This window comes from Kocuria sp. WN036 (assembly GCF_002287015.1).
Classification (GTDB): Bacteria; Actinomycetota; Actinomycetes; order Actinomycetales; family Micrococcaceae; genus Kocuria; species Kocuria rosea.
Genome location: NZ_NSKF01000016.1, coordinates 1 through 97,505 on the forward strand (window position 1 = coordinate 1; position 97,505 = coordinate 97,505).

97 protein-coding genes and 2 pseudogenes are annotated in these 97,505 nt (G+C 72.8%); 48 read left to right on the plus strand and 51 right to left on the minus strand.

Translation table 11 applies throughout. The features are described 5' to 3' along the window. The coding region (locus CK505_RS10930; RefSeq protein ID WP_141246810.1) for a ComEC/Rec2 family competence protein at positions 1-971 on the plus strand (971 nt) is incomplete at its 5' end. On the opposite strand, the gene CK505_RS10935 is transcribed toward CK505_RS10930, so the two are convergent. Then, complete coding sequence (locus CK505_RS10935; protein ID WP_095651073.1) at positions 968-1,753, minus strand: potassium channel family protein; 786 nt, start codon at positions 1,751-1,753, stop codon at positions 968-970. The two genes, CK505_RS10930 and CK505_RS10935, sit on opposite strands and share 4 nt — an antisense overlap. 122 nt (positions 1,754-1,875) lie before the next feature. On the opposite strand from CK505_RS10935, the gene holA reads away from it, so the two are divergent. Beyond that, positions 1,876-2,877: a DNA polymerase III subunit delta gene (gene holA / locus CK505_RS10940; RefSeq protein ID WP_017833967.1), complete on the plus strand. Its 1,002-nt coding sequence runs from the start codon at positions 1,876-1,878 to the stop codon at positions 2,875-2,877. A gap of 115 nt (positions 2,878-2,992) precedes the next feature. On the opposite strand, the gene rpsT is transcribed toward holA, so the two are convergent. Further along, entirely contained in the window at positions 2,993-3,253 is a 261-nt protein-coding gene (gene rpsT / locus CK505_RS10945; RefSeq protein WP_017833968.1) for a 30S ribosomal protein S20, read from the minus strand. A gap of 200 nt (positions 3,254-3,453) precedes the next feature. Beyond that, positions 3,454-4,029 carry a type II toxin-antitoxin system PemK/MazF family toxin gene (locus CK505_RS10950; protein ID WP_095651074.1) on the minus strand — a complete coding sequence of 192 codons (576 nt, stop codon included), beginning with the start codon at positions 4,027-4,029 and terminating at the stop codon, positions 3,454-3,456. A 169-nt stretch (positions 4,030-4,198) separates the two neighbouring features. Here CK505_RS10950 and lepA point away from each other — a divergent pair, with 169 nt between their 5' ends. Both lepA and hemW read left to right on the plus strand, forming a co-directional pair. Next, positions 4,199-6,055 (plus strand): translation elongation factor 4, encoded by a 1,857-nt coding sequence (gene lepA, locus CK505_RS10955; protein WP_095651075.1) that lies wholly within the window; start codon positions 4,199-4,201, stop codon positions 6,053-6,055. Then, positions 6,055-7,299 (plus strand): radical SAM family heme chaperone HemW, encoded by a 1,245-nt coding sequence (gene hemW / locus CK505_RS10960; protein WP_095651076.1) that lies wholly within the window; start codon positions 6,055-6,057, stop codon positions 7,297-7,299. The genes lepA and hemW overlap by 1 nt, the downstream gene beginning before the upstream one ends. A 94-nt stretch (positions 7,300-7,393) precedes the next feature. Here the strand turns inward: hemW and CK505_RS10965 are convergent, their stop codons facing one another. After that, on the minus strand, positions 7,394-7,858 hold the full coding sequence (locus tag CK505_RS10965) for a DUF4870 domain-containing protein (RefSeq protein ID WP_095651077.1): 465 nt from the start codon (positions 7,856-7,858) through the stop codon (positions 7,394-7,396). Between the two features lie 155 nt (positions 7,859-8,013). After that, entirely contained in the window at positions 8,014-8,877 is an 864-nt protein-coding gene (locus tag CK505_RS10970) for a DUF3097 domain-containing protein (RefSeq protein ID WP_017833973.1), read from the minus strand. Positions 8,878-9,051: 174 nt separating this feature from the next. Between CK505_RS10970 and hrcA the strand changes: the two genes are divergently transcribed. The 3 genes from hrcA to CK505_RS10985 all read left to right on the plus strand — a co-directional run bounded on the left by hrcA (position 9,052) and on the right by CK505_RS10985 (position 12,056). Next, positions 9,052-10,059 (plus strand): heat-inducible transcriptional repressor HrcA, encoded by a 1,008-nt coding sequence (hrcA, locus tag CK505_RS10975; RefSeq protein WP_095651078.1) that lies wholly within the window; start codon positions 9,052-9,054, stop codon positions 10,057-10,059. A 72-nt stretch (positions 10,060-10,131) separates the two neighbouring features. Then, positions 10,132-11,283, plus strand: coding sequence for a molecular chaperone DnaJ (dnaJ, locus tag CK505_RS10980; protein ID WP_017833975.1), 1,152 nt, complete (start codon positions 10,132-10,134; stop codon positions 11,281-11,283). Beyond that, positions 11,280-12,056 (plus strand): 16S rRNA (uracil(1498)-N(3))-methyltransferase, encoded by a 777-nt coding sequence (locus tag CK505_RS10985; protein ID WP_017833976.1) that lies wholly within the window; start codon positions 11,280-11,282, stop codon positions 12,054-12,056. Before dnaJ ends, CK505_RS10985 begins: the two co-directional genes overlap by 4 nt. A gap of 19 nt (positions 12,057-12,075) precedes the next feature. On the opposite strand, the gene CK505_RS10990 is transcribed toward CK505_RS10985, so the two are convergent. Continuing rightward, positions 12,076-13,002 carry a GerMN domain-containing protein gene (locus CK505_RS10990; protein WP_095651079.1) on the minus strand — a complete coding sequence of 309 codons (927 nt, stop codon included), beginning with the start codon at positions 13,000-13,002 and terminating at the stop codon, positions 12,076-12,078. A 288-nt stretch (positions 13,003-13,290) separates the two neighbouring features. Here CK505_RS10990 and CK505_RS10995 point away from each other — a divergent pair, with 288 nt between their 5' ends. The 8 genes from CK505_RS10995 (at position 13,291) to CK505_RS11030 (ending at position 22,512) form a co-directional block, all read left to right on the plus strand. Continuing rightward, on the plus strand, positions 13,291-14,376 hold the full coding sequence (locus tag CK505_RS10995; protein ID WP_017833978.1) for a PhoH family protein: 1,086 nt from the start codon (positions 13,291-13,293) through the stop codon (positions 14,374-14,376). Further along, on the plus strand, positions 14,376-14,882 hold the full coding sequence (gene ybeY, locus CK505_RS11000; protein WP_095651080.1) for an rRNA maturation RNase YbeY: 507 nt from the start codon (positions 14,376-14,378) through the stop codon (positions 14,880-14,882). The genes CK505_RS10995 and ybeY overlap by 1 nt, the downstream gene beginning before the upstream one ends. 6 nt (positions 14,883-14,888) lie before the next feature. Continuing rightward, positions 14,889-16,220 (plus strand): hemolysin family protein, encoded by a 1,332-nt coding sequence (locus CK505_RS11005; protein ID WP_017833980.1) that lies wholly within the window; start codon positions 14,889-14,891, stop codon positions 16,218-16,220. Further along, positions 16,213-17,289 (plus strand): GTPase Era, encoded by a 1,077-nt coding sequence (locus CK505_RS11010; protein ID WP_035928448.1) that lies wholly within the window; start codon positions 16,213-16,215, stop codon positions 17,287-17,289. The genes CK505_RS11005 and CK505_RS11010 overlap by 8 nt, the downstream gene beginning before the upstream one ends. 153 nt (positions 17,290-17,442) lie before the next feature. Then, positions 17,443-18,912, plus strand: a complete 1,470-nt coding sequence (locus CK505_RS11015; RefSeq protein ID WP_095651081.1) for an LCP family protein — start codon at positions 17,443-17,445, stop codon at positions 18,910-18,912. Positions 18,913-19,090: 178 nt separating this feature from the next. Then, positions 19,091-20,836: a 2-isopropylmalate synthase gene (gene leuA / locus CK505_RS11020; RefSeq protein ID WP_095651082.1), complete on the plus strand. Its 1,746-nt coding sequence runs from the start codon at positions 19,091-19,093 to the stop codon at positions 20,834-20,836. 126 nt (positions 20,837-20,962) lie between these two features. Then, entirely contained in the window at positions 20,963-21,715 is a 753-nt protein-coding gene (gene recO / locus CK505_RS11025; protein WP_095651083.1) for a DNA repair protein RecO, read from the plus strand. Between the two features lie 2 nt (positions 21,716-21,717). Then, positions 21,718-22,512: an isoprenyl transferase gene (locus CK505_RS11030; RefSeq protein ID WP_095651084.1), complete on the plus strand. Its 795-nt coding sequence runs from the start codon at positions 21,718-21,720 to the stop codon at positions 22,510-22,512. Here the strand turns inward: CK505_RS11030 and CK505_RS11035 are convergent. Further along, positions 22,464-23,522 (minus strand): alpha/beta hydrolase, encoded by a 1,059-nt coding sequence (locus CK505_RS11035; RefSeq protein ID WP_095651085.1) that lies wholly within the window; start codon positions 23,520-23,522, stop codon positions 22,464-22,466. The two genes, CK505_RS11030 and CK505_RS11035, sit on opposite strands and share 49 nt — an antisense overlap. Before the next feature lie 96 nt (positions 23,523-23,618). On the opposite strand from CK505_RS11035, the gene CK505_RS11040 reads away from it, so the two are divergent. After that, positions 23,619-24,707 (plus strand): quinone-dependent dihydroorotate dehydrogenase, encoded by a 1,089-nt coding sequence (locus CK505_RS11040; protein WP_095651086.1) that lies wholly within the window; start codon positions 23,619-23,621, stop codon positions 24,705-24,707. A 147-nt stretch (positions 24,708-24,854) separates the two neighbouring features. Here CK505_RS11040 and CK505_RS11045 read toward each other — a convergent pair whose 3' ends face one another. Beyond that, positions 24,855-25,460, minus strand: coding sequence for a DUF3043 domain-containing protein (locus CK505_RS11045; RefSeq protein ID WP_031283270.1), 606 nt, complete (start codon positions 25,458-25,460; stop codon positions 24,855-24,857). 62 nt (positions 25,461-25,522) lie between these two features. Here CK505_RS11045 and CK505_RS11050 point away from each other — a divergent pair, with 62 nt between their 5' ends. From CK505_RS11050 to CK505_RS11070, 5 genes are all read left to right on the plus strand, one after another. Further along, positions 25,523-26,944: a dipeptidase gene (locus tag CK505_RS11050; RefSeq protein WP_017833989.1), complete on the plus strand. Its 1,422-nt coding sequence runs from the start codon at positions 25,523-25,525 to the stop codon at positions 26,942-26,944. Positions 26,945-27,028: 84 nt separating this feature from the next. After that, complete coding sequence (locus CK505_RS11055; RefSeq protein WP_017833990.1) at positions 27,029-27,400, plus strand: iron-sulfur cluster assembly accessory protein; 372 nt, start codon at positions 27,029-27,031, stop codon at positions 27,398-27,400. Positions 27,401-27,650: 250 nt separating this feature from the next. After that, complete coding sequence (gene coxB / locus CK505_RS11060; RefSeq protein ID WP_031283271.1) at positions 27,651-28,532, plus strand: cytochrome c oxidase subunit II; 882 nt, start codon at positions 27,651-27,653, stop codon at positions 28,530-28,532. Positions 28,533-28,541: 9 nt separating this feature from the next. After that, on the plus strand, positions 28,542-30,254 hold the full coding sequence (gene ctaD / locus CK505_RS11065) for a cytochrome c oxidase subunit I (protein ID WP_095651087.1): 1,713 nt from the start codon (positions 28,542-28,544) through the stop codon (positions 30,252-30,254). Positions 30,255-30,256: 2 nt separating this feature from the next. Continuing rightward, a complete protein-coding gene (locus tag CK505_RS11070; RefSeq protein ID WP_017834559.1) occupies positions 30,257-30,661 on the plus strand; it encodes a cytochrome c oxidase subunit 4 in 405 nt (134 codons plus the stop codon). 1,084 nt (positions 30,662-31,745) lie between these two features. On the opposite strand, the gene CK505_RS11075 is transcribed toward CK505_RS11070, so the two are convergent. From CK505_RS11075 to CK505_RS11090, 4 genes are all read right to left on the minus strand, one after another. Then, positions 31,746-33,407, minus strand: a complete 1,662-nt coding sequence (locus tag CK505_RS11075) for a ubiquinol-cytochrome c reductase cytochrome b subunit (protein WP_095651088.1) — start codon at positions 33,405-33,407, stop codon at positions 31,746-31,748. Further along, positions 33,407-34,501, minus strand: a complete 1,095-nt coding sequence (locus CK505_RS11080) for a ubiquinol-cytochrome c reductase iron-sulfur subunit (RefSeq protein WP_176475324.1) — start codon at positions 34,499-34,501, stop codon at positions 33,407-33,409. Before CK505_RS11080 ends, CK505_RS11075 begins: the two co-directional genes overlap by 1 nt. 73 nt (positions 34,502-34,574) lie before the next feature. Next, the gene (locus CK505_RS11085) at positions 34,575-35,366 is read right to left on the minus strand and encodes a c-type cytochrome (RefSeq protein ID WP_095651090.1); all 792 of its coding nucleotides are present in this window, start codon (positions 35,364-35,366) and stop codon (positions 34,575-34,577) included. Between the two features lie 59 nt (positions 35,367-35,425). Then, a complete protein-coding gene (locus CK505_RS11090) occupies positions 35,426-36,064 on the minus strand; it encodes a heme-copper oxidase subunit III (protein ID WP_081994597.1) in 639 nt (212 codons plus the stop codon). Between the two features lie 249 nt (positions 36,065-36,313). Here CK505_RS11090 and trpD point away from each other — a divergent pair, with 249 nt between their 5' ends. After that, positions 36,314-37,372 carry an anthranilate phosphoribosyltransferase gene (gene trpD, locus CK505_RS11095; protein WP_095651091.1) on the plus strand — a complete coding sequence of 353 codons (1,059 nt, stop codon included), beginning with the start codon at positions 36,314-36,316 and terminating at the stop codon, positions 37,370-37,372. Between the two features lie 133 nt (positions 37,373-37,505). On the opposite strand, the gene CK505_RS11100 is transcribed toward trpD, so the two are convergent. Both CK505_RS11100 and CK505_RS11105 read right to left on the minus strand, forming a co-directional pair. Next, positions 37,506-37,784 carry an Lrp/AsnC family transcriptional regulator gene (locus CK505_RS11100; RefSeq protein WP_017833527.1) on the minus strand — a complete coding sequence of 93 codons (279 nt, stop codon included), beginning with the start codon at positions 37,782-37,784 and terminating at the stop codon, positions 37,506-37,508. A 50-nt stretch (positions 37,785-37,834) separates the two neighbouring features. Continuing rightward, positions 37,835-38,251 carry a DUF3054 domain-containing protein gene (locus CK505_RS11105; RefSeq protein ID WP_095651092.1) on the minus strand — a complete coding sequence of 139 codons (417 nt, stop codon included), beginning with the start codon at positions 38,249-38,251 and terminating at the stop codon, positions 37,835-37,837. Positions 38,252-39,195: 944 nt separating this feature from the next. On the opposite strand from CK505_RS11105, the gene CK505_RS11110 reads away from it, so the two are divergent. Continuing rightward, positions 39,196-40,617: an alanine racemase gene (locus CK505_RS11110; RefSeq protein ID WP_197722630.1), complete on the plus strand. Its 1,422-nt coding sequence runs from the start codon at positions 39,196-39,198 to the stop codon at positions 40,615-40,617. A 10-nt stretch (positions 40,618-40,627) separates the two neighbouring features. On the opposite strand, the gene CK505_RS11115 is transcribed toward CK505_RS11110, so the two are convergent. Continuing rightward, the gene (locus tag CK505_RS11115; protein ID WP_017833524.1) at positions 40,628-41,002 is read right to left on the minus strand and encodes a hypothetical protein; all 375 of its coding nucleotides are present in this window, start codon (positions 41,000-41,002) and stop codon (positions 40,628-40,630) included. A 264-nt stretch (positions 41,003-41,266) separates the two neighbouring features. Here CK505_RS11115 and CK505_RS11120 point away from each other — a divergent pair, with 264 nt between their 5' ends. The 3 genes from CK505_RS11120 to CK505_RS11130 all read left to right on the plus strand — a co-directional run bounded on the left by CK505_RS11120 (position 41,267) and on the right by CK505_RS11130 (position 43,413). Next, complete coding sequence (locus CK505_RS11120; RefSeq protein WP_017833523.1) at positions 41,267-41,758, plus strand: NfeD family protein; 492 nt, start codon at positions 41,267-41,269, stop codon at positions 41,756-41,758. Positions 41,759-41,822: 64 nt separating this feature from the next. After that, entirely contained in the window at positions 41,823-42,938 is a 1,116-nt protein-coding gene (locus CK505_RS11125; RefSeq protein ID WP_017833522.1) for an SPFH domain-containing protein, read from the plus strand. Positions 42,939-43,077: 139 nt separating this feature from the next. After that, positions 43,078-43,413, plus strand: coding sequence for an RNA polymerase-binding protein RbpA (locus CK505_RS11130; protein ID WP_031283042.1), 336 nt, complete (start codon positions 43,078-43,080; stop codon positions 43,411-43,413). Between the two features lie 84 nt (positions 43,414-43,497). On the opposite strand, the gene CK505_RS11135 is transcribed toward CK505_RS11130, so the two are convergent. The 16 genes from CK505_RS11135 to CK505_RS11210 form a co-directional block, all read right to left on the minus strand. Beyond that, on the minus strand, positions 43,498-44,235 hold the full coding sequence (locus tag CK505_RS11135; protein ID WP_095651093.1) for a polyprenol monophosphomannose synthase: 738 nt from the start codon (positions 44,233-44,235) through the stop codon (positions 43,498-43,500). Positions 44,236-44,431: 196 nt separating this feature from the next. Beyond that, positions 44,432-46,120 carry an amidohydrolase gene (locus CK505_RS11140; RefSeq protein WP_095651094.1) on the minus strand — a complete coding sequence of 563 codons (1,689 nt, stop codon included), beginning with the start codon at positions 46,118-46,120 and terminating at the stop codon, positions 44,432-44,434. Positions 46,121-46,209: 89 nt separating this feature from the next. Further along, entirely contained in the window at positions 46,210-49,047 is a 2,838-nt protein-coding gene (locus tag CK505_RS11145; protein ID WP_017833518.1) for an RNA helicase, read from the minus strand. 71 nt (positions 49,048-49,118) lie between these two features. Continuing rightward, complete coding sequence (gene tatC, locus CK505_RS11150; protein WP_043738970.1) at positions 49,119-49,943, minus strand: twin-arginine translocase subunit TatC; 825 nt, start codon at positions 49,941-49,943, stop codon at positions 49,119-49,121. Positions 49,944-50,144: 201 nt separating this feature from the next. Next, positions 50,145-50,453: a Sec-independent protein translocase subunit TatA gene (gene tatA / locus CK505_RS11155; RefSeq protein ID WP_017833516.1), complete on the minus strand. Its 309-nt coding sequence runs from the start codon at positions 50,451-50,453 to the stop codon at positions 50,145-50,147. Then, on the minus strand, positions 50,446-50,814 hold the full coding sequence (locus CK505_RS11160; RefSeq protein WP_017833515.1) for a hypothetical protein: 369 nt from the start codon (positions 50,812-50,814) through the stop codon (positions 50,446-50,448). The genes tatA and CK505_RS11160 overlap by 8 nt, the downstream gene beginning before the upstream one ends. A gap of 23 nt (positions 50,815-50,837) precedes the next feature. Continuing rightward, positions 50,838-52,913, minus strand: coding sequence for a YafY family protein (locus tag CK505_RS11165; protein ID WP_017833514.1), 2,076 nt, complete (start codon positions 52,911-52,913; stop codon positions 50,838-50,840). A gap of 11 nt (positions 52,914-52,924) precedes the next feature. Further along, complete coding sequence (locus tag CK505_RS11170; RefSeq protein ID WP_017833513.1) at positions 52,925-53,320, minus strand: FKBP-type peptidyl-prolyl cis-trans isomerase; 396 nt, start codon at positions 53,318-53,320, stop codon at positions 52,925-52,927. 90 nt (positions 53,321-53,410) lie between these two features. Continuing rightward, positions 53,411-54,370, minus strand: coding sequence for an FKBP-type peptidyl-prolyl cis-trans isomerase (locus CK505_RS11175; RefSeq protein WP_095651095.1), 960 nt, complete (start codon positions 54,368-54,370; stop codon positions 53,411-53,413). Between the two features lie 124 nt (positions 54,371-54,494). Beyond that, the gene (gene pafA, locus CK505_RS11180) at positions 54,495-55,940 is read right to left on the minus strand and encodes a Pup--protein ligase (RefSeq protein WP_095651096.1); all 1,446 of its coding nucleotides are present in this window, start codon (positions 55,938-55,940) and stop codon (positions 54,495-54,497) included. Between the two features lie 5 nt (positions 55,941-55,945). Continuing rightward, entirely contained in the window at positions 55,946-56,155 is a 210-nt protein-coding gene (locus CK505_RS11185; protein ID WP_017833510.1) for a ubiquitin-like protein Pup, read from the minus strand. Between the two features lie 35 nt (positions 56,156-56,190). Then, positions 56,191-57,828, minus strand: a complete 1,638-nt coding sequence (gene dop, locus CK505_RS11190) for a depupylase/deamidase Dop (protein WP_095651097.1) — start codon at positions 57,826-57,828, stop codon at positions 56,191-56,193. After that, the gene (gene arc / locus CK505_RS11195; protein WP_255250940.1) at positions 57,825-59,549 is read right to left on the minus strand and encodes a proteasome ATPase; all 1,725 of its coding nucleotides are present in this window, start codon (positions 59,547-59,549) and stop codon (positions 57,825-57,827) included. Before arc ends, dop begins: the two co-directional genes overlap by 4 nt. Positions 59,550-59,623: 74 nt before the next feature. Next, positions 59,624-60,751, minus strand: a complete 1,128-nt coding sequence (locus CK505_RS11200) for a tRNA (adenine-N1)-methyltransferase (protein WP_017833507.1) — start codon at positions 60,749-60,751, stop codon at positions 59,624-59,626. A gap of 124 nt (positions 60,752-60,875) precedes the next feature. After that, positions 60,876-62,009 carry a site-2 protease family protein gene (locus CK505_RS11205; RefSeq protein WP_095651099.1) on the minus strand — a complete coding sequence of 378 codons (1,134 nt, stop codon included), beginning with the start codon at positions 62,007-62,009 and terminating at the stop codon, positions 60,876-60,878. Next, positions 62,006-62,716 carry an HAD family phosphatase gene (locus CK505_RS11210; protein ID WP_035923916.1) on the minus strand — a complete coding sequence of 237 codons (711 nt, stop codon included), beginning with the start codon at positions 62,714-62,716 and terminating at the stop codon, positions 62,006-62,008. The genes CK505_RS11205 and CK505_RS11210 overlap by 4 nt, the downstream gene beginning before the upstream one ends. Before the next feature lie 75 nt (positions 62,717-62,791). Between CK505_RS11210 and CK505_RS11215 the strand changes: the two genes are divergently transcribed. Further along, positions 62,792-63,700, plus strand: a complete 909-nt coding sequence (locus CK505_RS11215; RefSeq protein WP_095651100.1) for a PAC2 family protein — start codon at positions 62,792-62,794, stop codon at positions 63,698-63,700. A gap of 130 nt (positions 63,701-63,830) precedes the next feature. Here CK505_RS11215 and mshC read toward each other — a convergent pair whose 3' ends face one another. From mshC to CK505_RS18455, 3 genes are all read right to left on the minus strand, one after another. Beyond that, positions 63,831-65,114 carry a cysteine--1-D-myo-inosityl 2-amino-2-deoxy-alpha-D-glucopyranoside ligase gene (mshC, locus tag CK505_RS11220; RefSeq protein WP_095651101.1) on the minus strand — a complete coding sequence of 428 codons (1,284 nt, stop codon included), beginning with the start codon at positions 65,112-65,114 and terminating at the stop codon, positions 63,831-63,833. 97 nt (positions 65,115-65,211) lie between these two features. Beyond that, positions 65,212-66,042: an undecaprenyl-diphosphate phosphatase gene (locus CK505_RS11225; RefSeq protein ID WP_017833502.1), complete on the minus strand. Its 831-nt coding sequence runs from the start codon at positions 66,040-66,042 to the stop codon at positions 65,212-65,214. A gap of 111 nt (positions 66,043-66,153) precedes the next feature. Further along, the gene (locus tag CK505_RS18455) at positions 66,154-66,519 is read right to left on the minus strand and encodes a primosomal protein (RefSeq protein ID WP_176475325.1); all 366 of its coding nucleotides are present in this window, start codon (positions 66,517-66,519) and stop codon (positions 66,154-66,156) included. Between the two features lie 40 nt (positions 66,520-66,559). On the opposite strand from CK505_RS18455, the gene CK505_RS11235 reads away from it, so the two are divergent. Next, on the plus strand, positions 66,560-66,793 hold the full coding sequence (locus CK505_RS11235) for a DUF5703 family protein (protein ID WP_035923920.1): 234 nt from the start codon (positions 66,560-66,562) through the stop codon (positions 66,791-66,793). Positions 66,794-66,821: 28 nt separating this feature from the next. Here CK505_RS11235 and CK505_RS11240 read toward each other — a convergent pair whose 3' ends face one another. From CK505_RS11240 to CK505_RS11250, 3 genes are all read right to left on the minus strand, one after another. Next, a complete protein-coding gene (locus CK505_RS11240; RefSeq protein WP_255250936.1) occupies positions 66,822-68,078 on the minus strand; it encodes an acyl-CoA dehydrogenase family protein in 1,257 nt (418 codons plus the stop codon). Between the two features lie 79 nt (positions 68,079-68,157). Further along, complete coding sequence (locus CK505_RS11245; protein WP_017833811.1) at positions 68,158-69,495, minus strand: M20/M25/M40 family metallo-hydrolase; 1,338 nt, start codon at positions 69,493-69,495, stop codon at positions 68,158-68,160. 38 nt (positions 69,496-69,533) lie between these two features. Then, complete coding sequence (locus tag CK505_RS11250; RefSeq protein ID WP_017833810.1) at positions 69,534-69,968, minus strand: hypothetical protein; 435 nt, start codon at positions 69,966-69,968, stop codon at positions 69,534-69,536. A 323-nt stretch (positions 69,969-70,291) separates the two neighbouring features. Between CK505_RS11250 and CK505_RS11255 the strand changes: the two genes are divergently transcribed. Further along, positions 70,292-71,470, plus strand: a complete 1,179-nt coding sequence (locus tag CK505_RS11255) for a CAP domain-containing protein (protein WP_031283166.1) — start codon at positions 70,292-70,294, stop codon at positions 71,468-71,470. A 42-nt stretch (positions 71,471-71,512) separates the two neighbouring features. On the opposite strand, the gene CK505_RS11260 is transcribed toward CK505_RS11255, so the two are convergent. Further along, entirely contained in the window at positions 71,513-72,520 is a 1,008-nt protein-coding gene (locus tag CK505_RS11260; protein WP_017833808.1) for an NAD(P)-dependent alcohol dehydrogenase, read from the minus strand. A gap of 154 nt (positions 72,521-72,674) precedes the next feature. Then, entirely contained in the window at positions 72,675-73,418 is a 744-nt protein-coding gene (locus CK505_RS11265; protein ID WP_035923923.1) for an MBL fold metallo-hydrolase, read from the minus strand. Positions 73,419-73,604: 186 nt separating this feature from the next. Here CK505_RS11265 and CK505_RS11270 point away from each other — a divergent pair, with 186 nt between their 5' ends. Continuing rightward, positions 73,605-73,808, plus strand: a complete 204-nt coding sequence (locus CK505_RS11270; protein ID WP_095651103.1) for a hypothetical protein — start codon at positions 73,605-73,607, stop codon at positions 73,806-73,808. Between the two features lie 43 nt (positions 73,809-73,851). On the opposite strand, the gene CK505_RS11275 is transcribed toward CK505_RS11270, so the two are convergent. Then, a complete protein-coding gene (locus tag CK505_RS11275) occupies positions 73,852-74,550 on the minus strand; it encodes a type 1 glutamine amidotransferase domain-containing protein (protein WP_095651104.1) in 699 nt (232 codons plus the stop codon). A gap of 146 nt (positions 74,551-74,696) precedes the next feature. Here CK505_RS11275 and CK505_RS11280 point away from each other — a divergent pair, with 146 nt between their 5' ends. Beyond that, a complete protein-coding gene (locus CK505_RS11280; RefSeq protein WP_255250937.1) occupies positions 74,697-75,605 on the plus strand; it encodes an SDR family NAD(P)-dependent oxidoreductase in 909 nt (302 codons plus the stop codon). Here CK505_RS11280 and CK505_RS11285 read toward each other — a convergent pair. Beyond that, a complete protein-coding gene (locus tag CK505_RS11285; RefSeq protein WP_095651105.1) occupies positions 75,580-76,191 on the minus strand; it encodes a hypothetical protein in 612 nt (203 codons plus the stop codon). The two genes, CK505_RS11280 and CK505_RS11285, sit on opposite strands and share 26 nt — an antisense overlap. A 163-nt stretch (positions 76,192-76,354) precedes the next feature. Between CK505_RS11285 and CK505_RS18460 the strand changes: the two genes are divergently transcribed. The 3 genes from CK505_RS18460 (at position 76,355) to CK505_RS11300 (ending at position 79,650) form a co-directional block, all read left to right on the plus strand. Continuing rightward, the gene (locus CK505_RS18460; RefSeq protein WP_095651106.1) at positions 76,355-77,026 is read left to right on the plus strand and encodes a TetR/AcrR family transcriptional regulator; all 672 of its coding nucleotides are present in this window, start codon (positions 76,355-76,357) and stop codon (positions 77,024-77,026) included. A 27-nt stretch (positions 77,027-77,053) separates the two neighbouring features. Beyond that, on the plus strand, positions 77,054-78,748 hold the full coding sequence (locus tag CK505_RS11295; RefSeq protein ID WP_095651107.1) for an MDR family MFS transporter: 1,695 nt from the start codon (positions 77,054-77,056) through the stop codon (positions 78,746-78,748). 404 nt (positions 78,749-79,152) lie between these two features. Continuing rightward, complete coding sequence (locus CK505_RS11300) at positions 79,153-79,650, plus strand: hypothetical protein (protein WP_017833799.1); 498 nt, start codon at positions 79,153-79,155, stop codon at positions 79,648-79,650. A gap of 34 nt (positions 79,651-79,684) precedes the next feature. On the opposite strand, the gene CK505_RS11305 is transcribed toward CK505_RS11300, so the two are convergent. Continuing rightward, positions 79,685-80,275, minus strand: coding sequence for a thymidine kinase (locus CK505_RS11305; protein ID WP_095651108.1), 591 nt, complete (start codon positions 80,273-80,275; stop codon positions 79,685-79,687). 176 nt (positions 80,276-80,451) lie between these two features. On the opposite strand from CK505_RS11305, the gene CK505_RS11310 reads away from it, so the two are divergent. Continuing rightward, positions 80,452-81,183 carry a DUF72 domain-containing protein gene (locus CK505_RS11310; RefSeq protein WP_095651109.1) on the plus strand — a complete coding sequence of 244 codons (732 nt, stop codon included), beginning with the start codon at positions 80,452-80,454 and terminating at the stop codon, positions 81,181-81,183. Between the two features lie 94 nt (positions 81,184-81,277). After that, positions 81,278-81,487, plus strand: a complete 210-nt coding sequence (locus CK505_RS11315; RefSeq protein WP_095651110.1) for a hypothetical protein — start codon at positions 81,278-81,280, stop codon at positions 81,485-81,487. A gap of 14 nt (positions 81,488-81,501) precedes the next feature. Here CK505_RS11315 and CK505_RS11320 read toward each other — a convergent pair whose 3' ends face one another. After that, positions 81,502-82,074, minus strand: coding sequence for a DUF664 domain-containing protein (locus CK505_RS11320; protein ID WP_095651111.1), 573 nt, complete (start codon positions 82,072-82,074; stop codon positions 81,502-81,504). A gap of 58 nt (positions 82,075-82,132) precedes the next feature. Beyond that, positions 82,133-82,696 carry a DinB family protein gene (locus tag CK505_RS11325; RefSeq protein WP_095651112.1) on the minus strand — a complete coding sequence of 188 codons (564 nt, stop codon included), beginning with the start codon at positions 82,694-82,696 and terminating at the stop codon, positions 82,133-82,135. A gap of 449 nt (positions 82,697-83,145) precedes the next feature. Between CK505_RS11325 and CK505_RS18890 the strand changes: the two are divergent. Both CK505_RS18890 and CK505_RS18895 read left to right on the plus strand, forming a co-directional pair. Next, a pseudogene (locus CK505_RS18890) lies at positions 83,146-83,280 on the plus strand (sodium:calcium antiporter); the annotation flags it as partial. Between the two features lie 76 nt (positions 83,281-83,356). Next, positions 83,357-83,806 carry a hypothetical protein gene (locus CK505_RS18895; protein WP_255250938.1) on the plus strand — a complete coding sequence of 150 codons (450 nt, stop codon included), beginning with the start codon at positions 83,357-83,359 and terminating at the stop codon, positions 83,804-83,806. Here CK505_RS18895 and CK505_RS19070 read toward each other — a convergent pair. Both CK505_RS19070 and CK505_RS11345 read right to left on the minus strand, forming a co-directional pair. Next, positions 83,754-84,341 (minus strand): annotated as a pseudogene (locus CK505_RS19070) (GAP family protein). The gene CK505_RS18895 and the pseudogene CK505_RS19070 overlap by 53 nt on opposite strands. A gap of 277 nt (positions 84,342-84,618) precedes the next feature. Then, positions 84,619-85,143, minus strand: coding sequence for a flavodoxin domain-containing protein (locus CK505_RS11345; protein ID WP_095651115.1), 525 nt, complete (start codon positions 85,141-85,143; stop codon positions 84,619-84,621). Positions 85,144-85,233: 90 nt separating this feature from the next. Between CK505_RS11345 and CK505_RS11350 the strand changes: the two genes are divergently transcribed. From CK505_RS11350 to CK505_RS11360, 4 genes are all read left to right on the plus strand, one after another. After that, positions 85,234-85,701, plus strand: coding sequence for a hypothetical protein (locus CK505_RS11350; protein WP_095651116.1), 468 nt, complete (start codon positions 85,234-85,236; stop codon positions 85,699-85,701). A gap of 113 nt (positions 85,702-85,814) precedes the next feature. Then, on the plus strand, positions 85,815-85,967 hold the full coding sequence (locus CK505_RS18465; RefSeq protein ID WP_176475326.1) for a hypothetical protein: 153 nt from the start codon (positions 85,815-85,817) through the stop codon (positions 85,965-85,967). A gap of 53 nt (positions 85,968-86,020) precedes the next feature. Next, entirely contained in the window at positions 86,021-86,758 is a 738-nt protein-coding gene (locus CK505_RS11355) for a hypothetical protein (RefSeq protein WP_141246811.1), read from the plus strand. A gap of 97 nt (positions 86,759-86,855) precedes the next feature. Continuing rightward, complete coding sequence (locus CK505_RS11360) at positions 86,856-87,260, plus strand: hypothetical protein (protein ID WP_095651118.1); 405 nt, start codon at positions 86,856-86,858, stop codon at positions 87,258-87,260. Between the two features lie 103 nt (positions 87,261-87,363). Here CK505_RS11360 and CK505_RS11365 read toward each other — a convergent pair whose 3' ends face one another. Then, complete coding sequence (locus CK505_RS11365; RefSeq protein ID WP_095651119.1) at positions 87,364-88,410, minus strand: serine hydrolase; 1,047 nt, start codon at positions 88,408-88,410, stop codon at positions 87,364-87,366. Positions 88,411-89,067: 657 nt separating this feature from the next. Here CK505_RS11365 and CK505_RS11370 point away from each other — a divergent pair. The 3 genes from CK505_RS11370 to CK505_RS11380 all read left to right on the plus strand — a co-directional run bounded on the left by CK505_RS11370 (position 89,068) and on the right by CK505_RS11380 (position 90,436). After that, positions 89,068-89,565: a hypothetical protein gene (locus CK505_RS11370; protein WP_126346321.1), complete on the plus strand. Its 498-nt coding sequence runs from the start codon at positions 89,068-89,070 to the stop codon at positions 89,563-89,565. Between the two features lie 91 nt (positions 89,566-89,656). Beyond that, positions 89,657-90,178, plus strand: coding sequence for a hypothetical protein (locus tag CK505_RS11375; protein WP_126350141.1), 522 nt, complete (start codon positions 89,657-89,659; stop codon positions 90,176-90,178). A gap of 30 nt (positions 90,179-90,208) precedes the next feature. After that, positions 90,209-90,436: a hypothetical protein gene (locus tag CK505_RS11380; protein WP_095651122.1), complete on the plus strand. Its 228-nt coding sequence runs from the start codon at positions 90,209-90,211 to the stop codon at positions 90,434-90,436. Between the two features lie 105 nt (positions 90,437-90,541). Here the strand turns inward: CK505_RS11380 and CK505_RS11385 are convergent, their stop codons facing one another. The 3 genes from CK505_RS11385 to CK505_RS11395 all read right to left on the minus strand — a co-directional run bounded on the left by CK505_RS11385 (position 90,542) and on the right by CK505_RS11395 (position 93,549). Beyond that, a complete protein-coding gene (locus tag CK505_RS11385) occupies positions 90,542-91,108 on the minus strand; it encodes a hypothetical protein (protein WP_141246812.1) in 567 nt (188 codons plus the stop codon). 451 nt (positions 91,109-91,559) lie between these two features. Beyond that, positions 91,560-92,768 carry a heparan-alpha-glucosaminide N-acetyltransferase domain-containing protein gene (locus CK505_RS11390; RefSeq protein WP_229586405.1) on the minus strand — a complete coding sequence of 403 codons (1,209 nt, stop codon included), beginning with the start codon at positions 92,766-92,768 and terminating at the stop codon, positions 91,560-91,562. Between the two features lie 187 nt (positions 92,769-92,955). Beyond that, positions 92,956-93,549 (minus strand): recombinase family protein, encoded by a 594-nt coding sequence (locus tag CK505_RS11395; protein WP_095651130.1) that lies wholly within the window; start codon positions 93,547-93,549, stop codon positions 92,956-92,958. 958 nt (positions 93,550-94,507) lie between these two features. On the opposite strand from CK505_RS11395, the gene CK505_RS18205 reads away from it, so the two are divergent. Beyond that, positions 94,508-94,921 (plus strand): hypothetical protein, encoded by a 414-nt coding sequence (locus CK505_RS18205; RefSeq protein WP_126346323.1) that lies wholly within the window; start codon positions 94,508-94,510, stop codon positions 94,919-94,921. Positions 94,922-95,151: 230 nt separating this feature from the next. After that, positions 95,152-95,574 (plus strand): hypothetical protein, encoded by a 423-nt coding sequence (locus CK505_RS11405; RefSeq protein WP_095651125.1) that lies wholly within the window; start codon positions 95,152-95,154, stop codon positions 95,572-95,574. 490 nt (positions 95,575-96,064) lie between these two features. On the opposite strand, the gene CK505_RS11410 is transcribed toward CK505_RS11405, so the two are convergent. After that, complete coding sequence (locus CK505_RS11410; protein WP_176475327.1) at positions 96,065-96,991, minus strand: alpha/beta hydrolase; 927 nt, start codon at positions 96,989-96,991, stop codon at positions 96,065-96,067. Positions 96,992-97,335: 344 nt separating this feature from the next. Here CK505_RS11410 and CK505_RS11415 point away from each other — a divergent pair. Continuing rightward, a partial coding sequence (locus CK505_RS11415) for a sigma factor-like helix-turn-helix DNA-binding protein (protein WP_141246801.1) occupies positions 97,336-97,505 on the plus strand: 170 nt, incomplete at its 3' end.

Sequence of the window (97,505 nt, forward strand, 5' to 3'; positions counted from 1 at the left end):
GCCGCCGGCGCCCCCGGCCGACGTCCGGGACCGTGCACGAGGGCGACGCGCCGGTCCCCGTCCCGGAGGAGCACTGGCGGGAGCGGTCCCGCCGGCGCCGGCGGCGGCGGATCGCGGCCGCCGCGGCCGTGCTGCTCGTCCTCGCGGCGCTGGCCCTGCGCGCCGCCGTGGACGCCCGACGTCCGCCGCCGGCCTGGGAGGCCGTGCTGTGCGACGTGGGCCAGGGGGACGCCGTCCTCCTGCGCACCGCACCGGGCCGTGCCGTCCTCGTGGACACCGGTCCCGACCCGCAGGCCCTGGCACGGTGCCTGCGGCGCAGCGGGGTGGAGCACCTGGACCTCGTGGTCCTCAGCCACGCCCACGCCGACCACACCGGAGGCCTGCCCGCCCTCGCCCGGCACGGGCGGATCGGCGAGGTCTGGTACGCCACGGCGGCCGCGGCACCGCCGGACGGGCTGACCGACGCGCTGCCCGGCACCCCGGCCCGCCGGCCGGCCCCGGGGGAGACCCGGACGCTGGGCGGACTGCGCCTGACCGTCCTCGCCCCGGCACCGACCGCGCCGGGGCGCTGGAGCGACCCGTCCTCCGCCGACGAGAACAACGCCTCCCTCGTGCTGCGTGCCGAGCTCACCGGCGAGGACGGCGGGTCCACCTCCTGGCTGCTCACCGGGGACCTCGAGGAGGAGGGCGCACGCGCCCTCCTGCGCACCGCCGGGCCGCTCGTCGACGTCGACGTGCTCAAGGTCTCCCACCACGGCGCCCGCAACGGCGGCACCGCCGTCATCGACGCGGCCGGACCCCGGCTGGCCGTCGTCTCCGCCGGCCGGGACAACGACTACGGCCACCCCCACCCCCGGATCCTCGACCACCTGCGCACCCGGGGGATCCCCCTCGTGCGCACGGACGAGCACGGCAGCGCCTACATCCTGCGCGAGGGGGGCCGAATCCGTGCCGTCCCCGCCGAGCCTTAGCCCGCCGGCCCCCGGACCACCGTCCCGGGCCCCGGCGGGTCCTCGCCCCCCGCCCCCCGGTCCGGGGGACCCGGCCCGCGCTCCTCCCGCCGGCGCACCTGCTCGGTCAGCTCCGCCACCTGCGCCCGCAGCGCCGCGACCTCCGCGGCCGGGTCACGGCCCCCGCGGGCGGCCACCGCCTCCACCAGCCAGGAGGCCAGCAGAGCCGTGACCAGACCCAGCACCCCCACACCGCCCAGCATCAGGACCACCGCCACACCCCGGCCCAGCACGGTGACCGGGTACAGGTCCCCGTAGCCCACCGTGCTCATGGTCGTGACCGTCCACCAGGCGGCGTCCCCGAAGCTCGTGATGCCCGCCCCGGGAGCGCCCCGCTCGGCGTCCAGCACGGCCAGCGAGCCGACCACGCCCAGCAGCAGCGCCCCGCCGGCCAGGTGCACGGCCACCCGCCCCCGCAGGTCCGCCGAGGCCCGCCGGTTGACGACGAGCACCAGGGCGACCAGCCGCACCAGCTCCAGCTGCCGGAGCACCGGGAAGACCAGCACCAGCAGGTCCAGCAGATGGCAGGAGACGAACTCCCGCCGGTCCCCGGCCCGCACCAGGCGCACCACGTAGTCCCCGACGAACAGCGCCCACACCCCGCCCAGCACCACCCGGCACGCCAGCACGAGCCGCGGCTCCAGCCCCGGATCCAGGATGGGCCACGCCCACGCCACCAGGAACACGACGGCGGCCCCCGTCAGCACCCGCCCGGCCACCCGTTCCCCGCGACCCCTCCGCATGCCACGATCATGACCCCACCACCCGGGACCACGCCACCACATGTCGCCCGGACGTGGGAAGCTGGAGACCACCCCACCCAGCAGGCGGCCCCGTCCGGCCGCCACCACAGGAGGACGCGGCCATGACCCCACCGAGGCGCCCCGCACCCACCGCCGGACCCACCTGGCGCGACGTCGAGCCCACCCCGCTCATCCTGCTCACCGGCCCCGAGGACTACCTCGCCGCCCGCGCCCGCGACCGCGTCCGCACCGCCCTCAAGGACCGGCGCGGCCCCGTCGAGCTCTCCACCGTCGACGCCGCCGCCTACGCCCCCGGACAGCTCGCCGCGCTCGCCAGCCCCTCCCTGTTCGACGACGCGAAGCTCATCCACGTCAGCAACCTCGCCGCCATGAACGACGACTGCCTCGCCGACGGCCTCGCCTACGTCCAGGCCCCCGACCCGGACGTCGTCGTGCTCTGGGAGCACAGCGGCGGCAACCGCGGCAAGAAGCTCCTCGACGCCCTCAAGGCCGCCGGCGCCGCCGTCGTGGAGTGCAAGCCCCTCAAGAACGACCGCGACAAGACCGACTTCATCGTCACCGAGTTCCGCACCCACCGGCGCCGCATCGACCCCGACGCCGCCCGCGCGCTCGCCGCCGCCGTGGGCAGCAGCACGGCCGAGCTGGCCGCCGCGTGCGCCCAGCTGCTGTCCGACGGGCCCGAGAGCATCAGCTTCGACGACGTGGAGAAGTACTACGGCGGGCGCGTGGAGGCCACCGCGTTCAAGGTCGCGGACGCCGCGCTGGCCGGACGCGCCGAGAGCGCCCTCAAGCTGTGGCGCCAGGCCCTCGACACCGGGGTGGACCCCGTCCCGATGGTCGGGGCGCTGGCCGCGAAGCTGCGCACGATCGCCCAGGTGCACGGGACCCGCGGCGGCGCGGGTCAGCTCGCCCAGCGGATCGGGGCGGCCCCGTGGATGGTGGAGCGGGCGCAGGAGGAGTCCCGGCGCTTCTCCGAGGAGGACCTCGTGCGGGCGCTGCGGGCGCTGGCCGAGGCCGACGCCCAGGTCAAGGGCGAGGGGCGGGACCCCGCCTACGCGGTGGAGCGGGCGATCACGACCATCGCCCTGTCCGGCCGCCGCTGAGCGGAGGTCCCCGGGCCGGACGGGCTCGGGGGACGACGGAGGCCCCGTCCCTGAGCGGGACGGGGCCTCCGTGCGGCCCGCCGGAGCGGCGGGCGCGGTTCGCGGGGAACCGGGATCAGATCTTGGCGACCAGCTTGGCCAGGCCGGACTTCTTGTTGGCCGCGTTGTTCTTGTGCAGGACGCCCTTGCTGACGGCCTTGTCGAGCTTGCGGGAGACGACGCGCAGGGCGTCCTGGGCGGTCTCCTTGTCGGAGGCGCCGACGGCCTCGTCGACGCGGCGGACCAGCGTCTTCAGCTCGGACTTGTACGCGTTGTTGCGCAGGCGCGACTTCTCGTTGGTGAGGTTGCGCTTCTTCTGGGACTTGATGTTGGCCACGTATAACTCCTTGGCGATGGGTGCGGAATTCGGTCAGTGAGGGCAAACAGGACAGCCATGTGACTGAGTGGGAGTGGGGACGCCCGTGTGGCGACCGTCCTGCAGTGCCCGACGACCAGCGCGGACACACAGCAGAAAAGTCTAGCAGACCGCGCCCCGCCGCCGGGCGGCGCCGACACGGGCGGTCCTGAGCCGCCGGCTCAGCCGCGCAGGCGGTGGAGCCGCCCGGCCACCCGGTCGAAGAGGGGCTCGGGCAGGACCGCGCCCTCGCGCCGGACGTCGGCGGGCAGCACCTGGACCACGCGGTCGAGCTTGACCTCGGACGGCCGGCCCCGCGGGTCCCACGGCCCCGTCCCGACGTCCACGTAGTCCGGGTCCTGCTCCAGCCCATTGCTGCGGTCCCGGGAGGTGAGCATCAGGCACAGCAGGTGGTCCCCGGCCCGGTCCACGACCAGCACGGGCCGGTCCTTGCCGCGGCGGTGGTCCTCCTCGAAGGGCACCCAGGTCCACACGATCTCGCCGGGATCGGCCTCGCCGTCGGACAACGGCCGGTAGACGGGCCGCACCGGACCCGTCCAGTCCCCGCGGTAGGGGCGCGAGAGCCCCGCGGGGCGGCCGTCGCCGGCCCGGGACGGCACGGTGGGCCGGGGCCGCGCGGACGGCGAGGCGGTGCGCCGGCCCGGCCGGGAGGGCTCCGGGCGGCGCCGCCCGGAGCGCTGGTAGGCGTCTACGGCGCGGGCGGCGAGCCGGGTCAGGGTGCCGAGGTTGAGCTTCATGCGACCACTCTAGCCAGGGGCCCTCCGGCGCGGCCGGGGCCCCCGCGGGCCGAAATGGCTCTCCATGACCGAACGTGGGAAACTGGACAGTTGAATCCCCGGCGCGGTCCACCCGCCGGTAGCCCCAGGACCTGCCGGAAGCGACGTTCTCCCGGAGAAAGGACCGCCCGTGTCACCGCTGGCCGTCAATGCCCCGGTTCCCGCCTCGACCGACCCGTCGATCCTCCGAAACTTCTGCATCATCGCCCACATCGACCACGGGAAGTCCACGCTCGCGGACCGGATGCTGCAGGCCACCGGCGTGGTCACCACGCGGGAGATGAAGGCCCAGTACCTGGACCGGATGGACATCGAGCGCGAGCGCGGGATCACCATCAAGTCCCAGGCGGTGCGGATGCCCTGGAACGTGGGGGGCACGGACTACGCGCTGAACATGATCGACACCCCGGGCCACGTGGACTTCACCTACGAGGTCTCCCGTTCCCTGGCCGCCTGCGAGGGCGCGCTGCTGCTGGTGGACGCCGCGCAGGGCATCGAGGCGCAGACCCTGGCGAACCTGTACCTGGCCATGGAGAACGACCTCACGATCATCCCGGTGCTGAACAAGATCGACCTGCCCGCGGCCCAGCCGGAGAAGTACGCCCAGGAGCTCGGCAACCTCATCGGCGTGGACCCCGAGGACGTGCTGCGGGTCTCCGGGAAGACCGGTGTGGGCGTCGAGGCGCTGCTCGACCGGATCGTGGAGCTGGTCCCCGCCCCGCAGGGGGACGCGGACGCGCCCTCGCGGGCCATGATCTTCGACTCCGTCTACGACACCTACCGCGGCGTGGTCACCTACATCCGCGTGGTCGACGGCAAGCTGACCCCGCGGGAGCGGATCCGGATGATGTCCACCGGCGCGCAGCACGAGCTGCTGGAGATCGGGGTCATCTCGCCCGAGCCGAAGCCCACGGAGGGGCTCGGCGTGGGCGAGGTGGGCTACCTCATCACCGGGGTCAAGGACGTGCGCCAGTCCCGGGTGGGGGACACCGTGACCAACCACCAGCGGCCGGCGGCCGAGAACCTGGGCGGCTACGAGGACCCCAAGCCGATGGTCTTCTCGGGGCTGTTCCCCATCGACGGCTCCGACTACCCGGTCCTGCGCGACGCCCTGGACAAGCTCCAGCTCAACGACGCCGCCCTGGTCTACGAGCCCGAGAACTCCGCGGCCCTGGGCTTCGGCTTCCGGTGCGGGTTCCTGGGCCTGCTCCACCTCGAGATCGTCCGGGAGCGCCTCGAGCGCGAGTTCAACCTGGACCTGATCTCCACGGCGCCCTCCGTGAGCTACAACGTCACCCTCGAGGACCGCACCGAGCGCGCGGTCACGAACCCCTCCGAGTTCCCCGAGGGCAAGATCGCCGAGATCCGCGAGCCCATGGTGGCCGCGACGGTGCTGGCCCCGTCCGAGTTCATCGGCGCGATCATGGAGCTGTGCCAGTCCAAGCGCGGTCAGCTCAAGGGCATGGACTACCTCTCCGAGGACCGGGTGGAGCTGCGCTACCGGCTGCCCCTGGCCGAGATCGTCTTCGACTTCTTCGACCAGCTCAAGTCCCGCACCAAGGGCTACGCGTCCCTGGACTGGAAGGCCGAGGGCGAGGAGGCCGCGGACCTCGTGAAGGTCGACATCCTCCTGCAGGGCGAGCCGGTGGACGCCTTCAGCGCGATCACCCACCGGGACAAGGCGTACGCCTACGGGGTGATGATGACCGGCAAGCTGCGCGAGCTCATCCCGCGGCAGCAGTTCGAGGTGCCCATCCAGGCGGCCATCGGCTCCCGGGTGATCGCCCGCGAGAACATCCGGGCGATCCGCAAGGACGTGCTCTCCAAGTGCTACGGCGGCGACATCTCGCGCAAGCGCAAGCTGCTCGAGAAGCAGAAGGAGGGCAAGAAGCGGATGAAGATGGTCGGCCGGGTGGAGGTCCCCCAGGAGGCGTTCGTCGCGGCGCTGTCCTCCGACGAGTCCGGGGCGAAGGACAAGAAGAAGTAGTGGCCCCCGCCCAGCCGGAGGGCCTGCCGGGCCCGCTCGACGGACTGCTGCCGCCCTCCGCCGCGGTGGGCTCCGCCGACCGCACGCTCAGCCTCTACGTGCACGTGCCGTTCTGCGCGGTCCGGTGCGGCTACTGCGACTTCAACACCTACACGGCCGTGGAGCTCGGGGCGGGGGTGTCCCAGGACGCCTACGCCGGGGACGCCGCGGCGGAGGTCCGCTGGGCGCGCCGGGTGCTGGAGGACTCCGGGGTGGCCCCCCGCCCGCTGCACAGCGTGTTCTTCGGCGGCGGCACCCCCACGCTGCTGCCCGCCGAGGACCTCGCCGCGGTCCTGGCGCAGGCCGCGGAGAGCTTCGGGCTCGCGGCGGGCGCGGAGGTGACCACCGAGGCCAACCCGGACTCCGTGACGCCGGAGTCCCTCGCGGTGCTCGCGGCGGCGGGGGTGACCCGGGTGTCCTTCGGGATGCAGTCGGCCGTCCCGCACGTGCTCGCCGTCCTGGACCGCACGCACGACCCGGACAACGTGCCGCGGGCCGTGCGGTGGGCGCGCGAGGCCGGCCTGGGCGTCAGCGTGGACCTCATCTACGGCACCCCGGGGGAGTCCCTGGCCGACTGGGAGCACTCGGTGCGCACGGCGGTGGGCTACGAGCCCGACCACGTCTCCGCGTACTCGCTGATCATCGAGCACGGCACGAAGCTCGCGGCGCGGATGCGGCGCGGGGAGGTCCCGCCGATCGACGAGGACGACCAGGCCGACAAGTACGAACTCGCGGACCGGATCCTCGCCGAGGCCGGCTTCGAGTGGTACGAGGTGAGCAACTGGGCCCGGCCCGCCGAGGGCGCGGACGCCGGCGCCCACCGCAGCCGGCACAACCTCGCCTACTGGCGCAACCAGGACTGGTGGGGGATCGGGCCCGGGGCGCACTCGCACGTGGGCGGGACGCGCTGGTGGAACCTCAAGCACCCCGTGCCCTACACGAACCGGGTGCGCGCCGGGCAGTCGCCGGCGGCCGGGCGCGAGATCCTCGACGCCGACACCCGCCACCTCGAGCGGGTGATGCTGGAGGCCAGGATCCGCGACGGCCTGCCCACGACCGCCCTGGCCGGCGGCGGGCGGACCGCGGTGGCCGGGCTGATCGCGGACGGGCTGGTGGAGCCCGCGGCGGCGCTGCGCGGCTCGCTGGTGCTGACCCTGCGGGGCCGGCTTCTCGGCGACGCCGTGGTGCGGCGGCTGCTCGCCTGACGGGGGCACCCCGGCCGGGGCGCCCGCACGCGGAACGGACGCACCCGTCGGGAACGGATGCGTCCGTCAGGGACGTCCCCGGCGCGGACCGGGATCAGCCGCGCGCGGCGCGCCCCCGGGACCGCTCGCGGAAGCGCTCGACGAGCCGGTCGTAGAGCCGGGTGTTGAAGCGGTAGAGGTGCGGTTCGCCGCGGTTGACCCGGACCCCGCCGATCAGGGAGCCGACGGCGAGCAGCAGCCACGCGGCGGCGGCGGCGAGCGCGAAGAACCAGCCGATGAACGGCACCGGGGCGAGCAGGATCCCGGTGACCACCACCAGGGTCGGCAGCAGCGTGAAGTTCATGGCCTCCATCGACTCCTGCTCCGTGAACGGGCCGCGCCCGCGGAAGACGCGGTGGACGAGGAACGAGGGGAGGAAGCCGATGACGCCGCCGAAGTGCGCCAGGGTCGCCCACTGGTGGTCCTCGGTGACGGTCAGCGGCTGGGCCACGGGGGAGAGGCCCTCGAACGGGGCCCCGGCGTTGTCGCGGCTCGGTCGGGGGTCGGTCTGCACGGGCACGGATGTCCTTCGGCGGTGGGACCGCGGCGGGGCCGCGGACGGTGGGTGGGACACGACCATCCTACCGAGCGGCCCGGAGGGCGGAGGATCCGCCCCGCGCACGTGTGCCTTTGTGACGATCTGCTGGGCGTTGCCCGTGCACGCGGGGCGCCGGGTCAGGCCCCGGGGGCGGTGAGGAAGTCGATGAGCTCCTCGACCCGGCCCAGCAGGGACGGCTCGAGGTCGGCGTAGCTGTCCACGCGGGACAGGATGTGCTGCCAGGCCCGGCCGAGGTCGCCGGGGGTGCGGTGCGGCCACCCGAGGGCGGCGGCGGTGCCGGTCTTCCAGTCCGTGCCCCGCGGGACCACGGGCCAGGCGTCGATGCCGAGGGTGCGCGGCCTGACCGCCTGCCAGATGTCGACGTACGGGTGGCCCAGCACCAGGACGTTGCCCGCGGCGCCGGGCAGGCGCATGGTCTCCGCGGCGATCCTCGACTCCTTGGAGCCGGCCACGAGGTGGTCGACGAGGATGCCGAGCCGCCGCCCGGGGCCCGGCCCGAACTCCCGCACGGCGGCGGGCAGGTCGTCGATGCCGTGCAGCGGCTCCACGACGATGCCCTCGACCGCCAGGTCGTGGCCCCACACCTTGGCCACCAGCTCGGCGTCGTGGTAGCCCTCGACCCACACCCGGGAGGCCTTCGCGGTGCTCGCGCGCAGCCCCTCGACGGCCACGGAGCCCGAGCGCGTGCGGGAGGGCTTGCGCGCCGCGGGGGCTCGGCGGGGCTCGACGACGACCACGGGCTCGCCCTCGAGCAGGAACCCCGGTCCCAGGGGGAACGCCTTGACCCGCCCCCTCCGGTCCTCGAGCCCCAGCACGCGCATCCCGCCGATGGTCTCCAGGGACACGACCGCGCCGACCCAGCCGGTCGTGACGTCCTCCAGGAGCATCCCCGGGGCGACCGGGACCTCCGCGGAGACCGGCCGGCGGCGGGCGAGGGCGTCGTCGTCGAGGCTGCGCGGCCCCCAGCCGTGGTGGCTCATGGTCGTCCTCCCGGGTCGCGGTGCCGCGCGTCCGGCGCGGATCAGCCGGAAGCGTACCAAACCGCGGGGGCGACCGGCCGTCGGACACGGGGGCTACACTGGACGCCGTTGGCACTGTGGCCACCCGAGTGCCAGGGCATCTTCGGGGGCGTGGACGAACCGGGGAGGAGCGACGTGAACCATCCGAGACGACTGCAGATCCTGCAGGCCATCGTGGAGGACTACGTGCACTTCCGCGAGCCGGTCGGCTCCAAGGCCCTCGTGGACCGGCACCGGCTCGGCGTCTCCTCGGCCACCGTGCGCAACGACATGGCCGCGCTCGAGGAGGAGGGCCTGATCACGGCCCCCCACACGAGCTCGGGCCGGATCCCCACGGACAAGGGCTACCGCACGTTCGTCGACCAGATCGCGGCCGTCAAGCCGCTCTCGGGCCCGGAACGGCGGGCCATCCAGCGGCTGCTGGACGACGCCGCGGACATCGACGACGTCATGGAGCGCACCGTGCGGCTGCTCGCGCAGCTCACCCAGCAGGTCGCGGTCGTGCAGTACCCGCACGCCTCCGGGGTCACCGTGCGCCACGTCGAGGTCGTGGACCTCGGCGCCGGCCGGGTGCTCGTGGTGCTCATCCCCACCAACGGCCGGGTGGCGCAGCGCGTCGCCGTGCTGCGGGCCCCGCTCGAGGAGTCCCAGCTGCTCGAGCTGCGCGCCCGGGTGCTGGCCGCCGTGGTCGGGCGCTCCCTGACCGCGGTGCCGGACGCCCTCGCCGTGATGACCGCGGCCACCGCCCCGCCGCTGCAGCCGGCCGCCGCCGCCGTGGCGGAGGCCGTCGGCGCCCTCGCGGCGGGCGGGGCCGAGCACCGCATGGTCATGGCCGGCACCGCCAACCTCGCCCGCTCCACCGGGGACTTCCACCTGAGCATCGGCCCGGTCCTCGAGGCCCTCGAGGAGCAGGTGGTGATGCTCCGGCTGCTCTCCGAGATGGAGCAGGACGCCCGCGGGGTGGCCGTGCGGATCGGCACGGAGAACGCCGAGGGCCCCCTGTCCGAGGCCGCCGTCGTCGCCACCGGCTACGGGCCGCAGTCCAAGGTGGGGGTCGTGGGCCCCATGCGCATGGACTACCCGTCCACGATGGCCGCCGTGCGCGCCGTCGCCCGCTACCTCTCCCGTATCCTCGGGGGCTGAGCCCCCACGGGCCCCGTCCCCCGGGGCCCACCAGCGAAACCCACCACAGACCTCTCGACAGAACGGACCACGGTGAGCGATCACTACGAGACCCTGGGCGTGTCCCGGGACGCCAGCCAGGAAGAGATCAAGAAGGCCTACCGCAAGAAGGCCCGCCGGCTGCACCCCGACGTCAACCCCGGCCCGGAGGCCGCCGAGGACTTCAAGCGCCTCTCCCACGCCAACGACGTCCTCTCCGACCCCGAGAAGCGGCGCGTCTACGACGCGACCGGCAACGAGAACGGCACCGACACCGGCTTCGGCGGGGGCTTCCCCGGCACGGGGTTCGGCTTCGCCGACATCTTCGACACCTTCTTCCAGGGCGCCGGCGGCGCCGGCTCCGGCCGGCGCGGACCCGCCTCCCGCACCCGCCAGGGCCAGGACGCCCTGATCAACGTCCGGGTCACCCTCCGGGACGCGGTCTTCGGCACGGAGAAGAAGATCACCGTGGACACCGCCGTGGTCTGCCCCACCTGCGACGGCACCTGCTGCCAGGCGGGCACCCAGCCCGAGACCTGCGACGTCTGCCACGGATCCGGCCAGGTGCAGCGCCAGGTCCAGTCGATCCTCGGCACCGTGGTCACGGCGGCGCCGTGCGCCACCTGCCAGGGCTTCGGCACCGTCATCAAGCACCCGTGCCACGAGTGCTACGGCGAGGGCCGCGTGCGCGACCGCCGCCCGCTGACCGTCAAGATCCCCGCCGGCGTCTCGACCGGCAACCGGATCCGCCTCTCGGGGCAGGGCGAGGCCGGCACAGCCGGCGGGCCGAACGGCGACCTCTACGTCGAGCTCAAGGTCGATCCCGACCCCACGTTCGAGCGCCAGGGCGACGACCTGCACGCCCGCGTCCGGGTGCCCATGACCTCCGCGGCCCTCGGCACCACCGTGACCCTCGAGACCTTCGACGGCGAGCGCGAGGTGCCCGTCGCCCCCGGCACGCAGACCGGCCACACCGTCACCCTGCACGAGCTCGGGGCCACCCGGCTGCGCGGCGGCGGCCGGGGCGAGCTGTTCGTCCACCTCGAGGTCGAGACCCCCACGGCGCTCGACGACGAGCAGCGCGAGCTGCTCGAGCAGCTGTCCCGGCTGCGCGGCGAGGACCAGTCCACCGGCACCACCCTGAACTCCCCGGCCGGCTCCGGCGGCTTCTTCTCCCGGCTCAAGGACCGGTTCTCCGACCTGTGAGCCTGCCGGTCTTCAAGGTCGAGCCGGGCCGGCTCGCCGGTCTCGGCCCCGGGGCGGCGCTCACCGTCACCGGCCCGGAGGCCCGGCACGCCGTCACCGTGCGCCGGCTCGCGCCCGGTGAGCGGCTCGAGCTCGTCGACGGCGCGGGGACCCGGGCCACCGGGGAGCTGCGCGCGGGGGACCGGGACAGCATGGAGGTCGGCGTGGTCTCGGTGACCACCGAGCCCGCCCGCACGCCCCGGCTGGTCCTCGCCCAGGCCCTCGCGAAGGGCGACCGGGACCTGCTGGCCGTGGAGACGGCCACCGAGCTGGGCGTCGACGCCGTGGTGCCCTGGCAGGCCGACCGCTCGATCGTGCGGTGGAAGAAGGAGCGCGCCGCCAAGAGCCACGAGAAGTGGGTGCACACCGTCGCGGCGGCCGCCAAGCAGTCGCGGCGGGCCGCCTGGCCCGAGGTGCTGCCCCTGTCCACCACCCGCGAGCTCGCCCGCCTGCTCGGGGAGCCGGGGACCCGCGGCCTCGTCCTGCACGAGGAGGCGCACGACTCCCTCGCCGACCTGGCCGGCGCCGCCGGCGCCCCGTGGGCGGGGGCCGAGCGGATCGTCCTGGTGGTGGGGCCCGAGGGGGGCGTCGCGCCGGCGGAGCGCGAGGTCCTGGCCGGGGTGGGGGCCCTCGCGGTCCGGCTCGGCCCGGAGGTGCTGCGCAGCTCCACGGCGGGACCGGCCGCGCTGGCGGTGCTCAGCGCCGCGCTCGGCCGCTGGGCGTCCGGGACCTGATGAGTCCCGGGCGGCCGGTTCAGCCGGGGACGACCTCCACGTCCTTGTCGTCGCGCACGGTCCCGCCCTCGGCGTCCCGGCCGACGACCGTCACCACGTAGGGGCCCGGCGCCAGCTCGAGCTCGGCCCGGAACCCGGCGGTCCCGTCGCCCCGCGGGACCTCGTCCGCCGCGCCGCTCGAGACGCGCTCCCCACCGGGTCCGGCCACGGTCCACCGGCAGTCCCGCACCTCGTCCAGCGCCCGTCCCGAGAGGGTGAGGGTCCCCTCGGACCGTTCGTCCTGCCGGGGCTCGTCGAGCCACAGCGGGGCCTCCAGCGCCTCGTCGGGGCGGAGAGGGCCGTCGAGGCGTACGGAGCCGAAGACCTCCTCGTCGGGCCGGCCGTCCACGAGCACCACGACCTCGGCCGCGGAGCCCTCCGGCAGCAGGCCCGCCGTGGCCGCCGTGGCGGTCACGGTGTGCGCGAGCTGCTGGAGGGCCAGCCGGACCTCGCGGTCGTCCAGGTCCGGGCGGAAGGCCTCGGACGGCAGGTCCACGGTGATGGTCCCGCCCGGGGACGTCGAGGCGCCCACCCGGTCCACCGGGGACCACAGCGTCCGGTAGTCCGGGTCCTCCGGGGTCGCCCCGGTCATCAGCGCCGCCGCCGCCGCGATGGGGTCCACGGCCGCGGCCGCCTCGGAGGCGTCCCGGAACTCGCGGAACAGCCGCTCCTCGCCGTCCGCGCGGCCCACCCAGTAGACGGGCAGCTTCGTGGTGGCCACCCGGCCGTCCGCGGTGCTCGCCGTGGTGGACGCGGCCGGCGCGGCGCCCGACGCGCTGACCGTGCCCTCGAGGGCGGGCTCCGGACCGGTGCCGCACGCGCCGAGGACCAGGGCGCCCACGGCGGACAGGGCGAGCACGGGGAGCCGGCCGCGGGCGGACCGGGGCCGGGAACGGGCAGTGGCCATGGGGGGACGCGCACCTCGGCTTTCCGGGATCGGGTGGGGGCGGTGCCGGCACCGGGGGAGGCCGCACCCGTCCCCCTGCCGGAGGACCGGACCATTCCAGCACAGGGCCTGTGGACGCCCCCAGCCGAGGAGCCCCGGCGGGCGTGACCGATACCAAATCGCAATGTGCGGCGGGCGACCTCCGGTGCCGGAGCCGCGCGGTACCCTGGGGTGAGGACGAGTCCCGTCCGCCGTCCCTACCACGGCGACCCACGAGAGAGCGAGAGCACGGCCCGCGCGGCCGGACCCATGACTGAGACGCTGCCCGGCACCACGCACCCCCTGACGGCCCGCACCGTCATCACCTTCCCCGACCGCGAGACGATGGTCCGGTGCCTCGGCTCCGGGGACGACACCCTGCGCCAGGTGGAGACGGCGTTCCCCGGCCTCACGACCAGCCCGCGCGGTCTCGAGCTCGGCATCGAGGGCCCCAGCGGGCCCGTGCAGATCGTCGCCACCCTCTTCGACGAGCTGAAGGTCCTGGCCGGCCGCGAGACCGCGGTCACGCCCCAGGTCATCACCCAGCTGCTCGAGCTGATCGGCAGGGACCTCACCGCCCGCCCCAGCGGCGCCCTGACCCAGAACATCCTCTCCGGCCGCGGCCGCAAGATCCGCCCCAAGACGCTGCACCAGAAGACCTACGTGGACGCCATCGACGAGCACACCGTGGTCTTCGGCATCGGTCCCGCCGGCACCGGCAAGACCTACCTGGCCATGGCCAAGGCCGTCCAGGCGCTGCAGGCCAAGGAGGTCTCCCGGATCATCCTCACGCGCCCCGCCGTGGAGGCGGGGGAGCGGCTGGGCTTCCTGCCCGGGACGCTCAGCGAGAAGATCGACCCGTACCTGCGCCCGCTCTACGACGCGCTGCACGACATGATGGACCCGGACTCGATCCCCCGCCTCCTGGAGGCGGGCACCATCGAGGTCGCCCCCCTCGCCTACATGCGCGGCCGCACCCTCAACGACGCGTTCATCATCCTCGACGAGGCGCAGAACACCACGCCCGAGCAGATGAAGATGTTCCTCACCCGGCTCGGCTTCGGCTCCAAGATGGTCGTCACCGGGGACGTCACCCAGGTGGACCTGCCGGGCAGCGCGTCCTCGGGGCTGCGCCAGGTCCAGCACGTGCTCAGCGGCGTCCCGGACGTCGCGTTCACGGAGATGACCGCGGAGGACGTGGTGCGCCACGAGCTGGTGGGCCGGATCGTCAGCGCCTACGACGCGTTCGACACGACCAACCGGCACCGCAACGAACGGCGCCGGCGCAAGGACGACGCCCGCGCCGCCCGCGACGCCGCGCCGGCGGCCCCGGACGCGGACGGGGCGGAGGCCTGATGGCCGTCGAGTTCGACCTGCAGGTCGACCCGCAGGACGTCCCCGCCGGGGAGTGCGCGGCCTGGGAGGCGGTCGACGTCGAGCTGCTGGGCCGGCTCGCGGACCACGTCCTGGAGCGCCTGCACGTCCACCCCGACGCGGAGCTGTCCATCGCGGTGGTCGACGAGGACGAGATGGCCCGCCTGCACGTCGAGTGGATGGACCTGCCCGGCCCCACGGACGTGCTCTCCTTCCCCATGGACGAGATGCGCCCGGGGACCCCGGAGGAGCCCGCGGAGGGCACCCTGGGCGACATCGTGCTGTGCCCCCCGGTCGCCCGCCGGCAGGCCGAGGCCGGCGGTCACTCCGTCGCGGACGAGCTGTGCCTGCTCACCACCCACGGGATCCTGCACCTGCTGGGGCACGACCACGCCGAGCCCGAGGAGCGGCAGATCATGTTCGCCCTCCAGCGGGACCTGCTCACCGACTTCCTCGGCCGGCCCGCGCCGGTCGAGACCATGGAGTAGCGCCCCATGATGACCACTGCCGTCCTGGTCGTCGCGGCGATCGTGTTCCTGGGCACGGCGTTCGTCCTCACGGCCGCCGAGACGGGCCTCACCTACCTGCCCCGCGCGGACGCCGAGGCCATCGCCCGGGACGCCCCCGACTCCTCCGCCGCCAGGATCCTGGCCACGCCCACCGCGCACCTGCAGGCCCTGCGCTTCTGGAGCGTGTGGTTCGAGACGGCCTCCGCCGTAGCGGTGGCCCTCGCGATGTTCGACGGCCTCGACGACGTCTGGCTCGCCGGCCTCCTGGCCACCGTGGTGATGGCCGCCGTGGGCTTCGTCCTCACCGGGGTCTCCCCGCGCCAGGTCGGGCGAAGCCACGCCGCCGGCACCGTCCGGGCCACCGCCGGCCTGGTGCGCCTGCTGCGCATCGTGCTCGGGCCGGTCCCCGGGATGCTCGTGCGGCTGGGCTCCTCGGGCACCCGGGACGCCGGGAACATCGCCCCCGGCTACCTCACCGAGGAGGAGCTGCTCGAGTTCGTGGACCGGTCCACGGGCCAGGCCCTCATCGAGGACAACGAGGCGGAGCTGCTGCACTCGGTCTTCGACCTCGACGACACCAACGTCCGGGCCGTCATGGTGCCCCGCACCGACATGGTCTCCGTCGACGACGACGACACCGTGGACAACGCCCTGAACCTCTTCTTCCGCTCCGGCTACTCCCGCATTCCGGTGATCGGCGAGAGCGCCGACGACGTCCTCGGCATCCTGTACCAGAAGGACCTCGCCGAGCGGGTGCACCGGCTGGGCACCGGGCTGCGGCTCACCGGGCTCTCCGAGCTCGCCCGCGAGGTCCGCTACGTGCCCGAGTCGAAGAAGGTCAACGAGCTGCTGCGCGAGATGCAGCTCGAGTCGATCCACGTGGCGATCGTCGTCGACGAGTACGGCGGCACCGCCGGGCTGGTGACCCTCGAGGACCTCATCGAGGAGCTGCTCGGCGAGATCGTCGACGAGTACGACCGGGAGAAGCCCGAGGTGGCCGAGCTCGGCGACGGCCGCTACCGGATCTCCGCCCGGCTCAGCGTCGAGGACCTGGGCGACCTGTTCGGCCTCGACCTCGAGGACGACGAGGTGGACACGGCCGGCGGCCTGCTCGCCAAGTCCACCGGCCGGGTGCCCATCGTGGGCTCCCGCGCCACCGTCGAGGGCATCGTCCTCGAGGCCATCACCCTGGAGGGCCGGCGCAACCGGGTGGGCCAGCTCGAGGTCCGCCGGGACCCCGACTGGGTCCCCCCGGGCTCCACAGCCGTGGAGCCCGCCGCCCAGGAGTCCGAGGAGGAGACCCACCACCATGTCTGAGCCCACACCCGCCGTGCCCCCCGGGGTCGGCGATTCCACCACCGGGGAGCCGGTCCCGTTCCGCGCCGGCTTCGCCGTGCTGGTCGGCCGCCCCAACGCCGGGAAGTCCACGCTCACCAACGCCCTGGTCGGACAGAAGGTCGCGATCACCTCGAGCCGGCCGCAGACCACGCGGCACACCATCCGCGGCATCGTGCACCGGCCGGAGGGCCAGCTCGTGCTCGTGGACACGCCGGGCCTGCACCGGCCGCGGACGCTGCTCGGCGAGCGGCTCAACGACCTCGTGGCGGACACCCTCGCGGAGGTCGACGTCATCGGCTTCTGCGTGCCCGCCGACGAGAAGATCGGCCCCGGGGACCGGTTCATCGCCCAGCAGCTCGCGGCCTCCGGCAACAAGCCGGTCGTGGCGATCGTCACGAAGACGGACACCGTCTCCCGCGCCGAGCTCGCCGAGCAGCTGCTGGCGGTCACCGAGCTGGGCCGCTCCGTCATGGAGGCCGAGCACCGGGTCCGCGCCGAGCGCGCCGAACGGGCCGCCCGCAAGCCCCGCCACCGCTCCGCGGCCGCGCACGCGCCCCGGCCCGACGCCGACGACCCGGGCTGGGCCGACGTCATCCCCGTCTCCGCCGTGGACGGCTTCCAGGTCGACGCCCTCGCCGGGCTGCTCATCGGCAGGATGCCGGAGTCCCCGGCCCTGTACCCCGACGGCGAGCTGACCGACGAGCCCGAGATGACGATGGTCGCCGAGCTCGTCCGGGAGGCCGCCCTCGAGGGGGTGCGGGACGAGCTGCCGCACTCCCTCGCGGTCGTGGTCGAGGAGATGGTGCCCCGCGAGGGCCGCCCCGCGGACCGGCCGCTGCTCGACGTGCGGGTCAACGTCTACGTCGAGCGGTCGTCGCAGAAGGCCATCATCATCGGCAAGGGCGGCGCGCGGCTGCGCGAGATCGGCACCCGGTCCCGGACCGCCATCGAGGCGCTGCTGGGCACGAAGGTCTACCTCGACCTGCACGTGAAGATCGCCAAGGAGTGGCAGCGCGACCCCAAGCAGCTGTCCCGCCTGGGCTTCTGAGCCACCCGGGGCCCCCGGATCGCGCCCCCACCCCGCCGCGTCGCCCGCCCCGAGTCCCGGGGCGGGCGACTAGCATGACACCCGGCGCCCCGGCCGGGCGCCGTCCCCCCGACCCCGGGCCCCGCGCCCGGGGCCTGCCAGGAGAGAGTCACCGTGTCCTCTACGCCCCCCGCCGCCCACGGACGCCACCGCGCCCGCCGATGGTCCCGGAAGCGCTGGGCCGCCGTCGGGCTGGTCGTCGTCCTGCTCGCGGTCCTCGGGGCCGGCGTGGCCGCGACCTGGCGGCTGCAGTCCAACCTGGACACCTCCCCGCTCGACCTCGGCGACGGGACCGGCCCCGAGGCCGGCCCGCTGGACATCCTCGTGATGGGCACCGACACCCGTGACGGCGAGGGCAACGACCGGTACGGCGACGACGAGGACAGCGCCGGCGCCGGCCTGACCGACGTCATGATGCTGGTGCACGTGAGCGAGGACCGCAGCGGCGTGACCGTGGTGTCCCTGCCGCGCGACCTGGTCGCGGACATCCCGCGCTGCACGGACCCCGAGTCCGGCGAGGTCCACCCGGCGGAGGAGGACGCGATGCTGAACTCGGCGATCGCCAACGGCGGCCCCGGGTGCACGGTCGCCACCGTCAACCAGATGACCGGCCTCAAGATCGACCACTTCATGCTCGCCGACTTCAACGCCGTCAAGGAGCTGTCCTCGACCGTGGGCGGCGTCGAGGTGTGCGTCAACGAGGCCGTCGACGACCCGAAGTCGGGGCTGGAGCTGCCCGCCGGCGTCTCCTCCGTGGAGGGCGAGCAGGCCCTGGCGTTCCTGCGCAGCCGCGCCGCCTTCGGCGACGGCGGGGACACGAGCCGGATCCGCTCCCAGCAGTCGTTCCTCGCGTCCATGGCCCGCAAGATCAAGGACGAGGGGACGCTGTCGGACCTGCCGAAGCTCTACGAGATCGCCGACGTCGCCACCCGCAACCTGCACGTCGACGAGGGGCTCGGCTCCGTCCCGACGGTGGTCGGCCTCGGCACGGCGGTCCGGGGGATCGACCTGGGCAGCATGGTCTTCGTGACGGCGCCCACCGAGCCCTACGCGCTGGACCCCAACCGGCTCCAGCTCGACGCGGACCCGGCCGAGCACCTCTTCGAGGCGCTGCGCGAGGACCGGCCGCTCACGTCGCCCTCCGCGGAGCCGGCCGACGAGCCGACCTCCTCCGCGACCCCGTCGCCCGACGCCGCCGTCCCGGCCCCCACGGTCGACCCGGCCACGGTCCCGCTCACGGTCGCCAACGTCTCCGGCGTCGACGGCCGGGACGCGGACATCGCGGACGTGCTCGAGGACGAGGGCTACACGGCCGTCGAGTCCGGCCCGCAGGCCACCGAGCTGCCGGGCACGCAGATCTTCTTCGGCGCGGGGTGGTACGAGGCGGCCGTCGAGGTCGCCGAGCTGCTCGGCGTCCCCTCCTCGCAGATCGTGCCGACCACCGACGTGGTGGGGGTGTTCGTGTCGGTGGGCCAGGACTTCCGCGAGGGGGAGCGGCTCGAGCTCGGGGCGGGGCTGCCCGGGGAGCTCAACGGCCAGACCGCGGAGCAGTACACCTGCCAGCAGGCGGCCGGCGACTGGTGAGAACGCGACCCGGCGCGCCGGACGCCCCGTGATAGGTTGAACATATGCGGACCGGGACGCTCCTCCTCCTTACGTGCCGCAACGGGGCCTGACCCGAGGACTGGATGGCCGGCCTCCCGTTGCGGAGTTCCTGATGCCCGGCCACCCGCAGACGTCTCGAGCAGAACAGGCCCCTTCCATGCGCAACTACCAGCAGCCCTCCGGCATGCCGATCCACAAGTACGTGCCGTACCAGCAGCAGTTCCCGTTCGACCTCTCCGACCGCACCTGGCCGGACCGGGTGATCACCGAGGCGCCCCGGTGGTGCGCCGTGGACCTGCGGGACGGCAACCAGGCGCTGATCGACCCCATGAACTCCGACCGCAAGCTCAAGATGTTCGAGCTGCTCGTGCGGATGGGCTACAAGGAGATCGAGGTCGGGTTCCCCTCCGCCTCCCAGACCGACTTCGACTTCGTGCGCCGGCTCATCGAGGAGGACCGGATCCCCGACGACGTCACGATCCAGGTCCTGACCCAGTCCCGTGAGCACCTCATCGAGCGCACCTACGAGGCCATCGACGGCGCCGACAAGGCGATCGTGCACCTCTACAACGCGACCTCCACCCTGCAGCGGCGCGTGGTCTTCGACCAGGACATGGACGGGATCGTGGACATCGCCCTCACGGGGGCGCGGCTGTGCCTGAAGTACGAGGAGCAGCTGAAGAACACGTCCGTGACCTACGAGTACTCCCCGGAGTCCTACACCGGCACCGAGCTCGAGTTCGCGGCGCGCATCGCCAACGCCGTGGCCGAGACCTTCGAGATCGGCGGGGACCGGGAGATGATCCTCAACCTGCCCGCCACCGTGGAGATGGCCACCCCCAACGTCTACGCCGACTCCATCGAGTGGATGTGCCGCAACCTCTACAACCGGGACGCCACCGTGGTCTCCCTGCACCCCCACAACGACCGCGGCACCGGCGTGGCGGCGGCCGAGCTGGGCTACCTGGCCGGCGCCGACCGCATCGAGGGCTGCCTGTTCGGCAACGGTGAGCGGACCGGCAACGTGGACCTGGTGACCCTGGGCCTGAACCTGCTGACCCAGGGCGTGGACCCGCAGATCGACTTCTCCGACATCGACGACATCCGCCGGACCGTCGAGTACTGCAACCAGCTGCCCGTCCCCGAGCGGGCCCCCTACGGCGGGGACCTCGTGTTCACGGCGTTCTCCGGCTCCCACCAGGACGCCATCAAGAAGGGCTTCGACCGGATGGCCCGGGACGCGCAGGAGCAGGGCCGGGGCGTCGACGAGCTGGTGTGGGCCGTGCCCTACCTGCCCATCGACCCCAAGGACCTGGGCCGCACCTACGAGGCCGTCATCCGGGTGAACTCGCAGTCCGGCAAGGGCGGGGTCGCCTACCTGCTCGCCAACGAGCACGGGCTGGACCTGCCGCGGCGGGCGCAGATCGAGTTCTCCCGCGTGGTGCAGGAGCACACCGACACCTCCGGCGGGGAGGTCTCCGGCGCGGAGCTGTGGAAGGTGTTCGCGGACGAGTACCTGCCCACCGTCCAGGACGGGGACGCCGGGCGCTGGGGCCGGTACCGGATCACCAACATCACCACGACCTCCGAGGAGGACGGGGAGAGCACCCTCAAGATCGGCCTGGACGTCGACGGCGTCCAGCACCACCGCACGGCGCAGGGCAACGGCCCCATCGAGGCGCTGCAGACGATCCTCGCGTCCGAGGGCGTGGACGTGCGCGTGCTCGACTACAGCGAGCACGCCCTCTCGGCCGGCGGCGACGCCCAGGCGGCCAGCTACGTCGAGGCCGCCGTGGGGGACCGCGTCCTGTGGGGCGTCGGCATCGACGCGAACACCACCCGCGCGTCCCTGAAGGCCCTCGTCTCGGCGGTCAACCGGGCCGTGCGGGACGCCCAGGGCTGAGCGCCCGGCGTACCGTGCGACGGCGGGCCGCCCCGGACGTGGGGCGGCCCGCCGTCGTCGTCCCGCCCGGCCCGTCCCGCTGCGCCGTCGGCCTGCGCCGTCCGCCCCGCGTGGGACAATGATTCGGTGGCCAGGACGACGTTCGCATCACGCAGCTACCGGGACGACGCCGTCGTGCTGCGCACCTACAAGCTCGGCGAGGCCGACCGGATCGTCGTGCTCCTGACCCGGGACCACGGGCAGGTCCGGGCCGTGGCCAAGGGCGTGCGGCGCACGACCTCCCGCTTCGGCTCCCGGCTCGAGCCGTTCAACGTCGCCGAGCTGCAGCTGGTCACCGGTCGCAACCTCGACATCGTCTCCCAGGCGCTGGGCAAGCGCGGCTACGGGTCGGTCATCGCCGCCGACTACGCCAAGTACACCGCCGCCGCGGCCATGACCGAGGCCGCGGAGAAGTTCACGGAGAACGACGACGAGTCCGCGGCCCAGCAGTACCGGCTGCTCGTCGGCGCCCTGTCCGCCCTGGCCCGCGGGCTGCACGAACCCGGGGCCGTCCTGGACTCCTACCTGCTGCGTGCCGTGTCCACGGCCGGGTGGGCCCCGAGCTTCACCGACTGCGCCCGGTGCGGCGCCCCCGGACCGCACGAGGCGTTCTCGGCCCCGCTCGGCGGCGCCGTCTGCCAGGCCTGCCGCCCGCCGGGGGCCGCCGCCCCCGACCCCGCGACCGTCGAGCACCTCTCCGCCCTGCTCACCGGGGCGTGGGAGCGGATCGACGCCGTGGAGCCCCGCACGGCCCGGGCCGCCGCCGGGATCGTGGCCACCTACGTACAGTGGCACCTGGAGAGGGCCGTCCGGTCCCTGAACCTCGTGGAACGGAGCTGACCATGCCCGGCTTTGCCGCCCCGCCCGCCCATCCCAGCGGCGCCAGCGCCCCGCCGATCCCGCGGCAGTTCGTGCCGCAGCACGTGGCCGTGGTCATGGACGGCAACGGGCGCTGGGCGAACCAGCGCGGGCTGCCGCGCAACGAGGGCCACAAGGCGGGGGAGGCGGCCCTGATCGAGGTGATGGCCGGGGCCATCGAGATGGGCATCCCGTACGTCAGCGCCTACGCGTTCTCCACCGAGAACTGGAAGCGCTCCCTGGACGAGGTGACGTTCCTGATGAACTACACCGCCGACGTCATGGAGCGCCAGCTGCCCACCTTCCAGGAGTGGGGCATCCGGATCCGGTGGGCCGGGCGCAAGCCCCGCCTGTGGCGCTCGGTCATCAACCGCCTGGAGGAGGCCGAGCGGGCCACCCGCGACAACGACGTCGTCACCCTCACCATGTGCGTGAACTACGGGGGGCGGGCCGAGATCGCCGACGCCGCGGCCGCCATCGCCGCCGACGCCCGGGCGGGCGTCCTGAACCCGCGGAGCATCGACGAGAAGACCGTCCAGCGCTACCTCGACGAGCCCGACCTGCCGGACGTCGACCTCTTCCTGCGCTCCTCCGGGGAGCAGCGGATCTCCAACTTCCTCCTGTGGCAGTCCGCCTACGCCGAGCTCATCTTCCAGGACGTGCTCTGGCCGGACGTCGACCGCCGCACCCTGTGGGAGGCCGTGGAGGTCTACGCCCGGCGGGACCGGCGCTACGGCGGAGCCGTCGACCGCGTCGCCGGCCCCGGCGCCTCCGCCTGAGGCCGGCGCCGTCGCAGACCGCGCAGCCAGGCGGCGAGATCCCTCTGCGCGGCCCGGCGCACGGCCTGCCGGGAGAGGTGCACGTCGTGGACGGCGCCCTCGTAGGAGCGCAGCGTCAAGTCGGTGCCCAGATCGGGCGCGTGCCGGCGGATCTGCCGGACGTCCAGCACGGTGTCGGCCGAGCGCATCCGCTCGCTCCACCAGGGGCGGATGCACGAGCGGGCCGAGGTCTGCACCAGCACTGGAAGGTGAAGGTTCAAACCCTTCGCCACTTCACCCTGAGCCTGAAGGACAGCGTTGAGCCACCCCGGGGTGATGTCGAAGCTGGTCTCGGGCCGCCACCGGGCGTCGATCGGCCACTCGCCCTCCGCGTGCTCGCTGATCACCCGGTAGTAGTGGCTGCGCAGCCGGGCCCGCACCGGGACGTCCGGGCGCTGCTCGGCGAGCCGGGCCACCAGGGGGCGCAGGACGGCGCCCACGGCGTCGGAGCCGTGGCTGCCGATCCAGGGGGCGTTGAGGGCCAGTCCGTCGAGCCGGTCGGGGTGCCGTGAGGCCCACATCGCCGCGGTGAGACCCCCGGTCGAGTGGCCCATCAGCACGAGCCGCCCCCGCGGACCGGGCAGACCGTCCTCGGCCATCACGCCGAGCGCCGCGGCGATGTCGTCGTCGTAGTCCGCGAGGTCCGTGGTGTGGCCCGGGCGGCCCTCCTCCACGGCGAGCACCTCGTCGGTGAGGTTCCGGCCGTAGCCGTGCAGGTCCAGGGCGTAGAACGCGTAGCCCGCGGCCGCGCACGTCCGGGCCAGCTCGGCGTTGAAGAAGTAGTCGGACCAGCCGTGCAGGTACAGCACGGCCCCGCGCAGTCGGCCCGGCACGAGCGGGACGTCCCCCGGCCGGTAGCGGACCACCGTGGCGGTGGAGTGGGGGGCGGAGCCGGGGTCCAGGTCCACGGTCCGCGCGCGGAAGCCGGGTCCCAGCACGTCGGGGACCCACGGGTCCGGGGGAGCACCCATGCCCTCACCTCGTGCGGGCGGCCCGTCGGGGCGCCGGTCCGTCAAGCCCCTCCGCGGCCGCCCGGCCGGAGGAGTGCCCTGTGGAAGACTGGGACCATGCGCTTCTACCCTACGTTCTTCACGGCTGTCTTCTCCCGGATGGACCCCGAACGGGCCCACCGGGTCGGGTTCCTCGGGATCCGGGCGGCGCGCGCCGCCCGGATCAGCACCGCGCTGCGGGTCTACACCCGGCCCGATCCCGCGCTCGAGGTGGAGGCGCTGGGCCTGCGGTTCCCGTCCCCGTTCGGGCTGGCGGCCGGTTTCGACAAGGGCGGCGAGGGGATCGGCGCCCTCACCGACCTCGGCTTCGGGCACGTCGAGATCGGCACCGTGACCGCCCAGGCGCAGCCGGGCAACCCCCGGCCCCGTCTGTTCCGGCTCGTCCGGGACCGGGCCGTGATCAACCGGATGGGCTTCAACAACGAGGGTGCGGCGGCCGTGGCCCCGCGCCTCGCGCAGGCGCGCCGCGAGCTCGAGGCGGACCACCGCGACCGCGCCCGTCCGGTGCTCGGCGTCAACATCGGCAAGACCAAGGCGGTGCCGCTGGAGGACGCGGTGGACGACTACCTGCAGAGCGCCCGGGTCCTCGCCCCCCTCGCGGACTACCTCGTGGTCAACGTGTCCTCGCCCAACACCCCGGGCCTGCGCCAGCTGCAGGAGATCGAGAGCCTGCGGCCGCTGCTCGGCGCGGTGGGCCGCGCGGCCGACGAGGCCGCGGACCGGCACGTCCCGCTGCTCGTGAAGATCGCCCCGGACCTGTCGGACGAGGACGTGCTGGCCGTCGCGGACCTGGCCCTCGACCTGGGCCTGGACGGCATCGTGGCCACCAACACGACCATCGCCCGGACCGGGCTGGGGCTGGTCTCCGACCCCGCCGAGATCGAGGCCCATGGGGCCGGCGGGCTCTCCGGGGCCCCGCTGCGGCGGCGCTCCCTCGAGGTGCTGCGGCTGCTGCGCGAGCGCGTGGGGGACCGGCTGGTGCTGGTCTCCGTGGGCGGGGTGACCACGGCGGAGGACGTCCAGGAGCGCCTCGACGCCGGCGCGACTCTCGTGCAGGGCTACACCGCCTTCCTCTACGAGGGACCCTTCTGGGCGCGCCGCATCAACCAGGGCCTGGCGCGCCGGGCGGGCCGCGCCTGGAGCTGACGGCTCACCGGGGCTGACGGCTCCCGTTACGACGGGGCGCCGCCGACGGCCGTCCCGTCGTCGGGATCGGGACTGCCCCCGGACCGTGCGGTCCGGGGGCAGTCCTGTCGCGGCCGGGCCCTGCGCCGGGCGCGGGCCGACCGGGGCTCAGGAGGGGCGCTCCCCGCGGGCGACCTGGGGCTTGGGCAGGCGGAGGCGGCGCATCGTGAAGGAGCGCATCGCGGCGTACCAGCGCACGCCGCGCTCCACGGTCCCGAACTTCGCCTGCATGGCCTTCTTCATCCGGGCCGTCGACAGCACGGCGTCCACGATGCCCAGGATCATCAGCGCCCAGATGAGGTAGACGCCGTAGGTGGCCACGTCCTGGACGGGGAAGAACAGGATGACGAGCGCGAGCAGCGCCACGACCATGAGGTACTCGCCCACGTTGATCCGGGAGTCCACCCAGTCCCGCGCGAACCGGCGCTGCGGGCCGCGGTCCCGCGGCCCGAGGAACCGCTCGTCCCCGGCCGCCATGCCGGCCTGCGCCCGCATCCGCTGCTCGCGCGCGGCGTCGCGGGACTGCGCCTTCGCGGCCTTGCGGTCCTCCGGGACCAGGGGCCGGCGCCGGGCCGCCTCCTGCTGCCGGCGGCTGGGCGTGGGCCGGCCCTTGCCCGGGGTCTGCCGCGGGGCGGCCACCGGTTCCGTCGGGGCGGCCGCAGCGGTCACCGACGTGGACCCTGCGCGGTCTGCTTCCTTCTTGCGTCCAAACACCCGTCAAGGATAGCCGACGGACCTGCCGGTCCCCGCCGGGCCCCGGACATAGGGTGGGTGCCATGAGCGAGCCCTGTGCCCCGACCGTCCCCGTCCCCGTCGACACCGTGCGCGCGGCCGTGCGCGCGGACATGCCGCGGACCCTCGAGCAGCTCGTCGAGCTGGTCGCGATCCCCGGCATCGCCTGGGAGTCCTTCGACGCCGCGCAGCTCGAGCGCAGTGCGGTGGCCGTGGCCGGCGTGCTCGCGGACGCCGGCCTGGAGGAGGTGGAGATCCTGCGCGTGCCCCTGGGCGACGGGCCGGGACACCCCGCCGTCGTCGCCCACCGCCGGCCCGCGCCCGGCCGGCCGACCGTGCTGCTCTACGCCCACCACGACGTCCAGCCCCCGGGCCGGCGCGAGCTGTGGGACTCCGAACCGTTCGTCGCCGAGGAGCGCGACGGCCGCCTGTACGGGCGGGGCGCGGCCGACGACAAGGCCGGGGTGATGGCCCACGCCGCCGCCCTGCGCGCCGCGACCGCCCACCGCGGCGACGACTTCGGCCTCGGCGTGACCGTCTTCGTGGAGGGGGAGGAGGAGGCCGGCTCCCCGTCCTTCCGGGACTTCCTGGAGGCCCACCGGGAACGGCTGGCCGCGGACGTCATCGTCATCGCGGACTCCGCCAACTGGGAGGTCGGCGTGCCCGCCCTGACCACGAGCCTGCGCGGGATGGTCGGCGCCGTCGTGGAGCTGTCCGTGCTCGAGCACGCCGTGCACTCGGGCATGTACGGCGGCCCGGTCCTGGACGCGCCCACGCTGCTGGCCCGGCTCATCGCGACCCTGCACGACGACGACGGCGCGGTCGCCGTCGAGGGGCTGCTCGCCGAGGACCGCACCGACCTGGTCTACGACGAGGAGCGGTTCCGGGCCGACGCGGCGGTCCTGGAGGGCGTCCGGCTGGCCGGGCGCGGTTCGATCGCCTCCCGGCTCTGGACGCAGCCCGCGCTGTCGGTCACGGGCATGGACGTCACGCCCGTGGACACCGCCGCCAACACCATCGCCGCATCCGCCCGCGCGAAGCTGAGCCTGCGCACGGCGCCGGGCCAGGACCCCGCCGAGGCCGCGGAGGCCCTCCGGCGCCACGTGGAGGAGCACGCCCCGTTCGGGGCGCACGTGCGCTTCGAGCTCGAGGAGACGGGACAGTCCTTCCGCACCGACATGAGCTCGGAGTCCGCGCGGATCGCCCGGTGGGCGCTGGGGGAGGCGTGGGGCCGGCCCGCCGTGGAGACGGGCATCGGCGGCTCCATCCCCTTCACCGCGGACCTCCTGGAGGTCTATCCTGAGGCCGGCATCCTCATCACGGGCGTCGAGGACCCGGACTCCCGGGCGCACAGCGCCAACGAGTCGCTGCACCTGGCGGAGTTCGAGCGCGCGGTGGTCGCGGAGACGCTGATGCTGCTCGCCCTCGACGACGCCGCCCGCCCCGGGCGGCGGATCCGGGAATGAACCCGATCGCCTATCCGTTGTGCCCGTGACAGACCCGCCGCCGGTCCGACCCCGTGCGGCACCCCTCCACAGAAAGTGAGCATCATGAGCGTCACGACCGAGAACGGCGCCGCAGTGGACGGCCTGCCCACCCACGGCGTCCAGCTGACCGACGTCGCGTCCCAGAAGGTCCGCGCCCTGCTCGAGCAGGAGGGCCGCACCGACCTCCGGCTGCGCGTGGCGGTCCAGCCCGGCGGCTGCTCGGGCCTCATCTACCAGCTGTACTTCGACGAGCGCATCCTGGACGGGGACTCCGTGCGGGACTTCGGCGGCGTCGAGGTCATCGTGGACAAGATGAGCGTGCCCTACCTCGAGGGCTCCACGGTCGACTTCGAGGACACGATCTCCAAGCAGGGGTTCTCGATCGACAACCCCAACGCGGGGGGTTCCTGCGCCTGCGGCGACTCCTTCCACTGAGTCCGTCCGCTCCTCCCGATAGGCCCGTCGTCCGTCCGGACGGCGGGCCTCTCGGCGTTTCCGGGGGGTCCCGCGGACCGCTCCAAGAGGGGCCTCCGAGCGCCGCGCGGAAGCTGACACTGTGTCACCAGATGTCAGCGACACGGGGTAAGCTCGGAGGGAAACATTCCACCTGACTGTGTCCGGGCTCTTCGAATCGGGGCCTTCGGCGCGCAGACGACGAGCACGAGAAGAAGAGGAAGGGCCGTCTGTGAGTTCGCACACACGAACCGACAGCCTCCGGCGCCGCACGGCGAAGGTGTCTGCGGTAGCAGTCCTGGCAGCAACCGCGCTGACGGGTTGCTCGGAAGAGGCGAAGCTCGGCTGGATGCCCACCGAGCGTGGCACCACCGACAACGCCGACATGATCCTCGACCTGTGGGTCGGGTCCTGGATCGCGGCCCTCGTCGTGGGACTGGTGACCTGGGGCCTCATGCTCTGGTGCATGATCGCCTACCGCCGGCGCAAGAACGAGACCGGCTACCCGCGCCAGGTGGCGTACCACGCCCCGCTCGAGGTCTTCTACACGATCGTCCCGATCGCCCTGATCATGTCCCTGTTCTTCTTCACCGAGCGGACCCAGGCCGAGATCACGGCCCAGCACGACAACCCGGACGTGACCGTCCAGGTCTACGGCAAGCAGTGGGCCTGGGACTTCAACTACCTGACCGACGACGTCTGGGACACCGGCATCCAGGGCCACCTCGACGGCGAGGAGGGCGTCCCCGAGCGGGTGCCCACCCTGTACCTGCCCGTCGACAGCGACGTCGAGCTGCAGGTCACCTCCCGCGACGTCATCCACTCCTTCTGGGTCCCCGCGTTCCTCGAGAAGGCGGACATGTTCCCGGGACGCACCAACAACATCAGCATCACCACGGGCCGTGAGGGCGAGTACTTCGGCAAGTGCGCCGAGTTCTGCGGCGAGTACCACTCGGAGATGCTGTTCAACGTCAACGTGGTCAGCCAGGCCGAGTACGACGCCCACATCCAGTCCTTGCGCGACGCCGGCCAGACCGGGGCCCTGGGCGAGGAGTACAGCCGCGACTCCTACCCGGGCGCGGACGACCAGCAGCAAGAATCTTTTAACAACTAAGGAGTACCGGTGTCCACACTCGAGTATTCACGGGACGAGGCAGCCACTGTCGCTCCGCGCGTGGTGCCCCGGTCCAAGGGACGGATGGTCGTCAACTGGATCACGTCCACCGACCACAAGACGATCGGGTACATGTACCTGATCTCCTCGTTCGCCTTCTTCTGCATCGCCGGCGTCATGGCGCTGCTGATCCGCGCCGAGCTCTTCGAGCCGGGCATGCAGATCCTGGAGACCAAGGAGCAGTACAACCAGCTGTTCACCATGCACGGCACGCTGATGCTGCTGATGTTCGGCACCCCGCTGTTCGTCGGCTTCGCCAACGTCATCGTCCCGCTGCAGATCGGCGCCCCCGACGTCGCGTTCCCGCGGCTCAACGCCCTGGCGTTCTGGTTCTTCCTGTTCGGCTCGCTGATCGCCACCGCCGGGTTCCTCACCCCCCAGGGCGCGGCCTCCTTCGGCTGGTTCGCGTACACGCCGCTGAGCAACTCCTCGTTCTCGCCCGGCGCCGGTGGTGACCTCTGGGTCTTCGGCCTCGCCCTGTCCGGCTTCGGCACGATCATGGGCGGCGTCAACTTCATCACCACGATCATCGCGATGCGCGCCCCCGGCATGACCGTGTGGCGGATGGGCCTGTTCACCTGGAACACGCTCATCACCTCGCTGCTCGTGATCATGGTGTTCCCGCCGCTGGCCGCCGCGCTGTTCGCACTGGGCATGGACCGGACCCTGGGCGGGCACATCTTCGACCCGGCCAACGGGGGAGCGGTGCTGTGGCAGCACCTCTTCTGGTTCTTCGGCCACCCCGAGGTGTACGTGCTCGCGCTGCCGTTCTTCGGCATCGTCTCCGAGATCATCCCGGTGTTCTCCCGCAAGCCGCTGTTCGGCTACAAGGGCCTGGTGTTCGCGACCATCGCGATCGCCGCCCTGTCGGTGACCGTGTGGGCTCACCACATGTACGTCACCGGGGCCGTGATGCTGTCCTTCTTCGCGTTCATGACCATGATGATCGCGGTGCCCACCGGCGTGAAGTTCTTCAACTGGATCGGCACGATGTGGCAGGGCTCGATCACCTTCGAGACCCCCATGCTGTGGGTCCTGGGCTTCATGTTCACGTTCCTCTTCGGCGGCCTGACCGGCGTCATCCTGGCCACCCCGCCGCTGGACTTCCACGTCTCCGACTCGTACTTCGTGGTCGCCCACTTCCACTACGTCATCTTCGGCACCGTGGTGTTCGGCATGTTCGCCGGGTTCTACTTCTGGTGGCCCAAGTTCACCGGCAAGATGCTCAACGAGCGGATCGGCAAGATCCACTTCTGGCTGCTGTTCCTCGGCTTCCACATGACCTTCCTGATCCAGCACTGGCTGGGCGTGGACGGCATGCCGCGCCGCTACGCGGACTACCTGCCGGAGGACAACTTCACCTGGATGAACCAGATCTCCACGGTCGGGGCGATGCTCCTCGGCGTCTCGATGATCCCGTGGTTCTGGAACGTCTACACGACCTGGCGCAACGGCACCAAGGTCGAGGTCGACGACCCCTGGGGCTTCGGCGGATCGCTGGAGTGGGCGACGTCCTGTCCGCCGCCGCGGCACAACTTCACCTCGCTGCCGCGCATCCGGTCCGAGCGGCCGGCGCTGGACCTGCACCACCCGGAGCTGGCCGCGGAGTCCCCGCAGCAGTCCCCGGTCGACGACGGCGCCATCGCCACGCGGAAGGGCTGAGCATGAAACTCTCCATCAAACTGTTCATCCTCATCGGGGGCTTCAGCCTCCTGGTGGCCGTGGTCTACGGCTTCCTCACGCGGTTCGACGAGCTCGTCGGGTTCCCGGCGCTGCTGGCCGTCGGCGCCATGTCCTTCATGCTGGCCGTCTACCTGTGGCTCGTGAACCGCAACACCGGTGGCGTCCTCCCCGAGGACAAGCTCGACGGCGAGATCGTCGAGTCCGCCGGCGAGTACGGACACTTCTCCCCGTGGAGCTGGTGGCCCCTGCTGCTCGGGACCGGCTGCGCCCTCGCGTTCACGGCGCTGGCCATGGGCTGGTGGATCCTCGGCCTCGCCGCCCCCCTGGCGGTGCTCGGCCTGGTCGGTCTGATCTTCGAGTACTCCCGCGGCGACCACGCCCACTGACACGGGCGGCTGAACGCCGACCGTCGACAAGGCCCCGGACACCCCATGTGTCCGGGGCCTTTCGCGTCCCCGCGCTGCGGGCGGCCGTGGCCCGTCCCGGGGGAGACCTGAGCGGGCCACAGCGTGCTTCGGGCACGAAGCTGACGGCGGGGGAGCCGCTGCCGCGGCAGGCCCTTGAGCAGGCCGGCGACGACGCTCCGTGCGACGGGTGCCTGGTGCCCCAGGGCCCGAGGCAGAACCTCGGGTGGAGCCAGGGCCGGGTTCCCGGGAACCGGGGCCCGCTGCCGCCCGCGACCTCGACGACACGGTCCGGAGCAGCGGCCCGGTCACTCCGCCACGAGCGGCCCGGTGCGTCGTCCAGAGGCTCCGGTGCGTCGTTCAGGGGTTCCGGCGCGATCGGACGGACGATGCCGGATGGCACGTGGTGCACCGGTCGAAGGTCGAGGCGCACGACCATCCCCGGGCGGTGCACCCTGGCGACCGTCCGTACTGCGTCCTCTGCCTGGTCATGGTGCGCCTCGAGCGGCTCGGTGTTCCGCGCGGGACCGTTCTCGACGCTGACCGGGTCGTCACCGCCGCGCCGCAGGCTCCGCGATGCCAGAGGACACGGAGCGTCCTCCCGCGTCCGTCCGGTGCCGGACCAGCCCGCCGGGCCTGGGGGCCGCCGGAGACGCCTCGGAGACGCCGGCGAGCACGGCGGCGACAACCGCCCCCGGTCGTCCGGGCCGCCCCGGCACGGGCTCTCAACGACCGCGCGGTGGCCATGGCGCATCTCCACGCCCGGCCCGGTGCATCGACCGGTGCCGATCCGGGCGCGGGCTCCAACGGTCCCGGGCTGGTACCGGTCGCTGCGGCCGCAGCGTCCCGCCAGAAGGGCGTGGACGCGGTCCTGCGGGCCTCCGGGGCAGCAGACCCGGGAGACTGCGGTTCGCAGATTCTGTCCCGCCGGAACGGCGCTGAGGGCCGTCGGAGGAGTACTGCGGTCATGTCTCCGATGTGTCCGACCGCCGACGACGGATCCACAGATGCGACAGGGCCCCGAGAGGAGTGATCCTCTCGGGGCCCTGTCAGGCGTGCTGCCGGCTCAGCGCACGAGCTCCCGGTCCTGGGAACCCGTGGTGAGGGCGTCGGCCTCGTGGTGGTGGTGCGCCGCCTCGAGCTCGGCGGGGGTGACGGGGGCGACACGGTCCTCGAAGAAGAAGCGGCTGATCCGCTCGCGCGTCTTCTCCGTGGCCGTGATCTTGCCCTTGGCGTTCGGCTGGGCCGGCTCGACCTGGTAGTCGGGCATGTTGACCAGACGGTACCGCTTGTACTCGTCGAGGGGCTCGTGCACCTCGATGAACTCACCGTGGGGGAGCTGCTGCACCCGTCCGGTCTCCCGGCCGTGGAGGACAATCTCCCGGTCCTTGCGCTGCAACGCCAGGCAGATCCGGCGGGTGATCATGAAGGCCAGGATCGGGCCCAGGAAGTACAGGGCGCGCAGCCAGTACAGGACGTCGTTGACGGCCAGGTTGAAGTGCGTGGCGATGAGGTCGCCGCTGGCCGCGATGAGCATGATCGTGTAGAACGTCACGCCGGCGGCGCCCATGGCGGTCCGGAACGGAGCGTTCCGGGGACGGTCGAGGATGTGGTGCTCCCGGTCGTCCTTCGTGACCCAGCGCTCGATCCAGGGCCACGCGGCCATGAGCCCGAAGAGCACCGCGAGCGGCGCCATCGGCAGCAGCACGTTCATCGGGATCGACATGCCCCAGAACGTCCACTCCCAGTTGAACGGCCAGGTGCCGGGCATGAGGCGCACGGCGCCGTCGGTGAAGCCCATGTACCAGTCGGGCTGGGAACCGGCCTGCACCGGGGAGGGATCGTACGGACCGTAGTTCCAGATCGCGTTGATGGTGGTGGTGCCCGCCATCAGGGCCATGATGCCGAACACGATGAAGAAGAACCCACCGGCCTTCGCCGCGTAGATCGGTCCCACGGGGAAGCCGACGACGTTGTTCTCGGTGCGGCCCGGGCCGGGGAACTGGGTGTGCTTGTGCACCACGACCATGAACAGGTGGACGACGATCAGCATCAGGATGATCGCCGGGATCACGAGCACGTGGAGGATGTAGAGGCGCGCGATGATGTCGTGGCCCGGGAACTCGCCGCCGAACAGGAACATCGACAGGTAGGCGCCCACGATGGGGAGTGCCTTCAGGATCGCGTCGGCGATGCGCAGCCCGTTGCCGGAGAGCACGTCGTCGGGGAGCGAGTAGCCGGTGAAGCCGGCGACGATCGCGAGCAGGAACAGGGCGACGCCGACGAGCCAGTTGAGCTCGCGCGGCCGGCGGAAGGCGCCCGTAAAGAACACGCGCAGCATGTGCACGGACACGGCGGCGGCGAAGACCAGCGCGGACCAGTGGTGGATCTGGCGCAGGAAGAGACCGCCGCGGATGTCGAACGAGATGTCGAGCGAGGACGCGTAGGCCGCGGACATCTCGACGCCCTGCATCGGGACGTAGGAGCCCTCGTACTCCAGGGCCGCCATCGACGGCTCGAACCACAGGGCGAGGAACGTGCCGGAGAGCAGCAGGATGACGAAGGTGTACAGCGCCACCTCTCCGAACATGAAGGACCAGTGGTCCGGGAAGATCTTCCGGCCGAACTCCTTGACGATCGGCGACATGCCGACACGGGTGTCGACGAAGTTGGCGATCCGGCCGGTGCTCGTCTGGGGCTTGTACTCGTAATCAGTGGACGTGGACATCAGTTCGCCTCACCCTGCATCTCCTCGACATGGGTACCGCGCTGCGAGTAGGTCGGACCGACCGGCTCCTGGAAGTCGCTGCGGGCCACGAGGTAGCCCTCGTCGTCCACAGTGATCGGCAGCTGGGGAAGGGGCCGGGCAGCCGGCCCGAAGATGACCTCGCACTCGTTCGCGAGGTCGAACGTGGACTGGTGGCACGGGCACAGCAGGTGGTGGGTCTGCTGCTCGTAGAGCGCGACCGGGCAGCCGACGTGGGTGCAGACCTTCGAGTAGGCGAAGATGCCGTCGACGTTCCAGTCGGCCCGCTCGGGCGAGACGTTGACGGTGTCCGGGTCGAGGCGCATGAGCAGCACCACGGCCTTGGCCTTCTCGTCGAGGTAGCCCTCGTTGTGCCCGATGGCGCTCAGGTTCTCGGGGACCACGTGGAACGTGGATCCGAGGGTGACGTCCGAGGCCTTGATGGGGGTGCCGGAGGGATCGCGCACCAGACGGATCCCCTCGTCCCAGAGGGTCTCCTTGAGGACGTCCAGATCGGTCGGGCCGAGGTCCCGCAGCAGGCCGACGAACGGCAGGGGAGCGAGCACGGCCGCGCCGATGAGGGTGTTGCGCAGCAGCGGCCGGCGCTTGATCCCGGACTCGTCGTAGATCGTGGTCAGGATGCTCTGCGCCTCGGCGCGCTGCTCCTCCGTGCGCACCGCGTGCCGGTTCTCGACCAGCTCGTGGTCCGGCATGAGCGTGCGGGCCCAGTGGACGACGCCGAGACCGATGCCGAACATGCCCAGGGCCACACCGAGGCCCAGCAGCAGGTTCTGGAGCTGCAGGGCGCGTGTGGGCTCGGTGTTCGTGACGTCGTAGATGGGACCGTCGACACGGATGCCGAAGTACCCGACGAAGAACAGGATCGAGCCGAGGATCGAGATCAGGAACAGCAGGACGACCTGCCGTTCGGCGCGCTTGGCGGCCGTGGAGTCGACGTCCGTCAGGCGCGGGCGGTGCGGGGGCAGTCCGGGGTCGGGGAAACGCTCCATTGCCGTGGTGCCCGTGGTGGCAACGGTTCCCGACTGGTGGGGAGTGCCGTCACTGTGGCTTCCCATGTGGTCCCTCATTCTTCTCTTGGTGCAGTTGATCGTAGCTTCGGGGTCCGACATCCGCTGCCGGCACGGCCCGTCAGGCGGAGCGCGAGGTGAGCCAGACGGTGAACCCGATGATGACGGCGAGGCCGATGGTCCAGACGAACAGGCCCTCCGACACCGGGCCGAGGGCGCCGAGCCCGAAGCCACCGGGGTTGGGGCTGTCCTCGAGGGTCTTCAGGTACGTGATGACGTCCCGCTTCTCCTCGGGGGTGATGTTCGCGTCGTTGAACACCGGCATGTTCTGCGGGCCGGTCTGCATGGCCGTGTAGATGTGCCTCTCCTCGACGCCCATCAGGGAGGGGGCGTACTTGCCGCGGGTCAGCGCGCCGCCGGCACCGGCGGCGTTGTGGCACATGGCGCAGTTCGCGAGGAAGACCTTGGCACCATTGGCGGCGTTGCCCTGGGAGACGTCCAGGTACTCCTCCTCCGGCAGGCCGGGGCCGGCCCCGAAGGTGGCCACGTACGCGGACATCTGGCGGACCTGCTCGTCGTTGAACTGGACCGCCTTCTGCTCGGCCTGCGGGCCGTTGGCCTGCATGGGCATGCGGCCGGTGCCGACCTGGAAGTCGACGGCGGCGGCACCGACGCCCACGAGCGAGGGACCGGAGGGGGTTCCGGCGCCGTCGAGGCCGTGGCAGGTGGAGCAGTTCGCGACGAACAGCTTCTCGCCCTCCTCGATGTCCTGCGCGGTGTAGGACTCGGTCTGGGCCTTGGCCTCGTTGGTGGTGGTGGCGACTGCATAGAGCCCACCGCTGAGGAGCAGGGCCAGGACCATCAGGACCAGGACGGCCAGAGGGTGGCGTCGCTGCTGCGAAAGTGCCTTCACGTCAAACGTTCCTTTAACTCGGTGTTGGTTTGCTTGGTGCGTCCTCCGGGCGGCGCGGCCTACCGGAGGAAGTAGACCACGAGGAACAGCACGATCCAGACGACGTCCACGAAGTGCCAGTAGTAGGACACGACGATCGCCGAGGTGGCCTCGAAGTGCCCGAAGCGCTTGGCGATGAAGGCACGCCCCATGATGAACAGGAACGCGATGAGACCGCCCGTCACGTGCAGGGCGTGGAAGCCCGTGGTGATGTAGAAGGCGGAGCCGTAGGAGTTGGCCGGGATGCTGATGCCGTGGGCGACCAGCTCCGCGTACTCGAAGGACTGCACCGCCACGAAGATCGCGCCCATGATGAAGGTCAGGGCGAACCACTCGATCATTCCCCACCGGCGGACGTCGAACAGCCCGCCGGCCCGGCGGGGCTGGAGGCGCTCGGCCGCGAAGACGCCGAACTGGCAGGTCACCGAGCTCAGCACCAGGACGATGGTGTTGGCGAGGGCCAGCGGGATGTTGAGCTTGGCGGACTCCTCGGCCCAGAGCTCCGGTGCGGTGGAGCGCAGGGTGAAGTACATGGCAAAGAGGCCGGCGAAGAACATCAGCTCGGAAGCGAGCCACACGATGGTGCCCACTGAGGTGAGGTTGGGTCGGTTGATCGACCCGCCTACCGGCTTGGCTGGGGTATGGGTTGCAGTCGTCACAGAGACATTATGTCGCCAAAACTCCCGGTGGACCAACCAGGGGCGGGGTCGGGCGGTTCGCGTGTCCGGGTGGCGGGGGCCCCCGCTGACGAGCCGCGCCGTCTCCTCGCGCGTCCGGGCGCGGGAGGCCGGGGATCAAGGGGCCTCCGAGCCCGGGATGTGATCCGTGTCACAAGTCCTCGGCGAGGGGCATCCTCCGCCCGGCCGCCCGTTCGGGCCGGTCCGGCGGCGGGCGATACGATCGGGGGCGTGAACACGACGACACCGACGACCGCCCCGCACTTCGAGTGGCCGGACCTGATCACCGCCCTGATCTCCGGCACCGATCTGACCCGCGACCAGGCCTACTGGGCCATGGACACGATCATGTCGGGCGAGGTGTCCGACGTCGTCATCGCCGGCTTCCTCGTGGCACTGCGGGCGAAGGGGGAGACGGTCGAGGAGCTGACCGGGCTGGCCGACGCCATGGTGGGCAACGCCCGGCCGGTCGACATCCCCGGCCCGGCCCTGGACATCGTGGGGACCGGCGGCGACCGGCTCTCCAGCGTCAACATCTCCACGATGTCCGCCCTCGTGTGCGCGGGCGCCGGGGCCAAGGTCGTCAAGCACGGCAACCGTGCGTCGTCCTCGAAGTCCGGCTCCGCCGACGTCCTGGAGGCGCTCGGCGTGCGGCTGGACCTGCCGGTCGAGATGGTGGAGTCCGCGGCCCGGCACGTGGGCATCACGTTCCTCTTCGCCCAGACCTTCCACCCGTCGATGCGCTTCGCCGCGGCGGCCCGGGCGCAGCTGCGCGTGGCCACCGCCTTCAACTTCCTGGGGCCGATCACGAACCCGGCGCGGGTCGAGGCCTCGGCCGTCGGTGTGGCCGACCGCTCGCTGGCGCCGCTGATCGCGGGCGTCTTCGCGGCCCGCGGCGACCGGGCCCTCGTCTTCCGGGGCGGCGACGGCCTCGACGAGCTCACCGTGACGGCGCCCTCCGAGGTCTGGGAGGTCCGGGACGGGCGGGTCGACCACCACGACCTCGAGCCGCTCGACCTCGGCATGCCCCGGGCCACGATCGAGGACCTCCGGGGCCAGGACGCCCGGTACAACGCGGGCGTGGTCGAGCGGGTCCTGGCGGGGGAGAAGGGGCACGTGCGCAACGCCGTGCTGCTCAACTCCGCCGCCGGCCTCGTGGCCTTCGACACCGGCGCCGAGGGGTCCTTCCGGGACCGGATGGCCGCGGCGGTGCGGCGCGCGGAGGAGTCGGTGGACAGCGGCGCGGCCCGCGCCGTCCTGGACCGCTGGATCGCCCACACCGCGCGCTGAGGCGCCGCGCCGGCGGAGGGCTGACGACGACGGAGGCCGGCGGGGCGTTCCCCCGCCGGCCTCCTGCTGTCCGTGCGCTCGACCGCCGCGCGGGCTCCGGCCCGGCGGCACGAGGCCGGGCGACCGGTGCCCGTCAGTCGATGCCGAGCGAGAAGGCCGCCTCCAGGTCGTGCTTGCTGTAGGTCCGGAACGCGATGTTGGTGTTCGTGCCCACGACGCCCTCGACCTTGGAGAGCCGGTCGGCGATGACGTCCGCGAGGTCCTCGTGCCGGTGCACGCGCACCATCGCGATGAGGTCCCAGTCGCCGGTCACGGAGTACACCTCGCTGATGCCGGGGATGTCGGAGATCTGCTCGGCGACCTCGGGGATCCGGTCGGCGGAGGTCTTGATGAGGACGATGGCGGTGAGCATGGAGCACCTTTCGCGGGAGCGGGGCCGGCAGGACCGGCGGGACGGAGGGGTCAGCGCGGACGGCGGGAGCGGGCCGCGCGCAGCCCCGAGACCAGGGCGCGGGGGCCCAGCAGGAAGACGCCGAGCACCGCGAGCGTGACGAGGACGAAGCTCGGTGCCGTGCCCTCGCCGACGAGCAGGCGCAGACTCATGCCCACGGCCACGGTCGTCGACCACAGCGCGACGCCCCTCGGCCAGACGGCGAACGGGGCGCGGTGCACCCGCCACCCGATCCAGCCCAGCAGGAGCCCGGCCAGGAACGGCCACGCCGTGATGAGGAGGCCGGCGGCGTCCAGGGCGTGGGTGCTGCGGCCCAGGCCGGCGAACAGCAGGACGAGCAGCACGTCCACGGTCAGCGCCGCGGCCCAGGGACCGGAGTGCGTGGTGCGTTCCTCGGGGCGGGCGGTGAGGAGGGCGGACGTGTGCATGCTGGCAGTCTAGTGCGACGTCCACGGGTCGCGATCCGGGACTCCCGAAGCCTCAGGTGCACCTTGAGGGTTGAGGGCTGCGGGCGACAAAAGTCTCAACCTTCCACCAGGGGTCGATGGTCCGGGCCCGGAAGACAGGGAGGGATGCCGGGCCGCCTCGGGTGCCGGACTCGTGTCGGAATGCGGGACGGCGGGGTGGTTGAGGAGTACCACATCCTCGTGCGGCGCGGCGTCCCGGTGGAGCGGCCGGTGCGACGAGCGGCGGAGGTGTGTGCGACAGGGGATGCTCGGGAGTGGTACATAGCGGGTGGAACGGGCCGGAGGGGAGCCTTCGCTCCACGCTACTTTACATAATGTGGATTATCGGCGCTTTGCGGAGCAGGCTGTCCGGGGGGCAGCGCTCAGCATCCGTGTCCGCGCACGCCGTCGTTCCGGCTGTTCCGGTGAGCTCCGGACGCTCGGCTCTGCCGTGACGACACGACCCCGTCCTGCAGCGCGGATTCATCGCGCGGCTCCGGGGCCGGCAGGAGCGACCCGCCGTGAGATCCCGGACGACGACGGGCCGGTGGGCCGTGGGCCTCTCCGCCGCCGGGCTCGTGCTGGGCTCGGTCGCGCCCGTCCTGACAGTCGTCCGACAGGACACTGGCACCGAGCCCGCGCTCGTCGTCGTCGCGCCGATGCTCGCAGCACCGTTACGACACGGCGGACCGGCCGTCCCGCTCCGAACAGACCGGCGCCTCTCCCCTGTCGACGCCGTCAGCAAGCCGATGTCCTCGTGTTGCGCCGCCCGGCCCTCCTTTTGTGGCCACTTGTGGGGGGATTCCCCCGTCGACCCGGCCTCGGGGGCCGGCCGCCGATACGCTCGCCGTGGCCGACCTGAATTCGCGTCGGCAAATTCTTGGTTCAAGGGGAGGACATCCGTGGGACGACGGAACACTGTGATCGTGACGGACGGCCGGGGGCGCCGGCTGGTGACCTCCGTGCTGGCCCTGTCGGTGCTGGCCCTGGCCGGCTGCGGACAGGACGACGCCTCGGACGCGCCCCCCGCGACCGCCTCCGGATCGGTCGCCCTCTCCCCCTCGCACGGCGGCCTGCAGGGCGGGAACCTGGTCCTGGCGGACACCGGCGGGGGCACCGACGGCCCGGTCACCGTCCGCTTCGGCGAGACGGAGGTGGAGTGCGAGTTCGACGACCGCTCCGCGCGCCACGCCTGCGTGGCCCCGGCCCGCGGGACCCCGGGCACGGTGGAGGTCTCCTTCGCCTCCGGCGGGAGCGACGTCGGGGAGAAGACCGCCTACACCTACACGACGCAGGGCACGCAGGACATCCCCCTCCTCACGGTCAACACGGAGACCGTGCGCAGCAACGCCGAGGCGATCCGGGCCGACTTCCCGTCGAACGTCCAGCTCGGCGCCGTGCTCAAGAACGGCGAGCCCGTGGACGTGTTCGGCAAGGTCATCGAGGACGCCGCCGAGGTCGACTACATCTTCGTGCCGAAGCTCGACGACGCCATCGCCCTGCGCGAGGCCGGCGTCGAGGCCAAGATCGCGGTGCTCTACGTCGCCCAGATCGAGGACATCCCGCTGCTGATGCACTACGACGTGGAGGTCGCCGCCACGGACCCCGCCTGGGTCGAGGCGGCGGAACAGGTGCTGTCCACCACGGGAGGGACGCTGAAGGTCCACCTGTGGGTCGACACGGGAATGGGGCGCGAGGGCGTCGTGCCCGAGGAGGCGCTCCCCCTGGCCCGAGCCGTCGAGGACGCCCCGCACCTGGAGCTCGCCGGCATCGCCACGCACTTCTCCACCGTCACGGCGGAGGACAAGGACGCCATCGAGCGCAACGACACGGCCAACACCACGGTGGCCCAGAAGAACCGCTTCGACGGTGCGGTGGCCGCGATCCGGGACGCCGGCCTCGGGCAGGACGCCCTGATCCACGCGGGGGCCAGCGACGTGCTGGACCAGGAGATCGACTCCCTCTACTACGACCTGCTGCGGGTCGGCGGCATGTTCTTCGCCAGCAGCCCGCCGGAGACGACCCTCTACTCCTGGACCACGGAGCTGAGCCAGGTCAAGACGCTCCCCGCGGGCTGGTGCATCGACTACGGGTGCACCGAGCCGACCACCGAGCCCAAGAAGGTGGGTCTCGTCAACCACATCCCGTCCCGGGAGAACGAGCTGACCTACACGGTCGGCGGCAAGCAGGTCCCGGTGCTGCTCGACCACGGCACGGTCCTGACCCTCGACCTGTCCGAGGTGCCGGAGGCGGCCGCCGGGGACGAGGTGGCCATCGACTTCAGCGCGGAGGCCTTCCACCTGCTCGACGCCACAGCACCGCTGCCGGTGACGACCACCGGCGGGTGACCGGCGCCGTTCAGGACCGACCGGCCGGGTCCTCGACGTCGTGGTCCAGCACGAGGTCGGCGTGGAAGTCCCGCGCCAGCTCCCGGGCGCGGGCGGCCCGGCGCGCGGAGGCCTCCGGCCCGACGGTGAGGTCCACGTAGACGACGGGCCGGCCGCAGGACTCCTCGAGCCGGGCCCGCAGCACCTCCGCCCGGTCGTCGCCGGGCGCGCAGCGGCCCGTGCCGAGCAGGACGAACGCGCGCTCGAAGTCGGGCTCGGCGGGAACGCCCCGCGCGATCAGGGCGGGCAGCCGGGACTGCAGCGCGGAGAGGCCGACCACGGCGGTCGCCGTCCCGGCGAGCCAGGCGCCGGCGGCGGAGACCGCCACCGAGGTGATGAGTTTCATGGATCTCCTCCTCCCGCGTGCCGGGGGTCTGTGGGGCGGACCGGCACCGGGCCGGACCGACGGACGGCGGCGTCCCGCGGTCCCGGGAGAGTCCGGCGCGACCACCGTAGAGATCCCAACGCCCCCGGAACAGCGCCTATTCCGGGGACCCCGGCCGCGGCCCTGCCGCCACGCCGCTCCAGCGTCCTGTCAGGCCCGTGGGGCAGAATGGGTCCAAGGCGAGGGTGCCCTCGCGGACGCGGATTCGGAAGGCCGGGGACGGACATGTGGGAGTGGCTGGTCGAGAACTCGTGGGTCCTGTGGCTGATCGTCGTGATCGCTCTGGCCGCCGTCGAGATGCTCACCCTGGACTTCCTCTTCCTGATGATGTCCGCCGCCGCGCTGCTGGCGTTCGGGGTGAGCTGGGTGACGGACAACTTCGTGCTCCAGGTGGTGACGTTCGCCCTCGCCTCGGTGCTGCTCATCTTCGCGGTGCGGCCGGTGGCCCTGCGCCGCCTCAACCGGTCCACGCCCGGGACCGCGTCCAACGCCGCCCGGCTCATCGGCCTCCCGTGCCAGGTCCTGGACCCCGTGACCGGCCGCAGCGGGCTGGTGCGCCTGGAGGGCGACACCTGGAGCGCCCGCTCCGTCACCGGCGAGCAGCTGCCCCCCGGCACCGACGTCTTCGTCCACGACATCGAGGGCGCCACCGTCCTCGTGGCCCCGTACCCCGCGCCGGCCGCCGACGGCGGGCCGGCGCCGCGCCCGTCCTTCTGACCCCCAAGACCGCACCGGCCCGGCGGGAACGCCGCCCGGAGCGGCACCACCGAGAGAGGCACCCGTGGACCTAGCCGTCATCGTCCTGCTCGCCATCCTGGTCGTCCTGGTCTTCATCATCCTGCTGAGGTCGGTGCGGATCATCCCGCAGGCCCGGGCCGGGATCGTCGAGCGACTCGGCAAGTACCAGAGCACCCTCACCCCCGGTCTGCACTTCCTCATCCCGTTCGTGGACCGTCTCCTGCCCCTCATCGACCTGCGCGAGCAGGTCCAGTCCTTCCCGGCGCAGTCCGTGATCACGGAGGACAACCTGGTGGTCGGCATCGACACGGTCGTCTACTTCCAGGTCATGGATCCCCGGGCCGCCACCTACGAGATCGTCGACTACATCCAGGCCGCCGACCAGCTGACGTCGGCGACCCTGCGCAACGTGGTGGGCGGTCTGAACCTCGAGGAGGCGCTGACCTCCCGCGACAAGATCAACGCCGAGCTGCGCGGGGTCCTGGACTCCACCACGGGGCGCTGGGGCATCCGGGTGTCGCGGGTGGACATCAAGGAGATCACTCCCCCGCCGTCCATCCAGGACTCGATGGAGAAGCAGATGCGCGCCGAGCGGGAGCGCCGCGCGGTGATCCTCACGGCCGAGGGCGACAAGCAGTCGCGGATCCTCATGGCCGAGGGCCAGCGGCAGGCGGCCATCCTGTCCGCGGAGGGCGAGGCGAAGGCCGCGATCCTGCGCGCGGACGGCGAGGCCCAGGCCATCCGGAAGGTCTTCGACTCGATCCACCGGGCCCGGCCGACCCAGAAGCTGCTGGCCTACCAGTACATCCAGACCCTGCCCAAGGTCGCCGAGGGCAGCGCCAACAAGGTGTGGATGATCCCCGCCGAGCTCGGCGACGCCCTGCGGGGCGTGGGCGACTTCCTCTCCAGGCCGGACGAGGACGGCCCGGACCGGACCTGGTCGGACGCGGACGAGATGCCGGAGCCCGAGTCCGCGGACGAGCCCCTCGTGAAGCCGGACGCCGTCCGGGTGACGGAGGAGGACCTGCAGCCCAACCTGGAGCGCACCACCGTCGACCCGGACGAGTTCACCATCCCCCGGCCCTCGACCATCGACCCGGAGGCCCCCGTGCGCCTCGACGACCCGATGCCGCCGCAGGACGGCCCGGCCGCCCGCTGACGCGGCGGACCCGGGCCCCGGGGAACAACCCCGGGAGCCCGTGCGTTGCACCCAGCGGATCCCGGGTCCGTGCGACCCGCCGTCAGCCCGAGCGTGCGCCACTGCCGTGGCCACCGTCAGTTATGGAGGAACCACCACAATGAGCGACCGCAGCCTCAGGGGAATGCGTCTGGGCTCCCAGTCCATGGAGACCGAGGCCGGTGTCGAGCCGGCCCCGCGCCAGCGCGTCGAGTACCGCACCGCGGACGGCGAGAAGGTCACCGTCACCTTCGCGGCGGAGGCCGAGATCCCGCCGGTGTGGGTGTCGAAGACCGGCAAGGAAGCGATCATCGTCAACGGCGAGAAGCCGGTGAACCCCAACGAGAAGCACCAGCGCACGCACTGGGACATGCTCCTGGAGCGGCGCAGCACGGACGAGCTCGAGGAGATCCTGGCCCAGCGCGTCGAGTTCTACCGGGAGAAGCACGCGATCTGATCCTGTCGCCCGGCACATGCGGAGGGCCCCACCCGGTTCGGGTGGGGCCCTCCGCATGTGCCGGGCAGCGCGCCGGTCAGAGGCTCAGCGGCGGGTGAGCTTGCCCGCCAGGGTCCTGGCGCGGGCTGTGAGCCCCCACTGGGCCACGCGCACGACGGCCTCCCGGGTCACGTCCGGGCTCATCTTGGACTCGCCCTCGGCGCGCTCCACGAAGGTGATGGGCACTTCGACGACGCTCAGGCCGGCCCGCTCGGTGCGCCAGCCGAGATCGATCTGGAAGCAGTAGCCCTTGGAGTCGACGGTCTCGAGACCGATCCGTTCGAGGGTCTCGCGGCGGAAGGCGCGGTAGCCGGCGGTGATGTCGTGGATCCGGGAGCCCAGGAGCGTCCGGGCGTAGAGGTTGCCGCCGCGCGAGAGCAGCTGGCGCTGCAGGGGCCAGTTCACGGTGCGCCCGCCGGGGACGTAGCGGGAGCCGATGGCCAGGTCGGCGCCGCGCTCCACGGCGTCCAGCAGCAGCGGGAGCTGCTCGGGCTGGTGGGAGCAGTCGGCGTCCATCTCGACCAGGACGTCGTAGTCCCGGGCCAGGCCCCAGCGGAAGCCGGCGATGTACGCGGCGCCGAGGCCCTCCTTGCTGGTGCGGTGCAGGACGTGGATGTTCCCGTCCGCGGCGGACATCTCGTCGGCGAGACGGCCGGTCCCGTCCGGGCTGTTGTCGTCCACCACCAGCACGTGCCCGTCCGGGACGGCCTGGCGGAGCCGGTCCATCACGGTCGGGAGGGACTCGTGTTCGTTGTAGGTGGGGATGACGGTCAGTACGCGCACCGGGTGGTTCCTTTCGAGGTCTGCCTGCCGCACCACAGGGCAGGCTCCCTCGTCTTCGGACCAGTCCGGCCCTGAGGGGATGCCGGCCTGTTTTCTAAGGACGAGCGAGCCCACCCGGCAGCAGTTGCCCAGCCTAACCTGCCCCGCGCCTGCGACCAAGATCCGAACGCCGCGGGGTGGCCGGGCGCCCCGCGGCTCAGAACCCGGCGGAGCGGTACAGCTCGACGCCGTCGAGCACGGTCTGGCGGCACACGGGCAGGGACGCGCCGTCGAGCGCGGGGAGCAGGGGGGTGCGGGCGCGCGGGTCGGTGCTCCAGGCGGAGCCGGTCCCCTCGGCCTGCTGCACCATGAGGGCCTCGACGTCCCACACGGCGAACGTGGCCGGGGTGCCGGGCGCGAGCTGGCCCTGCATGGGGTCGGGGTGCCGGGCGGCCCGCCACGCGCCCCGGGTGGAGGCGAGGAACGCGGCCCGCGCGGAGATCCGCTGGTCCGGGTCGTGGTGCTGGAGGCAGGCGCGGACGGTCTCCCACGGGGACAGCGGCACCACGGGGGCGTCGCTGCCGAGGGCCACCGGGACCCCGGCGCGGTAGAAGGAGGCCATCGGGTTCATCGCGGCCGCCCGGTCGGCCCCGAGGCGCTGCTCGTAGAGCCCGCTCGGTCCGCCCCAGGCGGCGTCGAAGCCCGGTTGCACGGACACGGTCACGGCGTGGTGGGCGAGCCGCTCGATGCCCTCCGGGTCGATCATCTCGGCGTGCTCCAGGCGGTGGCCGGCGCTGTGCAGGGCCCGCTCCCCCACGAGCGCCTCGGCGCGGTCGAGGCCGTCGAGGACGATGTCCATCCCGGCGTCCCCGATGACGTGGAAGCCGCCCTGCAGACCGGCCTCCGTGGTCGCGGCGAGGTGGGCGGCCACGGCCGCGGCGTCGAGGTAGCGGTCCCCCAGGTCGCCGGGGGCGTCGGCGTAGGGGGCTCGCAGCGCGGCGGTGCGGGAGCCCAGGGCGCCGTCGACGCACAGGTCCCCGGCGAGCCCCACGAGCGACTCCCGCCGCTCCACGGGGCGTCCGAGCAGGTCCGCCAGGGCGGTGTCGAACCGCTCCGCCACCGCCAGCGCCTCCTGGGCCGTGGCCACGAGCTCCCCCCGGTAGGGCAGCACGCGAGGAGTGGCGCCCTCGGCGCCGACCCCGTGGTTGGCGAGGGCCGTCAGCCGCACGAGGTCCTCGAAGGGGGCGACCTGCTCGGCGTTGGCCTCGACGAGGGCCACGTAGCCCTGGGCCGCGGCGTGCCGCAGGGCGAGCCGGTGCAGCTCGGCGCGGCGCCCGGCGTCGAAGTCGAGGGCCGCGGCGCGCACCCGGTCGTGGGCCAGGTTCTCCACGCGGCCGTCGCCGAGCCACCCGTCGGTCCCGGCGAGGCCCAGCCGCCGGGCCAGGGACGAGGACACCACCCCGGAGTGGACGTCGATGCGGGTCAGGTAGACCTCGCGCCCGCCGGCGGCCCGGTCGAGCTCCTCCGCCGTCGGCGCCCGGCGCTCCGGCCACACGGACTCGTCCCAGCCGGAGCCGAGGACCGGGCCCGTGCTCGTGCGCGCGGCACCGGCCACGGCGTCGAGCACCTCGTGCAGGGATCCGGCCGCCGTGAGGTCCAGGGTGGACAGCGCCAGGGCGGTCTCGGTCACGTGCACGTGGGAGTCCACGAACCCCGGGGCCAACAGCCGCCCGTCGAGGTCGACCACGTCCATGGAGGAGTCCTGCAGGGACTGCGCCGCCTCCTCGGAGCCGACCCAGGCCACGCGGGTGCCGTCGACCAGCAGGGCCGTGGCGAACGGGTCCGCGGGGCTGTAGACGGAGCCGTTGCGGTAGAGGACGGGACGGGCGGGGACGGTGGTGCTCACGGGTCTCCTGTTCGGGGGCGGTGGTGCGCGGGGGTCGTGCGGGGCGGTCGTGCCGGTGGACGGGGCGGCGCGGGGCGGGAGGGCGCGGCTCAGTCCTCGAACGCGGAGTGGGCCACCACGCCGCGGCGCACCAGCGCGATCGCGCGCTGGCACTGGGCGCGAGTGCCGGCGTCGAGGAGATCGATCTTGGCGAGCTGGTCGAGCATGTCGATCACCTGCTTGGCCCAGCGCACGAAGTCGCCGGCGGCGAGCTCCGTGCCGGACAGGGCCGCGCTCAGGGTCGCCCCGCGCGCCCATAGGTGCATGGCCTCCACGAGCCCGAACTCCGGCTCCGCGGTGGCCGGGAGGTGGTGCTCCTGCTCGCGGTCGGTGAGCAGGGACCAGTTGCGCACCACGGTCTGTGCGGCCCGGTCCATGGCGGCGGTCGGCAGGACCGGCTGGATCCCCTGCTCCTCGCGCTTGGCCTGGTAGACGAGCAGGGTCACGAGCCCCGCGGTGGCGGCGGGGTCGAGGTCGTCGAGGAAGCCGTCGCGCAGGCTCAGGGCGAGGAGCAGGTCCCGGTCCCCGTAGATCCGCCGCAGCTGCTCGCCGGCGCGGGTCGGCCGGACCTCCCCGTCCGGGAGGGTCTCCAGGTAGCCGAAGGAGCCCAGCACCTCGGAGACGCGGTCGAAGGTCTTGGCGATCGTGTTGGTGCGGCTCTCGATCTGGCGCAGCAGCCCGTCGGTGTCCCGGCGCAGCGTCCACCAGCGCTCGGCCCAGCGGGCGTGGCTCTCGCGGTCCGAGCAGCCGTGGCAGGGGTGGCCGCGCAGGGCCTTGCGGACCTCCGTGATGCGCCGCTCGGCGGCGCTGGTGCCGCGGTCGAACTGGATGGTGTGCCCGCGGCCGCCGCCGCGCGGGGGCCGGTGCTCGTGCAGGGCGTTGCGCACGGACGAGGCGAGGTCGCGCCGCTCCTTGGGCGTCCGGCCCGTGAACTGCTTGGGGATCCGGATCCGCGAGACCGGCTCGAGCGGCCCGTCCAGGTCCTGGGCCCCCACCCGGCGCAGCTGGTGGTCGAGGGTGAGGATCGAGGGGCGTGGGTCGTCCCGGTTGGGGTCGGTGGACAGGATCACGGCGTAGCCGGCGTTGCGCCCCCGCGGGATCTCGACGACGTCCCCCGGCAGCAGGTCGTGCAGGGACGCGACGGCGTCCGAGCGCCGCTGCCGGGAGCCGGCCTTCTCCTCGGCGCGCTCCAGGTCCTTGAGCTCGCGGCGCAGGGCGGCGTACTCGGAGAAGTCCCCCAGGTGGCAGGTCATGGCCTCCTCGTAGCCCTTGAGGGACTCCTCCTGGGAGCGGACCCGGCGCGCCAGGCCCACCACGGAGCGGTCCGCCTGGAACTGGGCGAAGGACGACTCGAGGATCTTGCGGGAGCGGTGCGCGCCGAACTGGGCCACCAGGTTCACGGACATGTTGTAGGTGGGCCGGAAGCTCGAGTTCAGCGGGTAGGTGCGCTTGGAGGCGAGACCGGCGACGGCGTGCGGGTCCATCCCGGGCTGCCACAGCACCACGGCGTGGCCCTCGACGTCGATCCCCCGGCGCCCCGCGCGCCCGGTGAGCTGGGTGTACTCCCCCGGCGTGATGTCCACCCGGGACTCGCCGTTGAACTTGTCGAGCTTCTCGAGCACCACGGAGCGGGCCGGCATGTTGATGCCCAGGGCCAGGGTCTCCGTGGCGAAGACGGCCTTGACGAGCCCCTCGGCGAACAGCTCCTCCACGAGCTCCTTGAACGCCGGCAGCATCCCCGCGTGGTGGGCGGCCACGCCGCGCAGCAGGCCGTCGCGCCACTCGTAGAAGCCGAGGACGTTGAGGTCCGCGGCCTCGAGCGAGGCGGCGGTCTCGGCCACCCGGGCGCGGATGGTCTGCTGCTCCTTCTCGCCGGTCAGCCGGATGTCCGCGGCGACGCACTGCTGCACGGCGGCGTCGCACCCGACCCGGGAGAAGATGAAGGTGATGACGGGCAGCAGGCCCTCGGCGTCGAGGCGGCGGATCAGCTGCGGGCGGGACACCCGGCGCGTCTCGGGGCTGGGCCGGAAGCCCTCGCCGCCGTTGCGGCGGGAGAACCGGTCCCGGGAGCGTCCCCCGGGCCCGCGGCCGCCCCGGCGGCCCCCGCGGGGGTGCTCGGCTCGGGCGAGCTGGAGCAGCTCGGGGTTGACGTCGGGCTCGTCGCTGCCGGGCCCCTCGAGCCGCTCGGCGGCCTCCTCCACCGTGGTGTCGTCCAGGAACAGGTCGAGCAGCCGCCCGCCCACCTGGACGTGCTGCCACAGCGGCACGGGCCGGTGCTCGGAGACCACCACGTCCGTGTCGCCGCGCACCGTGTCCAGCCAGGCCCCGAACTCCTCGGCGTTGGAGACGGTCGCGGACAGGGACACCAGCTGGACGCTGTCCGGCAGGTGGATGATGACCTCCTCCCACACGGCGCCCCGGAAGCGGTCGGCGAGGTAGTGCACCTCGTCCATGATCACGAAGCCCAGGTTCAGCAGGGTGGGCGAGTCCGCGTACAGCATGTTGCGCAGGACCTCGGTGGTCATCACCACCACGTCCGCCTCGGAGTTCACCGAGGTGTCGCCGGTGAGCAGGCCGACCCGCTCGGCGCCGAAGGCCCGGGAGAACTCGTGGAACTTCTGGTTGCTGAGCGCCTTGATGGGCGTGGTGTAGAAGGCCTTCTGCCCGCGGGACAGGGCCAGGTGGACGGCGAACTCCCCCACCACGGTCTTGCCGGCGCCGGTCGGCGCGGCGACGAGCACCCCGCGGCCCTCCTCGAGGGCCCCGCAGGCGGTCGTCTGGAAGTCGTCCATCTCGAACTCGAGCCGGTGCTGGAACACGGCGAGCTCGGTCCTCGCGTGGGCGGCCCGCTGCTTGGCGGCCAGGTATCGGTCGGCGTAGGAGGACATGCGTCCAGCCTACTGCTCGACCCGGACGTGGCCGGGTCCACCGGGGGCCCGTTCGCGACGGGCCGAGCGGGTCAGGTGCGGAACCCGCCCTCGGGGTCGTGGCCGAGGCGGCCGAGCTCGTCGGCGGGGGTCGCGACGTCGGCCGACGCCCCCGTGCCCGCCGCGAGGCGGGCCTCCTTCCGGGCCCGCCGGCGGTCGAGGAGCAGGCACAGCCCGACGGCCACGAAGAAGAGCGTGAGCAGCGGCACGGCGAGGTAGAACATGGTCATCGGGTCGGGGCCCGGGGCGGCCATCGCGGAGACCACCATCACGAGGACCACGACGATCCGCCAGCTCTTGAGCACCGTGCGCCCGGAGAGCACGCCCAGCATGTTCAGGCCCACCAGGAACACGGGCAGCACGAAGGCGACGCCGAAGGTCAGGATCAGCTGGAGGAAGAACCGCAGGTACACGTCCGCGGAGATGAAGTTGGTCCCGCCCGCCGGGGTGAACGCGGTGAGGGCGTAGACGGCGGTGGGCAGGGTGAGCACGGCGACCGCGATGCCGCCCAGGAAGAGCGGGACGGCCGCGGCCAGGAAGCCGACCGCGTAGCGCCGTTCGGTCCGGTGCAGGGCCGGCGTCACGAACGCCCAGAGCTGGTAGAGCCACACGGGGCTGGCCAGGACCAGGCCGAGCACCAGGGAGACCTCCACCATGATGTTGAAGGACGAGCCCACCGCGGAGTAGTTGATGGAGGCCTCGCTGCCCTCCGCGGAGGCCAGCCGCTGCAGGGGCTCCGTGATGTAGGCCATGAACGGGATGTACAGGAAGAACCCGCCGACCATGCCCACCACGGTGGCGACCGCGGACTTGATCAGCCGGTTGCGCAGCTCCCGCAGGTGCTCGGCCAGGGCCATCTGCGCCTGCGGATTGGCCTTGCGCGCGGTCCGGCGCTTCTTCGGACCGCGGGGGGACTGCGAGGACATGGGGACCTTCGGGACTCGGGGCCCGCCCGGGGCGGCGGGGCCGGTCGGGCGGCCCGCTCCCCGGGCGGGGGCGCGGACCGGCCGGTGCGGCGGATCGGGGCGGCGGCGGACGCCGGGAGAGGGGGCGAGGGGTCAGGCCGGAGGGCGGCCGGGGTGCTGCTCGGGGTCGCGCGGGGTGTCCGTGCCGGAGGCGGTGCCGGTGGCGCCGGGGTCACGGTCGGTGCTGCCGTCCCGGCCGGGCGCCACGGCCTTGCCGTCGATGACCACGTCCGAGCCGTCCGGCTGGTCGTCCTTCTTCATCTCCTTGACCTCGGACTTGAAGATGCGCAGCGACTGGCCGAGGCTGCGGGCCATGCCCGGGAGCTTGGGCGCGCCGAACAGCAGCAGGATCACCAGCAGGATGATCAGGATCATGAAGGGGCTGTCGAAGAGCCTACCCATGGAACATTCCTTTCCGTTCAGCCCGGCGGAGGTCGCTGATCCGCTGCGGCTGGCCCATCCGGTCCTTGCGCTCGATGCGGCGTCTCAGACGGGCGGTTTCTCGTTGGTCACGGCCGACCCGGTAGTCGGCCACGGCTTGCCCCACCGGTGTGAACAGGGCCGGGTCCGGGGCGGCCCGGACAGGGCGCTGCACCCCGGCGGCCGCGTCGTCCCACCGCTGGGCGAACTCCCCGGCCACCGTCTCGGTGTCCCGGAGCAGGACGAAGAAGGTCTTCACCAGCCGCCACAGCATCAGTCCGAGGAACGCCGCGCCGAGCAGGACGAGGACCGTCCACAGCAGGACCCAGGACCACCAGAGCATGCCCTCCAGTATAGGCGGGCGGATCAGGCCGGCTCGGACGCCCCGTAGGCGCCGAGCGCAGAGTTCACCCAGAGTTCCACCTGCGCCACGACGTCGTCGGGCCCGATGACCGCGAGCTGGCCGCCGTAGCGGGTGACGAGCGCGCACACGGCCTCGGCCGTCTGGAATCCGATGAGCGCGGCCTCGTGGTCCGCCGCCGGCCCGGTGCGGGCCCCGCCGGGGACCCGGACCACGGCCGTGCGGGTGGCGTGGTACTGGTCGGCGATCCACCGGCTGCGCCGGTCGGTGACGAGCACGACCTCCACGGTGTCCGGGGTGCCGGGGGCGGGCGGGGACGCGGCGGCGGCCTCCTGGGCGGCGGGGCGCTCCCCCGCCGGCCCGGCGTCCTCGACGGCGGAGATCCGGTCCAGCCGGAAGTTGCGCATCCCCTCGGAGCCGAGGCACCAGGCGCGCACGTACCAGTGGGTGTTGGAGGAGAACACCTGGACCGGGTCCACGACCCGCTCGGTGAGCTCGTCGCGGGACGGGACCACGTAGCCGATCCGGATCCGGCGGCGCTGCTCCACGGCGCGGCGCACCGCGGACATGACGTCGGCGAGGGCGGGCGCGGGCGTGTCCGTGATGGGGCGGGCGCCCACCGCGTTGGCGAGCACCCCGGCGTCCCCCGCGGCGCCGGCGACCTTCGCGATCGTGGACGCTACCGCCTCGGAGTCCCCGCCGGGCACGGTGCGCAGCGTCTGCAGCCCCACGAGCAGCGCGGAGGCCTCCGGCTGCGTGAGGCGCACGGGGTCGGAGAGCTCGTCCGCGTTGGACAGGTAGACGTGGCCGTCGTCCCAGGACGCGTCGATCAGCTGGTCCGGCATGTGCCCGGGCTTGCCGCACACGAACAGGGTGTTGAGGTCCGCGATCAGCTCCTGGTCGGTGATCCCGAACCGGCGGGCGGTCTCCTCGAGCTCCGCGCCCTGGTGGGCGTAGACCCAGCGGACGATCTCGAGCAGCCGCGAGAGGTGGTCCGCGGTGGAGAGCTTGTTGCGCGTGCCCTTGCGGGACTTGTTGTTCCAGTCGACCTGCACGCCGCGGAACCGTGCCACGGCGGACTCGGCGCTCCGCAGCCGGCGCACCACCGCGGCGCGCACCTCGGCCTGCATGGTGGGGGCGGTGCCGTCCCCGTCCCGGGGCACGACGACGCCGGGGCCCGCCGCGGCGATCTCCTCGGCGAGGATCTCGGTCTCCGCGAAGGGGATGTGCAGCCGGTCCCACCGGTCCACGCCGTCCCCGGCGCCGACGCCGGGCTCCTGTCGGGCGGCCATTCGGCGCAGCATGTGCGCGTGGCCGGGCCGGGCCAGCACCTCCACGGTGCGCGCGGGGGCGTGGGAGACCATCTGGGACAGGGACTCGTTCATGGAGAAGCCCTCGGGCGGGTCGAACTCCTTGCGGGTGACCGTGACGTCGGACATGATCCGCGACAGCCGGAACGTGCGGGAGTCCTTGCGGTCCAGGTCCCAGCCGACCACGTACCAGTTGCCGTAGCGGGAGCCGATGCCCCACGGCCGCAGCCGCCGGGTGGTGAGCTGGTCGGTGCTGCGGGCGAGGTAGTCGAAGCGGACCTCGCGGTGGCGCACCACGGCCGAGAGCAGCGGCTCGAAGGACGGCTCATGGGCGGTGAGGGTGGGCTGCAGCAGCGGCGGGGCGTCGTCCTCCGGCAGGCCGCCGATGGCGGGCTCGAGCTTGCGCAGGGCCCGGCGGGCGAGCTCCCCGAGGGAGGCGTCCGTCCAGGCGTTGGCCGCCAGGGCGAGCACCGCGGACTCCTCCGCCGTGAACTGCAGCGGCGGCAGCGTGAAGGACCCGCGCGGGATCCGGTAGCGGTGGCCGTGCGTGTCGTCCGGGAACAGGGGGTCCTCGGAGACCTCCTCGATGGGGTAGCCGAGGTCGCGCAGCTCCGCCTTGTCGCGCTCGAACATGCGCTCGAACGCCTCGTCGGACGCGGACTCCGCGTACGACGGAACGGCCTCCCGGAGCTCGGCGCGGGTGTACCCGCGTTCGCGGGAGACCAGGGCGATGAGCAGGTTGAGGAGCCGCTCCGTCGATCGGGCTGCCATCCGGTGGGTCCTCAGCGCACGTCCAGGAGGTCCACCACGAAGATCAGGGCCTCGTCCGGGCCGATGACCCCGCCGGCGCCCCTGGAGCCGTAGGCCTGGTCCGCGGGGATCTCCAGCCGGCGGCGGCCGCCGACCTTCATGCCCAGCAGGCCCTTGTCCCAGCCCTCGATGACCTGGCCGATGCCCACGGTGAAGTCGAGGGGCTGGCCGCGGTTCCAGGAGGCGTCGAACTCCTCGCCGGCGGAGAACGTCACGCCCACGTAGTGGCAGGAGATCTGCTTGCCGGGGGTCGCCTCGGCGCCGGTGCCCTCCACGAGGTCGGTGCTGACGAGCTCGGTCGGGGCCTCCCCCTCGGGGAAGTCGATCTCGGGCTTGCTGCGGTCGAGCTTGCGCTCTCCGAAGGACATGGGTGCTCCTGTTCGTCGGGTCGTCGACGGGTGGTCGTCGGGATCGGAGGGGCCTCGGGGGCCCACCGGGCCACCTTAGCCGACCGGGGGCTACTCCCCGGTCGCGGAGGGGGACGGCGAGGCGGAGGCCTCGTCCTCGGCCGGCGCCTCGGGGGTGTCCACGGCCGCCAGGATGTCGACGACGAAGAGCAGGCTGCCGGCCGGGTAGTCGGAGTCCTCGCCCAGGTCCTTCTCCGTGCCGTAGGCCTGGCCGACGGGCACGGAGAGGATCACGCGGGAGCCCTCCTTCTTGCCCTCGAGGCCCTCCTGCCAGCCCTCGATGACGGTGTCGAGCGGGAAGGACGCGGGGGCGCCGTTCTCGTAGGAGGAGTCGAAGGTCTCGCCGTCGGACCACTTGACGCCCACGTAGTTCGCGATGACGGTGTCGCCCTCGGCGACCTCCTCGCCGTCGCCCTCGATGAGGTACTCGGAGACGAGCTTCTTCGGGGCCCTGCCCTCCGGCTTCGCCACGGCCGGCACGCCCTCGTCGTTCTCGGTGATCTCCGGCAGGCCCCGGGGGCTGTCCTGCATGTCGCCCTCGATCTCGGTGGGGATCTTCCGGACGACCTCGTAGACCTCCACGGAGGTCGACTCGTCGCCGGCGGCCCCGGAGGTCTCCGGGGAGGAGTAGGCGATGATCGCGCCCTCCTTGGCGCCCACGAGCGCGTCGTACATCTCCGGGATCGACTCCTGGAGGCCCTGCTCGAGCTGGAGCACCTGGCCGGCGCCGCGGGAGTAGGTCTCGCCGATGGACGTGCCGTCGGAGCCCTTGAAGAGCGCCGCCTGCAGGAGGATGGTGTCGCCCTCGGCGAGCTCCTCCCCGTCGCCCTCGCGCAGCTCCTTCGCCCCGGCCTCCTCGGCGTTGAGCGGGGTCTCGAACGTGACGGACGGGGCCGTGCCCGCGTCCGGCTCGTTGCTGAGCTCCACGGAGTCGACGCCGGGCCCGGAGCAGCCCGTGAGGACGAGCGCCAGGGACAGGGCGGCGCCGGAGGTGGTCAGGGTCTTTCGCACGGGTGTCTTCCTCAGAGGTCGGCCCGGGTGGGGGCGGTGGGGTCGGACGGCTCGGGCCGGGACGGCGGCCAGCCTAGTGCAGGGCGCTGGGCGTTGACTGGACGGGGCGCCCCCGCGGCGCGGCTCAGACCACGGGGGCGTCCCCGTGGGCCCGCCCCGCGGTGTCGCGCTCGCCGAGGGCGGCGATCAGGGCGTCGGCCTCCGGGTGCGCCACGGCGAACGGGTCCTTGCACAGCACCGTGCGCCGGCCGCGGTCGTTGACCTTCAGGTGCACCCAGTCGACGGTGTACTCGTGCCCGGACGCGAGCACCGCCTCGATGAACCGGCCGCGCACGGCGGCCCGCGTGGCGGGCGGGGTGCGGGCGGCCTCCTGGACGCGCTCGTCGGGGACGAAGGTCGCGGCCCGTCCCCGGCGCTGCAGGAGGTTGAAGAGCCCCCGCTCCGGGGCGGTGTCGTGGTAGGCGAGGTCCAGCTGCGCCATCCGGGGCGCGGCGAGGTCCAGGCCGTCGCGGGCGGCGTAGCCGTCGAGGAGCTTCTTCTTGATCGCCCAGTCGATCTCGGTGTCGATCGCCGAGGTGTCCTGGCGGGCCACGGCGTCCAGGGCCCGCTCCCACAGGTCGAGCACCCACGGCACGCGGTCGTGGTGGGCCCCCTCGCGGTCCACGAACCGGCGCACGGACTCCAGGTGCTCGTGCTGCAGGTCCAGGGCGGAGCGGCGGGTGCCGTCGGCGAGCAGGACCGGGCGGGTGCCGGTGAGGTCGTGGGAGACCTCCCGCAGGGACCGGACGGGGTCCGCCATGGTGCGGTCGGGCAGGATCTGCCCGGCCTCGATCATCCGCAGCACGAGGTCGGTGGTCCCGATCCGCAGCGCCGTGGTGGTCTGGGACATCGTCGAGTCGCCCACGATGACGTGCAGCCGGCGGTAGTGCTCGGCGTCGGCGTGCGGCTCGTCCCGGGTGTTGATGAGGGGCCGGGAGCGCGTCGTGGCCGAGGAGGAGCCCTCCCAGATGTGGTCGGCGCGCTGGGAGAACGAGTAGCTGGGCGTCCCGGCGTCGTCGCCCATCCGGACGGCGCCGAAGTCCTCGGGCCCGGCGGGGTGGACCCTGCCGGCGCCGACGAGCAGCTGGCGGGTGACCAGGAACGGGATGAGGATCTGCACGAGCCGGGCGAACTCGGTGCGCCGGGAGATCAGGTAGTTCTCGTGCGAGCCGTAGGAGTTGCCGCGCGAGTCCACGTTGTTCTTGAACAGGTACAGCTGCCCGCCCACCCCCTGCTCCGCCAGGGCGTCCTGGGCCTGCCGCCGGAGGTCGTCGACGATCAGCTCGCCGGCCTTGTCCTGGGCGACGAGGTCCTCGAGCGTGGCGCACTCCGCGGTGGCGTACTCGGGGTGGGAGCCCACGTCCAGGTAGAGGCGCCCGCCGTTGGGCAGGAACACGTTCGAGGAACGGCCCCAGGCCACCACGGGGCGGAAGAGGGTGCGCGCGGCCTCCTCCGGGCTGAGCGGACGGGCGCCCGGGGCGCTGTGGGTGAGGCCGAACTCGGTCTCGACCCCGTAGATCCTGCGGTCCATGGGGGCTACTGGCCGCCCTTCTGGACGAAGCCCTTCACGAACTCCTCGGCGTTGGACTCGAGCACGCCGTCGATCTCGGCGAGCAGGTCGTCGGCGCTGGTAGCGCTGGTCCGGGACTGGGCGGTGGGTGCCGTGGGGGCGGGGGCTCCGGGCTCGGGGAGCTCGGACTCCTCGCGGCGCTGGGCGCCGGTGCCGAAGATGCGTTCCTGGGCCATGACGGGGTTCCTCCTGGGGATGGTGGTCGGGGTGCTCAGCCGAGGGAGCCGGTGTGCACGAGGGCGGGTCGGGCGGTGGCGAGGGCGCGGACGAGGTGCTCGGTGTCGGGTGCCGCGCTCAGCAGGGGGTCGACGTCCTCGCGGGTCAGCTCGAGCGGCTCGGGCATCGCGATCCGCGCGCCGCGGCGGACGCCGGGCAGGGTGAGCGAGACCGAGTCCCAGTTGGCCGTGAGGACGTCGTCGGGGAAGCGGGTCATCAGCCGGCCGCGGAACCACGCCCGGGTGTCGGCGGGGGGCAGGTCGGCGGCGCGCTCCACCTCCTCGGCGGTGAAGAGGGTGCGCATCCGGCCGGCCGCGACCAGCCGGTGGTGCAGGCCCTTCTCCGGGCGCACGTCCGCGTACTGCAGGTCGATGAGCGTCAGGCGCGGGTCGTCCCAGGCCAGGCCGTCGCGCTCGCGGTAGCCCAGCAGCAGGGCGTGCTTGGCGACCCAGTCCAGGCGGTCCGCGAGGGACAGGGGGTCCGTCTCCAGGGCGTCGAGGACCTCCGCCCACAGCTCGAGCACCTCGCGGGTGTCCGGGTCGGGGCCCCCGGTCGCGTGCTCGTGCGCCCGGGCGGCCTCGAGGTAGAGCCGCTGCAGCTGGACGCCCGTGAGCCGCCGGCCGTCCCGGAGCAGGACGGTGGTGGTCAGCCCCGGGTCGTGGCTGATCGCCTGCAGGGCGGCCACCGGGTCGGCGAGGGCGATGTCCGGGGCGGCACCGGCCTCGATCAGGCCGAGGACCAGGGAGGTGGTGCCGAACTTCAGCAGGCTCGAGGTGTGGGAGAGGTTGGCGTCGCCGATGATGACGTGCAGGCGCCGGTGGCGGGTGCGCTCGGCGTGGGGCTCGTCGCGGGTGTTGACGATGGGCCGGTGGACGGTGGTCTCGAGGCCGACCTCGCGCTCGAAGAAGTCGGCGCGCTGGCTGATCTGGAAGCCCGGGCGCCCGCCGCGGTCCCCGATGCCGACGCGACCGGCGCCGCACACCACCTGGCGGGAGGCGAAGAAGGGCAGCAGCCCGGCGGCGAGGGCGGCGAAGGGCACGGCGCGGGGCACGAGGTAGTTCTCGTGGGCGCCGTAGGAGACGGACTTGTTGTCGGTGTTGTTCTTGTAGAGGTTCACGACGTCGAGGCCGGTCGTGGCGGCGCTCGCGGCGATCGCCCGGACCGCGTCGAGGGCCACCCGGTCCCCGGCGGCGTCCCAGAGGACGGCGTCGCGGGGGGTGGTGACCTCCGGGGAGGAGTACTCGGGGTGCGAGTGGTCCACGTAGAGGCGGGCGCCGTTGGGCAGGACGGTGTTCATCACGACCTGCCGCCAGTCCAGGGACTCGGCGTGGGACCCGATCTCGCGGAGGGCCTCGGCGGCGACCTCCTCGGCCGTGAGCACGGGCGCGACGTCGGTGAGCTGCGAGGGGTCGGCCTGGTCGCGGGGGACGGTGAAGCCGCGGGCGTCCTCGAGGGGGGTCTCGCCGTGGTAGTCCCACCCGGCGGCGGTCCGGGACGCGCCGAGGCGGCGCCGCACGAGGGCGGCGTAGGTGGTGACCACCTGGCTGGAGAGCGCGGTGGCGTTGGCGTGCGGGTTGCCGGTGGCGAGCACGCCGAACTCGGTCTCGGCGCCCATGACGCGGCGGACGCTCACGCGGGCCCCTCCCCCGGGACCGGTCCGGTCGGCGCCGGTCCGGTCGGCGCCGGGGCGTGGCGCCCGCCGGGGCCGGCCGGGTGCGGGTCGCGGTGCAGGACCACGCGCAGGTCGGTGATGGTGTCGCCGCGGCGGCCCGAGATGCGGGCCCAGTCCTCGGGGTTGGAGGTGTTGGGCAGGTCCTGCTGCTCGTGGAACTCCTCGTCCACCGCGCGGACCAGGTGGTCGCGGCCCAGGCCGCGGACCCCGGTGGTGAGCAGGTCCTTGATGGCCTGCTTCTTGGCCCGGTCCACCACGTTGCGGATGACCGCCCCGGAGGTGAAGTCGCTGAAGTGGAGGGTCTCCTCGGTGCCGTCCCGGTAGCTGAGGTGCAGGAACCGGGTGCCGGGGCTCTTCTCGTACATCCGGGCCACGGCGGCGTCCACGAGGGCGGCGACGGCCCCGGCGCGGGAGCCGGCGGCGTCGACCTCGTCCTGGCGCAGCGGCAGGTCCTCGGTGACGTAGAGCCGCAGGATCTCGGCGGCGCCCTCGGCGTCCGGGCGGTCGATGCGGATCTTCACGTCGAGCCGGCCCGGGCGCAGCACGGCGGGGTCGATCATGTCCTCGCGGTTCGTGGCGCCGATGACGATGACGTTGTCCAGGCGCTCCACGCCGTCGATCTCGGTGAGAAGCTGCGGGACGATGGTGGTCTCCACGTCCGAGGACAGCCCGGAGCCGCGGGTGCGGAACAGGGAGTCCATCTCGTCGAAGAACACGACCACGGGGATGCCGCGGGCCGCCTGCTCGCGGGCGCGCAGGAAGATGGAGCGGATCTGGCGCTCGGTCTCCCCCACGTACTTGTCCAGCAGCTCGGGGCCCTTGATGTTGAGGAAGTAGCCCAGGGCCTTCCCGCGCCCGGCGCGGTCCGCGGCGCGCTCGGCGAGGGAGCGGGCCACGGCCTTCGCGATGAGCGTCTTGCCGTTGCCCGGGGGCCCGTAGAGCAGGATGCCCTTGGGCGGGGTGAGCCCGTGCTCGCGGTAGAGCTCGGGGTGCACGAAGGGCAGCTCGACGGCGTCGCGGATCTGCTCGATCTGGGGGCCGAGGCCGCCGATGTCGTCGTAGGAGACGGCGGGGACCTCCTCGAGGACGAGCTGCTCGACGTCGGAGCGCTCGATGGGCTCGAGGGCGAAGCCGGTGCGGTGGTCGATGGAGACCGCGTCGCCGATCTCCGGGCGGCTCCGGCGCAGGAGCCCGGAGAGCAGCAGGACGCGCTCCTCGTCGGAGCGTCCCACGGTGAGGACGCGGTCGTGGTCGACGATCTCCTTGACGGTGGCGATCTCGCCGGTCTGCTCGTAGTCGAGGACGGCGCCGACGGTGTAGTTCTGGTCGAGGAGGACCTGGCGGCCCGGTTCGCAGGCGGCGAAGCTCACGAGCGGGCTGAGGGCCACGCGCATGCGGCGCCCGGCCACGAGGACGTCGAGGGTGCGGTCGGTGACGGCGGGACCGCTGCCCGTCTGCTCGCCGACCGGGGTGCGCCCGGGGTTGACCTGCAGCACGGTGCCCTGGCTCAGCGGCGGGACCAGGTCGTTCTCGAGGGCGCGCTTGAGCTGGGCGATCTCGGTGCGGGTCGCGTCGAGGAGCCGGACGAGCTTCTGGTTCTGGGTGCCGGCGGCGGCGAGCTGCTTGTCGAGGGCGCGCTTCTGGTCGCGCAGGATGTTGACCTGCCGCTGGGCGTTGGTCAGGGCCCGGCGGGTCTGCTCGGCGTCCGCCGGCCCGGTGCCGGCCGGTCCGGTGGTCTGCTGCGGGGAGGTCTCGTTCACGGGCGCTCCTCGTGGGGCTGCTCGGGCGCGGCGTCGGGTGCGGGGTCCGCCGGAGCGGCCGCCGGTGTCGTGGCCCGGGCGGGGGCGTCGGCCGGCGGGGTCGCGCCGGCGGCGCGCTCGGCCAGGCCCAGGGCGTCGCGGCCGGCGCGGCGCAGCTTCTTGTCGGTGACGTCCCGCTCGCCGAGGGCCACGGGGGTCCAGGCCTGCAGGTCCTCCTCGCTGTACTCGGACTTGGAGGCCCGCCGCTTGGGCGCCAGCCGCTCGGAGCCGTCGGCCAGCCGGCGGGCGGAGAGCAGGAAGCCGGTGTGGGCGACCATGCGGTGGTCCGGGCGCACGGCCAGGCCCTCGACGTGCCAGCCGCGGACCATGGTCTCGGAGGCGTCGGGCTCGGTGAAGCGGCCGTCGGCGCGCATCGCCTCGGCGGTGCGGGAGAGCTGGGTGACGGTCGCGACGTAGCACATGACGACCCCGCCGGGGGTCAGGGCCGTGGCCACGGCGTCGAGGCACTCCCACGGGGCGAGCATGTCGAGGACCACGCGATCCACGGAGCCGGGCGCCTCGTGCTCGCCGAGCTCCTCGGCGAGGTCCCCGATGCTGATCTGCCACGCGGGGTGGGGGCCGCCGAACATGGTCTCCACGTTGCCGCGGGCGATGTCGGCGAACTCCGCCCGCCGTTCGAAGGAGTGCAGCCGGCCCTCGTCCCCCACCGCGCGCAGCAGGGAGATGGACAGCGCGCCGGAGCCGACACCGGCCTCGACCACCCGGGCGCCCGGGAAGATGTCGGCCATCGTGACGATCTGGCCGGCGTCCTTGGGGTAGACCACCGCGGCGCCGCGCGGCATGGACAGCACGAAGTCCTTGAGCAGCGGGCGCAGGGCCTGGTACCGGAACCCGGCGGAGTTCTCGACCACGGTGCCCTCCGGGCGGCCGATGAGCTCGCCGTGGCTGAGCACGCCGCGGTGGGAGTGGAACTCGCCGTCGTCCGCGAGCGTGACCGTGTTCATCCGGCCGCGCTCGTCGGTCAGCTGCACGCGCTCCCCGGCCCGGAAGGGCCCGCGCCGGTTGGCGGCGCCCCGCGGGGACGCGGGGGCGGGGGCGGCGGTGTGGTCAGCGGTTCCGGTCATCGGCTCACTCTCGGGGCAGGGCGTGGTCTGGTCTGGTCGTGCGGGGGCCGGCGGAGGCTCCGCAGGCCCGGGGTCCTCCCCCATTGTGTCACCGCGGCGCGGGGGGCCGGGGCGGGGCCTGGCGTCAGCCGGCGAGCAGGCGCTCGAGGGCGGCGGTGCGCAGCACGCCCACGAGGGCGCCGTCGGGTCCCGTCACCACGTAGTGGGGGTACTCCCGGGCGGCGACGGCCCGCAGCAGGGACTCCTCGCGCAGCCCGGCGTCGAGCACGGCGTCGGCGGGCAGGTGCTGGAGCACGGACGTCAGCGGGGTGTCGGCCCGCCGGGCCGGGGGCACGGCGTCGGCCGCGGCCGGCAGGAGCAGACCGACGACCTGCCGGTCCGGGGAGACGGCCAGCACGTGCGGGACCGGGCCGCCCGGGGCGGCGGCGCGGGCGAGGTGGTCGGTGACCAGCCGGTCGGTGTGGGCCAGGGAGACGCCCTCCGGCACCGCCACGGCGGGCTCGGCCAGCGCGGCGGCGCTGACGCCGTGCACGCGGGACAGGACCGCCGCCCCGCGCAGGGACGCCCCGGCGCCCTGCCACATGAAGCCGGCGATGAGGACGACGAGCACGAGGGCGACGGGCTGGTTCCACAGGCCCGTGACCCCTGCCCCGACGACGAGGCCCACGGCGAGCAGCCGGCCCGTCCAGGCGGCCACCACCGTGCCGTGGTGCTCCCGGCCGGTGACCGCCCAGACCAGGGCCTCCACCACCCTGCCGCCGTCCAGAGGCAGGCCCGGCAGCACGTTGAAGACGCCGACGATGAGGTTCGCCCACGTGGTGAGGTCGAGCAGCACCCAGCCGAGCGTGGGCGACGGCTCCCCGGTGCGCAGCAGCGTCCAGCCGGCCAGGCCGAGCGCGAGGTTCACGGCCGGTCCGGCCAGCGAGACCGCGGCGGAGGCCAGCGGGGTGCTGCGCACGTCCCCGAAGTGGGTGTGGCCGCCGAGCAGGCTGAGCACGATCCGGCCGGTGGGCCAGCCGAAGGCCCGGCCCGTCCAGGCGTGGGCCAGTTCGTGCAGCAGCACGGACAGGGCCAGGGTCAGGGCGAAGCCCAGGGACGCGGCGTAGTTGAGCGCGCCGAGCCGCGGGTAGGCGGTCATCAGCACGGGGGTGTAGAGGAGCACGGTGACCGCGGCGATCACGAACCACGACCAGGAGAGCGTGACGGGGACCCCGCCGATCCGGCCCAGGGGGATGCCCTCGCTGCGGGGGCGGCTCACGCGCGGGCCCCGGCCACGATGCGGCCGAGGTCCTCGGGGCCCACGCCGGCGAGGCTCGGCAGCACGAGGTCGGCGCCGGCGTCGTCGAGCGGGACCATGTTGGGCACGCCCACGGTGAAGATCCCCGCGGCGGTCGCGGAGCGGATGCCCGTGCGGGAGTCCTCGACGGCCACCATGCCGGCGCGCGCCAGCGGCCGGCCGGCGCGCTCGGCGAGACCGGCGGCGCCGATCCGGTAGGGGTCGGGGGCCGGCTTCGCCGGGTGGCCGAGGTCGCCGGTGACGACGACGTCGAAGACGCCCGGGCCGCCGAAGGCGTCGAGGACGACCTCGGCCAGGGGCGCTTCGCTGCTGGTGACCAGGGCCAGGGGCACGCCGCGCTCGCGCAGGGCGGCGACCAGCTCCGGCGCCCCCTCCTTGTAGACGACCCGCTCCCGGGTGCGGGCCGCGACCCGGCCGATGAGCCGGTCCACGATCTCCCGGACACCTAAGCGCACCCCCTGCCGCTGGAACACGGCGGCGGCGTCCTCCAGCCCGGTGCCGACCATGGCCAGGGCGTCGGCCTCGGTCCAGGTGCCCCCGTGGGAGCGGACCAGCTCGATCTCGGCCTCGATCCAGTACGGCTCGGTGTCCACCAGGGTCCCGTCCATGTCGAACAGCACGGCGGTGGGCAGGACGTCGTCGGGGGACGCGGACGGGAGGCTGGACATGGCCTCCATCGTAGTGGCCGCAACACGGGGCCCCTCGTGCCGGGGCCTCTTGCCGTCGATGTCCCGGCGCGTAGTGTGGGTTCCGTGAGCAACAACTTCGACGAGACGTTCCCCCGCCCCCAGGCGGGGCCGTTCGGCGTGGTCCGCGAGGACGGTGACCAGGAGCGCGTGACCGTGCTGGTGGCCGCGTTCGAGGGGTGGAACGACGCCGGGGACGCCGCCACGGACGCCGTGCAGTTCCTGGCCACCCACTACGGGGCGAAGGACGTCTTCGAGGTGACGTCGGACGACTACTACGACTACCAGTTCTCCCGGCCCCTCGTGCGCCGGGGGGCGACCGGCGACGTGAAGATCGTCTGGCCCACGACCCGGCTCTCCACCGCCACCGTGCCCGGCACGAACCTCGACCTCGTGCTCCTGCACGGCTGGGAGCCCTCCTACCGGTGGCGCTCCTTCACCGCGGAGCTGCTCGAGCAGGCGACCCTGCTCGACGTCGACTTCGTGGTGATGGTCGGGGCGCTGCTCGCGGACGTGCCGCACACCCGGCCCATCCCGGTGACCAAGACCTCGGACACCGCCGAGCTCCAGGACGAGCTGGGCATCGACTCCTCCCAGTACGAGGGTCCCACCGGGATCGTGGGGCTGCTCTCCCACATGGCCTCCCTGGGCGGGTTCCCCACGGTCAGCCTGTGGGCGGCGGTGCCCCACTACGTGGCGCAGTCCCCCTCCCCGAAGGCCGAGCTGGCCCTGCTGCGGGAGCTCGAGGAGCTGCTCAGCATCACCCTGCCCCTGGACGCCATCGTCGAGGACGCCGAGGCGTGGGAGCGCGGGGTCAACGAGCTGGCCTCCGACGACCCGGAGATCGCCGCCTACGTCCAGCAGCTCGAGGAGGCCAAGGACACCACGGACCTGCCCGAGGCCACCGGGGACGCGATCGCCAAGGAGTTCGAGCGCTACCTGCGCCGCCGCCGCGACGAGAAGTGAGCGGCGCCGGCGCCCGGTGACGGGGACCGGACGACGGAGGGGCGGCACCCGGTCCCGGGTGCCGCCCCTCCGTCGTTCCTGCGCCGTGTCGTTCCTGCGCCGTCCGGCGGGACCGGGCCCGCCGGCGGGCTCAGAGCTCGATGCCGAGCCGGGCGTCCACCAGGTCCCGGACCAGCCGGGCGTCCGCCCCGCAGGACCCCGGGGTCCCGGTGGTCAGGGCGTCGGCGGCCCACGCGTCCAGCGCCGCCAGCGCCGCGGGGGCGTCCAGGTCGTCGGACAGGGCGGTGCGCACGGCCTGCAGCAGCGGGGCCGCGCTGCCCTCCGGGGCCACGGCCAGGGCGCGGCGCCACGCGTCCACGCGGGCGACGGCGCCGGCCAGCACGAGGTCGGTCCAGAACCAGTCGTCGGTGTAGCGGTGGGCGAGGATCGCGGTGCGGATCACGGCGGGATCGACCCCCTGGGCCCGCAGCGCGGAGACGAGCACCAGGTTGCCCTTGGACTTGGACATCTTCTCCCCGTCGAGGCCGACCATCCCGGTGTGCAGGAAGTGCCGGGCCATGGGCCTGCCGGTCAGCGCCCAGCAGTGGCCGGCGCCCATCTCGTGGTGCGGGAAGACGAGGTCCGAGCCGCCGCCCTGGACGGTGAACGGGGCGGGCAGGTGCTCCAGGGCGATGAGCGAGCACTCGATGTGCCAGCCGGGCCGACCCGGGCCCAGCGACGCGCCGTCCCAGGAGGGCTCCCCGGGGCGCTCCGCGCGCCACAGCAGCGGGTCCAACCGGTGCCGCTTGCCCGGGCGCTCGGGGTCCCCGCCGCGCTCGGCGAACAGCGGCAGCATCTGCTCGGGGGTCAGGTGGGAGACGTCGCCGAGCACCCACGCGTCGTCGTCGTCGGTGGGCAGCGCGCCCGCGGCCTCGACGTCGAAGTAGACGTCCCCGTCCGGCTCGCCGTCCCGGCCCGCCACCCGGTAGGCGAGGTCGCGGGCCACGAGGCGCTCGACGGCCGGCACGATCCAGCCGACGGCCTCGGTCGCGCCCACGTAGTGCTGGGGCGGGAGGACGTTGAGCGCGCTCATGTCGGTGCGGAACAGCTCGGTCTGCTCGGCGGCCAGGTCACGCCAGTCCACGCCGGTGGCCGCGGCCCGCTCGAGCAGCGGGTCGTCCACGTCGGTGACGTTCTGCACGTAGTCCACCGGGGTCCCCGCGTCCAGCCAGGCGCGGTGCAGCAGGTCGAAGGCCACGTACGTGGCGGCGTGCCCCATGTGGGTGGCGTCGTACGGGGTGATCCCGCACACGTAGAGGCTCGCCCGCTCCTGCCGGGGCAGCTCCACCCGCCGCCGCAGCCGGGTGTCCTGCACGACGGGCAGGGCCGCCTCGCCAGGGAGGTCGGGAACGGGTCGGGCGGACCAGGCTTTCATGCTCACCTCGGGTGGTTCGGGGATCGGACGACGGCCGCGGGGCCTCACCCAACCTACCGGACCGGCCGCCGCCCCCGATCCGGAGGTGACGCAGGGCTCAGGCGCTGATCACCCCGAGGCCCAGGAGCACGAAGATGGCCAGGCCCAGGGCGATGCGGTACCACACGAAGATCGTGTAGCTGCGGTTGGAGATGTAGTGCATGAACCAGCCGATGATCACGTACGCCACCACGAACGCGATGCCCGTGGCCACGAGGGTCTCGGTCATGCCGTAGGGCCCCGCCTGCGGCTGCCCCACGGACTGCGCCAGCTTGTACAGTCCCGAGGCGAACACCGCGGGGATGGCCAGCAGGAACGCGTAGCGGGCCGCGGCCTCGCGCGTGTAGCCCATCAGCAGTCCCGCCGTGATCGTGCCGCCGGACCGCGAGACCCCCGGGATCAGGGCCAGCGCCTGCGCCAGCCCGAAGAGCACGCCGTGCTTGACGGTGAGGTCGTCCAGGTGCCGGGCCTGCCGGCCCACCCGGTCCGCGACCGCAAGGATCACACCGAAGACCACCAGCATCGTGGCCGTGATCCACAGGGAGCGGAACTCCGTGTCGATGTAGTCCTCCAGCAGCAGCCCCAGCACGCCGATGGGCAGGGAGCCCAGGATGATCAGCCACCCCATCCGGGCGTCGGGGTCCGAGCGCTCCACGCGGCCCACCAGGGACAGGGTCCACTGCTTGAGGATCCGGACGATGTCCCGCCAGAAGTAGATGATCACGGCGGTCTCGGTGCCCAGCTGCGTGATGGCCGTGAACGCGGCGCCGGGGTCGGCGCTGTTGGGCAGCAGCTCGCCCACGATGCGCAGGTGCGCCGAGGAGGACACGGGGAGGAACTCGGTCAGGCCCTGGACGAGGCCGAGAATGATGGTTTCGATCCAATTCACCCGGCCACCCTACGGCACGCTCCGCGCCGGGGACGGCGGGACAGGCCCGGACGCGGCAGGAACGGCCCGCCGTGCGGGCCGTTCCTGCGGGTGCGGTGCGGGGGACGGGGCTCAGCGGGCGGAGCGCGCCCCGTCGGCGTCGTCGAGGTCCTCGTAGTCCTCCTCGTCGACGAGGTCCTCGTCGAGCATCTCGTTGTCCTCCAGGAGCTCCTCGTCGTCCTCCGAGTCGTCCTCGTCCTCGTCCTCGTCGTCGGAGTCGTCGTCCGAGTCGTCCTCCTCCGCGAAGACGGTCAGCGGGGTGACCTCGTCGTAGGCGTCGTAGAGCGCCTCCTCGTAGGCGTCGAAGGCGTCGGCGATGGCGATGTAGGCGCCGTCGACGGCCGGGTCGTCGTCGCTGCGCCGGTTGGACGCGGCGACGAGGTGTTCTTCGAAGGCGCTCACGAGGGCCTGCAACGCGGCACGAGGGTCATTGCTCATGGAGTAGACGTTAGCGCTATTCCGTGCAGAATGGGGACCGATGAGAGAACAAGTCCGGACCAGCTCGGCCACCCTCACGAGGGACGCCGACCAGCGCTACGAGTACCTCCTGCTGACCGTGGCGCCGCACGAACCGCTCGGCGACGCGCGGGCCCGGCTCAGCGAGCACGCCGAGTACGGCAAGTGGGAGCTGACCCGTTCCGTGCTGCTCTACGGCGGGACCCGCAAGTACTGGCTGCGCCGCCGGGTGATGCGCGTGGAGCGCACCGTCTGAGCCCGGGACCCGGCCCCGCCGGCGGGGCTCAGCCCCCGATCGGGCCCAGCAGCGCCTTGGCCACGGCCGCGTGCACGGACTCGTCGTCGGACGGGTGGTAGATCCCGGCGAGCACGTCCCGGTACAGCCGTTCCAGCTCCCCGCCCCGGGAGTACTGGGCCCCTCCCGAGCTGCGCATCGCGAGGTCGACGACCCCGCGGGCCGCCTCGGTGGCCCGGTGCTTGACCCCGGAGAACAGCAGGAACCAGCGGGGGCCGTGGTCCGGGGCGCCGGCGGTGCCGAGGGCGTCCACGTCCGCGGTCAGCCGGAGCAGCTGCAGCTCCACCCCGTCCCGCAGCAGGGCGGCCTCGGCGATCCGTCGGCGGACGTCGGGGCGCTCGGCGCGGGGCGCTCCCCCGCCGCGGGACCGCCGGGTGCCGGCGATCTCCACGGCCAGCTCCACCGCACGGTCCGCGATCCCGGTGTAGACGGCGGCCAGCAGCAGCTCGAAGCAGCCGAAGACGCCCCACACCACCGGGTCCGGGTTCGGGCCCACCGGGGTGCGGGTGAGCACCTGCTCCGCGGGCATCGGCACCGAGCGCAGCACCGTGGTCCGGGACTGTGAGGCCCGCATGCCCATGGTGTCCCAGTCGTCGAGGACCTCGATGCCCTCCGCCGCCCGGTCCAGGAGGCCGAAGACCAGCGGCGTGCCCTCCTCGGCGTCGTCGCGGGCGTGGACGATCAGCCGGGTCCACACGGGGGACAGCGAGGTGAAGATCTTCGTGCCCGTGATCCGGTAGCCGTCCGCCACGGCCACCGCGGTGGTGTCGGAGTCGAAGAGCACGGAGTCGTTGCCCGCCTCGGAGATGCCGAAGGCGAAGATCTCCCCGGCCGCGGCCAGCTCGAAGATCCGCTCGGCCCGGGCGTCCCCGCGCAGGCGCAGGGTGTGCGCCACGCCCACCAGGACGTGGTGCATGTTGATGCCCAGCGCCGTGGCGGGGGCGGCCGCGGCGAGCCGCCGCTGCGCGGCGACCGCCTGCTGCAGCGTGAACCCGAGACCGCCCCGGTCCCGCGGCACCAGCATCAGCGGATAGCCGATCCGCACCAGGTCCGCGAAGTCCTCGTCGAAGAACCGGTTCTCCCGGTCGTAGCCGGCGGCGCGCTCGCGGAACGTCGCCAGCAGGTCGTCCGGGAGCAGGGTCTCGGGCACCAGGTCGCCGGCCGCCCGGTCCTCGGGGGCCTCGGCTCCCGCAGGTGCGGGTGCGGGTCGTGCGGTCGCGGGCTGCGGTCCGGTGGCGGGGTGCATCTCGCTCCTGTCGGCGGTCGTCGGGGTCGTGGGTGCTCCGGCGGTCGGGCGGGCCGGGGTGGGAGGGGCCGGTGGCCGGTCAGTACCGGGTCAGCAGCCGGTGCAGCACGCGGGAGCCGAACTCCAGGGAGTCCGTGGGCACGCGCTCGTCCACGCCGTGGAACATGGACGGGAAGTCGAGCTCGTCGGGCAGGCGCAGCGGCACGAACCCGTAGCCGGTGATGCCGAGCGGGTCCAGGGACTTGTTGTCCGTCCCGCCGGAGAGCATGTACGGCAGCACGACCGCCTCGGGGTCCTCGGCGTGCAGCGCGTCGACCATGGCGTCGACCACGGTGCCGGAGAACGGCACCTCGAGGGCGATGTCGTCCGACTCGAACTCGAAGGACACCCCGTCCCCGGCGAGCTCCGCGAGCTTCGCCAGCACGATCTCGCGCTGGCCCGGCAGATAGCGCACGTCCAGCCCCGCCTGGGCGGAGCCGGGGATGACGTTGACCTTGTAGCCCGCCTCGAGCATCGTCGGGTTCGCGGTGGTCTGCAGTGTCGCGCCCACGAACCGTGCCACGGAGCCGAGCTCGGCGAGCAGCCGCTGGGGGTTCTGGGGGTCGAACTCCACGCCCGTCAGCTCGGTGACCGAGTCCAGGAACGCCCGGGTGGTCTTGGTGAGCTCCACGGGCCACTGGTGCTCGCCGATGTTGGCCAGCGCCCTCGAGAGCCGGGTGACCGGGTTGTCGTCGTTGATCTGGGAGCCGTGCCCGGCCGTGCCCTGCGCGTTGAGACGCAACCACATGAGGCCCTTCTCCGCCGTCTGCAGCAGGTAGGCCCGCCGGCCGCCGATGGTGGCCGAGTACCCGCCGACCTCGCTGATGGCGTCGGTGACGCCGTCGAAGAGACCGCGGTGGTGCTCCGCGATCCAGTGCGAGCCGTACACCATGCCGGCCTCCTCGTCGGCGAAGAAGCCGAAGACGATGTCCCGCCGCGGCCGGTCCCCGGTGCGCACCATGTGGCGCAGGACCGAGATCATCATGGCGTCCATGTCCTTCATGTCCACGGCGCCGCGGCCCCAGATCATGCCGTCCCGGATCTCGCCCCCGAACGGGTCCACGGACCAGTCCGCGGCGATCGCGGGCACCACGTCCAGGTGGCCGTGCACCAGCAGGGCGTCGGCGGAGGGGTCGGTGCCCTCGATCCGGGCGAAGACGTTGGCGCGGCCGGGCGCCGACTCCAGGACGGTCGTGGCGAGACCGACCTCCTCGATCAGCCCGGCCACGTACTCGGCGGCCCGCCGCTCCCCCTTGGCGTCGCCGCTGCCGTAGTTGGAGGTGTCGATGCGGATGAGGTTGCGGCAGATCTCGACGGTCTCGCCCTCGGGCGACGACGCCGCGGCCGCTGCGGCGGGAACGGTCTGAGGATCGGTCATGGCGGTCCTTCCTGGGGTTCCTGGTGGGCGGGTGGGGTTCAGCGGACGGCGGTGTCGCGGCCGGGGTAGCTCAGCAGCACGAGGCGTCCGGACTCCTCGACCACGACGACCTCCTCAGTCTCCCCGGGAGCGTCCTCGGGGGCGACCTCCAGCCGGTACCCCTCGGCGGTCTCGACGGCCTCGCCCTGGACGGCGAGCGTCTCGTAGCGGGAGGTGTCCGGGTGCCACCGCTCGAGGTGGACCCCGCAGTACTGGGAGCTGCCCTCCGTGGCCCGGTGCACGAAGTCGTGGGACAGCAGCTCGCAGGCGCCGTCCCAGTCGCGCTCGGCCATCGCGTCGACGAACGCCCGGGTGGTGCCCTCGGGCGTCCCGAGGTCGGGGCCGCACCCGGTCAGGCCGACGGCGGCGGCGAGGACGAGGCACAGCCGCAACGGGGCCCGGACGCCGGTGGCGCGGGTGGCGTGGACGGTCATCGGGCTCCTTCTCCGGGCGTGCGCTCCCAGCCTATCGTCACCGGCACCGGTGCGTTCGCCGCGCGGACGGGGTGTGAACCGCTCACCATAACCACGGGAATTCCGGCCGTCGGGTTCATTCCGTGATGTCGTCGTTATTCTCCTGTGATAGACGAAACAATTTCACACACTTCCTATTTGCAATGGGAATTCCCTAGCCTTTCCCTGGGCGCCTTCCCCAGCCCAATCTGTCTCGTCGTCCGGCCGGACGACGATAGCCCCCCGCCGCACGGAACCCCCCAGTTCCTCCGTGCGTGCAGACAGACCAGGAAGCAGAAGCACCCATGGCGAAACATCGCTGCGCCCCCGCGCGCCGTCACGGCCGCATGGCCGCTCTGGCCCTCTCCGCCGGCATCGGCGTCACCACGCTCGCCGGCACCTCGCTGCTGGCCGGTCCGGCGGCCCACGCCGCCGCGCAGGACATCGTCGCGGTGGACGCCGCCACGCGTCAGGCCGACGCCCAGCTGATCCTCGACGAGATCAACCGCTACCGCGAGTCCCTCGGCGTGAAGCCGCTCAAGTACTCCGCCACGCTGTCCCAGGTGGTGCAGAAGGAGTCCGACCGGCAGATCGTCGAGGAGAAGTTCTCGCACAGCACCACCTTCCTCACCGATCCGCGCACCGGGCCCTGGACCAGCGCCAACGAGGTGATCGCCCTGGAGCACCACCGGGACGTGCGCGCCCTGGTGGCGTGGTGGAAGTCCTCGGCCGCCCACGACAAGGCGATCAAGGACCCGCGCCACGAGGTGATCGGCATCGGCCTCACCTACGCGGACGGCCGGCTCGAGAACTCCGGGCAGCCCTGGCAGGTGCTCTCCACCGTCAACCTCTACGGGTACGCCAACGGCGGCGCGCCCGCGGACGCCTCGACGCGCGTGAACGGGGCCCCGGCCTACACCTACGAGACGTCGACGCCCGTCCAGCCCCCGGCAGGCTACGGCGTGGCCGGCGCCATCGGCGCGAAGTACCACGCCCTGGGCGGCGCCGCGGTCGTCGGTCAGCCCGTGACGGCGGAGCGCGGCGGGCTGCGAGCCGGAGGCGTCTACCAGGAGTTCTCCCTGAACGGGCGCAAGTCCACCCTGTACTGGAGCCCGGCCACGGGCGCCCACCGGGTGGAGAACGCCACGGTCATCGGCCAGAAGTTCGTGGCCGGGGGGCGGGAGAACGGCTACGGCTTCCCGACCACAGAGGAGCGCCGGCTGGCCGACGGGTCCTCCTACCAGGTCTTCTCCCGGGACGGGGCGCTCACCAAGGTGCTGTGGACCCGGGCCCACGGCGCGCGTGCGGTGCACGAGACCGGCGCCATCGGCCGCGCCTGGAAGGCCGCCGGCTTCGAGCGGGGCTACGGCTACCCGGTCACCGACGAGATCCGCACCGGGGCCACCGTCTACCAGCGCTTCTCGAACGGGTACAGGGTGAACTGGTCCCCGGCCACCGGTCAGGTGTGGGTCACCGGCTGGTGACCCGGGTGCCCCGGGGCGCGCCCCCCGGGGCACCGGCCGGGCTCAGTGCTCGAGCACGATCTTGCCGAAGTGCCGGGCCGACTCCATCTCCCGGAACGCGTCGGCGGCCTCGGCGAGGGGGCGGCGGCGGTCGATCACCGGCCGCAGCCCGGTCGCCTCGAGCGCGCGCACGAAGTCGGCCTGGTCCCGGCGGCTGCCCACCAGCAGTCCTTGGAGGCGCGCCTGGCGCGCCATGAGCAGCGCCGTGGGGACGTCGCCCGCCGCCCCGGTGAGCACGCCGATCAGGGAGATGTGGCCGCCGACCCGCACGGCGCGGATCGACTGCGCCAGGGTGCCCGGGCCGCCGACCTCGATCACGTGGTCGGCGCCGCGCCCGTCCGTGAGCTCCTGGACGGCGCGGCCCCACTCGGGGGTCTCGCGGTAGTTGATGACGTGGTCCGCGCCGAGCCGCCGGACGCGCTCGAGCTTCTCGTCGGAGGAGGACGTGACCACCACGGTGGCGCCCACGGCCTTGGCGAGCTGCGTGGCGTAGACCGAGACGCCGCCGGTGCCCAGGGCCAGGACCACGTCCCCCGCACGGAGCCCTCCGTCCACCACGAGCGCCCGCCAGGCGGTGACGCCGGCCGTCGTGATGGTCGCGGCCTCGGCGTGGGACCACCCGGCCGGGGCGCGCGTGAACCACGTGGCGGGACGCACCACCGCCTCCCGGGCGTAGCCGTCGAGCCCGTCTCCCGGGACGCGCCGGAAGTTCCCGTCCACGGGGGGTCCGTCCTGCCAGAGCGGGAAGAAGCAGGAGACCACGGCGTCGCCCTCCGCGAGGTCGTCGACGCCCTCCCCCACGGCCTCGACGACGCCCGCGCCGTCCGCCAGCGGGATCCTCCCGTCCTCGGTCCGCGTCCCGCCGGAGACCACGAGGTAGTCGTGGTAGTTCAGGGAGCTGGCGTGCACGCGGACGCGGACCTCGCCGGGGCCCGGCGCGCCCGGGTCGGGGGCCTCCCCGAGCTCGAGCCGGTCCAGGCCGCCGGGGGCGGAGACGGTCAGTTGCTTCACGGGTGGTCCTCCAGGCGCTGTGGGGTCGTCGGTCGCCGCCCACGATAGCCGCCGCCCCCGGTAGTGTCATCAGCACGCTTCGGATGCCCGGTGGGGCGGGGTCGCGACGGCCACGGCCGCTCCCGGCCCGATCCGCGGACCCTGCCGGGCTCGCTCAGTGGGCGCCCACCGCGCGGGCGTGCCGGGCCGCGGCCTCGGCGCCCTGCGTCCACCGCTCCCCGTGACCGGGCAGCACGGTGCGCGCCCCGGTGGCGGCCACCGCGTCGAGGGAGGCGAGGGCCACGGCGGAGTCGTGGGTCGCGGCCCCGGCGACGATCTGCGGGCCGCGCCGGCCGGTGTAGGGGTCCAGCGTCACGAGCGCGTCACCGCTGAGCACGGTCCCCCGGCCGGGCAGGTCCAGGACGCAGTGCCCGTCCGTGTGGCCGGGGGTGTGGACGACCACCGGCCGGCCCGGGACAGGCAGGACGGCCCCGGCCTCGAGCGGGCGCAGCTCCCGCACGCCCCGGACCGCGAGGGCCCCGGCCGCCGCCATGCGGCCGAGCAGCGGCAGGGACCGCGGGTGGGTGAAGGGGTAGAGGAACCGGTTGCGCTCGGGCCGGTACCGGTACGGGTGGGCGGCCAGCCGCGCGTCCGCAGGGTGCCCGTGCACCGGCAGCCGCCACTCCTCCTGCGCCCGCCGGGCGAAGCCCACGTGGTCGAAGTGCGCGTGCGTGAGCACCAGCGCCCTGACCTCGTCGGGGCGCCGCCCGCGCTCCTCGAGTCCCGCCAGCAGCATGGGCCACATGCTCGGCAGGCCGGCGTCCACGAGCGTGACGCCGTCCTCGTCCTCGACCAGGTAGCAGTTGACGTGGGCGTGGGTGATGCGGTGGACGCCGTCGGCCACTTCGGGGGTGAACATGGGTCTCCTCACTCGATCAGTGTGCTGATCATACCTGCCGGGCGCCGACACCGGCCAGGCGACCGCCCCGCCGGGCGGCGCGCCCGGTACCATGGGCCCCACGCAGGGCCCCGGTCCGCGGATCCCCCGGTCCGCCCGGAGCAGGCCCCGTCCTCCCCCGACCTGAACCCCCCGAAAGGTCCCGCTGTGAACGCTCAGCGCCCCGATGCCCTGCCCTCCGTGGAGATCGTCGCCGTGCCCTTCCACCGGCTCCGCCGGAACCGGTGGGCCATGACCTTCGTCCCGGCCGGCGGCGGGCACGCCGTCCGTCGCACGTTCCCGGAGTTCCGGGACGCGGTGGCCGCCGCCCGCGGCCTCGCCCTGGCCGGGAGGACGCCCGTCAGCGCCTGAGCCCGGCGGCTCCCACCGCCGCCGGTGCCTCTGCGGCCGGGGGTCACTCTGCGAGCGCCTCCACGAGGACGTCGGCGACGGCCTGGCTGGACTGGGGGTTCTGGCCGGTGATCAGGTTGGCGTCGCGGATGACGTGGCTGGACCACGCGGGGCCGGTCTCCACGACGGCCCCCTTCTCCCGGAGCACGGTCTCCAGGAACCAGGGGGTGTTCTCCCCGGTGCCGCCGCCGAGCTCCTCCTCGTTGGTGAAGGCGGTCAGCCGGCGGCCCGCGAAGAGGAACGTCCCGTCGTCCTGGGCGCTGAGCAGGGCTGCCGGGCCGTGGCAGAACGGGGCGATGAGCCGGCCGGTCCGGTCCGAGGAGGCCAGGATCCGGCCGAGCGAGGGGTCGTGGACGAGGTCCGCCATGGGACCGTGGCCGCCGGGCAGGACCACGGCGTCGTAGTCGTGCTCGTCGACCTCGGCGAGGACGCGGGGGGCGGCGAGCTCGGCGTCGATCTCCTCCAGGTACGTGCGGAACTCGTCGGCCCGCTCCTGGCCCCCGGTGACGTCCGGGGAGAGGCTGACCCGGTCCACGGTGGGCCGGCGACCGCCGGGGGTGGCGATGTCGACGGTGTGCCCGGCCCGGCGCAGCGCCCGGTGGGCGACGACGAGCTCCTCCGCCCAGAAGCCGGTGGGGTGCTCGGTGCCGTCCCGCATGGTGAGGGAGTCGGCCGCCGAGACGATCATCAGAACACGGGCCATGATGGTCAGCTCCTCAGCTGTGGTGCCTGTCCGGGTGTTTTCCGTCGTGCGTGCCGCAACGGCTCCGCCCGCGCGCTTATTCCGTCCGGCGGCCCAGGGTGCGTCGCTATGCTGACCGGGATTCCGGCTCGACCGAGGAGGCCACCATGGACCAGCACGACGAGGACCAGCACGACGAGGACCAGCACCGCGAGCAGCACGCCCATCGGCGCAAGGGGCGGCGCACGGTCGTGATCACCGGCGCGAGCGACGGCATCGGGGCCGCCGCCGCCCGCGAGCTGGCGGGACGGGGCCACGACGTCGTCGTCGTCGGGCGATCGGGCGAGAAGACCGCGGCGGTGGCCGGGCCCCTCGGGCTCCGGCACTTCACCGCGGACTTCGCGCGGCTCGACGACGTGCGCCGGCTCGCCCGGGAGCTGCAGGAGTCCGCCCCGCGGATCGACGTGCTGGTCAACAACGCCGGCGGGATCTTCGACCGCCGCGAGCTGACGCCCGACGGGCACGAGATGACGTGGCAGGTCAACCACCTGGCGCCCTTCCTGCTCACCCACCTGCTGCTCGACCGGCTCGTGGCGGACGGCGCGGCGGTGCTCAGCACGTCCAGCGTCGCGGCCCGCATCGGCCGGCTCTCGCCGGAGGTCCTCGTCGACGACCGGCGCTGGTCCCCGCAGGGGGCCTACGGGGACACGAAGCTCGCCAACATCCTCTTCACCCGCGGTCTCGACCGCCGGCACGGGCCGCACGGCCTCGCCGCCGCGGCGTTCCACCCCGGGGGCGTCGCGACGAACTTCGCCTCGGGCACCACCACCCCCCTGCGGTTCCTGTATCGCACCCGTCTGGGCCGCCGGCTCATGATCACCCCGGAACGGGGCGCGGAGACCCTGGTGTGGCTGGCGGAGGGCGTCGCCGGCGAGGACTGGCGCCCCGGGGGCTACTTCGAGAAGAGGCGGCCCGCCCGTGCCCCGTCCCGCGCGGCCGACGTCGCGCTCGCGGACGCCCTGTGGCGGCGCAGCGCCGAGCTGGTGGGGCTCACCCCGGGGCACCCGGCCGGCTGATCACCAGCGCGTCGACCTTCGCCCAGAGCTGCTCGACCGTCCCGTCGTTGACGAGGACGGCGGTGATCCAGCGCGGGTCGATGCCGGCCTCCGAGGGGTGCGGGTCGTCCGGGGCGGGAGCCCCGGGGCGCACCACGTGCACCACCCGGCCCCCCGCGGCCGTGATGGCCTCTGCCTCGACGTCGAAGCGCACGTCCGTGAACACGACCGGCCCGCCCAGCCGGCGGGCGGTCTCCAGCCCGCGGTCCGCCCACACCGTCTCCCCGAAGACGGCCTTGCCGGCCTCGTTGCCGACCTTCTGCAGCAGCGTCCGGATCTCCCGGTGCACCGGGTCCCGCACCTCGTCCTTGAGCAGACCCCAGTCCCCGCCGGCCTCCGCCAGCACCGTGGCGAGCCGCACGAGCCGGCCGTCCCGGACGCCCACGAGGGGGTCCAGCTCGGTGAGGAACAACCGCAGCGGGTCCGCGAAGGCCACCCGTGCGTAGCCGTGCGCGACCACGAGGCGGTCGCCGCACGTGTCCTTGCCCGACTGCTTGCGCCCGTGCAGCCCGATCAGCCGCGGGCGGGGGTCCGGTTCCTGGGCCATGACGGGTCTCCTCCGGTCGTGCGCCGACGTGGTCCAGCGTACGGACGGGGGCACGACGGCGCACCGGGCACCACCCGCCGCAAAGTTGCACTATGATGTCGTGAGTGCAACATCGATTCGATCTCGGGCGCCTCCGGTGACGGCGGGCGCACGGGAGCAGCGCATGCGCCGGACCCGCCGCTCCCTCATCGCCGGCGCGCGCCGGCTGGCCGCCGAGCGCGGGCTGGCGGGGTTCACCGTGGACGAGCTCTGCGCGGAGGTCGGGATCTCCCGGCGGAGCTTCTTCAACTACTTCGCCTCCAAGGACGACGCCGTGCTGGGCACCCCGGCCCGGGACCCGCTCGAGGCCTTCGGCGAGCAGTTCGTGGCCGGGGGCTCCGCGCCGGACGGAGCGCCGCTGCTGAGCGCCCTGCAGGAGCTGGTCGTGCAGTCCTTCGCCCTGCTGGAGGGTCCCCACGACCGGACCCTGCTGCTGGACGTCCTGCGCCGCGAGCCCGTGCTGCTCCAGCGGCTCACCGAGACCATGGAACGGCGGCTGGCCGAGCTGACGGAGCTCATCGCGCGCCGACAGGGCTGCCGGGAGCGGGACCCGTTCCCCGGCGTGGCCGCCGCCGTCGTCTCCCACCTCGCGGGGCACACCGTCCACGAGCTCCTCGAGACCCGGCCGGCCGGCGCCGACCCGGACGAGTCCCCGCCCCTGGAGGAGTTCGCGGAGCTGCTGGCCCGCAACGTCCGCCTCGCCGGGGACCTGCTCTCCCCCGGCGCCACCGCCCCGCCGACGACGCCGGACACCGCCGCGGACACCCCCTCAGCCACTCCCCCCCGACACCTCTGACCCGTCCCCGGACACCGAAGGAAGCCCATGACCACCACCCCGCCCGCGGTCGCGCAGGACGCCCCGCTGCTGGTGCTGACCCAGAAGCGGATCTGGATCATCTTCTCTGCCCTCATCGCCGGGATGATGCTCGCCAGCCTCGACCAGACGATCGTCTCCACCGCCATGCCGACCATCGTCGGGGAGCTGGGCGGCGTGGAGCACCAGGCCTGGATCACCACGGCCTACCTGCTGGCCACCACCATCGTGATGCCCGTCTACGGCAAGTTCGGCGACGTCCTGGGCCGGCGCAACCTCTTCCTGGTCGCCATCGCCCTGTTCACCCTCGCGTCGGTGGGCTGCGCCCTGGCCACCGGTTTCTGGCAGTTCGTGACCTTCCGCGCGCTGCAGGGGCTCGGCGGCGGAGGACTGATGATCCTTTCCCAGGCGATCATCGCGGACATCGTCCCGGCCTCCGAGCGCGGCAAGTACATGGGCCCGCTCGGCGGCATCTTCGGGCTCTCCGCCGTGGCGGGGCCGCTGCTCGGCGGCTACTTCGTGGACCACCTCACCTGGCAGTGGGCCTTCTACATCAACATCCCCATCGGCATCGCCGCCTTCGCCATCGCGTGGTTCACCCTGACCCTCCCGCACAAGCGCGCGACCCGCAGGATCGACGTGGCCGGCGTGCTGCTGCTGTCCGTGGCGACGACCTGTCTCATCTTCTTCACCGAGTTCGGCGGCAACGCCGAGCACGGCTGGGGCGCGGCCGCCACCTGGGCCTGGGCGGGCGGCATGGTCGTGGCCACGGCGCTGTTCGTCTGGAACGAGACCCGGGCCGAGGACCCGATCATCCCCCTGGGCCTGTTCCGCAACCCGGTGTTCGTCAACGCCACCGCGATCGGCCTCACCCTGGGGCTGGGGATGTTCGCCGCCATCGCGTTCGTGCCCACGTTCCTGCAGATGTCCTCCGGCACCTCGGCGGCGGAGTCCGGGCTGCTCATGGTCCCCATGATGGTCGGGCTGATGGGCACCTCGATCTGGTCCGGCCTCAGGATCTCCCGCACCGGCCGGTACAGGGGCTACCCGCTGGCGGGCACGCTCGTCACGGCCTCGGCCATGCTCGCCATGACCACGCTGGCGGCCGAGACGCCCATCTGGCTGATCTGCGTCTACCTCCTCGTGCTCGGCGCGGGCCTGGGCCTGATCATGCAGGTCATCGTCCTCGTGGTGCAGAACGCCGTGGACCCGTCCATGGTGGGCACCGCCACCAGCACTAACAACTACTTCCGCGAGGTCGGCGCGGCCCTCGGCGTGGCGATCTTCGGGGCGATCTTCACCAACAACCTCTCGGAGCAGCTCACGGCGGTCTTCACCGGCGCCGGCGCCTCCGCCGCCCAGGCCGGGGAGGCGACCGCCACCCTGGACCCGCAGACCCTGGCGCAACTGCCCGAGCCCGTCCGCGAGGGCATCGTCACCGCGTACGCCGACTCCCTCGCCCCGGTGTTCTGGTACCTCGTCCCCTTCATGCTGCTGGCCTTCGTGCTCGCGGTGTTCCTCAAGCAGATCCCCCTCTCCGACACCGCCGGCATGGTGGCCCGCGGCGAAGCCATCGGCGGCGCGGAGGCCGCCGCGCACGAGGCCGCAGCGAAGGAGGCCGCCGCAATGGAGGCCGCGGCGCAGGAGACAGCGGCGCACGACGACGCGCGCCGAGCGTCCTCCACCGGCACCCCCGCCCCCTGACGGGTCCCGGCGTCCGGCCGGCCCGGGGCGGGAACTGGCCGAAAGGCCATGTGCTTCCGTGAACACCCCCGGTAGGCTCGGGCCCGGGCCGGATCCACGCCCGGCCCGGGCCCCACCCACCCCCCTCGGAAGGAACTGTCATGATCAGACTGGTCGGCGAGTTCGACGCGTTCTTCAACCCCAACTTCACGGCCATCCTCGGCATGTTCTTCGACCTGGTCCGCGCGGTGCTGCTCGGCGGCTGAGCCCCGGTCCACCCCGCGCCCTCGGCGCCGCCGGAGCCCCTCCGGCGGCGCCGTCCGCGTTCACGGAGGCTTCCGGCGGTCGGCGCCGCCTGCTAGGTTCTGCGCATCAGGCACCCGGCGGATCGGCCGCCCCCGCAGCGCAGACCCCAGGAGGTCGCCGTGAGCCAGCACCACCACGTCGGCGGAGCCACCGGCGTCGGCACCCGCGCCGTGGTGGTCCGCGGCGGCCCCGTCCTGCGCACCGAGCGGCACACCGTCGTCGACGAGACCGACCGGACCGTCACGGTCGACGACGGCACCCGGTTCGCCAAGACCACCGGACCGGTGCGGGACGCCCCGGAGGCCGACCCCGCCGAGCCCGACGGCGCGCACGCCCCGGTCCGGCTCGTCACCGAGGGCCATCCGGCCTTCGAGCAGCTGTGGGCGGACGCGGTCCTGAGCACGTTCACCGACTCCGACCACACCGCCTACGTCGAGGGCCTGATCGCCTCGAACCGGCTCGCCCGGCGCGGCGACGTGCACGCCCACTACGACGTGGCCGCCATCATCGACGAGCTCGCCGCCCTGCACCCCGACCTCGAGGCGATCCCCGAGGACCTGTTCTGGGCGGTCGTCGACCGGCACGGCCGCGAGGACGACCGGGACGTCACCCCCTGACGCCGTCCCCGGGCCGGCCCGCCGGGTCCCCGGCTCAGCCCAGGCGCCCGCCGGAGTGCCGGAGGTAGCAGCCGGCGCACATCGACTCGTAGGACACGGACACGCCGTCGATGGCCACCTGGTCGCCCTCGAAGACCGGCTCCCCGTCCACCGTGCGGGCGTTGAACATCGCCTTGGACCCGCAGCGGCAGATCGTGCGCAGCTCCTCGACCGTGTGGGCCACGGCCAGCAGGCGCGCCGCGCCCGGGAACGCCTCCGTGCGGAAGTCGGTGCGCAGCCCGTAGGCCAGCACCGGGACGCCGTCGAGCACCGCGATGCGCAGCAGGTCGTCGACCTGGCCCGGGGCGAGGAACTGCGCCTCGTCCACCAGCAGGCAGTGCACCGGTCCGCGCTCCCGCACAGCGGCCCGGAAGCGCTCGCGCGCCCCGTCCTCCGGGGCCAGCAGCAGGTCGACCCGCCGGGACTCCCCCAGCCGTGAGACCACGGTGTCCGCGCCCTTCGAGTCGATCGCGGGCTTGGCGACGAGGACCGTCTGGTCGCGCTCCTCGTAGTTGTGCGCGGCCTGGATGAGCACGGTGGACTTGCCGGAGTTCATCGCCCCGTGCCGGAAGTAGAGCTTCGCCATCAGCGGGTCCCGGCGGGCCGGGGGGCGAGGGTGGTCATGAGCGTTCTCCTGGGGTCGTGCGGGGTGCTCGGCGGGGGCGCCGTGCGTGCCGGTGAACACCCTACGTCCGCCGCGCGGCCGGCCGGCGCCCGGCGCGACGGCCGGACCCGGCGCCCTCCGCAGCTACCCTGGAGCCCATGGGCTGGCACATCGGCACCTCCGGGTGGAGCTACGACCACTGGGAGCACGTCCTCTATCCCCCCGGCACGGCCCCGGCCAAGCGCCTGGAGATCTACACCCGGGCCTTCTCCACCGTGGAGCTCAACGCGAGCTTCTACCGCTGGCCGCGCAGCAGCACCTTCGCCGGCTGGAACCGGCGCCTGCCGGAGGGCTTCCGGATGACGGTGAAGGCCCCCCGCGGACTGACGCACGCGAAGAAGCTCTACGCGCCCGAGACCTGGAGCCGGCGGATCGCCGAGTCCTGGCACGAGCTGCGGGACCGGCGCGGCGTGCTGCTCGTCCAGCTCGCGCCGGCGCAGGCCCGCGACGACGCTCGCCTCGACTGGTTCCTGGCCGGGCTGCCGGACTGGCTGCCCGTCGCCGTGGAGTTCCGCCACGACAGCTGGGTGCACCCGGAGGTCTTCGAGCTGCTCCGGCGCCACGGCGCGGCGTACTGCGTGATGAGCGGGGCCGGGCTGCCCTGCGTCCTCGAGGCCACCGCCCCCTTCGTCTACGTCCGCTTCCACGGCCCCGACCACCACCACCTCTACGCCGGCTCCTACTCGGACGAGGACCTGGCCTGGTGGGCGGACCGGATCCGGGAGTGGCACCACGGCGGCCGCGAGGTCTACGCGTACTTCAACAACGACGGCGACGGCCACGCCGTGCGCAACGCCCTGACGCTGCGCCGGCTCCTCGAGGGCGGCTGAGGAGATCCCCGGCCGGGCGCGGGAGGCCGTGCGCGGGATGCCGGGCCCGGGCATAGGATTGGGCCATCACCGTCGAGCAGGACAGGAGCCGGAGATGGACCGCTACCCCGGGCCCGCGGACCGCGACGAGGCCTGGGCGGAGACGAGCCAGGAGGGACTGGGCGTCCGCGACGAGACGTGGCTGACCGCCACCACCGACGAGAGCAACCGGCGCGCGGACGCTCCCCCCGAGGAGGCGGAGGACGACGCCCCGCCGCCGGAGGACCCGGAGGCGGGGACCGGGCGCCCACCGGACGACGAGTAGACCCCTCGGGCCGGTCAGTCCTGCGGGCTCCACGTCTCCCCGTCCGCCAGGGCGTTGAGCTCGTAGGCGGTCCGCCCGTCGAGGGACTCGCGCAGGATGTCGGCGTGCCCGGCGTGCCGGGCGTTCTCCTCGACCATGTGCAGCGCCACCCACCGGGCGGGCCACGTCCCCAGGTCCTTTGGGAACCACGGGGCGTCCGGGACGGGGATGCGGGCCTCCGGGTCCGCGGTGCGCAGGCCCGCCTCGACGCGGTCGGCCAGCGAGTACAGGGCCGCGCCCAGGGACTCGGCGGTGTCCTCCGGCTGCACGGCCTCCGGCAGGATCGCCCCGGCGGCCCAGCCGGCGTCGTCCAGCGGCTCCCCGGAGGTCCGGTGGGGGTCCGTGAGCACCGCGAACGGACCGTGCCCGCCGATGAACAGGACGTGCCGGGCCAGCGCGCCCAGGCTCATGGCGCTCGCCGAGGGCGTCGCCCGCAGCTGCTCGGCGTCGAGGCCCTGGAGGGTGGTGGCGACCTGGCGGATCTGCTGGCTCGCGAAGGCCGCCAGGGCGTCGCGCTCGTCGGTGACGGTGGGGGTGAGGAAGGACACAGTGGGCTCCTGAGGTGTCGTGCGGCGCGGATCGGGGACGAGGCGGGCGGCGAGGGGCTCAGCGGGTGTGGGCGTACAAGTCGCGCAGCAGGGCGAGCTCCGCCCCGTGGTGGATCAGCTCGCGGTTGATGTGCAGCACCAGGGCGAGCATCGGCAGCTCCGCGTACGGGCCCTCCGCCGGACCGCACGGGCGCGCGAGGTCCGCGTCCGTCAGCGAGTGCACCCCGGCCGTCCAGCGGGCGAACTCGCGGTCGAGCTGGGCCAGCGCCTCCTCCGCGGTCCCGGCGTAAGCCCAGCTCTGGTAGGACGCCTCGGGCCCGGCGAAGTGCCCGTGGCTGCGCGCGGCGAGGACCCCGACGACGACGTGCGCCAGCCGCCAGGCGATGGTCGTGAACGGCGCGGGCACCGGTTCGGGGAAGGCGAAGTCCAGCACGAGCTCCCCGCGGCCCGTCTGCATCGGGGTGCGTTCCTCGGCCCGGGGATGGACCGTCCACGCGGACCCGCCGGTGGGGTCGAAGAAGTACTCCTCGTCGGTCAGGCCGGCGAGGCGGGGCCGCAGCTGGTGGGTCCAGTGCCGGTCGATCTGGTCGGCGGCACAGGCGGCGACGTCGAGGTCGGTCATGGCGGTTCCCTCCTGATCGGGGCGCCTCCGGCGCAGCGTCCGGTGACAGGTCCAGTGTCCTCCCCGTGGCGGACAGATCCTGTCCGCATCCGCGCAGCGCCCATGCTGTGACGGATGCCGCGCACTGCCTCTGTCCTCCCGGGCGGCGGCTCTGGACCGGCGCCCATGACGGTCCTGGACGTGGGGCGCATCGTGCTCGGCATGGCGTTGCGCTCGTGTCCCTGGACGGCCGGGACAGCGGCACGGACGGCGCGGTGCTGCTCGCGGCGGTGGTCGTCCACGGGGTCCTGACGGTGCTGATCGGCCGCCGGGACGCCGCCTCCCCCGCCGGGGCGCCGGACCCTCCGCCGGACCGGCCGCCCGCCGCACCCGATGTCGACGGGTCACCGGCCGGGGAGGCCTCGGCCGGTGTCTCGCTCGTCCTCGTCGTGGTGGGAGTGGGGCTCCTGGTGGCCGGGGCCACGGTCCTCGTCGAGGGGGCGGTCGACGTCGCCACGGCCCTTGGCGTCAGCGGCCTGGTCGTCGGGCTCACGGTGGTCGCCCTCGGGACGTCCCTGCCCGAACTGGCGGCCTCCGTCGTCGCGGTCCGCCGGGGACAGCGGGATCTCGCCATCGGCAACGTCGTGGGCAGCTGCCTGCTGAACTCGGACTGGTGCTCGGGTGCCGGCGATCCTCGTCGACAGCGGCCTGCCGGTTCCGGCGGCGGCCGTGGCCGTGGCCCTGAACATTCCGGTGATGCCGGCCGCCGTGGTGGCGCTGCTGCCCAACGCCTTCACCGGGTTCGCCGTGGCCCGCTGGGAGGGCGGTCTGTTCCTGCTCCTGTACTTCGCCTACACCGGGTACGTGCTGCTGGCGGTCACCGAGCACGACGCCCTGGAGGGGTTCAGCTCCGTGATGGTCTCGTTCGTGCTGCCCCTGGTCGTGATGACCCTCGTGGCGGTGAGCGCCCACGAGCTGGGCCGGCGCCGCGAGCGCCGCGAGCGCCGCGGGCTCGGCGGGCTCGGCGGGCCGGCGGGCGCCCCCCAGCCGCCGCGGGTGGGCCGGGGCACGGTCACGGTCAGCCGGACCGCAGTCCGCTCACACCGTTGCCGAGAAGCACCGCGCCGATGACGACCAGCACGACGGTCATCACCCAGGAACCGTTGGCGGTCATCCATCCCTTCGCGGCCGCCAGCACCGTGGCGGCCCGGTCCCCCAGGACCACGTGGAGCAGCACCGGGGCGGCGACCGCGGCGCTGGCGACCCCCGTGAACAGCAGGAGCGCGAGCACCTGGTGCGCCACGGACGCCGTGGCCGTCGCGATCGCGGCCGCCCCCGTGACGACCAGCACCGCGTTCTTCGGGTTCACCGTGACCAGCAGGAAGGCCACGGCCAGGGCCTTCGAGGGCGTCATCGTGTCGACCGCCGTCATCCACCGCGGCGATTGCGACCCCTCGCGCTACCGGCTCCGCCACTGCTTGACCCCCAGCAGCAGCAGCGTGCCGCCGAGCACCACCCGCAGGACGCCGACCCAGGGCGCGGGATCGTCGCGGGGCAGGGTCGTGTCGACGACCAGCACGGTGAGGGCGGCCACGACGGCGATCCCGGCGATCCAGCCGGACAGGAACGCGGTGACCGCGCTCCGGGTCCCGCTGGTGACGAGCATCGGCACGATCACGGCGACGGGCAGGGAGGCGGCGAGCAGTCCCAGCGCGATCGGGAGACCCGCGGCTGCGGCTGCCGGCACGACGACCTCCTGGGAACGGGTGCCCGCGACCGGGCCGCTGACGCCCGGGGCTGCGGTCGAGCCGACCGCTCCCCTCGACGAGGGCTGGGACCCCGGGTACCCGGGCCCACCCGTCGTGCGACGCGGACGATCGGAACACCGGCCTCGGGGGCACGTCCTTCTCCACCAGGGTGGAGGTCGCTGGGGCGGCCACGGATCACCCGCCGCGGGTGGTCGTCCTCAGCGTCCCGGCGATGTCGCGGGCCCAGGCCTCGATCCGGGGCCAGTCCCGGTGGTCGCCGAAGCGCCCCCCGGTCCCCCGGAGGAGGAGGCCGGCCCAGCCCGGCAGCTGCTCGGCCTGCGCTACCCCGGACAGCAGCAGGTGCCCGCGCGGGTGCACCACCTCCCGCAGGGACGCGGCCAGCCGCCGGTTCTGGGCGCGGCGGGCCGGTTCGCGAAGGATCCGGGGCAGGGCCGCGGACATTCCCACGCTGAACAGCCACACCGGCCGGATCCGCAGCACGGCCTGGTGGCGGTGGACGAACGCGGTGGCCACCGGCAGCCAGTCCTGGTCGTGGATGGCACTGCCCAGCACGACGGCGTCGTAGTCGCCGAGACCGTCCTGCTGTTCCATGGGCCCGACGTCGACCGACGAGCCTTCGTCCCGGAGCACGTCGGCGATCCGCCGGGCGATCTCTGCCGTCGATCCGTGTGCGCTGGCATGTGCGACGAGAATCCGCATCTCCGCCTCCCTCTCGGTCCTGCCCCCAGCGTAGGCCGACGACCGGCCGGACCGGGTGACGACCGGGGACGCGGGACGTAGCGTAGAACCATGAACGATCTCGTGCTGTCCCTGACCAGCTCCGCGGCCGCCGGAGCGCTGACGCTGGTCTCCCCGTCCGGCTGGTCGCCCCGGGTGCGCGCCGCGTACGTCGTGGTGCCGGGAGTCCTGGTCGCCGGCGCAGGAGGGTGGGTGCTCTCCCGGAACACCGGTGGGGAGGACTCTGTCGTTGCCGGTGCCGAGGTCGGGCCCCTGGCCGACGGGAGCCCTGTCGCGGCGCAGCGGCTGCCGGTGGCGGCGCGGGCGGCGCTGCTGCTGGGTCTCGGCGCGGCGACGTGCGGGGTCCAGGCCGCCTCGCTGCGGATCGACGCGATGCTCGAGCGGTGGCTGGTCGCCGGCGGGGCGGCCCATCCGCGCCGGTGGATGGCCGCGCTCGCGGTGTTCGCCTCGCTGGGCATGGACGCCGCCGGGGACCGCATGAGCGCCCTCGCCGGGGAGGACCGCCGGCCCGTTGCCTGACGACCTCCGCCGCCCCGGGCGCGGCGGCTGTTACGGTTCCCCCAGCAGGCGCCGGACGCCCGCGTCGCCCGTCGACCCCCGACTCCGACCCCGACTCCACGAGGAGCACCACCATGGCCGCTGAGCCCGTCGCCCGGCAGACCGACCCGGTCCTCGTGCCGTTCGGCGCCCCGGCCGTCTCTCCCGCCCCGGGCCGTGGTGAGGCCGGGTCGCGGGCTCGTCGCGCCCCCGGGTCCCGCAGCCGGCCGCGCCGGCCGGTCTGCTGAGCCGGGGTCACCGGACGGTGGACGAGCGGCGGAGGCTGAACCAGGGCGGTGCCGTGTACCCCGGTGCGCGCGCGGTGGTCATCCCCGCCCGCACCGGAGCCACCGGGGAGCCCACCACCCGCCGTGTGGTCGTGGCCGCCGACCGGAGGAGCTTCACCCTGGACGACGGTCAGGTCTACGAGCGGCTCTCCGGGGCGCTCTGGTCCCAGCGGCGCTCCCCGGACGTCGGCACGCTGCTGGTCCGTCAGGCCTGCACCGAGGGCGCGGCCCTGTTCGACGGCCTCTGGCGCTCGGCCGCGGACCCGTCGCCGCGGACGGCGGCCGAGGTCGCCGAGGCGCAGGAGGCGGCTGTGGTCGAGGCACTGCGCGCCCGGCACCGCGTTCCGCCCTGGTCGAGGCCGGACTTCTACTACGACGTGGTCCGGGCGCGAGAAGCCCTGGCCGGTCTGAGCTCGGACCTCTCCCGGATCCCCGACGAGAGGTTCTGGGCCGTGGTGGAGCGCCACCGGCGCACTCCCGCCGAGATCGCCGGGCTCAACCAGCCGGTGGGGCCCGACTGTCTCACCGCGGAGCACGGGACCTGCCGGCGGTGCCGGCCCGTGCACGTGTGGGCGTGGGTGGCCGAGCGCCGCTGGAGCCACCACGGCGGTGACCCGTCCGTGGTCTACGACGTCGAGGCGATCGTCGCCGTGCTCGAGCGCATCGACCCCGAGTACCGGCACACCCCGGGCCGGGTCCTCACCCGTGTCCTCGACGAGCACCACCGTCCGGAGCAGGGGGCCGCCCCGTGAGCGCGGCGCCGACGGACGGCGCACCGGACCCGGGCCCGCCCCCGTCCGCACGCCGGCCCCAGCACGCCACCCGATCCCCTCGACGACAGGACGTCCCATGCGCCGACCCGTTCCCGCTCTGCTCGCTCTCTCCGCCCTCGCCCTGACCGGCTGCGCGCCGACCGCCGACGACATCCAGGCGATGGTGGCCGGCGGGGCCGCCTACGAGGACGCGACGGCGCTGCGCGACGACGTCGTCGGGGCCGGCATCGACTGCCCGGGCACGGACCAGCTGCGCGCCCCGGCCGACCCGGAGACCACCTACCTGGACTGCGCCAACGGACGCATGGCCATGGCCGTCACGGACTCCGAGGAGCGCATGGAGGGGCTGTTGAACACCCTCAGCAGCGAGCAGGGCGCCTCCTTCCTGCACGCGGACAACTGGGTCGTCATCTCGAGGGACGCGGCCCCGCTGCAGCAGCTCCGGGACGAGCTCGGCGGGGACATCACCACGAACCCCTGAGCGGTCACGGTGCCGCTCGCCGTCCGCCCGCACGGATCGTGGGAGCCCGGCACCGCCGCACGACGGACGCCCACGGCCCCCTCACGGACGTGCCCCGGGCCTGCTACGACCAGGAGGCGGTCGTGAGGAGGGAGAAGAGAGGCTCGAAGTCGTAGCTCGTGGTGCTGTTGGTCATGACCACGATGCCCAGGCCGTGTTCTGGGTAAAGACGCATGACGTTCCAGAATCCGGCGCCGGCCCCGAAGTGCTCGACCCACTGCCCCGTTTCCCGGGTGGGGCGGCGGAACCAGCCGATGCCGTGGTCGAAGGGCTTCCCCGGGTGCTCGATCACGCGCATCGATCGGGCCGTCTCAGCGGACAGGATGCGGTGCCCGTCGATCTGGCCATCACCCAGGTGCAGCCGCAGAAAACGTCCGGCATCCGTCACGTCGCCGACCAGACCGCCGTAGGCGGCTCCGTCGACGTAGAAGGGCCGCAGGCCCAGGTAGGCGCCGTGACGGGTCCCGGCCACCCCGGGTGGGAGCAGACGGCGCAGCAGCGGATCGGCGGCGCGCGGGGCGCGCACACAACCGGTGGCGGCTGGGGCCTCCGGGCGGTAGGTGAACCCGGTGTGGGTCATGCCCACCGGATCCAGCACGGCTTGCCGCAGATAGGACGTCACCGGCATACCGCTCACGGCTTCGATGATCTGACCCAGCGCAAGATAGCCGACGTTGGTGTATCGGGCCCTGTGCCCCGGGGCGTGGCGGTAGGGGCGCGGTCGGCTCATCACGGACCGCAGCAGGTCCTCGGCCGCCGGCGGCTCCTGCTCGGCCGGGTGCACCCATCGCAGCGGCAGAGGATTGGACAACCCCGCGGTGTGGGTCAGCAGCTGCCCTACCGTGGGCTGGGAGGCACGCGGGGCGCGCAGACAGTCCACGTAGTCGGCCACCGGGGCGTCCAGCTCGAGGCGACCGTCCTCGACCAGGGTCATGGCGGCCGTGGCGGTCACGATCTTGGTCATGGAGAACCACAGATACACCGTGGCCGGAGTCGCGGGCGCCCCCGTGGCCAGGTCAGCAGTTCCGAACCCGCCGGCGTACAACGACCGCTGTGAGTCGACCACGACCAGGGACAGTCCCGGGATGCGCCCGGTGCGCATCATGGTCATCACCGCCTCCGTCAACCACTCAGGGGTCTCCCCTGGCTGGGCCCCGGAATCACCGGGGTGGTTCCCGGACGGATGGCTGTGCATGGCATCCCCCAGATGCGCGACTCCACGGACGTCGCAACGGTCTGACGCCACCTTGAAATTCTGTCGCTGCGGTGTCAAGACCGAAACCGTCCAAACCATACAGACGACGCAGACGGAGTCCGCCAAGACGCTGCGCTCGGCCCCTCAGCGCCAAACGACGACCGATCCCGCCGTGAACCGCTGCAGACACCTGCGTCCGCAACGGGAACCAGCGCGGCGGGCATATGAACCCCCGCTGCAACGCCGAACTTCCGAGAAGTGATTGGTAGCCAGCCATATTTAGAGAGGCGACGGCGCCCTCCTGACCGTCTGGTTCGCCGCCGGCGCGGCAACTGTGGCCTCAGCTTGGAAGCACGATGAGCTCGCCGCTGTGCGCTCTGCGGCCGGCCCTCCGGTGAGGAATCCGCCCGACTGCGGAGGCTGGCCCCCTCTTCTGTGTCGAGACGTCCGGCTGTGCCAGGCGGTAGCTTCGGCACCATGGACCAGGACGGGCGTACGAAGGAGGGGGCGTCTCCACAGGTCGACAGCACCCCGATCCCCTCGGCTTTGCGGGTTCTTCGGGGCAGCCTCTGGGTGGGTGCTCTGTTGGTGGTCGGTCTGCCGTTGCTGGTCTGGTGGCAGTTCGGAGTCCTGCGCGAGGACCAACGCGGCCTGTGGACCTCGGCCGTGTCCCTGGCCTACATCCTGCTGGTGAACTCGGTCTCCCGGCGCACGCACGTACCGGGTCCGCGTCCCACCCAGTACGTGGCCCGTGATCGGGTGGGGTGGATCCTCGGCAGTGCCTCCTCGACCGTCACCGTGCCGCAGGACCCCCAGTTGCGGGCCGCCGCTGGCGCGGTGGCCATCTGGCGGATCGAACTCGCGGCGTTCGTCTTTTATGCCGCGGTGGCGTTCGCCCTCACCGGGGTGCTGCGCTGGTCGTCCTTCTGGGGGTTCATCGCCGGGCTGCTGACCGTGTTCGCCCTCGTTCTCATCAGCAGGGCCCGCCGCAGCTGGGTCTTCCTCACCCTCCTACACGCCGAGGAACGACCCCACGATCCCGGCCGGGGGCACGGACTTCGCCGTGGCTGAGCCCATTAGGGATTGTGAGAGGACTCCGCGCCCATGACGGACATTGCGGCCCTGCTGGCGGTGGCCCACTTCATCCACGAGGGGAGAACCGATGAACGAGCACGCATCTGAGCACCCACGGCCACCGGTTGCCCCGCGCCCCGGGCCGAGGGCGGTGCTGTGGTTGGGTCTGCGCATCCTGCTGTGGGCGGTGGTGCTGGCGCTGGCTTTCGCCGCGGGCCTGTGGCTGATCATCGTCACCGCCCCCAAGGGTGGAGGGGCCGTGATCGGTGCCCCTCTCGTCGCCATGCTCGGGCCGTTGCTGCTCAGCGTCCCCTGGGCTCTCGTGCGCGGCTGGCGTGAGGGGCACCGGGTGGAGACGTATGCGTTCTGGCCGGCCGCCTACCTGCTGGCCGCGTTGCTGGGCACCCCGGTGCTGGTGTGGAACAACGGCTGGTTCACCCCGGGAGCCCTGCCGCCCGGACAGGCCCTGCGCGACATCGCCGGCACGGTCGTCTTCCTGAGCGTGTTGGCGCTGCTGGCATCAGCGGTCGTTGCTGGCGCCGCCGCAGCGGCAGCGGCCACTGCACGCTGGGTCCGCCGGCGGCACGCCACGTCTCAAGCCCACCCCTGAAGCTGACAGGGAAACCCGACAGGAGGCACCATGGCCACCGGAAAAGCTCCGATCAGCGGCACCCTCGCGATCGCCTGTGGCCTCCTGGCGGCGACCACCGTGATGATCACCGTCGTCAGCGGAAGCTCTTGGAACACCGTGGTGAGTGCTCTGACCACTTTCGCGATGTTCGTCATCGTGTGGCGAGGAATGAAGAAACAAGACCGGGAGTACCAAGAGCGCTTGGAACGCCTGAAGCAGCGCTTGAGAGACGAATAGCGCTCCCTCCAGATCAAGAACCGCACATCCAAGGCGGCGGACCCCGTAGATCATCGAAACCGCGGCAGCCTCCGCGACGCTCCTCGTATCGCACTGCTTCCTCAACTACTGACGCTGAAACTGCTGCCCGCCGGGTCGTGCCTGAGCGTGCAGCACCGTGAGATAGATCAGGCTTCGGCGGAGCCGGAAGGCAGACACCAGCGCCATGCCTATCGGGGCACCGAGAAAGCTCGACCACGGCGCTTCCGGACGGATGAGCATGCCCAGGACGACTCCCAGGACGAAGAAGATGAGCACCACGAACATCTGGAGCTCGGTGCAGGCAACCGCCGCCGCGGTAGCCCGCACCCCCGGATCCACCGGCACCTCCCTGGTCTTGATGACCGACGAAAGCGCCCACTTCCACCGCTCCTGCCTGACCCGCTTGTCCAGTCGAGGCTGCGACGGCTGCACGAGATACTGGACCAGCCCGGCCAACGCAAAGAGCAAGAAGACGACCAGGAACCACCATCCGTCCCCCGTTCCGCCAGGCAGGACCACAGCCACCAGCGGAGGACCGGCCACAGCGACCAAGGAAGCCGGTATGGAGCGCACTGCCAGCTGACCCACCGTCGGCGCTGCAGAGCCGTCCATCAGCCGGGCGTGAGCCCCCGCGTCGCCGCTACTCGTCACGCTCACGACGCTACCGGCCGGTTCGGGCGGGAACCACGACGCACAAAAGGGGAACCTCAACTGCACGTGCCGATGCCCATGCACCCGCGACGATTAGAAGCGTGATCGGTCCCTGTCGTTACGGGGCCGCCCAGGTGTGAGCATCCCGGACTCATTCAGCAGGAGTGCACCTCCTGCCGCGGGGAGAAAGAGGAGGGCGGGCAGCCATTCAGTAATGGCGAACAGGCCCAGTGCGAGAAGGAGAACGACGATCGCTGCGACTCGGACTTTGGTGTGCATGACATCACTTCCATTGAGTTCGCGAAGCCTAACATCGGCCTCCAGGCCCCCTTGCCACCCGACTCGCCGGGCGGAATCCCAGCGCAAGCAGGAACTTCTACCGCAGCACGGTTCGCCGCTAACCGGGCCCCAAGTAAAGCCTGGCGTAGTGGAGGTCTTCCCTGACTGGTGTTCACCTGTGGTGGGAGCGGTGGAGCACAGCACGGCGGGTCGCCTCCACGCTGGTGCTGACTACCCGCTCCAGCGGCCCCGGACCGAGTGTTGCTCGTTGCCAGGTCCGGGCAACCAGCGCTACGACTACCAAGGGCAGGAGGTACCACAGAGAAGGCTGGTCGTAGTGGGCCTGGAAGGACAGCGCCACCAGGTGGGCGGTGTACAGGGTAAGACCCATCGCGCCCAGTGCCGACAGCGGCAGCAACCACGCCCCGAACTTCCTGGTGGCCAGCAGCAAGCTCCCCAGCACCAGCAGTCCCACGCCCAGGCCGGCCGCGATCGTCCACGCGGTGCCAGTGGGCGCGGGAATGAGCGCCGGCCACCAGGGCGAGTCGGTGGGCAACACCTCCGGGCCCCACACCCGCACCTCCATGCTGGTCCGGTTGCTGGTCAGCAATCGGTCGTACCCGTCGAAGGCGTTGGACACCACGAAGGCCGCCTGGGCGCAGATCACCAGTAATGCTCCCACCACCAGCACCCGGACCTGGACCCCCGTGTCACGCAGTCGCATCCGCCCCAAGCCCAGCCCGACCAGCAGACAGGTCATGTACGACAGGATCGGGTGACTGCCGGTGAACAGCAGGTGGGAGATCCTGCCCGCGGCCCCGCTCACCCCGTCGACGGAGGTGGGGGTGGAGGGGGCATACGCGGGCATGACTTCGGTCATGGCCTGCATCAGCAGCGGGCCCACGATCCACATGAGTGCCGCGCAAACGAACAACGCCGTCGCCGACAGGTGCAGAAACGGAATCGCCAGCACGAGAAAAACCGCGTAGTAGATCAAGATGTTGTCCGCCGGGGCACCTTCGGGCATCAGTGCCCCGGCCCCCAGGCCTACAGCGGCCATGAGGATCGCCTGCACGGCCATCCCCATCCGATCAGCGGCCAGCCACCTGCCTCGGTGTGGAAATCGTCCCCCGGAGTCGAAGGCGAGTCCCACCCCGGCCAGCAGGACAAACAGTGCCACCGGAGCCCCCGACAGGAGCAGGCCCGACCAGGTCGACTCCTGGATCTCGTGGTCATCGGCGGGCATAAAAGGCACCGCCAGCAACCCGAGCAGCGCTAGCCCGCGGGCCGCGTCGATGCCGTCCCACCATCTCGAGGACCTGCGGGCACCGTCGGCGGCACCCGCCAGGGCGGGCCCCTCCGTTCTGGATGTCCAACTCATGATTGCCTCGATCTCCGGAGCGGACCCGGATTTACGGCCCCAGCCGCCGGGACCATCCTGTGCTCAGGATCTCTGCTGCACCTGTCGTTGCCGTTGCGAAAGCCTGTAGGTTCCATAAGATTCTGCGAACCCTACGGTGCACATCAACCTGACCTCCGCCGCATTCAAGTCGTTGACGACCGCTCGCTCACAAGGTGGTCGGCACCGGCAGCTCCCGGATCCGCCGGTAGAGCGTGGCGCGGGACATCCCAAGGTCCCGGGCGACCTGGGTCGCCGGCTCCCCGCCGTCGATCAGGCGCAGGGCGTTGCGGATCTGGGAGTCGGTGAAGGTCTGGGGCCGTCCGCCGAAGTCCTTGCCGGCGGCCCGACGCTTGGCCACCGAGTCGGTGATCCGCTCTCGCTTGATCTCCAGTTCCATTTGGACCAGCGCGGCCATGACGGTAAAGACCATGGAGCCCATCGGTGTCGCGGTGTCCACGTCTCCCCCACCGAGGTTGAGCACCCGCAGACCGGCACCCCTCCCTCGCAGCGCCTCGGCGAAGGTCAGCATGTTCTGCGTCGACCGGCCCAGGCGATCCAGCGTGGTAATCACCAATGTGTCGCCCTTCTCCAGCGCAACCACAGCACGGTCGAACTGCGGGCGTGACGCGCGTCCTCCAGACACTCCATGGTCGATGTAGACATCAGCGCGCCGCACGCCGGCGGCCAGGAGGTCATGCACTTGACAGTCTGCGTCCTGTTGCCGCGTCGAAACTCGCGCGTACCCAATCAGCTTGCCCACGTCCACCCATCTGTCTCGTAACTAACGTTGAGTACTCGATTTTTGGAGACCTTGATAAAGTACATAGATACGAGACATGCCCGACCGCGGAAACATGCGGACGCAAATTTTCCCGACGAGACGTCTGGCATCCCATGCCGTGCGATCCACTGTCATCCTCAATCTTCAGGCTGCTCTGCTTGGTATCGGCAAGGTCATGGGTCGGGTCGGTTCGCGGCCTGTGACTGTGGGGAGGAAGTGCTCCGACACCAAGCACGTCAGCCCCGTCCAGCGCCACATCCTCAAACCTCTCGCCAACGGCTACCGCCAGGACCACACTGTCTTCGTGGTGAAAGACATTTCCCACCCGTAAGGCCGGGCGCATGGCCCGGCCTTGCGCATGCCCGCGGGGATCCTCAATACACCCCCGAGAAGAGACGCCGCATCGGTCAGGAAGCCCCGCAGGGCATGCCCCCCTCGCAGGTCCCTTCCACACCATCGTCGCCTCGGACCCCATGGCCCTTCACGCGGCTCTGAATAGTGGCGCAAATGGGGACAACATGAAGATGGATCTTCTTCCTACTAGAGAGTAGGTTCGGGGTATCACGCAGGGCCGCCGGTCGGGGGGCCGGTCGGCCCGGCGTGGAGCACGCCAGGGAGGCCAGTCGGGGGGCTGGCTCCTCGGCGGTGATCATGCCGCCGCCTTGGTGGGCAGAAGTCCTGTGACCATGTGATCAGTCGTCGGGGGACGTCTCTTCTGCTTGCCAGGGCGCGGCAGCTCTCCTTCACGGTGACCGGGTCCAAGAACTCTTCGGTGGTGCACGTGGCCGGTCCCACAGGTCACGGACTGGGTCATCGAGGGGGCCGGCGCACCGGTAGGGACGGATGAGCCGCAGCAGGCAGTGGCCAACACGCCCCTGACGATGACCGTCCTGGTGAATCCACGACGTCCCTCCGGCCGCGACCGGAGGAGCAGCAGATGGACACTGAGCAACCCCGCCACACCTCAGGCGCCTCCACCCTGGGCCCAGCGGCCCGCGCCGCCGTCTTCCAGGCATTGCGCCCGGCGCTGGAGGCTCTCACTCTTGAGGCCGCCGCTGATCCCCGGCTCAGCGCCGAGGCACGACGTGTTCTGCGGGCCGTGGCCTGCACCGGAGCCGGGAACGCACTGGCCCTGGCTGATCTCGCCGCCCGATCCAGTACCCCCAAAATCCGTGTTCCCGTGGTGCTGACCGAGCTTGAGGGCCACGGATACCTCGATCGTCTGGCCCGCATCGCACCGCACCTGGCGGCAACCCTCCCGACACCAACCGCCCCCTCCTCTGCTGAGCTCCGCAACGTCACCCACGGCCGCGACGAAAGACCCGAACAGCAGACACACCCGGGGCCATGACACCGACCCAGCCCACCGGCGACCTCCAGCCAGGATCCGGACCAGGTGAGAGGCCTGGCATCCCCGGGCTTGAAAGGCGGCCTGCTGTCACATTGCTCAGCCTGCTTCCATAGTTGTCGGCCCCGTGCTTACCCTGGGCCATCACCATCGGGCCCCCCAGACTCGGCGATGCGACCGCGCCTCAGGCCGCCACCGCCAGACGATCCGTCACCTGCGAACAGGAAGAAGGCATGACCATCTCCGTCTCTGGGGCTCTGGCCGTTGAGCTGCACCCCCTCACTCCCACCCAGTGGGTTGCCACCTACTACCCCATGGTGGCCACTCCCGTGGGTCGCTGGGCCGAGGTCACCTGGGACCTGCACCAGCACCCGATGCCCGCCGCCTCCGTTCCGCGGGAGCCGGCACGGTGGCTCGAGGCGTGCAGCCCCGATCCCGAGCACCCCTGCTACGCCGGCCACCGGGAGTGGGCCGCCGAGCTGGCCGCCGGCTACGCAGCTGCACTGGCAGTCCACGACAGCGAGGCCGTCAAGGAACCCCTCTCGGCTCAGGAGGCGCAGCTGCTGGGCGAGGACACGTTCCTCGTGCCCGCCGGACAGCTCTCGGAGTGGGTGCTCGACGATCTCGACGGCGAAATCTCAAACGTCTGCGGCTGATCCTGTACACGGACCAGCCTTTCTCGCACCAGCCACCCACTCCGGAACACCCCTATTAGCAACCGCACATGGATGTGTCATGTTGTGAACCCCAACACACCCCCGGAATTGCCGGACGGGGCGGGAGCGAGCATCGTGGCGTATCAGGGGGACAGGTGATCTGCATCAGACCATCCTCCAGCTTCTGGCGCGTCGACCGGCCGCACCGTGGTTCCGGGGGGATCCGAGGTGCTGGCCAGATGACTGGTCCGCGCAGAAGCAACTGGGGCGGGGTGGCCGGGGGGCCGCCCCGCCCCCGTCACACCCCGCCGCGGCGATCATAGGATCCGTCCCCGGCGGAAAGTCTCGCGTCCACGGCCTCAGGAGCGCGGGCGCCCTACGCACTCCACCCGATTCCGTCACCGACTACGGTGGTGCTGCCGCTGAGGTGCAAGGCAGAGGCGGGACGCCCAGCGCGGGGAAGCAGCACCGACTCGATCCCTCGGGGGTCTCAGTAGCGGTCACCGGGCCTCTCGCTGTCATGCATCCACGAACTCAGAAACCGGGTCTGGATCGCGACGGAGCGCTCGAAGACGGGCTCGTGGTGATACAGCAGGCCGAAGTGCCCGCCTTCGAGCTCGTGCACCTCCTTGGGACCGCCCAGCGCGGCGAAGGCCTGCCTGGCCACGGCCGTCGTCGAGCCGGGCATCTCATCGTCACGGGCCAGCAGAAAACAGGTCGGGACCAGCACATGTTGGGCCCACAGCACCGGTAGCCACATCGGTTCCTCCGGGGCGGTGAGGACCACCTGGTTCTCCCACCCGGTGCCGAATCGCGCCCCGTACTCCAGGAACCACCGCAGCGCGGTCAACGGCTTCAGCGCCGAAGGCGCCGAGAGCTGGTCGGCGGAGACCACCGGCATCGGCCCGCGCCACCGCTCCGGCTCGGCCCGCACGGATCCGCCCAGGAGCCGGGCCCGCATTCCCCGATACAGGGCCCCGTCCGGGTCCGGCGGCGCCGGATGCCGGCCGCAGGCCGGCGTCTGAGCCACCACCGCGCGCACCCGCTCGTCCACGCAGGCCACCGCCAACACCTGGGCAGCGCTGTAGGAGTCCCCCCACAACGCCACCCGCTGGGGGTCCACCCGGTCACAAGCAGAGACGGCATCGAGGGCGTCCCGATAGCCCCGGGCCTGGATCCACGGATTGATCTCTCCTCGGGGCTCACCCCGACTTCGACCCACACCTCGGTGGTCGTAGAGGAAAGCCGCGACACCGTGATCAGCGAACGCCTGGGCGTAGCGGTCAGCGACCATCCCGTGAGCAGTGGCGGAAAAGCCGTGAGCCATGACCACCACCGGCCCCGGCGCAGCCGCGGGAGGCAGGAACAAACGACCGGCCAGCACCGCACCCTCGGAACGAAAACGGATCTCCACCACAGCTGGCACCTCAACGCCCCCCCGATCCCCGCACATCCCAGAGCCAGACCACCAACCGCTGCAGGTCCACCGCCGTCACCCCGGCGCGACCGAGGCCCCAATGTGATGCTTCAAGCGTAGTGAGCCGGGCAATGGCATGTCCCGGCAGAGCCTGAGACGGGGGTCAGCAACCCACCACACCTCCCGCACCACCGGTCCCCGGAAGTCCGATCGCACCCCCAAGTGTCACGCAACCAAACTGCCTCATGTCGCATGGGTGACCGGTTGTCGGTTCCGGTCGAATAGGTAGCTGAAGTTCCGGTCGAAAAGTGAGCAGCTCGTCCAACGATTGGAGAGTGATCACTGTGGAGGATTGGGCGCTGATCCGTCAGCTGCATCGGGTGGAGGGCTTGTCGCAGGCGGCGATTGCCAGGAGGTTGTCGCTGTCGCGGAACACGGTCGCGAAGGCGCTCCGTTCCACGGACCCGCCGTCCTACGCACCGCGCCCGCCGGTGGAGGGGGCCTTCAGCGAGGT

Coding starts and splice junctions, on each gene's coding strand:
- CK505_RS18455 (WP_176475325.1), bottom strand. CDS start 66,519: ATGAGCAATGACCCTCGTGCCGCGTTGCAGGCCCTCGTGAGCGCCTTC.
- CK505_RS11350 (WP_095651116.1), top strand. CDS start 85,234: ATGAACGATCTCGTGCTGTCCCTGACCAGCTCCGCGGCCGCCGGAGCG.
- CK505_RS11070 (WP_017834559.1), top strand. CDS start 30,257: ATGAAACTCTCCATCAAACTGTTCATCCTCATCGGGGGCTTCAGCCTC.
- CK505_RS11115 (WP_017833524.1), bottom strand. CDS start 41,002: ATGAAACTCATCACCTCGGTGGCGGTCTCCGCCGCCGGCGCCTGGCTC.
- CK505_RS18460 (WP_095651106.1), top strand. CDS start 76,355: ATGCGCCGGACCCGCCGCTCCCTCATCGCCGGCGCGCGCCGGCTGGCC.
- CK505_RS11165 (WP_017833514.1), bottom strand. CDS start 52,913: ATGGCAGCCCGATCGACGGAGCGGCTCCTCAACCTGCTCATCGCCCTG.
- CK505_RS11105 (WP_095651092.1), bottom strand. CDS start 38,251: ATGCACACGTCCGCCCTCCTCACCGCCCGCCCCGAGGAACGCACCACG.
- CK505_RS11380 (WP_095651122.1), top strand. CDS start 90,209: ATGGCCACCGGAAAAGCTCCGATCAGCGGCACCCTCGCGATCGCCTGT.
- CK505_RS11360 (WP_095651118.1), top strand. CDS start 86,856: ATGCGCCGACCCGTTCCCGCTCTGCTCGCTCTCTCCGCCCTCGCCCTG.
- CK505_RS11040 (WP_095651086.1), top strand. CDS start 23,619: ATGCGCTTCTACCCTACGTTCTTCACGGCTGTCTTCTCCCGGATGGAC.
- CK505_RS11255 (WP_031283166.1), top strand. CDS start 70,292: ATGGCGAAACATCGCTGCGCCCCCGCGCGCCGTCACGGCCGCATGGCC.
- CK505_RS11235 (WP_035923920.1), top strand. CDS start 66,560: ATGAGAGAACAAGTCCGGACCAGCTCGGCCACCCTCACGAGGGACGCC.
- CK505_RS11035 (WP_095651085.1), bottom strand. CDS start 23,522: ATGGGTGCTCCCCCGGACCCGTGGGTCCCCGACGTGCTGGGACCCGGC.
- CK505_RS11120 (WP_017833523.1), top strand. CDS start 41,267: ATGTGGGAGTGGCTGGTCGAGAACTCGTGGGTCCTGTGGCTGATCGTC.
- CK505_RS11210 (WP_035923916.1), bottom strand. CDS start 62,716: ATGTCCAGCCTCCCGTCCGCGTCCCCCGACGACGTCCTGCCCACCGCC.
- CK505_RS11295 (WP_095651107.1), top strand. CDS start 77,054: ATGACCACCACCCCGCCCGCGGTCGCGCAGGACGCCCCGCTGCTGGTG.
- CK505_RS11145 (WP_017833518.1), bottom strand. CDS start 49,047: ATGTCCTCCTACGCCGACCGATACCTGGCCGCCAAGCAGCGGGCCGCC.
- CK505_RS10935 (WP_095651073.1), bottom strand. CDS start 1,753: ATGCGGAGGGGTCGCGGGGAACGGGTGGCCGGGCGGGTGCTGACGGGG.
- CK505_RS11030 (WP_095651084.1), top strand. CDS start 21,718: ATGCCCGGCTTTGCCGCCCCGCCCGCCCATCCCAGCGGCGCCAGCGCC.
- CK505_RS11250 (WP_017833810.1), bottom strand. CDS start 69,968: ATGACCGTCCACGCCACCCGCGCCACCGGCGTCCGGGCCCCGTTGCGG.
- CK505_RS10950 (WP_095651074.1), bottom strand. CDS start 4,029: ATGAAGCTCAACCTCGGCACCCTGACCCGGCTCGCCGCCCGCGCCGTA.
- CK505_RS11375 (WP_126350141.1), top strand. CDS start 89,657: ATGAACGAGCACGCATCTGAGCACCCACGGCCACCGGTTGCCCCGCGC.
- CK505_RS18205 (WP_126346323.1), top strand. CDS start 94,508: ATGGACACTGAGCAACCCCGCCACACCTCAGGCGCCTCCACCCTGGGC.
- CK505_RS11365 (WP_095651119.1), bottom strand. CDS start 88,410: ATGACCATGATGCGCACCGGGCGCATCCCGGGACTGTCCCTGGTCGTG.
- CK505_RS11185 (WP_017833510.1), bottom strand. CDS start 56,155: ATGGCCCAGGAACGCATCTTCGGCACCGGCGCCCAGCGCCGCGAGGAG.
- leuA (WP_095651082.1), top strand. CDS start 19,091: ATGCGCAACTACCAGCAGCCCTCCGGCATGCCGATCCACAAGTACGTG.
- ybeY (WP_095651080.1), top strand. CDS start 14,376: ATGGCCGTCGAGTTCGACCTGCAGGTCGACCCGCAGGACGTCCCCGCC.
- CK505_RS11005 (WP_017833980.1), top strand. CDS start 14,889: ATGATGACCACTGCCGTCCTGGTCGTCGCGGCGATCGTGTTCCTGGGC.
- CK505_RS11285 (WP_095651105.1), bottom strand. CDS start 76,191: ATGGCCCAGGAACCGGACCCCCGCCCGCGGCTGATCGGGCTGCACGGG.
- CK505_RS10970 (WP_017833973.1), bottom strand. CDS start 8,877: ATGAGCCACCACGGCTGGGGGCCGCGCAGCCTCGACGACGACGCCCTC.
- CK505_RS10995 (WP_017833978.1), top strand. CDS start 13,291: ATGACTGAGACGCTGCCCGGCACCACGCACCCCCTGACGGCCCGCACC.
- CK505_RS11055 (WP_017833990.1), top strand. CDS start 27,029: ATGAGCGTCACGACCGAGAACGGCGCCGCAGTGGACGGCCTGCCCACC.
- CK505_RS11315 (WP_095651110.1), top strand. CDS start 81,278: ATGGACCGCTACCCCGGGCCCGCGGACCGCGACGAGGCCTGGGCGGAG.
- CK505_RS11160 (WP_017833515.1), bottom strand. CDS start 50,814: ATGCTCTGGTGGTCCTGGGTCCTGCTGTGGACGGTCCTCGTCCTGCTC.
- tatC (WP_043738970.1), bottom strand. CDS start 49,943: ATGGCCCTGGCCGAGCACCTGCGGGAGCTGCGCAACCGGCTGATCAAG.
- CK505_RS10990 (WP_095651079.1), bottom strand. CDS start 13,002: ATGGCCACTGCCCGTTCCCGGCCCCGGTCCGCCCGCGGCCGGCTCCCC.
- CK505_RS11325 (WP_095651112.1), bottom strand. CDS start 82,696: ATGACCGACCTCGACGTCGCCGCCTGTGCCGCCGACCAGATCGACCGG.
- tatA (WP_017833516.1), bottom strand. CDS start 50,453: ATGGGTAGGCTCTTCGACAGCCCCTTCATGATCCTGATCATCCTGCTG.
- CK505_RS11390 (WP_229586405.1), bottom strand. CDS start 92,768: ATGAGTTGGACATCCAGAACGGAGGGGCCCGCCCTGGCGGGTGCCGCC.
- CK505_RS11240 (WP_255250936.1), bottom strand. CDS start 68,078: ATGCACCCCGCCACCGGACCGCAGCCCGCGACCGCACGACCCGCACCC.
- CK505_RS11405 (WP_095651125.1), top strand. CDS start 95,152: ATGACCATCTCCGTCTCTGGGGCTCTGGCCGTTGAGCTGCACCCCCTC.
- CK505_RS11010 (WP_035928448.1), top strand. CDS start 16,213: ATGTCTGAGCCCACACCCGCCGTGCCCCCCGGGGTCGGCGATTCCACC.
- CK505_RS11310 (WP_095651109.1), top strand. CDS start 80,452: ATGGGCTGGCACATCGGCACCTCCGGGTGGAGCTACGACCACTGGGAG.
- pafA (WP_095651096.1), bottom strand. CDS start 55,940: ATGGACCGCAGGATCTACGGGGTCGAGACCGAGTTCGGCCTCACCCAC.
- CK505_RS11075 (WP_095651088.1), bottom strand. CDS start 33,407: ATGTCCACGTCCACTGATTACGAGTACAAGCCCCAGACGAGCACCGGC.
- CK505_RS11345 (WP_095651115.1), bottom strand. CDS start 85,143: ATGCGGATTCTCGTCGCACATGCCAGCGCACACGGATCGACGGCAGAG.
- holA (WP_017833967.1), top strand. CDS start 1,876: ATGACCCCACCGAGGCGCCCCGCACCCACCGCCGGACCCACCTGGCGC.
- CK505_RS18465 (WP_176475326.1), top strand. CDS start 85,815: ATGGCCGCTGAGCCCGTCGCCCGGCAGACCGACCCGGTCCTCGTGCCG.
- CK505_RS11080 (WP_176475324.1), bottom strand. CDS start 34,501: ATGGGAAGCCACAGTGACGGCACTCCCCACCAGTCGGGAACCGTTGCC.
- CK505_RS11100 (WP_017833527.1), bottom strand. CDS start 37,784: ATGCTCACCGCCATCGTCCTCATCAAGACCTCCGCCGACCGGATCCCC.
- mshC (WP_095651101.1), bottom strand. CDS start 65,114: ATGAAAGCCTGGTCCGCCCGACCCGTTCCCGACCTCCCTGGCGAGGCG.
- CK505_RS11245 (WP_017833811.1), bottom strand. CDS start 69,495: ATGACCGATCCTCAGACCGTTCCCGCCGCAGCGGCCGCGGCGTCGTCG.
- CK505_RS11280 (WP_255250937.1), top strand. CDS start 74,697: ATGGACCAGCACGACGAGGACCAGCACGACGAGGACCAGCACCGCGAG.
- CK505_RS11265 (WP_035923923.1), bottom strand. CDS start 73,418: ATGTTCACCCCCGAAGTGGCCGACGGCGTCCACCGCATCACCCACGCC.
- CK505_RS11130 (WP_031283042.1), top strand. CDS start 43,078: ATGAGCGACCGCAGCCTCAGGGGAATGCGTCTGGGCTCCCAGTCCATG.
- CK505_RS11305 (WP_095651108.1), bottom strand. CDS start 80,275: ATGGCGAAGCTCTACTTCCGGCACGGGGCGATGAACTCCGGCAAGTCC.
- CK505_RS11275 (WP_095651104.1), bottom strand. CDS start 74,550: ATGGCCCGTGTTCTGATGATCGTCTCGGCGGCCGACTCCCTCACCATG.
- CK505_RS11050 (WP_017833989.1), top strand. CDS start 25,523: ATGAGCGAGCCCTGTGCCCCGACCGTCCCCGTCCCCGTCGACACCGTG.
- CK505_RS11200 (WP_017833507.1), bottom strand. CDS start 60,751: ATGACCGGAACCGCTGACCACACCGCCGCCCCCGCCCCCGCGTCCCCG.
- CK505_RS11170 (WP_017833513.1), bottom strand. CDS start 53,320: ATGTCCTTCGGAGAGCGCAAGCTCGACCGCAGCAAGCCCGAGATCGAC.